This window comes from Pseudomonas citronellolis (assembly GCF_900112375.1).
Lineage (GTDB): Bacteria > Pseudomonadota > Gammaproteobacteria > Pseudomonadales > Pseudomonadaceae > Pseudomonas > Pseudomonas citronellolis.
Window position 1 is genome coordinate 109,884 of record NZ_FOLS01000004.1, and the last position, 112,774, is coordinate 222,657.

General features: G+C 68.1%; 100 protein-coding genes, 1 tRNA gene and 2 pseudogenes (2 of these 103 only partly in view). 50 read left to right on the forward strand and 53 right to left on the reverse strand.

Translation table 11 applies throughout. From position 1 onward, the window contains the following. Positions 1-805: the start of an ATP-binding cassette domain-containing protein gene (locus tag BM060_RS05550; protein WP_074978029.1), read on the reverse strand. 1,109 nt of this gene lie to the left of the window's left edge; the window shows 805 of its 1,914 coding nt (coding positions 1-805); its start codon is at positions 803-805; its stop codon lies off the left edge, out of view. A 47-nt stretch (positions 806-852) separates the two neighbouring features. On the opposite strand from BM060_RS05550, the gene BM060_RS05555 reads away from it, so the two are divergent. Beyond that, positions 853-1,326, forward strand: coding sequence for a TIGR02444 family protein (locus BM060_RS05555; RefSeq protein WP_074978031.1), 474 nt, complete (start codon positions 853-855; stop codon positions 1,324-1,326). On the opposite strand, the gene BM060_RS05560 is transcribed toward BM060_RS05555, so the two are convergent. The 3 genes from BM060_RS05560 to BM060_RS05570 all read right to left on the reverse strand — a co-directional run bounded on the left by BM060_RS05560 (position 1,323) and on the right by BM060_RS05570 (position 4,154). Then, the gene (locus BM060_RS05560) at positions 1,323-2,633 is read right to left on the reverse strand and encodes an AlgP family protein (protein WP_074978033.1); all 1,311 of its coding nucleotides are present in this window, start codon (positions 2,631-2,633) and stop codon (positions 1,323-1,325) included. The two genes, BM060_RS05555 and BM060_RS05560, sit on opposite strands and share 4 nt — an antisense overlap. A gap of 324 nt (positions 2,634-2,957) precedes the next feature. Beyond that, a complete protein-coding gene (locus BM060_RS05565; RefSeq protein WP_074978036.1) occupies positions 2,958-3,425 on the reverse strand; it encodes an Rsd/AlgQ family anti-sigma factor in 468 nt (155 codons plus the stop codon). A gap of 246 nt (positions 3,426-3,671) precedes the next feature. Beyond that, complete coding sequence (locus BM060_RS05570) at positions 3,672-4,154, reverse strand: disulfide bond formation protein B (protein ID WP_074978039.1); 483 nt, start codon at positions 4,152-4,154, stop codon at positions 3,672-3,674. Between the two features lie 114 nt (positions 4,155-4,268). Here BM060_RS05570 and BM060_RS05575 point away from each other — a divergent pair, with 114 nt between their 5' ends. Beyond that, positions 4,269-5,357, forward strand: a complete 1,089-nt coding sequence (locus tag BM060_RS05575; RefSeq protein WP_074978041.1) for a PQQ-dependent sugar dehydrogenase — start codon at positions 4,269-4,271, stop codon at positions 5,355-5,357. Between the two features lie 62 nt (positions 5,358-5,419). Here the strand turns inward: BM060_RS05575 and BM060_RS05580 are convergent, their stop codons facing one another. The 6 genes from BM060_RS05580 to BM060_RS05605 form a co-directional block, all read right to left on the reverse strand. Next, complete coding sequence (locus BM060_RS05580; protein WP_074978045.1) at positions 5,420-6,658, reverse strand: heme biosynthesis HemY N-terminal domain-containing protein; 1,239 nt, start codon at positions 6,656-6,658, stop codon at positions 5,420-5,422. After that, positions 6,655-7,770 (reverse strand): uroporphyrinogen-III C-methyltransferase, encoded by a 1,116-nt coding sequence (locus tag BM060_RS05585; protein ID WP_074978048.1) that lies wholly within the window; start codon positions 7,768-7,770, stop codon positions 6,655-6,657. The genes BM060_RS05580 and BM060_RS05585 overlap by 4 nt, the downstream gene beginning before the upstream one ends. Positions 7,771-7,792: 22 nt before the next feature. Next, positions 7,793-8,557 carry a uroporphyrinogen-III synthase gene (locus BM060_RS05590; protein WP_074978050.1) on the reverse strand — a complete coding sequence of 255 codons (765 nt, stop codon included), beginning with the start codon at positions 8,555-8,557 and terminating at the stop codon, positions 7,793-7,795. Further along, positions 8,554-9,495 (reverse strand): hydroxymethylbilane synthase, encoded by a 942-nt coding sequence (gene hemC / locus BM060_RS05595; protein WP_074978052.1) that lies wholly within the window; start codon positions 9,493-9,495, stop codon positions 8,554-8,556. The genes BM060_RS05590 and hemC overlap by 4 nt, the downstream gene beginning before the upstream one ends. A gap of 274 nt (positions 9,496-9,769) precedes the next feature. Then, on the reverse strand, positions 9,770-10,516 hold the full coding sequence (algR, locus tag BM060_RS05600; RefSeq protein ID WP_074978054.1) for an alginate biosynthesis regulator AlgR: 747 nt from the start codon (positions 10,514-10,516) through the stop codon (positions 9,770-9,772). Positions 10,517-10,520: 4 nt separating this feature from the next. Beyond that, positions 10,521-11,591 carry a sensor histidine kinase gene (locus tag BM060_RS05605; protein ID WP_009615041.1) on the reverse strand — a complete coding sequence of 357 codons (1,071 nt, stop codon included), beginning with the start codon at positions 11,589-11,591 and terminating at the stop codon, positions 10,521-10,523. A 231-nt stretch (positions 11,592-11,822) separates the two neighbouring features. Between BM060_RS05605 and argH the strand changes: the two genes are divergently transcribed. Then, the gene (gene argH / locus BM060_RS05610) at positions 11,823-13,217 is read left to right on the forward strand and encodes an argininosuccinate lyase (RefSeq protein WP_074978056.1); all 1,395 of its coding nucleotides are present in this window, start codon (positions 11,823-11,825) and stop codon (positions 13,215-13,217) included. 375 nt (positions 13,218-13,592) lie between these two features. Here argH and BM060_RS05615 read toward each other — a convergent pair whose 3' ends face one another. The 3 genes from BM060_RS05615 to gabD form a co-directional block, all read right to left on the reverse strand. Continuing rightward, entirely contained in the window at positions 13,593-14,822 is a 1,230-nt protein-coding gene (locus BM060_RS05615) for an HDOD domain-containing protein (RefSeq protein WP_074978058.1), read from the reverse strand. 223 nt (positions 14,823-15,045) lie between these two features. Beyond that, entirely contained in the window at positions 15,046-16,326 is a 1,281-nt protein-coding gene (gene gabT / locus BM060_RS05620) for a 4-aminobutyrate--2-oxoglutarate transaminase (protein ID WP_074978060.1), read from the reverse strand. 196 nt (positions 16,327-16,522) lie between these two features. After that, positions 16,523-17,974: an NADP-dependent succinate-semialdehyde dehydrogenase gene (gene gabD / locus BM060_RS05625; RefSeq protein WP_009615037.1), complete on the reverse strand. Its 1,452-nt coding sequence runs from the start codon at positions 17,972-17,974 to the stop codon at positions 16,523-16,525. Between the two features lie 609 nt (positions 17,975-18,583). Here gabD and BM060_RS05635 point away from each other — a divergent pair. Continuing rightward, positions 18,584-18,660 (forward strand) — tRNA-Arg (locus BM060_RS05635). A gap of 60 nt (positions 18,661-18,720) precedes the next feature. On the opposite strand, the gene BM060_RS05640 is transcribed toward BM060_RS05635, so the two are convergent. Together BM060_RS05640 and BM060_RS05645 are read right to left on the reverse strand one after the other, a co-directional pair. Next, a complete protein-coding gene (locus tag BM060_RS05640) occupies positions 18,721-19,236 on the reverse strand; it encodes a hypothetical protein (protein WP_074978062.1) in 516 nt (171 codons plus the stop codon). A 123-nt stretch (positions 19,237-19,359) separates the two neighbouring features. Beyond that, positions 19,360-19,845: a hypothetical protein gene (locus BM060_RS05645; protein ID WP_009615035.1), complete on the reverse strand. Its 486-nt coding sequence runs from the start codon at positions 19,843-19,845 to the stop codon at positions 19,360-19,362. 275 nt (positions 19,846-20,120) lie between these two features. Between BM060_RS05645 and BM060_RS05650 the strand changes: the two genes are divergently transcribed. From BM060_RS05650 to BM060_RS05680, 7 genes are all read left to right on the forward strand, one after another. Then, complete coding sequence (locus tag BM060_RS05650) at positions 20,121-20,711, forward strand: amino acid synthesis family protein (RefSeq protein ID WP_043316353.1); 591 nt, start codon at positions 20,121-20,123, stop codon at positions 20,709-20,711. A gap of 26 nt (positions 20,712-20,737) precedes the next feature. Next, the gene (locus BM060_RS05655; protein WP_009615033.1) at positions 20,738-21,571 is read left to right on the forward strand and encodes an alpha/beta fold hydrolase; all 834 of its coding nucleotides are present in this window, start codon (positions 20,738-20,740) and stop codon (positions 21,569-21,571) included. Further along, positions 21,568-23,049, forward strand: coding sequence for an aldehyde dehydrogenase (locus BM060_RS05660; protein WP_064581662.1), 1,482 nt, complete (start codon positions 21,568-21,570; stop codon positions 23,047-23,049). Before BM060_RS05655 ends, BM060_RS05660 begins: the two co-directional genes overlap by 4 nt. Positions 23,050-23,059: 10 nt before the next feature. Next, a complete protein-coding gene (locus BM060_RS05665; RefSeq protein ID WP_058072613.1) occupies positions 23,060-23,545 on the forward strand; it encodes a flavin reductase family protein in 486 nt (161 codons plus the stop codon). Positions 23,546-23,736: 191 nt separating this feature from the next. After that, complete coding sequence (locus BM060_RS05670) at positions 23,737-24,126, forward strand: carboxymuconolactone decarboxylase family protein (protein WP_009615030.1); 390 nt, start codon at positions 23,737-23,739, stop codon at positions 24,124-24,126. 41 nt (positions 24,127-24,167) lie between these two features. Then, positions 24,168-24,920, forward strand: a complete 753-nt coding sequence (locus BM060_RS05675) for a GntR family transcriptional regulator (RefSeq protein ID WP_043269684.1) — start codon at positions 24,168-24,170, stop codon at positions 24,918-24,920. Positions 24,921-24,924: 4 nt separating this feature from the next. Further along, positions 24,925-25,488 carry an NUDIX hydrolase gene (locus BM060_RS05680; protein WP_074978065.1) on the forward strand — a complete coding sequence of 188 codons (564 nt, stop codon included), beginning with the start codon at positions 24,925-24,927 and terminating at the stop codon, positions 25,486-25,488. A 225-nt stretch (positions 25,489-25,713) separates the two neighbouring features. Here BM060_RS05680 and BM060_RS05685 read toward each other — a convergent pair whose 3' ends face one another. After that, complete coding sequence (locus tag BM060_RS05685) at positions 25,714-26,007, reverse strand: DUF1330 domain-containing protein (protein WP_074978067.1); 294 nt, start codon at positions 26,005-26,007, stop codon at positions 25,714-25,716. Between the two features lie 77 nt (positions 26,008-26,084). Here BM060_RS05685 and ribBA point away from each other — a divergent pair, with 77 nt between their 5' ends. The 5 genes from ribBA (at position 26,085) to BM060_RS05710 (ending at position 31,497) form a co-directional block, all read left to right on the forward strand. Continuing rightward, positions 26,085-27,215 carry a bifunctional 3,4-dihydroxy-2-butanone-4-phosphate synthase/GTP cyclohydrolase II gene (gene ribBA / locus BM060_RS05690; protein ID WP_074978070.1) on the forward strand — a complete coding sequence of 377 codons (1,131 nt, stop codon included), beginning with the start codon at positions 26,085-26,087 and terminating at the stop codon, positions 27,213-27,215. Between the two features lie 351 nt (positions 27,216-27,566). Continuing rightward, positions 27,567-28,592: an ABC transporter substrate-binding protein gene (locus BM060_RS05695; RefSeq protein WP_074978288.1), complete on the forward strand. Its 1,026-nt coding sequence runs from the start codon at positions 27,567-27,569 to the stop codon at positions 28,590-28,592. Beyond that, positions 28,577-29,524: an ABC transporter permease gene (locus BM060_RS05700; RefSeq protein WP_116424685.1), complete on the forward strand. Its 948-nt coding sequence runs from the start codon at positions 28,577-28,579 to the stop codon at positions 29,522-29,524. Before BM060_RS05695 ends, BM060_RS05700 begins: the two co-directional genes overlap by 16 nt. A 6-nt stretch (positions 29,525-29,530) precedes the next feature. Continuing rightward, the gene (locus tag BM060_RS05705; RefSeq protein ID WP_043316323.1) at positions 29,531-30,340 is read left to right on the forward strand and encodes an ABC transporter permease; all 810 of its coding nucleotides are present in this window, start codon (positions 29,531-29,533) and stop codon (positions 30,338-30,340) included. Positions 30,341-30,357: 17 nt separating this feature from the next. After that, complete coding sequence (locus BM060_RS05710) at positions 30,358-31,497, forward strand: ABC transporter ATP-binding protein (protein ID WP_074978072.1); 1,140 nt, start codon at positions 30,358-30,360, stop codon at positions 31,495-31,497. A gap of 569 nt (positions 31,498-32,066) precedes the next feature. On the opposite strand, the gene BM060_RS05715 is transcribed toward BM060_RS05710, so the two are convergent. Beyond that, a complete protein-coding gene (locus BM060_RS05715) occupies positions 32,067-33,473 on the reverse strand; it encodes a purine-cytosine permease family protein (RefSeq protein ID WP_074978075.1) in 1,407 nt (468 codons plus the stop codon). Between the two features lie 565 nt (positions 33,474-34,038). Here BM060_RS05715 and BM060_RS05720 point away from each other — a divergent pair. After that, positions 34,039-34,524, forward strand: coding sequence for a flavin reductase family protein (locus BM060_RS05720; RefSeq protein ID WP_074978078.1), 486 nt, complete (start codon positions 34,039-34,041; stop codon positions 34,522-34,524). A 538-nt stretch (positions 34,525-35,062) separates the two neighbouring features. Here BM060_RS05720 and BM060_RS33650 read toward each other — a convergent pair. Together BM060_RS33650 and BM060_RS33655 are read right to left on the reverse strand one after the other, a co-directional pair. Further along, positions 35,063-35,791, reverse strand: a complete 729-nt coding sequence (locus BM060_RS33650; protein ID WP_370686638.1) for a methyl-accepting chemotaxis protein — start codon at positions 35,789-35,791, stop codon at positions 35,063-35,065. 129 nt (positions 35,792-35,920) lie between these two features. Next, a pseudogene (locus BM060_RS33655) lies at positions 35,921-37,237 on the reverse strand (cache domain-containing protein); the annotation flags it as partial. On the opposite strand from BM060_RS33655, the gene BM060_RS05730 reads away from it, so the two are divergent. The 5 genes and pseudogenes from BM060_RS05730 (at position 37,212) to BM060_RS05750 (ending at position 41,766) form a co-directional block, all read left to right on the forward strand. Then, positions 37,212-38,255, forward strand: coding sequence for an LLM class flavin-dependent oxidoreductase (locus BM060_RS05730; protein ID WP_074978084.1), 1,044 nt, complete (start codon positions 37,212-37,214; stop codon positions 38,253-38,255). The pseudogene BM060_RS33655 and the gene BM060_RS05730 sit on opposite strands and share 26 nt — an antisense overlap. 151 nt (positions 38,256-38,406) lie before the next feature. Next, positions 38,407-38,589 (forward strand): annotated as a pseudogene (locus BM060_RS05735) (helix-turn-helix domain-containing protein); the annotation flags it as partial. Between the two features lie 280 nt (positions 38,590-38,869). After that, positions 38,870-39,430 (forward strand): FMN reductase, encoded by a 561-nt coding sequence (msuE, locus tag BM060_RS05740; RefSeq protein ID WP_069862595.1) that lies wholly within the window; start codon positions 38,870-38,872, stop codon positions 39,428-39,430. Positions 39,431-39,441: 11 nt separating this feature from the next. Then, entirely contained in the window at positions 39,442-40,629 is a 1,188-nt protein-coding gene (locus BM060_RS05745; protein WP_074978086.1) for an acyl-CoA dehydrogenase family protein, read from the forward strand. 9 nt (positions 40,630-40,638) lie between these two features. Then, a complete protein-coding gene (locus tag BM060_RS05750; protein ID WP_074978089.1) occupies positions 40,639-41,766 on the forward strand; it encodes a sigma-54 interaction domain-containing protein in 1,128 nt (375 codons plus the stop codon). A gap of 6 nt (positions 41,767-41,772) precedes the next feature. Here BM060_RS05750 and BM060_RS05755 read toward each other — a convergent pair whose 3' ends face one another. The 6 genes from BM060_RS05755 to sfnG form a co-directional block, all read right to left on the reverse strand. Further along, positions 41,773-42,816, reverse strand: a complete 1,044-nt coding sequence (locus BM060_RS05755) for a methionine ABC transporter ATP-binding protein (protein WP_074978092.1) — start codon at positions 42,814-42,816, stop codon at positions 41,773-41,775. Positions 42,817-42,869: 53 nt separating this feature from the next. Next, positions 42,870-43,640 carry a MetQ/NlpA family ABC transporter substrate-binding protein gene (locus BM060_RS05760; RefSeq protein WP_043314493.1) on the reverse strand — a complete coding sequence of 257 codons (771 nt, stop codon included), beginning with the start codon at positions 43,638-43,640 and terminating at the stop codon, positions 42,870-42,872. Between the two features lie 99 nt (positions 43,641-43,739). Then, the gene (locus tag BM060_RS05765; protein WP_043269715.1) at positions 43,740-44,405 is read right to left on the reverse strand and encodes a methionine ABC transporter permease; all 666 of its coding nucleotides are present in this window, start codon (positions 44,403-44,405) and stop codon (positions 43,740-43,742) included. Beyond that, positions 44,402-45,775: an LLM class flavin-dependent oxidoreductase gene (locus tag BM060_RS05770; RefSeq protein WP_074978095.1), complete on the reverse strand. Its 1,374-nt coding sequence runs from the start codon at positions 45,773-45,775 to the stop codon at positions 44,402-44,404. Before BM060_RS05770 ends, BM060_RS05765 begins: the two co-directional genes overlap by 4 nt. 9 nt (positions 45,776-45,784) lie before the next feature. Then, positions 45,785-46,999: an SfnB family sulfur acquisition oxidoreductase gene (locus tag BM060_RS05775; protein WP_083426725.1), complete on the reverse strand. Its 1,215-nt coding sequence runs from the start codon at positions 46,997-46,999 to the stop codon at positions 45,785-45,787. A gap of 192 nt (positions 47,000-47,191) precedes the next feature. Further along, positions 47,192-48,283 carry a dimethylsulfone monooxygenase SfnG gene (gene sfnG / locus BM060_RS05780; protein ID WP_058487773.1) on the reverse strand — a complete coding sequence of 364 codons (1,092 nt, stop codon included), beginning with the start codon at positions 48,281-48,283 and terminating at the stop codon, positions 47,192-47,194. Between the two features lie 283 nt (positions 48,284-48,566). Between sfnG and BM060_RS05785 the strand changes: the two genes are divergently transcribed. Further along, positions 48,567-49,295, forward strand: a complete 729-nt coding sequence (locus tag BM060_RS05785; RefSeq protein ID WP_074978097.1) for a hypothetical protein — start codon at positions 48,567-48,569, stop codon at positions 49,293-49,295. A 13-nt stretch (positions 49,296-49,308) separates the two neighbouring features. On the opposite strand, the gene BM060_RS05790 is transcribed toward BM060_RS05785, so the two are convergent. After that, positions 49,309-49,488 (reverse strand): hypothetical protein, encoded by a 180-nt coding sequence (locus BM060_RS05790; protein ID WP_074978099.1) that lies wholly within the window; start codon positions 49,486-49,488, stop codon positions 49,309-49,311. Between the two features lie 236 nt (positions 49,489-49,724). Between BM060_RS05790 and BM060_RS05795 the strand changes: the two genes are divergently transcribed. Next, entirely contained in the window at positions 49,725-50,162 is a 438-nt protein-coding gene (locus tag BM060_RS05795) for a CBS domain-containing protein (RefSeq protein WP_074978102.1), read from the forward strand. A 93-nt stretch (positions 50,163-50,255) separates the two neighbouring features. Next, positions 50,256-50,438, forward strand: coding sequence for a ribbon-helix-helix protein (locus tag BM060_RS05800; protein ID WP_009615001.1), 183 nt, complete (start codon positions 50,256-50,258; stop codon positions 50,436-50,438). 243 nt (positions 50,439-50,681) lie between these two features. Here the strand turns inward: BM060_RS05800 and BM060_RS05805 are convergent, their stop codons facing one another. Next, positions 50,682-52,331 carry a SulP family inorganic anion transporter gene (locus tag BM060_RS05805; protein ID WP_074978104.1) on the reverse strand — a complete coding sequence of 550 codons (1,650 nt, stop codon included), beginning with the start codon at positions 52,329-52,331 and terminating at the stop codon, positions 50,682-50,684. Between the two features lie 282 nt (positions 52,332-52,613). On the opposite strand from BM060_RS05805, the gene BM060_RS05810 reads away from it, so the two are divergent. From BM060_RS05810 to BM060_RS05835, 6 genes are all read left to right on the forward strand, one after another. After that, positions 52,614-53,744, forward strand: a complete 1,131-nt coding sequence (locus tag BM060_RS05810) for a PAS domain-containing protein (protein ID WP_074978106.1) — start codon at positions 52,614-52,616, stop codon at positions 53,742-53,744. Beyond that, positions 53,741-55,165: a sigma-54 interaction domain-containing protein gene (locus tag BM060_RS05815; RefSeq protein ID WP_074978109.1), complete on the forward strand. Its 1,425-nt coding sequence runs from the start codon at positions 53,741-53,743 to the stop codon at positions 55,163-55,165. Before BM060_RS05810 ends, BM060_RS05815 begins: the two co-directional genes overlap by 4 nt. 574 nt (positions 55,166-55,739) lie before the next feature. Beyond that, positions 55,740-56,336: a dimethylamine monooxygenase subunit DmmA family protein gene (locus BM060_RS05820; RefSeq protein WP_074978111.1), complete on the forward strand. Its 597-nt coding sequence runs from the start codon at positions 55,740-55,742 to the stop codon at positions 56,334-56,336. Further along, the gene (locus BM060_RS05825; RefSeq protein WP_074978113.1) at positions 56,333-57,301 is read left to right on the forward strand and encodes a PDR/VanB family oxidoreductase; all 969 of its coding nucleotides are present in this window, start codon (positions 56,333-56,335) and stop codon (positions 57,299-57,301) included. The genes BM060_RS05820 and BM060_RS05825 overlap by 4 nt, the downstream gene beginning before the upstream one ends. A gap of 14 nt (positions 57,302-57,315) precedes the next feature. Further along, complete coding sequence (locus tag BM060_RS05830) at positions 57,316-58,332, forward strand: heme-dependent oxidative N-demethylase family protein (protein WP_074978116.1); 1,017 nt, start codon at positions 57,316-57,318, stop codon at positions 58,330-58,332. A 109-nt stretch (positions 58,333-58,441) separates the two neighbouring features. Beyond that, on the forward strand, positions 58,442-59,974 hold the full coding sequence (locus BM060_RS05835) for an APC family permease (RefSeq protein WP_074978118.1): 1,533 nt from the start codon (positions 58,442-58,444) through the stop codon (positions 59,972-59,974). Between the two features lie 228 nt (positions 59,975-60,202). On the opposite strand, the gene BM060_RS05840 is transcribed toward BM060_RS05835, so the two are convergent. Then, positions 60,203-61,132 carry an AEC family transporter gene (locus BM060_RS05840; RefSeq protein ID WP_074978121.1) on the reverse strand — a complete coding sequence of 310 codons (930 nt, stop codon included), beginning with the start codon at positions 61,130-61,132 and terminating at the stop codon, positions 60,203-60,205. 107 nt (positions 61,133-61,239) lie between these two features. On the opposite strand from BM060_RS05840, the gene BM060_RS05845 reads away from it, so the two are divergent. Then, positions 61,240-62,130: a LysR substrate-binding domain-containing protein gene (locus BM060_RS05845; protein ID WP_074978124.1), complete on the forward strand. Its 891-nt coding sequence runs from the start codon at positions 61,240-61,242 to the stop codon at positions 62,128-62,130. Between the two features lie 139 nt (positions 62,131-62,269). Here the strand turns inward: BM060_RS05845 and BM060_RS05850 are convergent, their stop codons facing one another. From BM060_RS05850 to BM060_RS05860, 3 genes are all read right to left on the reverse strand, one after another. Next, entirely contained in the window at positions 62,270-63,220 is a 951-nt protein-coding gene (locus BM060_RS05850) for an adenosine deaminase (protein WP_074978127.1), read from the reverse strand. Positions 63,221-63,312: 92 nt separating this feature from the next. Then, on the reverse strand, positions 63,313-65,103 hold the full coding sequence (locus BM060_RS05855) for an acyl-CoA dehydrogenase C-terminal domain-containing protein (protein ID WP_074978129.1): 1,791 nt from the start codon (positions 65,101-65,103) through the stop codon (positions 63,313-63,315). Continuing rightward, positions 65,100-66,341 carry a 3-hydroxyacyl-CoA dehydrogenase gene (locus tag BM060_RS05860; RefSeq protein WP_074978131.1) on the reverse strand — a complete coding sequence of 414 codons (1,242 nt, stop codon included), beginning with the start codon at positions 66,339-66,341 and terminating at the stop codon, positions 65,100-65,102. The genes BM060_RS05855 and BM060_RS05860 overlap by 4 nt, the downstream gene beginning before the upstream one ends. 109 nt (positions 66,342-66,450) lie before the next feature. Between BM060_RS05860 and BM060_RS05865 the strand changes: the two genes are divergently transcribed. Then, entirely contained in the window at positions 66,451-67,353 is a 903-nt protein-coding gene (locus BM060_RS05865) for a LysR family transcriptional regulator (protein ID WP_074978294.1), read from the forward strand. 351 nt (positions 67,354-67,704) lie between these two features. Here the strand turns inward: BM060_RS05865 and BM060_RS05870 are convergent, their stop codons facing one another. The 5 genes from BM060_RS05870 to hslO form a co-directional block, all read right to left on the reverse strand. After that, positions 67,705-68,307 carry a nitroreductase family protein gene (locus tag BM060_RS05870; protein WP_074978133.1) on the reverse strand — a complete coding sequence of 201 codons (603 nt, stop codon included), beginning with the start codon at positions 68,305-68,307 and terminating at the stop codon, positions 67,705-67,707. Positions 68,308-68,402: 95 nt separating this feature from the next. Further along, positions 68,403-69,896 (reverse strand): flavin-containing monooxygenase, encoded by a 1,494-nt coding sequence (locus tag BM060_RS05875; RefSeq protein ID WP_074978136.1) that lies wholly within the window; start codon positions 69,894-69,896, stop codon positions 68,403-68,405. Between the two features lie 124 nt (positions 69,897-70,020). Next, positions 70,021-71,955, reverse strand: coding sequence for a RecQ family ATP-dependent DNA helicase (locus BM060_RS05880; protein WP_074978139.1), 1,935 nt, complete (start codon positions 71,953-71,955; stop codon positions 70,021-70,023). Positions 71,956-72,413: 458 nt separating this feature from the next. Then, the gene (locus BM060_RS05885) at positions 72,414-73,955 is read right to left on the reverse strand and encodes a phosphoenolpyruvate carboxykinase (RefSeq protein WP_074978142.1); all 1,542 of its coding nucleotides are present in this window, start codon (positions 73,953-73,955) and stop codon (positions 72,414-72,416) included. A gap of 168 nt (positions 73,956-74,123) precedes the next feature. After that, the gene (hslO, locus tag BM060_RS05890; RefSeq protein ID WP_009614970.1) at positions 74,124-75,017 is read right to left on the reverse strand and encodes an Hsp33 family molecular chaperone HslO; all 894 of its coding nucleotides are present in this window, start codon (positions 75,015-75,017) and stop codon (positions 74,124-74,126) included. Positions 75,018-75,125: 108 nt separating this feature from the next. Here hslO and BM060_RS05895 point away from each other — a divergent pair, with 108 nt between their 5' ends. Next, positions 75,126-75,926, forward strand: a complete 801-nt coding sequence (locus tag BM060_RS05895; protein WP_074978145.1) for a phosphatase PAP2 family protein — start codon at positions 75,126-75,128, stop codon at positions 75,924-75,926. A gap of 38 nt (positions 75,927-75,964) precedes the next feature. On the opposite strand, the gene hslR is transcribed toward BM060_RS05895, so the two are convergent. Next, positions 75,965-76,360, reverse strand: coding sequence for a ribosome-associated heat shock protein Hsp15 (gene hslR, locus BM060_RS05900; protein ID WP_074978148.1), 396 nt, complete (start codon positions 76,358-76,360; stop codon positions 75,965-75,967). A gap of 118 nt (positions 76,361-76,478) precedes the next feature. Between hslR and rimB the strand changes: the two genes are divergently transcribed. From rimB to BM060_RS05915, 3 genes are all read left to right on the forward strand, one after another. Further along, entirely contained in the window at positions 76,479-76,955 is a 477-nt protein-coding gene (gene rimB, locus BM060_RS05905) for a retropepsin-like aspartic endopeptidase RimB (RefSeq protein ID WP_074978151.1), read from the forward strand. Continuing rightward, positions 76,952-77,857, forward strand: a complete 906-nt coding sequence (gene rimK / locus BM060_RS05910; RefSeq protein ID WP_074978154.1) for a 30S ribosomal protein S6--L-glutamate ligase — start codon at positions 76,952-76,954, stop codon at positions 77,855-77,857. The genes rimB and rimK overlap by 4 nt, the downstream gene beginning before the upstream one ends. A gap of 283 nt (positions 77,858-78,140) precedes the next feature. Continuing rightward, positions 78,141-79,067 carry a S66 peptidase family protein gene (locus BM060_RS05915; protein ID WP_074978156.1) on the forward strand — a complete coding sequence of 309 codons (927 nt, stop codon included), beginning with the start codon at positions 78,141-78,143 and terminating at the stop codon, positions 79,065-79,067. Between the two features lie 412 nt (positions 79,068-79,479). Here BM060_RS05915 and BM060_RS05920 read toward each other — a convergent pair whose 3' ends face one another. Both BM060_RS05920 and ompR read right to left on the reverse strand, forming a co-directional pair. Next, positions 79,480-80,799: an ATP-binding protein gene (locus BM060_RS05920; protein WP_074978160.1), complete on the reverse strand. Its 1,320-nt coding sequence runs from the start codon at positions 80,797-80,799 to the stop codon at positions 79,480-79,482. Between the two features lie 99 nt (positions 80,800-80,898). Beyond that, positions 80,899-81,642, reverse strand: coding sequence for an osmolarity response regulator transcription factor OmpR (ompR, locus tag BM060_RS05925; protein WP_074978163.1), 744 nt, complete (start codon positions 81,640-81,642; stop codon positions 80,899-80,901). A gap of 234 nt (positions 81,643-81,876) precedes the next feature. On the opposite strand from ompR, the gene BM060_RS05930 reads away from it, so the two are divergent. From BM060_RS05930 to gshA, 3 genes are all read left to right on the forward strand, one after another. Next, positions 81,877-84,213, forward strand: a complete 2,337-nt coding sequence (locus tag BM060_RS05930; protein WP_074978165.1) for a Tex family protein — start codon at positions 81,877-81,879, stop codon at positions 84,211-84,213. A gap of 9 nt (positions 84,214-84,222) precedes the next feature. Then, entirely contained in the window at positions 84,223-84,612 is a 390-nt protein-coding gene (locus tag BM060_RS05935; protein WP_074978168.1) for a PaaI family thioesterase, read from the forward strand. A gap of 163 nt (positions 84,613-84,775) precedes the next feature. Next, positions 84,776-86,359 (forward strand): glutamate--cysteine ligase, encoded by a 1,584-nt coding sequence (gene gshA / locus BM060_RS05940; protein ID WP_074978171.1) that lies wholly within the window; start codon positions 84,776-84,778, stop codon positions 86,357-86,359. A 438-nt stretch (positions 86,360-86,797) separates the two neighbouring features. Here gshA and argA read toward each other — a convergent pair whose 3' ends face one another. Together argA and argE are read right to left on the reverse strand one after the other, a co-directional pair. Further along, positions 86,798-88,096, reverse strand: a complete 1,299-nt coding sequence (gene argA, locus BM060_RS05945; RefSeq protein ID WP_069862634.1) for an amino-acid N-acetyltransferase — start codon at positions 88,094-88,096, stop codon at positions 86,798-86,800. Between the two features lie 122 nt (positions 88,097-88,218). Further along, positions 88,219-89,358, reverse strand: coding sequence for an acetylornithine deacetylase (argE, locus tag BM060_RS05950; protein ID WP_074978173.1), 1,140 nt, complete (start codon positions 89,356-89,358; stop codon positions 88,219-88,221). 174 nt (positions 89,359-89,532) lie between these two features. Between argE and BM060_RS05955 the strand changes: the two genes are divergently transcribed. From BM060_RS05955 to BM060_RS05970, 4 genes are all read left to right on the forward strand, one after another. Beyond that, positions 89,533-90,894: a CYTH domain-containing protein gene (locus tag BM060_RS05955; RefSeq protein WP_074978175.1), complete on the forward strand. Its 1,362-nt coding sequence runs from the start codon at positions 89,533-89,535 to the stop codon at positions 90,892-90,894. Positions 90,895-90,978: 84 nt separating this feature from the next. After that, positions 90,979-92,763, forward strand: a complete 1,785-nt coding sequence (gene tfpB, locus BM060_RS05960) for a type IV pilus assembly ATPase TfpB (protein ID WP_074978177.1) — start codon at positions 90,979-90,981, stop codon at positions 92,761-92,763. A gap of 121 nt (positions 92,764-92,884) precedes the next feature. Then, positions 92,885-93,823, forward strand: a complete 939-nt coding sequence (locus BM060_RS05965; protein WP_043269777.1) for an SPFH domain-containing protein — start codon at positions 92,885-92,887, stop codon at positions 93,821-93,823. A 3-nt stretch (positions 93,824-93,826) separates the two neighbouring features. Next, entirely contained in the window at positions 93,827-94,273 is a 447-nt protein-coding gene (locus BM060_RS05970; RefSeq protein WP_074978179.1) for an NfeD family protein, read from the forward strand. Positions 94,274-94,517: 244 nt separating this feature from the next. On the opposite strand, the gene BM060_RS05975 is transcribed toward BM060_RS05970, so the two are convergent. Together BM060_RS05975 and BM060_RS05980 are read right to left on the reverse strand one after the other, a co-directional pair. Next, on the reverse strand, positions 94,518-95,489 hold the full coding sequence (locus BM060_RS05975; protein WP_074978182.1) for an isopenicillin N synthase family dioxygenase: 972 nt from the start codon (positions 95,487-95,489) through the stop codon (positions 94,518-94,520). A gap of 118 nt (positions 95,490-95,607) precedes the next feature. Next, positions 95,608-96,693, reverse strand: a complete 1,086-nt coding sequence (locus BM060_RS05980) for a BMP family ABC transporter substrate-binding protein (protein WP_074978185.1) — start codon at positions 96,691-96,693, stop codon at positions 95,608-95,610. 258 nt (positions 96,694-96,951) lie between these two features. Here BM060_RS05980 and BM060_RS05985 point away from each other — a divergent pair, with 258 nt between their 5' ends. Together BM060_RS05985 and BM060_RS05990 are read left to right on the forward strand one after the other, a co-directional pair. Then, complete coding sequence (locus BM060_RS05985) at positions 96,952-98,034, forward strand: calcium:cation antiporter (protein WP_074978187.1); 1,083 nt, start codon at positions 96,952-96,954, stop codon at positions 98,032-98,034. 2 nt (positions 98,035-98,036) lie between these two features. Further along, positions 98,037-98,555: a nucleoside 2-deoxyribosyltransferase gene (locus BM060_RS05990; RefSeq protein ID WP_074978190.1), complete on the forward strand. Its 519-nt coding sequence runs from the start codon at positions 98,037-98,039 to the stop codon at positions 98,553-98,555. A 231-nt stretch (positions 98,556-98,786) separates the two neighbouring features. On the opposite strand, the gene BM060_RS05995 is transcribed toward BM060_RS05990, so the two are convergent. From BM060_RS05995 to BM060_RS06010, 4 genes are all read right to left on the reverse strand, one after another. Then, the gene (locus tag BM060_RS05995; RefSeq protein ID WP_074978193.1) at positions 98,787-99,125 is read right to left on the reverse strand and encodes a zinc ribbon domain-containing protein YjdM; all 339 of its coding nucleotides are present in this window, start codon (positions 99,123-99,125) and stop codon (positions 98,787-98,789) included. A 56-nt stretch (positions 99,126-99,181) separates the two neighbouring features. Continuing rightward, positions 99,182-99,805 carry a c-type cytochrome gene (locus tag BM060_RS06000; protein WP_074978195.1) on the reverse strand — a complete coding sequence of 208 codons (624 nt, stop codon included), beginning with the start codon at positions 99,803-99,805 and terminating at the stop codon, positions 99,182-99,184. 188 nt (positions 99,806-99,993) lie between these two features. Continuing rightward, positions 99,994-101,817: a sodium-extruding oxaloacetate decarboxylase subunit alpha gene (gene oadA, locus BM060_RS06005; protein ID WP_074978197.1), complete on the reverse strand. Its 1,824-nt coding sequence runs from the start codon at positions 101,815-101,817 to the stop codon at positions 99,994-99,996. A gap of 10 nt (positions 101,818-101,827) precedes the next feature. Beyond that, entirely contained in the window at positions 101,828-103,243 is a 1,416-nt protein-coding gene (locus BM060_RS06010) for an acetyl-CoA carboxylase biotin carboxylase subunit (protein WP_009614928.1), read from the reverse strand. 235 nt (positions 103,244-103,478) lie between these two features. Between BM060_RS06010 and BM060_RS06015 the strand changes: the two genes are divergently transcribed. After that, complete coding sequence (locus BM060_RS06015) at positions 103,479-104,414, forward strand: LysR family transcriptional regulator (protein ID WP_116424636.1); 936 nt, start codon at positions 103,479-103,481, stop codon at positions 104,412-104,414. Here BM060_RS06015 and BM060_RS06020 read toward each other — a convergent pair. From BM060_RS06020 to BM060_RS06040, 5 genes are all read right to left on the reverse strand, one after another. Beyond that, entirely contained in the window at positions 104,368-104,580 is a 213-nt protein-coding gene (locus BM060_RS06020) for a PA3496 family putative envelope integrity protein (protein WP_043269785.1), read from the reverse strand. The two genes, BM060_RS06015 and BM060_RS06020, sit on opposite strands and share 47 nt — an antisense overlap. A gap of 123 nt (positions 104,581-104,703) precedes the next feature. Continuing rightward, a complete protein-coding gene (locus BM060_RS06025) occupies positions 104,704-105,987 on the reverse strand; it encodes an NAD(P)/FAD-dependent oxidoreductase (protein WP_074978200.1) in 1,284 nt (427 codons plus the stop codon). After that, complete coding sequence (locus BM060_RS06030; RefSeq protein ID WP_074978202.1) at positions 105,984-106,727, reverse strand: amino acid ABC transporter ATP-binding protein; 744 nt, start codon at positions 106,725-106,727, stop codon at positions 105,984-105,986. The genes BM060_RS06025 and BM060_RS06030 overlap by 4 nt, the downstream gene beginning before the upstream one ends. Next, positions 106,724-107,380 carry an amino acid ABC transporter permease gene (locus tag BM060_RS06035; protein WP_074978297.1) on the reverse strand — a complete coding sequence of 219 codons (657 nt, stop codon included), beginning with the start codon at positions 107,378-107,380 and terminating at the stop codon, positions 106,724-106,726. The genes BM060_RS06030 and BM060_RS06035 overlap by 4 nt, the downstream gene beginning before the upstream one ends. A gap of 55 nt (positions 107,381-107,435) precedes the next feature. Next, positions 107,436-108,188, reverse strand: coding sequence for an ABC transporter substrate-binding protein (locus BM060_RS06040; RefSeq protein ID WP_074978204.1), 753 nt, complete (start codon positions 108,186-108,188; stop codon positions 107,436-107,438). Positions 108,189-108,335: 147 nt separating this feature from the next. Here BM060_RS06040 and BM060_RS06045 point away from each other — a divergent pair, with 147 nt between their 5' ends. After that, positions 108,336-109,109 (forward strand): IclR family transcriptional regulator, encoded by a 774-nt coding sequence (locus BM060_RS06045; protein ID WP_074978206.1) that lies wholly within the window; start codon positions 108,336-108,338, stop codon positions 109,107-109,109. A 10-nt stretch (positions 109,110-109,119) separates the two neighbouring features. Here the strand turns inward: BM060_RS06045 and hexR are convergent, their stop codons facing one another. Further along, positions 109,120-110,007 (reverse strand): transcriptional regulator HexR, encoded by an 888-nt coding sequence (hexR, locus tag BM060_RS06050; RefSeq protein ID WP_009614923.1) that lies wholly within the window; start codon positions 110,005-110,007, stop codon positions 109,120-109,122. A 107-nt stretch (positions 110,008-110,114) separates the two neighbouring features. On the opposite strand from hexR, the gene zwf reads away from it, so the two are divergent. Continuing rightward, positions 110,115-111,584 carry a glucose-6-phosphate dehydrogenase gene (gene zwf, locus BM060_RS06055; protein WP_135499873.1) on the forward strand — a complete coding sequence of 490 codons (1,470 nt, stop codon included), beginning with the start codon at positions 110,115-110,117 and terminating at the stop codon, positions 111,582-111,584. Between the two features lie 413 nt (positions 111,585-111,997). After that, positions 111,998-112,774, forward strand: partial view of a prephenate-dependent tRNA uridine(34) hydroxylase TrhP gene (gene trhP, locus BM060_RS06060; protein WP_074978212.1) — the 5' portion only. It continues 582 nt past the right edge of the window; only the first 777 of its 1,359 coding nucleotides appear in the window; the start codon lies at positions 111,998-112,000; the stop codon falls past the right edge of the window.

Below are 112,774 nucleotides of genomic sequence, written 5' to 3' on the forward strand. Positions count from 1 at the left end.
GGGCGCGGAAGCGGGCGATGTACTTTTCCATGTGGGCGCGCTGCGCCTGTTGCTTCTCGTAGGCCTGCTGCTGCTGCGCCAGGCGCTCGGCGCGGGTGCGCTCGAAGGCCGAGTAGCCGCCGCGGTAGAGCGTCAGCTTGCGCTGTTCGAGGTGCGCCACGTGGTCGACCACGGCGTCGAGGAAGTCGCGGTCGTGGGAGATGAGGATGAGCGTGCCCGGGTAGCCCTTCAGCCACTCCTCCAGCCAGAGGATGGCGTCGAGGTCGAGGTGGTTGGTGGGTTCGTCGAGCAGCAGCAGTTCGGACGGGCACATCAGCGCCTGGGCCAGGTTCAGGCGCATCCGCCAGCCGCCGGAGAAGTCGCCGACGCGGCGCTCCATCTGCTCGGCGGTGAAGCCCAGGCCGGCCAGCAGCTTGCGCGCCCGCGCGTCGGCGGTGTAGCCGTCGGCGTTGTCCAGTTCGGTGTGCAGGCGCGCCACGGCGGCGCCGTCATGGGCGTTCTCGGCGGCGGCCAGCTGCGCCTGGATCTCGCGCAGGCGCACGTCGCCGTCGAGGACGTAGTCCACGGCCTGGCGCTCGAGGGTGTCCACCTCCTGGCGCATGTGCGCGATGCGCCAGTCGGCGGGAATCCGGTAGTCGCCGGCGTCCTGGCCGAGCTGGCCACGCAGCAGGGCGAACAGGCTCGACTTGCCGGCGCCGTTGGCGCCGATCAGGCCGACTTTCTGGCCAGCATGCAAGGTCAGTTCGGCACCTTCCAGCAAGCGCTGGGGGCCACGCTGTAGCGTAAGATTTTGTAGTCGAATCATGGCGGCGGAGTTTATCAGCTTCGCCGCGCAACCGCTGTGGGAGCCCTATGACAGAAGATATCTGGTCGTTTGCCCTCGACCTCTATGCGCAGCCGGGCGTCGAGGCGGCCTGCCTGGACTTGCAGGAAGCCGGCGCCGACGTCTGCCTGCTGCTGGCCGGGGCCTGGTTCGCCGCCTGTGGCCGGGCCTGCTCCGGACAACGCCTGGATACCCTGGCGAAGGCCTCCGCCAACTGGCAACGCGAGGTGGTGAAGCCGCTGCGGACGCTACGCCAGCAGTGGAAGACCGCGGCACGGAACGACGCCCACCTGGAGAAATTGCGGGAAACCCTGAAAACGCTGGAGCTGCGCGCCGAACGCCTGCAACTGGAACGGCTGGCGGAAGCGGGACGGGACTGGACGGAAGCGGGAAGGGACGAACTGGACGCCTGGCTGCAGGGCTGCGCCGGCGAGGCAGGGAAGGCTCGCCGCAGTGCGCTGCAACAGCTGCGCACCGCGGCGGCTTCGCGAGCGGCGTCTTAGGAAGCGCTGCTCGGAGTGGCGGTCGGAGCGCTCGGCGCTACCGGAGCCGGTGCGGCACTGGCGACCGGAGCGGTCGACGCGGCCGGGGCAGCGGGAGCAGCCGGGGTAGCGGCCGGAGCTGCAGGCTTGGCGGCGACGGCGGGCTTGGCCGCGGGCTTCGCAGCGGCGGGCTTGGCGGCCGGTTTGGCAGCAGGCTTCGCAGCGGCAGGCTTGGCAGCCGGTTTGGCGGCGGGCTTCGCAGCAGCAGGCTTGGCGGCCGGTTTGGCAGCAGGCTTCGCAGCGGCAGGCTTGGCAGCCGGTTTGGCGGCGGGCTTCGCAGCAGCAGGCTTGGCGGCCGGTTTGGCAGCAGGCTTCACAGCGGCGGGCTTGGCAGCCGGTTTGGCGGCAGGCTTCGCAGCAGCAGGCTTGGCGGCCGGTTTGGCAGCAGGCTTCGCAGCGGCAGGCTTGGCAGCCGGTTTGGCGGCGGGCTTCGCAGCAGCGGGCTTGGCAGCCGGTTTGGCGGCGGGCTTCGCAGCAGCGGGCTTGGCAGCCGGTTTGGCGGCGGGCTTCGCGGCGGCAGCCTTGGCAGCCGGTTTGGCGGCAGGCTTCGCAGCAGCAGCTTTGGCAGCCGGCTTGGCGGCGGGCTTCGCGGCAGCAGCTTTGGCAGCCGGCTTCGCGGCGGGCTTCGCAGCGGCAGCTTTGGCAGCCGGTTTAGCGGCGGGCTTCGCAGCAGCAGTTTTAGCAGCCGGCTTGGCGGCGGGCTTCGCGGCAGCAGCCTTGGCAGCCGGTTTGGCGGCAGGCTTCGCAGCAGCAGGCTTGGCAGCCGGCTTGGCGGCAACGGCCTTGGCGGCCGGTTTGGCGGCAGGCTTGGCAGCGGCAGCCTTGACCACCGGCTTGGCGGCGACGGGCTTGGCGGCGGCAACGGGCTTGCGGCTGGACAGCGACTTACCGACCGCTTCCTTCACCTTGCTCACGCCCTGGGCCAGCTTCAGGCTTTCCTGGACGTCACGCTTGAGGTTGGCGATGTAGGTGCGGGTTTCCGCCTGGCGGCTCTTCAGAGTTTCCAGCACCTCTTCCAGCTCTGCGATGCCGGCCTTGGCCTTGGCTTGTGCCTTGGCCTTCCCGGCCTTGCCTGCTTCCTGCAGTTTGGTGCGTGCCTTGTGCAGTTTGTCCTGCGCTTTGGCACGTTGCTTTTCCAGCTTGGCGTGCAGTTTCTCGGAGTCCACCAGGGCCTGCTTGCAGGCGGTCTCCAGATGCTCGATCAGACTGTTGGAAAGTTGCTGCAGCAGATGCAAAGGGGTGGTGACAGGTTTCTTGTTGGCCGACATGACGTGCCTCCTGGCGTACGTGGTTGCGCCCATACTAGACCCGCGCAGGCCCTCTCGCCAACGCCCCCATAAAGCTGAAACCCGCGCCAGGCACAATCTGCAGCCGTTTTTCCACAGGCCGGAGAGCAGCCCGCGGACACGCTATCTCCAGCGACCCCCTCGCCAACGACGCCACAGACTGCCGCCACGAGGCCGTCAGGCGGAACTTACCGAAAGGCTGTAAGCCACGTGGTACGTGGCTTACAGCCATCTCAACGAGGTTTTCGCAGGCATGAAAAAAGGGCGCGTCCGCAAGGACAGCGCCCCTTTTCCCGCCCGCCAAAATCAGGCGGTGACCGTGCGCTGTTCGTGGGCGTTGTGCAGCACCTCGATCAGGCAATCTTCCAGCTCGAAACGCTCGTGAAGCTGTTGGCACAGCAGCTTCAACTCGCTGGTGAGGCAGGTGCCTTCGCGGCAATCGCCATTGTCGCAGCGATCGTTGAAGTTCAGCGCGGACGCGGTGATGGCTTCCAGGCGCGGGTAGATCTGCTTGGCCAGTTCCAGGCCACGCGCATCGCCAAAGGCCTTGGCCTCGTCCATCAGCTGTTCGTAGACCTCGAAGTGGCCAGCGGAGACGTAGTCCAGCAGTCGCTGGCAGAAGTTCTCCAGCCCCTCGCCGTTGACGGCGGGCGCCTGGGGCCCGGATAGCGAATCGAAGGCCTGGATGAGTTCCTGGCGGTCACGCAACCAGCGGTCGATCAGCTGGTGGACGCCTCCCCAACGTTCCTGGGCATTGCGGCAGCTCTCGAGCATCTTGTCCTCGCTTCCCTCGGCCTGTCCCGGCGGTTCCACGGCGGGACAATTCTCTGTCGAATGCGGGCACTCGCCGGCGTTCTACCGCTCTGATGGCGGAATCCCGGCGGTGCGGAAGACCAGAGTATGCCCACGGGATGTCCGCTTCAAGACACCTTTCGCGGGAAAATTCATACGAGCGTTTAATCGGCAGCCCGCGGCGGCGCTGGCTTCGCGCCGTAGGACAGTTCTGCCGCCGCGCGGCGATCAGCCGCGGCGCAGAAACTGGAAGACGGCGAACAGGGCGAAGCCGACGAAGGCCAGCAGGCTCCACTCCGGGATGCTCAGGCTGAGCAGCGTCCAGGTCACCTCGGCGCAGTCGGCCGAGCCGTGGAACATGGTCCAGAGGATGTCCGCGTAGGGCATGGTCTGCATCATGTAGTCCAGCGGCGGCAGGCAGGAAGGCAGCTGGTCCGGCGGCAGGGTCTGCAGCCAGATCTGCCGGCCGGCGGTAGCGGCGCCGCCCAGCGAGCAGAGCAGCACCAGCACCGAGTAGATGCGCCGGCCGCGGCCATGCAGCGCGGCGATCAGCGAGAACAGCCCGGCGCCGGCGAAGAAGATGCGCTGCACGATGCACAGTGGGCAGGGTTCCAGGCCAACGACGTACTGCAGGTAGAAACCGGCGCCAAGCATGGCGGCGCAGGCGAGGAAGGCGAGGAAGAACAGGGAACGCGGGCTGGCCAGGTTCATGGCGGCTCCAGTGGCACGGCATTTTCGGAAAGGCCGCTACGGTAGAGGAAATTCCGCGGGCCTTTCAAGGCTGCGGGCTAGACTGGGCCGGACAGCCATCAGGGAATTCCTACCATGCGTCGACAGCTGATCCTACTCGCCGCGCTGCTGTTCGTCCCCCTCCCCGGCGCATTCGCCGCTTCGGTCGTGGAGCGGCTCAAGGTGCCCGAAGGGTTCCGCATCGAGGTGCTCAGCGACCAGGTCCCCAACGCCCGCGCCATGGCCCTGGGCAGCGAGGGCACGCTCTTCGTCGGCAGCCGCGAGGCCGGCAAGGTGTACGCCCTGCGCCCCGGCGAACAGCGCCCGCGGGTGATCGCCAGCGGCCTGAAGATGCCCAGCGGCGTGGCCTTCCACCAGGGCGATCTGTACGTCTCGGCTGTCAGCCGCCTCTACGTGCTGCGCGACATCGAGACGCACCTGGATGCGCAGCCAGAACCCGAGGAACTGCCGCCGCAGTTCCCCGGCGAGACGCACCACGGCTGGAAGTTCATCGCCTTCGGCCCCGACGGCAAGCTCTACGTGCCGGTGGGCGCGCCCTGCAACATCTGCCGCCCGGACCGCGAGCGCTACGCCAACCTGCAACGCATGCAGCCGGACGGCAGCCAGCGCGAGGTGGTGGCCTATGGCGTGCGCAACACCGTGGGCTTCGACTGGGATGCCCGGGGCCGGCTGTGGTTCACCGACAACGGCCGCGACCTGCTCGGCGACGACCAGCCCGATGACGAACTGAACCGCGTGAGCAAGGCCGGCGACGACTTCGGCTACCCGGACTGCCACGCCGGGAACATCGCCGACCCGGAGTTCGCCCAGCGCCCCTGCTCGGCCTTCGTCGCGCCGGTGGCCGGCCTCGGTGCCCACGTGGCGGCGCTGGGCATGCGTTTCTACAGCGGCGAGCAGTTCCCCGCCGAGTACCGCGGCAACGTCTTCATCGCCGAGCATGGCTCGTGGAACCGCAGCCGCAAGGTCGGCTACCGGGTGGTGCGCGTCGAGCTGAACGCGGACGGCTCGCTGAAACGCCAGAGCCTGTTCGCCGAGGGCTGGCTGCAGCCCGGCGAGGAAGTGCTGGGACGCCCCGCCGACGTGCTGGTGGCCGCGGACGGTTCGCTGCTGGTGAGCGACGACATGGCCGGGGCGATCTACCGCATCCGCTACGTCGGCAAGTAGGCGAAAGCCGTCAGCCAAAACGAAAGCGGCGCCCGAGGGCGCCGCGTTTCATCCGAACCGTCTTACGCTTTCGCAGGCAGCTGGACTGCACTGCCTACGGGCGCGCCGAACAGGCCGAGGCCTTCCTGGAACAGCCTGTTGCTGCGCTCGGTCTCCCCCAGGTGCGCCAGCAGGCGCGCAAGCTCGGCGCAGGTCTCGGCGCTGTGCTGGCGGGCCAGGCTGGCCTCCAGGTAGTCGCGGGCCTTGCCCCAGAGCTTGTCGGCCAGGCACAGGCGGCCCAGGGACAGGAGCAGCACGGGGTCGTCGGGGTACTTCTTCAGCCAGGCCTCGGCGTTCTGCAGCTGGCGCGCCGGGTCGCCGCCGCGGGCCTTGCCGTAGAGCAGCATCAGGCGCTCGTCGTAGCCTTCCTTGAGGGCCTGGCGCAGGACCTTCTCCGCCTCCTCGGGCGCGCCCAGGCGCAGCAGTTGCTGGGCATAGGCGGCGACCAGCAGCGGCTGGGCGCGCAGGTTGGCGGGCAGGTTCTGCCAGGTCTGGGTGAGCGGCTGCAGGGCCGTCTCGCCCTGCCCCACGCCCTGCTCGCCGGCGACTTCCAGGGCGGCGATCCAGGCGCGGCGCTCCAGGTCGCTGAGCTGGGCGTTCTCCAGCACGCGCTCCTTGCGCAGTTCCGGCAGCAGGGCCAGCAGCGGCCGCCAGTCCTGCAGGCTGACGTAGAGCTGCTGGAGCAGGCGCAGCACCGTGGGGTGGCGCGGGTGTTCCTCGTGCAGTTTCACCAGCACCGCGCGGGCCGGCTCGAAGGCGCCACGGTTGATCAGCAGTTGCGCGCGCGTCAGGCCCACGGCCAGCTCCGTGCCGGGCTGGCGTTCGAGGGCGCGGTCGAGCAACTGGTCGCACTCGTCGAAGCGCCCCAGCTCGTTGGCCGCGCGGGCCGCGCCCAGGTAGCTGGACAGGCTGTGCTCGTTCAGTTCGGCGGCGCGCCGCAGGTGGCGCAGGGCCGGGGCCCAGTGGCCTTCGGCGAGGTCGCGCTGGCCGTGTTCCTCGGCCATTTCGGCGCGGCGGCGGCGGTTGAAGCGCGACCAGGGGTTGACCACCCGCCCGGACACGCCGAGCAGGCGCAGCGCCAGGCGGATGGCCAGGTACAGCAGCCAGACCAGCGCCAGCAGGGCGAGGAAGGTCCACAGGCTGGATTCGTAGCGGAAGCTCTTATAGGCGATCAGCACGTAGCCCGACTGCTCGGCGATGGCCAGGCCGACCAGGGTAGCGGCCACCACCAGGGCCAGGACCAGCAGGTAGACGCGGCTCATTGGCTACCCTCCGCCTGGGGCGCGGCGGGCGCCTGCTGCTGGTCGAGGGCGGCCTGGTCGCGGCGCACCACGTAGGCCTGCAGGGCGCCCAGCGCCGGGCTCAGGTCGGGCGCCTGCACGGCCACCGGCTGCTGCGCCAGTTCGTCGATGCGCAGGCCCAGGGCGCGGCTGTCGGCGAGGTCGGCGTTGAAGAAGTCGCCGAGGATCTGCCGGGCCTGCTTCAGGGCCTGTTCGTAGACTTCCTGACGCCCGTTGAGCGCGGCCCACTGCGCCTGCTCCAGGGCCAGGCTGAGGGCCAGGCGCACACGCGTCAGCTGTTGCCCGGAGAGCAGCGGGCGCACGTCCTGGCCGGCGTTGAAGTCGATGCGCACGTAGCGCGAGATGCGTTCCCACCACTGGTCCAGGGTGCTGCTGCCGTCGCCCCAGGCGGTGGCCGAGGCCTTGCCCGGGCCTTCCTTGAAGCTCGGCTCCAGCGGTTGCAGCTGGGCGGCCTGCTCGCGCAGCGCGCCGAGTTGCAGGAACAGCCCGGTGCGGTCCGGCTGCGGCAGGCTGCGCAGGGTTTCGAGGCTCTTGGCGAGTTGCGCGCGGGCGGCGAAGGCGCCCGGGTCGTTCTGCGCGCGGAGGATGTCGTCGGCGCCCTGCACCAGCTGGGTGGCGCTGTCGATGTCCTGCAATGCGGAGAGGCGCAGCGAGGCGAGGCGCATCAGGTGCTCGGCCTCGGCCAGGCGCCATTGCTGGCGGCTCTGCCCGAGAACCTGCTTGAACTGCTGGGCCAGTTGCTGCTGGTCGCCCTGCAGTTCGACCACCAGGCGCCGGCGGGCCTCCAGCTCGTCGGCGCTGGGCAGCGCGTCCAGGCGCTTGTCCAGCGCGCTGTTGTGGTTGAGCAGGCTCTGCGCCTCGCCGCGGGTTTCTTCCAGCTGTTGCGCGCGGGCCTGGTCGCGGGCCTGCAGCTGCTGCGTCTGCCACAGCCCCCAGCCACCAACGCCGAGGCCGGCGACGCCGACCAGCAGGGCGAGCAGGGCCAGGCCGTTGCCGGACCGGGCCGGAGCGGGCGGGGTCGGCTCGACGGGGGTATCTTGCGGGGTGTCTTGGGGAGTGACGGCTTCGCTCACAGGTCCATCCTTCGCTCGGAAATTATTCTTCGTCGGCGCCCCTGAGCGCCTCCAGCAAGGCCGCGGCATTCGCCCCGCGGCAATCGATCACGCGTCGCGCACCGGCGTCCCGGGCCAGTTCGGCGACCCGCGGGCTGGGCACGAACAAGGGTAGCCCGGCCAGTTGCGGCCAGTCCTCCCCGGCCACGCACAGCAGGTGTTCCAGGCCCTGGCCGCTGCTCACGACCAGGCCGTTCAGTGCTTCGTCGCGCACCCGCCGCGCCAGCTCGCCCGCCGGGTAGGCCGGCAGGACGCGACGGTAGAGTTCCAGATAATCCACTACCACACCTTGGCCGCGCAGGCGTTCGGCGAGGAATTCTCGGCCACCTTCACCACGCAGGATCAGCACCCGCGGCCCCGGCACCTGAAGGGCCTGCGCCAAGGCCGGCAGCGCCAGCAGTGCTTCGCTGTCGTCGCCGTTCTCCGGATGGTGCACGCGCAGACCGTAGTCATCGAGGATAGCCGCAGTGGCCGCGCCGACCGCGAACCAATCCTGGCGCGCCGGCGGTTGCGGCCAGTAGCGGTCGATGCGCTCCACGCCCAGGCGCGCGGCGGGCTTGCTGACCACCACCACGGCGCAGTAGCGGTCCAGGTCGAGCAGCAGGCTGCGCTGCTCGGGGGTTTCGTCCAGGGGCTCGATGGCCAGCAGCGGCAGGCTGGCGCTGGCCACGCCGTGCTCGGCGAGGCTGGCGGCCAAGGCCGCGCACTCGTCCTGCGGCCGCGTCAGCAGCAGGCGCCAGTGGCTCACTGCGGGCCGGCCTCGCCATAGACGGCGGCAAGGATGTCGGCCGCGCCTTGTTCCAGCAGGTCTTCGGCGACCTTCACGCCCAGCGCCTCGGCCTCGGCCAGGGGCGCGCGGGCTTCGGCGCGCAGCAGTTGCGAGCCGTCGGGCTGGCCGACCAGGCCGCGCAGCCACAGCTGCTCGCCCTCGCGCACGGCGTAGCAGGCGATGGGCACCTGGCAGCCGCCGTTGAGGCGCTTGTTCAGCGCGCGCTCGGCGGTCACCCGCAGCGCGGTGTCGGCGTGGTGCAGCGGCGCCAGCAGCGCGTGAATCTCGCTATCGGCGCTGCGGCATTCGATGCCGACGGCGCCCTGGCCGCCGGCCGGCAGGCTGTCCTCGACGCCGATGCTGGAGCGGATGCGCGCCTCGAAGCCGAGGCGGATCAGGCCGGCGGCGGCGAGGATAATGGCGTCGTACTCGCCGGCGTCGAGCTTGGCCAGGCGGGTGTTGACGTTGCCGCGCAGGAAGCGGATCTGCAGGTCCGGGCGGCTGGCCAGCAGCTGCGCCTGGCGGCGCAGGCTGGAGGTGCCGACCACGCTGCCGGCGGGCAGCTCGGCGAGGCTGGCGTAGGTGTTGGAGACGAAGGCGTCGCGCGGGTCTTCGCGCTCGCAGATGCAGTACAGGCCCAGGCCTTCGGGGAAGTCCATGGGCACGTCCTTCATGGAGTGCACGGCGATGTCGGCCGCGCCTTCCAGCAGGGCGGTCTCCAGTTCCTTGACGAACAGGCCCTTGCCGCCGATCTTCGCCAGCGGCGCATCGAGCAGCTTGTCGCCGCGGCTGGTCATCGGCAGCAGGCTCACGCGCAGGCCGGGATGGGCCTGCTCCAGGCGGGTCTTGACGTACTCGGCCTGCCACAGGGCCAAAGCGCTCTGACGGGTGGCGATTCGGATTTCGCGGGACGACATGGGCAATTCCGGACAAAGGACTGCCGGGGATGATAACAGGCTTCGGCGCCCAGGCTTTCCCCCCTGCGACGCCAAAGCAGGCTTTCGGCCCCGCCCTGGGCGGGTGAGCCTACCGCAAGGGCAAGGCCCGGCCTCTCGTAGGAGCGAGCTTGCTCGCGAACAAACGCGGTGCCATGCGGTTCGCGAGCAAGCTCGCTCCTACGAAAAGCCCGCAGAGCCGCCGCCTACGCCGCATGCTCTTAGCCTGCCGCCTATAGCCTGCAGCCTGCCGCCCTCAAAGGTTATGCATCAACCGGCGCACGCCGGCGACGTGGCGTCGGCTCACGGTCAGGGCGTCGCCGTCCAGGCCCTTGAGGTAAAGCTGAAAATGCCCCAGCGGGGTGCGCTGCAGGCGCTCGATGCGCTCGCGCGAGACCAGGGCGTTGCGGTGGATGCGCACGAAGCGCTCGCCGAACTCGTCCTCCAGGGCCTTCAGCGGCTCGTCCAGCAGCACCTCGCCGCCGGCGTGGCGCAGGGTCACGTACTTGTGGTCGGCGATGAAGAAGATCACGTCCTCCAGGGGGATCAGCTCGATGCCCTTGCGCGTCCGCGCGCTGATGTGGCTGCGCGGGCCGGGGCCACCGGCGGCCGGCGGCTTGGTCAGCGCCGCCAGCTGGATGCGGTTGGGCCTGGAGGCCTTCTTCAGGGCCTCGGCCAGGTCCTCGGCGCGCACCGGCTTGACCAGATAGCCGACCGCGCTGACCTGGAAGGCCTCCAGGGCGAATTCATCATGGGCGGTGCAGAAGATCACCGCCGGGGGGGCTTCGCGCTCGCACAGCTTGGCGGCGACCTGGAGCCCGTCCAGGCCGGGCATGCGGATATCCAGCAGGACGATATCCGGCTTCAGGCTGTCGATCAGCGCCAGCGCTTCTTCGCCGTTGCTGGCGGAGGGTTCGAGGACGCGGTAGCCGTCCAGTTGCCCCACCAGTCGGGCCAGGCGCTCACGCGCCAGGGGTTCGTCATCGACGATCAGGACATTCATAAGCTCAGGCTTCCTGCATGAGACGCGCACATGGATAGCGTAGACAGGTGTAGTGCCGTCCGTCACGGCGTTCGACGCTGAGACTCGCTTTTGGCCCGAAAAGTGCCGCAATTCGCGCTGCGATATTCTGCAGCGCCTGCTTGGTCCCCTTCGTGGGCAGCGTCTGCGTCGACTCGTCGTACGGGTTGCTCACACACAGCTGGAACACACCGTCACGATAGTCCGCCTCAACCTTCACCAGGCCGCCTTCGATGCGCGGCTGGATACCGTAGATCAATGAATTCTCCAGCAGTGGCTGCAGGGTCAGCTGCGGGATGGGCACGCCATCGGGCACGCCGCTCACCTGCCAATCCAGTTGCAGCCGGTCGCCCAGGCGATACTGCTCTATGGAAAGATAGCGCCTGGCCAACTCCAGTTCCTCCCCCCAGGAAATTAAAGTCCCCGGCTTGGCCAGGCTGGCGCGGAACAGGTCCGACAGGTTCAGCACCGCCTGCTCGGCCTTGCCCGGGTCCAGCTCGATCAGGCTGGCGATGCTGTTCAGGCTGTTGAACAGGAAGTGCGGACGGATGCGCGCCTGCAACGATTCGATGCGCGCGCGCAACTCGGCCTGTTCCTGCCTGCGCCATTGGCTCTGCAGATAAAAGTAGCGTAGCAACAAGGCCGACATGATGAGGGCGATCAAGGCATGGCGCAGGTACAGGTTGACCTCGCCCTTGATCGACAGCGGCCCGCCCAGGGCGTAATAGTCGGCCACCGCGGTGCAGCCGAGGGTCAGCAGCACCACCAGCAGGCAGCTGGCCAGCCCCGCGCCCCACGCCGGCCAGCGCGCCAGCAACGGCCGCAGGCGGCACAGCAGGCCGGCCGAGAGCAGCACTATCCACTGCACGAACAGCGAGGCCAGGGCCAGGCGCACCCAGTTGAAACTGGGCGTCATCGGCTCGGCCAGCACCAGTACCAGCACCAGCAGCTCGGCCAGCAGGACCAGGCTGAACAGCGCTTCGCTCTGGCACAGTTCGGGAATGAAGAAATCGTCTTGGGTTGCCGGCTGGTCGCCGGTCTTGGCTTGGTTTGGCATCGACGAAGTTTCCGCAAGCCTCCACGCCTCGGCAAGCGGCTCGTAGCCTGCCGGGCGAATTCGAGCACCGAAATGTCGACTGCGCCGCGCCCGGGCGGGGCGCCCCTGATCCTTCCCCCGCCACACCCGTCGCAGCACACGCCGTTTTTGACCTTCAGCCTGCTATTATCGTCGGACTTTGCCCTTCCTGCAGGCAGCGAACGCGCCTGCCCGTTTCCGCGAGAGAGATCCATGAGCGTAGAGAAGACCAACCAGTCCTGGGGCGGCCGCTTCAGCGAGCCCGTCGACGCCTTCGTCGCCCGCTTCACCGCCTCCGTCGACTTCGACAAGCGCCTCTACCGCCACGACATCATGGGTTCCATCGCCCACGCGACCATGCTGGCCAAGGCCGGCGTGCTGACCGACGCCGAGCGCGACGCCATCATCGACGGCCTGAAGCAGATCCAGGCCGAGATCGAGGCCGGCAGCTTCGACTGGCGCGTCGACCTGGAAGACGTGCACATGAACATCGAGGCGCGCCTGACCGACCGCATCGGCATCACCGGCAAGAAGCTGCACACCGGCCGTTCGCGCAACGACCAGGTGGCCACCGACATCCGCCTGTGGCTGCGCGACGAGATCGACATCATCATCAAAGAGATCACCCGCCTGCAGCAGGGCCTGCTGGGCCTGGCCGAGGCGGAAGCCGACACCATCATGCCCGGCTTCACCCACCTGCAGACCGCCCAGCCGGTGACCTTCGGCCACCACCTGCTGGCCTGGTTCGAGATGCTCAGCCGCGACTACGAGCGCCTGGTGGACTGCCGCAAGCGCGTCAACCGCATGCCCCTGGGCAGCGCCGCGCTGGCCGGCACCACCTATCCGATCCAGCGGGAAATCACCTGCGAACTGCTGGGATTCGAAGCGATCTCCGGCAACTCGCTGGACGGCGTGTCCGACCGTGACTTCGCCATCGAGTTCTGCGCCGCCGCCTCCCTGGCGATGATGCACCTGTCGCGCTTCTCCGAGGAGCTGGTGCTGTGGACCAGCGCGCAGTTCCAGTTCATCGACCTGCCCGACCGCTTCTGCACCGGCTCCTCGATCATGCCGCAGAAGAAGAACCCCGACGTGCCGGAACTGGTGCGCGGCAAGTCCGGCCGCGTGTTCGGCCACCTCACCGGCCTGCTGACGCTGATGAAGGGCCAGCCGCTGGCGTACAACAAGGACAACCAGGAAGACAAGGAACCGCTGTTCGACGCCGCCGACACCCTGCGCGACAGCCTGCGCGCCTTCGCCGACATGGTCCCGGCGATCAAGCCCAAGCGCGAGATCATGCGCGAGGCGGCCCGCCGCGGCTTCTCCACCGCCACCGACCTCGCTGACTACCTGGTGCGCAAGGGCCTGCCCTTCCGCGACTGCCACGAGATCGTCGGCCACGCGGTGAAATACGGCGTGGACAGCGGCAAGGACCTGGCCGAGATGAGCCTGGAAGAACTGCGCAAGTTCAGCGACCAGATCGACGACGACGTTTTCGCCGTGCTGACTCTGGAAGGCTCGGTGAACGCCCGCGACCACATCGGCGGCACCGCCCCCGCCCAGGTCCGCGCCGCCGTGGCGCGCGGCCGGGAGCTGCTGGCCAAGCGTTGAGGCGTTAGCGCGTCAGCCACAAAGGAACGCCGCTTCCCGTGAGGGGAAGCGGCGTTTTTTATTGTCCGCGTGCGGTCCATGCCTTGCGGGGCCCTGCCCGCGATTTCGCGCGCAGGGCGCGCTCCTACAGGGGAATGGCGTGGGTGGGGCAGCGTAGGAGCGGATCTCATCCGCGAATCGCGCCGGAACGTCCGGCTATCGCGGAAAAGTTCCGCTCCTACGAAGGTCGCTTCGGCACAGTCGCTCCCACCATAACCGGCGGGCACGGCTTCCCGTAGGAGCGAGCTTGCTCGCGAACACACTCCGCTGCGGGACTCATTCGCGAGCAAGCTCGCTCCTACGAAGAGCACCTCGCGCAGCCGGAAACGCTTGATCCTACGAAGCGCTTGGCTCCTCAGCCCCACAGAACTTCTGCAGCAACTGCAATTCCACCGGCCCCAATCCAAGCATCCGCAGCGCCTTCTCTTCCTTCAACTGCCCAGCCTGGGAAGCCGGCAAACGTGCCGCCCTGGCCGCCAGGTTGAGCACCAGCGCCTTGCGCGAGAACACCCCGCTGCCCATGCCGTAGCACGCGGCGACCAGCCCGCGCAGCTCCAGCGGCAGGCGCCAGCGCGCGCGCAGCGTGGAGCCGAAGCTGGCGCCGAAGGCCTTGAGGCTGTCGTCGATCTCCTGGTCATCCAGCGCTCCGCCGCGCCGGCACCACTCCTCCAGGGTGCGCAGCACCGCGAGGTCGCCCAGGCAATGCAGCAGGCCGGCGGTGTAGCAGCGCGGCGCGTCGATGTCGAGGCTCTCGGCCAGGGCCTGGGCGGCATCCGCGGTGCGCTGGGAAAGCGCCCAGAACGCCGCGGCGCGCTCCTTCAGGCGTGGCTCCGCAAGCTGCGCGGCATGCTCCAGACTGAGCCCCAGCACCAGGTTGCAGGCCTGGGCCAGGCCGAGGCGGGCCAGCGCCTGGGCGAGGGTCAGGCAGGGCATGCCGACGTGCCGCGCGGCGCTGTTGGCCGCGGCGATCAGGCAGGCGGTGATCTGCGGATCGCGGCCGAACTCTTCTTCCATCTGCTCCAGGCTGACCCCTTCGCAGTTCAGGCAGCGGCTCGCCGATTCGCCGACCTCCGCCAGCAGGGGCGCGCCCTCGGCGGCATCACGAGCCTCGGCGAGGAACTCGGCCAGGCTGCCGGTGGGCTCCCGGGGCACGGCGCAACTGACTTCCTGCCCCGGCTCCAGCAGCAGGCTGCGCAGGCGCTGGCGCAGGTCCTCGGCATTGAACGGCTTGACCAGGTAGGCGCTGGGCGCCAGCGGCAGCACCGCGCGCACGCTGGCTCCATCGGCCTTAGCGCTGATCAGGATGAAGTCCGGCGCGCTTGCCCCGCGGCGGCTGCGGCGCAGGTGGCGGAGCAGGTCGATGCCGTCGGTGCCGGCCAGTTCCTGCTCGGCCAGCACCAGGGCGAAGGCGCGCAAGCGGCAGGCATCGATGGCCTGGTCACCGTCCTCGCAGTATTCGATGGCCGCGTCGCAACGCACGCTCAGCACCAGTTGGCCAAGCAGTTCGCGGTTCCAGGGGTCGGCGGCGGCGACCAGAACGGTCGGCGCGGCGCTGAGTGCTGTCATGGAGATCCTCTCGCAGGTGCGCGCGCACCTTAACCGAGTCGCAAGGCGCCTGCCAGAGGGCGGCCCGGACGACATCGCGCGCAGGACAGGATAGCTGATGCGGCGGCGCTCTCCGATACGACCAAGGGGGTAGATGCGTCACGACGACGCAGCCGGAGCGGAACCCCGGAAAAAGAAAAGGCCCGCTTGCGCGGGCCTCTTCCGGTACTGCCGAACGAGCCGATCAGGCCAGTTCGTCGAAGCACTCGGCCAGGATGGCCAGGCCTTGCTTCAGCTGGGCATCCGGGATGGTTACCGGCATCAGGAAGCGGATCACGTTGTAGTAGGTGCCGCAGGAGAGCAGGATCAGGCCCTTCTCGCGAGCACGCACGACGATCTTGCTGACCAGCTCGGCCGCCGGCTTGTTCACGTCGCCGCCTTCGAACAGCTCGATGGCGACCATCGAACCCAGGCCACGGACGTCGCCGATCACCTTGTGCTTGGCCTGGATCTCGCGCAGGCCGGCCTTCAGGGTTTCGCCAACGGCTTGCGAACGCTCCAGCAGTTTCTCTTCGTCGAACACCTTCAGCACGGCCAGGGCCGCGGCGCAGGCGATCGGGCTGCCGGCGTAGGTGCCGCCCAGGCCACCGGGGGCGATGGCGTCCATGATCTCGGCCTTGCCGACGACGCCGGAGATCGGGAAGCCGCCGCCGACGGACTTGGCGAAGGTGGTCAGGTCCGGGACGATGCCCAACTGCTCGGTGGCGAAGAAGGTGCCGGTACGGCCGGCGCCGGTCTGCACTTCGTCGGCGATCAGCAGGATGCCGTGCTCGTCGCACAGGGCGCGCAGGCGCTGCATGAACGGCTTGGAGTTGACGTAGAAGCCACCCTCGCCCTGTACCGGCTCGATGATGATGGCGGCGATGTCACGCGGCTGGGCGTCGTTCTTGAAGATGCGCTCGATGCTGGCGATCGACTCGTCTTCGCTCACGCCGTGCAGTTCGCACGGAGCCAGCGCGCGGAAGATGCCGCCCGGCATCAGGCCCATGCCGGCGGAGTACGGAACCACCTTGCCGGTCAGACCCAGGGTCATCATGGTGCGGCCGTGGTAGGCGCCGGTGAAGGCGATCACGCCGGCGCGGCCGGTGGCGGCACGGGCGATCTTCACGGCGTTCTCGACCGCTTCGGAGCCGGAGGTGACCAGCAGGGTCTTCTTCGGGAAGTTGCCCGGCACGCGCTTGGCGATCTCTTCGGCCAGCTCGATGTAGGGCTCGTAGGCCAGCACCTGGAAGCAGGTGTGGGACAGCTTGGTCAGTTGCTCCTGAACGGCGGCGACCACTTTCGGGTGCAGGTGGCCGGTGTTCAGAACGGCAATGCCGCCGGCGAAGTCGATGTACTCGCGGCCTTCGACGTCCCACACGGTGGCGTTCTCGGCGCGCTCGGCGACGACCGGGTGGATCTGGCCCACGCCGCGCGGAACGGCGGCCTGACGGCGTTGCAGCAGGGATTCGTTGGTTTTGCTCATAGCTTCCTCAGTGGCCGCTCATCGGTCGGCCGGGTCAAAGGATGAAGACGGGGAGAAGCCACTCGCGACAGCATACGATGATCGACTGTCGCGGCACTTGCGGCCCGCCGGGTGGGTTGTCCGGTGCCACCACCGGAAAACGCCGGCGCGGGGGTGGCTGCCGGCTCTTGCCTGCCACCCCCGCGCCCACGGGAAATCAGATGCCGCCCAGGCAGAGGTACTTGACCTCGAGGTAGTCCTCGATGCCGTACTTCGAACCTTCGCGGCCCAGGCCGGAGGCCTTGATGCCGCCGAACGGCGCGACCTCGTTGGAGATCAGGCCGGTGTTGATGCCCACCATACCGTACTCCAGGGCCTCGGCCACGCGGAACACGCGGCCCAGGTCACGGGCGTAGAAGTAGGAGGCCAGGCCGAACTCGGTGTCGTTGGACATGGCGATGACGTCGGCCTCATCCTTGAAGCGGAACACCGGGGCCAGCGGGCCGAAAGTCTCGTCCTTGGAAACGAGCGCGTTCTTCGGCACGTCGACCAGGATGGTCGGCTCGAAGAAGGTGCCGCCCAGGGCGTGCGGCTTGCCGCCGGCAACGACCTTGGCGCCCTTGCCCACGGCGTCGGCGATGTGTTCTTCGACCTTGGCCACGGCCTTGGAATCGATCAGCGGGCCGGTGGTCACGCCGCTCTCCAGGCCGTTGCCGATGTTCAGCTTGGCCACGGCGGCCTTCAGCTTCTCGACGAAGGCGTCGTACACGCCGTCCTGCACGTACAGGCGGTTGGCGCAGACGCAGGTCTGGCCGTTGTTGCGGTACTTGGAGATCAGCGCGCCTTCGACGGCGGCGTCCAGGTCGGCGTCATCGAAGACGATGAAGGGGGCGTTGCCGCCCAGCTCCAGGGACACCTTCTTGATGTCCTTGGCGCATTCGGCCATCAGCTGGCGGCCGATTTCGGTCGAGCCGGTGAAGGTCAGCTTGCGCACGATCGGGTTGCTGGTCAGCTCGCCGCCGACTTCGCCGGCGCTGCCGGTGACCACGCTGAACACGCCTTTCGGAATGCCGGCGCGCTCGGCCAGCTCGGCCAGGGCCAGGGCGGAATACGGAGTCTGCGAAGCGGGCTTGAGGACCATGGTGCAGCCGGCGGCCAGGGCCGGGCCGGCTTTACGGGTGATCATCGCCGAAGGGAAGTTCCACGGAGTGATGGCCGCGGTAACGCCGATCGGCTGCTTGATGACGATGATGCGCTTGTCCGGCTGGTGGCCCGGGATGGTGTCGCCATAGATGCGCTTGGCTTCTTCGCCGAACCACTCGAGGAAGGAGGCGGCATAGGCGATCTCGCCCTTGGCCTCGGCCAGCGGCTTGCCCTGCTCGATGGTCATCAGGCGGGCCAGGTCATCCTGGTTCTCGATCATCAGCTCGAACCAGCGGCGCAGCTTGTTGGCGCGCTCCTTGGCGGTCAGCGCACGCCAGGCCGGCAGGGCCTTGTCGGCGGCCTCGATGGCGCGGCGGGTTTCGGCGGCGCCCATCTTCGGCACGCTGCCGATGATCTCGTTGGTGGCCGGGTTGTTGACCTTGATGGTCTGACCGCTGTCGGCGTCCACCCAGGAACCGTCGATGTAGGCCTGTTGGCGGAACAGCTTGGCATCATTGAGTTGCATGACCAGTCTCCTTCGAGGAAAGCCATAAGCAGCGGGTCTACCTCGACTACCCCGCCTGCTCTTGTTGTCCGGGAAGCATTGGAGGGGCGCTCGCCCCACCCGTTCCATCGTCCCGCCGCGCCGCCCGCCTGGCGGACGGCACCGGCGCTAGCGCACGGTCACCGATCGTCGCGCACGGGCGCGCGAAAACGGACCACGGCGGTAGCCGTAGCCGGTCGGATCAACCGGGAGGTCCATGGACGGGATACGCTGCGGAAACGCCACCACTGCAGGAATCGGCTGCTGCACGGCATCGCGCGCATTCGCCAGGCAGTACGGAAGTCGGTCATCCCACTGGCACGAGGCCGGGTACTGTGACGCCAATTCCCCTGTCTCCTGTTGTTGTGGTGGGCGTTTGAAATGTCAAACGCATCCTAGGGCCCCATCCCCCAAAGGGCAAGGGGTCGTTCGAAAAAACCAACGAAAGTACATGCCACCCGGCGCCTCCAGGCCAGCCCCGGCCGACGGGCGGCAGACCGATTTCGAATTAACCCGGGCCACGCCCGAACGATGGACGCAAGCCGATCAGATGCGTATGATTGCCGCCTGCCGCGCCAGCCGCGGCCATGCGCATCCGTAGCTCAGCTGGATAGAGTACTGCCCTCCGAAGGCAGGGGTCGTGGGTTCGAATCCCGCCGGATGCGCCATCTACATAAAGGCTCAGGTGAAAACCTGGGCCTTTTTCGTTTTCGCGCTCGCGGCCGGGCTCACTGCCCCATGATCTGCCGATAGCGTCGCTGGTATTCCTCGTAGCTCAGGTTGCCCTGTTGCTGCTGCAGTTGCTGGAGTTGCTGGTCCCTGCTGCTGTATGAGGTGGCGGGAGCCTGCCAGTTCTGGGGCGGTTGTTGGCGGTAATCCTGTGCGTAGCCGCCGCATCCCGGCTGTTCGTTGTCGATGATCAGGTTGCCTTTCACGTTGACCTCGGCATACCCGAAGATGAACGCGAAGAACTCCTGATTGATCACCACGTCGGACAGGCCGACGGCACAACGATCCTTCTCCACTGCCCGGTCAATAGCGGTCTTCAGGTTCGGATTGCCCAGCGGGAAAAGCACGATAGCTACACTGTCGCTACCTTCGACGCGCTTGCCGGTGGAAATGGCGGATGAGTGCAGGTTGAAATTCTTGGTACTGGCTACCGTCAGGTCGGCGACCCGCGTCGAACATCCGCTGATGGCAGTGGCAGTGAGAAATGCGAGTGCAGTGAAAGCGATGGCGCGCATGCGACCTCCTTGTCATGGATGGCTGCATTTTGCCATCACCAAAACTTCCACGTCATCTTTCTGCAGCGCCCAGCTGTCAACCAGGGCGCCCACCACCCATTTGGCTCTCGGAGCCACCGGCCCCTAGCCCTTGCCAGCAATCTCCCCAGCCTTCCACTTACGCTCGAACTCGCGCTTGGCACGAAGCTTCTGGTTCTGGCATTCCACCATCTGTTGGTCTGTCTGCCAGTTGCTGCAACCCCGCGGCTCCTTGTAGAAGTCCTGCCACGCAGCATCTTTCTCCCGTTGCCGTTCGATCTGGGCTGCCCATGCCTCGTTCGCTCGCTGCTGCTCCACCGCAGACTGCCGGCGAGCTTCTTCTTCGGACATCGTCTGGCGGACCTGCCGTTGCTGACGCTCGGCCTCTTGCCTAGCCTGTAGCTCCCGAAGCTTCGCATTGGCTCGCTCCTGGGCTGCGTGGGTGTTGACCAGCATTTCCTCCTGCATGTTGGAGAAGGTGTGGGTGATCACCTGCATCCCCACGAACCAGATCAGCAGGCCCGCCCCGAGGCCGATGACCGCCTTGATGAGTGCTCGTTCCAGTTCCCGTGCAAAAGTCGACTTCGCCATTCCCTTGGTCCTTGTGCCTGATAGCGTAATGCTACTTTCCCGACCGCCCATGACGGAAGACAGAGGCAGGTCAACCGTGACCTGAACCGGCTACACCAACCCCTTCCTCACCAAGCAACCAAAGCCCATTCCCGCTGAGTCCCCGAGCCTTCCGACAAGCCCCTCCTCAACCATCCGTCGCCAGACCCCAGCGCCTTTGCCACCCTGCCTCTTGCACTTCCAATATTATGGTATACCATCAGACCAAATCGCACAGAGACACCCAAGGAGTGCCCATGAGCTTCGAAATCCGCAAGATCGTCAGCTACGTCGAGGAAACCTTCATCGAGGGCGGCAAGGCTGCCGAGAAACCGGTGTCCATGGCCGGGCTGGCCGTGGTGATCAAGAACCCCTGGGCGGGCCGCGGCTTCGTCGAGGACCTCAAGCCGGAGATCAAGGCCAACTGCTCCGAGCTGGGCGCGCTGATGGTCGAGCGCCTGACCGCGCTGATCGGTGGCGCCGACAAGATCGAGGCCTATGGCAAGGCAGCCGTGGTCGGTGCCGATGGCGAGATCGAGCATGCCTCGGCGGTGATCCACACCCTGCGCTTCGGCAACCACTACCGCAAGGCGGTGGACGCCAAGAGCTACCTGAGCTTCACCAACAAGCGCGGCGGCCCGGGCACCTCGATCCAGGTCCCGATGATGCACAAGGACGACGAGGGCCTGCGTTCGCACTACATCACCCTGGAGATGCAGATCGAGGACGCGCCGCGCGCCGACGAGATCATCGTGGTCCTGGGCGCCGCCGACGGCGGCCGCCTGCACCCGCGCATCGGCAACCGCTACATCGACCTGGAAGAGCTGGCCGCCGAGCAGGCCCAGTGATCCCGCGGCCAGTGCAGGAGCGTTCCATGATTCGGCTCACCGCTGAACACACACCGGCCGGCACCAGTTACCTGGCGACCGGCCAGGGCCAGCCCGTGGTACTGATCCACGGCGTGGGCCTGAACAAGGAAATGTGGGGCGGGCAGATCGTCGGCCTGGCCCCGCACTACCGGGTCATCGCCTACGACATGCTCGGCCACGGCGCCAGCCCGCGCCCCGAAGCGGGCACCGGGCTGGTCGGCTACGCCGCGCAGCTGCGCGAGTTGCTCGACCACCTGCAGATCCCGCAGGCCACGGTCATCGGCTTCTCCATGGGCGGCCTGGTGGCGCGCGCCTTCGCCCTGCACCATCCGCAGCGGCTGCAGGGGCTGGTGATCCTCAACAGTGTGTTCAACCGCAGCGCCGAACAGCGCGCCGGCGTCATCGAGCGCACCCGCCAGGCCGCCGAACACGGTCCCGACGCCAACGCCGAGGCGGCCCTGTCGCGCTGGTTCAGCCGCGAGTACCAGGCCGCCAACCCGGCGCAGATCGCGGCCATCCGCCAGACCCTGGCGAGCAACGACCCGCAGGGCTACCTGACCACCTACGAATTGTTCGCCACCCAGGACATGTACCGCGCCGACGACCTGGGCAGCATCCAGGCGCCGACTCTGGTCGCCACCGGCGAGCTGGACCCCGGCTCGACCCCGGAGATGGCCCGGCAGTTGGCCGCGCGCATTCCCGGCGCGCAGGTGGCCATACTCGATGAACAGCGCCACATGATGCCGGTGGAGTCGCCGCGCCTGGTCAACCAGGTGCTGCTGGACTTCCTGCACCAGGCCCTGAGCCTGCCGAACCAGACCAAGGGGATAGTCGCATGACACTCGCCCGCTTCCAGATGTGCATCGACGGCCAATGGCTCGATGCGCTTTCCGGCAAGACCTTCGAAAGCCTCGACCCGTCCAGCGCGCAGCCCTGGGCGCTGCTGCCCGATGCCGCCGAGGAAGACGTCGAGCGCGCCGTGCAGGCCGCGCAGAAGGCCTTCGACGATCCGGCCTGGCGCAAGCTCAGCGCCACCGCCCGCGGCAAGCTGCTGCGCCGCCTGGGCGACCTGATCGCCGAGAACAGGGAGCACCTGGCCCAGCTGGAAAGCCGCGACAACGGCAAGCTGATCCGCGAGACCCGCGGCCAGGTCGGCTACCTGCCGGAGTTCTTCCACTACACCGCGGGCCTGGCCGACAAGCTCGAAGGCGGCACCCTGCCGATCGACAAGCCGGACATGTTCGCCTACACCGTGCACGAGCCGCTGGGCGTGGTGGCCGGGATCATCCCCTGGAACAGCCCGCTGTACCTCACCGCGATCAAGCTGGCCCCAGCCCTGGCCGCCGGCAACACCATCGTGCTCAAGCCCTCGGAACACGCCTCGGCGACCATCCTCGAGCTGGCCCGCCTGGCCCTGGAAGCCGGCTTCCCGGCCGGCGTAGTCAACGTGGTCACCGGCTTCGGCCCGAGCACCGGCGCGGCCCTGACGCGCCACCCGCTGGTGCGCAAGATCGCCTTCACCGGCGGCGCCGCCACCGCCCGCCACGTGGTGCGCAGCAGCGCGGAGAACTTCGCCAAGCTGTCCCTGGAGCTGGGCGGCAAGTCGCCGAACATCATCTTCGCCGACGCCGACCTGGACAGCGCCATCAACGGCGTGGTGGCCGGCATCTACGCCGCCACCGGGCAGAGCTGCGTGGCCGGCTCGCGCCTGCTGGTGCAGCGCGAAATCTACGACGAATTCGTCGCCCGCCTGATCGCACGCGCCCAGCGCATCCGCATCGGCAACCCGCAGGAAGACGCCAGCGAGATGGGCCCCATGGCCACCGCGCAGCAACTGGCGGTGGTCGAAGGCCTGGTGGCCGCGGCCAAGGCCGAGGGCGCGCGCCTGCTGATGGGCGGCAAGCGCCCCGAGGGCCAGGGCGAAGGCTGGTACTACGAGCCGACGCTGTTCGCCTGCGACAGCCACTCCATGCGCATCATGCAGGAGGAAGTGTTCGGCCCGGTGGCCTCGGTCATCCCCTTCGACGACGAGGCCGAGGCGCTGGCCCTGGCCAACGACTCGCAGTACGGCCTGGCCGCCGGCATCTGGACCCGCGACCTGGGCCGCGCCCACCGCCTGGCGCGCGACGTGCGCTCGGGGATCATCTGGGTCAACACCTACCGCGCGGTCTCGGCCATGGCGCCGATCGGCGGCTTCCACCAGAGCGGCTACGGCCGCGAGAGCGGCATCGACTCGGTGCTGGCCTACACCGAACTTAAGACGGTGTGGATCAACCTCTCGCAGGCGCCCATGCCCGACCCCTTCGTGATGCGTTGAGGAACAGACCATGATCGAACCCGGAATCTACAAGGAAGTCATGGGCTCCTTCCCCTCGGGGGTGACCGTGGTCACCACCCTGGACGCCGAGGGCGGCATCGTCGGCATCACCGCCAGCGCCTTCAGCGCACTGTCCATCGAGCCGGCGCTGGTGCTGTTCTGCCCCAACTACGCCTCGGACACCTACCCGATCCTGCGCGACAGCAAGCAGTTCGCCATCCACTTGCTGTGCGCCGACCAGCAGGCCGAGGCCTACGCCTTCGCCGGTAAAGGCAAGGACAAGGCCAAGGGCATCGACTGGCACCTGAGCGAGCTGGGCAACCCGCTGCTGGCCAAGGCCACGGCGATCATCGAGTGCGAGCTGTGGCGCGAGTACGACGGCGGCGACCACGCGATCATCGTCGGCGCGGTGAAGAACCTGATCCTGCCTGAAAAGGCGGTGACGCCCATGGTCTACCACCGCGGCAAGCTCGGCGCCCTGCCGCAGCTGGCCTGATCGTCCCGTCCTCGTGGGGGCGAGCCTGCTCGCTCCTACAGGTACAGGAGAAACACTGACGTAGGATGGCGTTGAGCGAAGCGATACCCATCACCACGGCCGCATGGGTTTCGCAAGCTCAACCCATCCTACGAGAAGCACCTCGGAGCAGCCGGCAGACAGTTGCTCCTACATGAAAGCAGGAGCATGCGATGAGCAACGAGAAGTACGACAAGGGCCTGGCGATCCGTACCCAGGTGCTGGGCGAGGCCTACGTGAACAAGTCGCTGGCCGCGGCCGACGACTTCGGCAAGCCGCTGCAGGAGCTGGTCACCGAGTACTGCTGGGGCCACGTCTGGGGCCGCGAGGGTTTGTCGCTGAAAGAACGCAGCATGATAAACTTGGCGATGATTTCGGCCCTCAACCGGCCGCACGAACTGAAGCTGCACATCCGCGGCGCCCTGCGCAACGGGCTCAGCCGCGAGCAGATCCGCGAAATCCTGCTCCAGGTCGGCATCTATTGCGGCATCCCGGCGGCGGTCGACAGCTTCCGCCTGGCCCGCGAGGCCTTCGCCGAGGCCGATGCCGAGACCCAGGGCTAGGCCGCTTCACCCTACGGACAGCCATTACCAGAGCGGACCACATGAAACGCTTGCCCCTCGACGATAGCTTCAAGGTCAACCGCAACCCCGTGACCCTGCGCGAGATTGTGCTGGACAAGCTGCGCGGCGCCATCCTCAACTTCCAACTGCTGCCCGGCGACCGCCTGGTCGAGCGCGACCTCTGCGACCGCCTGGGCGTCAGCCGCACCTCGGTGCGCGAGGCCCTGCGCCACCTGGAGTCCGAGGGGCTGGTGGAGTTCGCCGACGCCAAGGGCCCGCGGGTGGCCATCATCACCCTGGAAGACGCCTGCGACATCTACGAGCTGCGCTGCGTGCTCGAAGGGATGATCGTCCAGCTGTTCACCCTCAACGCCAAGGCCAAGGACATCCGCGCCCTGGAACGCGCCCTCGAGGAGAACCGCAAGGCCCTGGAGGAAGGCGACCTGCAGCAGGTGCTGGATTCGGTGCAGGGCTTCTACGACGTGCTGCTGGAAGGCTCGGGCAACCGCATCGCCGCCACCCAGCTGCGCCAGTTGCAGGCGCGCATCAGCTACCTGCGCGCCACCTCGGTGTCCCAGGCCAACCGCCGCGGGGCGAGCAACCAGGAGATGGAGAAGATGGTCGCGGCGATCAAGAGCGGCGACCCGGCGGCCGCGCACCAGGCCTCGGTGGACCACGTGCGCGCGGCGGCCAAGGTGGCGCTGGACTACCTGAAGTCCAAGCAGGAAGAGGGTGGCAAGGTCCGCGAGATCGCCACTCCCATCGTCCTCAAAGAACCGCGCATAGGCCGCTGACGCCATGCCCGCCCCGCGCTTCTGCCCGCAGTGCGGCGGCGACCGGATGCAACGCCGCCAGCCGCCGGGAGACACCCACGAGCGGCTGTTGTGCGGCGCCTGCGGCTACATCCACTACGAGAACCCCAAGGTCATCGCCGGCTGCATCATCGAGCGCGACGGCCTCTACCTGCTGTGCCAGCGCGCCATCCCGCCGCGCCCCGGCACCTGGACGCTGCCGGCCGGCTTCATGGAAAGCGGCGAAACCACCGAGCAGGCAGCCCTGCGCGAGGTCTGGGAAGAGAGCGGCGTGCGCGCCGAAATCCTCTCGCCCTACTCCATCTTCAGCGTGCCGAAGATCAGCGAGGTCTACATCATCTTCCGCGCCCAGGCCCTGGAGATCGCCGACGCCTACGGGCCGGAGACCCTGGACCGGCGCTTCTTCGCGCCCGAGGACATTCCCTGGGAGCAGATCTACTACCCGGCGATCCGGCAGATTCTCGAGCGCTATATCGAGGAGCGGCAGGCGGGGGTGTATGGGATCTATATGGGGAATGACGATAGCGGGAAGATTCATTTCATTCGCTGATTGCGCTTTCTGCTTTTCGTAGGAGCGAGCTTGCTCGCGAACGGTGCCACCCGGTGACTACGGTGTTTTTGGTTGACTCCGCTCCCTCTCCCTAACCCTCTCCCTGAAGGGAGAGGGCTGGGGAGAGGGGACGAGGTTCACCCCAAACACCAGTGCTGCCGGGGAATGCCGGTTCGCGAGCAAGAACTAGGCGTCCCCCTCGCTCCTACGAAAAGCACTGCAGCCTCAGGGCTCGACGCCCTCGACAATGATCACCTCCGCCCTCGCCGCCCCCTGCCGCTGCGCCCAGGCCTCCTGGTACTCCTTCGACCGATAGCACGCCACCGCCTGCTCATAGGAATCGAACTCGATCACCACGCTGCGCTGCGGCGTCAGGCGGCCTTCCAGGGCTTCGGAGCGGCCGCCGCGGGCGAGGATGCGGCCGCCGTACAGGGCGAAGGCCGCTGGCGCGCGGCGGGTGTATTGGCTGTACTGCTCGGGGTCTGTGACGTCCACGTGGGCGATCCAGTAGGCCTTCATGGCAACCTCTTGGCGATGGATATTTTGTGTATGATGGTATACCAGAATTTTCTGACTGCCACACCCCGGAGCCGGTCATGCCGTTCAATACCACCGAAGAAATCATCGAGGACTTCCGCCAGGGCCGCATGGTGCTGCTGGTGGACGACGAGGACCGCGAGAACGAGGGCGACCTGCTGCTGGCCGCCGAGTTCTGCACGCCTGACGCCATCAACTTCATGGCCCGCGAGGCGCGCGGGCTGATCTGCCTGACCCTCACCGAGGAACACTGCCAGCGCCTGGGGCTGGAACAGATGGTGCCGAACAACGGCAGCCCCTACTCCACCGCCTTCACCGTCTCCATCGAGGCGGCCACCGGGGTGACCACCGGCATCTCCGCCGCCGACCGCGCGCGCACCGTGCAGGCCGCCGTGGCGCCGGGCGCCAGCGCCGAGGACATCGTCCAACCCGGGCACATCTTCCCGCTGCGCGCCCGCGAGGGCGGCGTGCTCACCCGCGCCGGGCACACCGAGGCCGGCTGCGACCTGGCGCGCCTGGCCGGGCTGACGCCGGCGGCGGTGATAGTCGAGGTGATGAACGACGACGGCAGCATGGCCCGCCGCTCCGAGCTGGAAGCCTTCGCCGCGCAGCACGGGATCAAGATCGGCACCATCGCCGACCTCATCCACTACCGACTGAGCACCGAGCACACAGTGCGGCGCATTGGCGAGCGCGAGCTGCCCACGGTGCACGGCAGCTTCCGCCTGGTGACCTTCGAGGACCGCATCGAGGGCGGCGTGCACATGGCCATGGTGATGGGCGAGGTCGACCCCGCCGAGCCGACCCTGGTGCGCGTGCACGTGATCGACCCGCTGCGCGACCTGGTCGGCGCCGAGTACGCCGGGCCGCCCAACTGGACGCTGTGGGCAGCCCTGCAACGGGTGGCCGAGGAAGGCCGCGGCGTGGTGGTGGTGCTGGCCAACCACGAGTCGTCCCAGGCGCTGCTGGAGCGCGTGCCGCAACTCACCCAGCCGAGCCGGCCGTTCACCCGCTCGCAGTCGCGCATCTATTCGGAGATCGGCGCCGGCGCGCAGATCCTCCAGGACCTGGGCGTGGGCCAGCTGCGCCACCTCGGCCCGCCGCTGAAATACGCCGGCCTCACCGGCTATGGCCTGGAAGTGGTGGAAAGCCTGCCCTTCGACGACTGGAAGCCGGCAACCGAGGCCTGACCACCGGTCGGCCGATACTGGCCGCCGGCCAGCTTGCCGGCGCCCGGACATGTGGATAAAGGCTAGAAAAATCAGTCGATTGCCGTCATCTGGCGGCAGCCGAAAAGCCGCCAGGGACGGCGCCAAGCGGCAATCCACGGGGCCTGGAACGGGGAGGAGACTTGCAGAAAGTTTGGAATACCATAATATGACATTCCGTAGGCCGACGATTGTCTCGGCGCCCCCGAACACGGGACAGCCTGAACAACGCTCCGGACAAGGCCGACCCTGACAGGCCCAGATGGCCACTGCTCCTGATGGGCAGGCACAGACCGCCTGCCCGCGCACAAACACAACAACGAGGGCATGTACATGGTGTTCAAGAAACGTGCAGTCGCGGCGACTCTCGCCGCCATCCTGGGCCTGGCCGGCACCGCCGCCAGCGCCGCCGACGCGATCAGCTTCGTCAGCTGGGGCGGCACCACCCAGGACGCCCAGAAGCAGGCCTGGGCCGAGCCCTTCAGCCAGGCCAGCGGCGTCCGCGTGGTGCAGGACGGCCCCACCGACTACGGCAAGCTCAAGGCTATGGTCGAAAGCGGCAACGTGCAGTGGGACGTGGTGGACGTGGAGGCGGACTTCGCCCTGCGCGCCGCCGCCGAAGGCCTGCTGGAGCCGCTGGACTTCAACGTGGTCAAGCGCGACCGCATCGACCCGCGCTTCGTCTCCGACCACGGCGTCGGCTCCTTCTACTTCTCCTTCGTGCTCGGCTACAACCAGGGCAAGGTCGGCGGCAACGCCCCGCAGGACTGGAGCGCGCTGTTCGACACCAAGACCTACCCGGGCAAGCGCGCCCTGTACAAATGGCCGAGCCCCGGCGTGCTGGAACTGGCCCTGCTGGCCGACGGCGTGCCCGCCGACAAGCTCTACCCGCTGGACCTGGACCGCGCCTTCAAGAAGCTCGACAGCATCAAGAAGGACATCGTCTGGTGGGGCGGCGGCGCCCAGTCCCAGCAACTGCTGGCCTCCGGCGAGGCGACCATGGGGCAGTTCTGGAACGGCCGCATCTACGCCCTGCAACAGGACGGCGCGCCGGTGGGCGTGAGCTGGAAGCAGAACCTGGTCATGGCCGACTTCCTCGTCGTGCCCAAGGGCTCGAAGAACAAGGACGCGGCCATGAAGTTCCTCGCCGAGGCCTCCAGCGCCAAGGGCCAGGCCGACTTCGCCAACCTCACCGCCTACGCCCCGGTGAACCTCGACAGCGTCGGCCAGCTCAAGGGCGACCTCGCCCCCAACCTGCCGACCGCCTACGCTAAGGATCAGATCACCCTCGACTACGCGTACTGGGCCAAGAACGGCCCGGCCATCGCGGCACGGTGGAACGAATGGCTGGTCAAGTGAAAATGACGGCCGTTCCCCACGGCCGCTCCACTCCCGTCGACGGCGCCGCGCGCGCCGCCGACGCGGTGCAAACGAGGTCGCCGATGAAGCCGCAAGGCGTGTCGCCCTGGCGCGGTTCGGCCAAGCTGCTGCCGGCTCTGCTGTTCCTCGGCCTGTTCTTCCTCGCCCCGCTGGTGGGGCTGCTGCTGCGCGGCGTGCTCGAGCCCACCCCGGGCCTGGACAACTACGCCCAGCTGTTCGCCAACTCGGCCTACACCCGGGTGCTGTTCAACACCTTCGCGGTCGGCGCGCTGGTCACCCTGATCAGCCTGCTGCTGGGCTTCCCCCTGGCCTGGGCGATCACCCTGGTGCCACGCGGCTGGGGCCGCTGGCTGCTGAACATCGTGCTGCTGTCGATGTGGACCAGCCTGCTCGCCCGCACCTACTCCTGGCTGGTGCTGCTGCAGGCCTCGGGGGTGATCAACAAGGTGCTGATGGCCCTGGGCATCATCGACCAGCCGCTGGAACTGGTGCACAACCTCACCGGCGTGGTGATCGGCATGAGCTACATCATGATCCCGTTCATCGTCCTGCCGCTGCAGGCGACCATGGCGGCCATCGACCCCATGGTGCTGCAGGCCGGCTCGATCTGCGGCGCCAGCCCCTGGAGCAACTTCTTCAAGGTGTTCCTGCCGCTGTGCCGGCCGGGGCTGTTCTCCGGCGGGCTGATGGTGTTCGTCATGTCCCTGGGCTACTACGTGACCCCGGCGCTACTGGGCGGCGCACAGAACATGATGCTGCCGGAATTCATCGTCCAGCAGGTGCAGTCCTTCCTCAACTGGGGCCTGGCCAGCGCCGCCGCGGCGTTGCTGATCCTGATCACCCTGGTGCTGTTCTACGTCTACCTGAAAGTGCAGCCGGAATCCCCGGTCGGCGCCAGTAACGCGAGGTAAGCCGCCATGCTGCTCTCCCCCAATGCCATGGGCCCGCGCCTGCGCGGCGGGCTGTACCTCACCACCGGCCTGATCGCCGCCTTCCTGCTGCTGCCGATCGTGTTCATCGTGCTGCTGTCGTTCGGCTCCTCGCAGTGGCTGGTGTTCCCGCCGCCGGGCTGGACGCTGAAGTGGTATGTCCAGTTCTTCGCCAACCCCGAGTGGATGGACGCGGCCCTGGCCAGCCTCAAGGTCGCGGTGCTGACCACCATCTGCGCGGTGGCCCTGGGCCTGCCCACCGCCTTCGCCCTGGTGCGCGGCAAATTCCCCGGCCGCGAGCTGCTCTACGGCCTGTTCACCCTGCCGATGATCGTGCCGCTGGTGATCATCGCCGTGGCGGTGTACGCGCTGTTCCTCAAGCTGGGCTACACCGGCACGCTGTTCGCCTTCGTGGTCAGCCACGTGATAGTCGCCCTGCCCTTCACCATCATCTCGATCATCAACTCGCTGAAGCTGTTCGACCAGTCCACCGAGGACGCCGCGGTGATCTGCGGCGCCTCGCGCCTGCAGGCGGTGTTCAAGGTGACCTTCCCGGCCATCCGCCCGGGCATGGTCGCCGGCGGCCTGTTCGCCTTCCTGGTGTCCTGGGACGAGGTGGTGCTCAGCGTGATGATGGCCAGCCCGACCCTGCAGACCCTGCCGGTGAAGATGTGGACCACCCTGCGCCAGGACCTGACCCCGGTGATCGCCGTCGCCTCGACGCTGCTGATCGGCCTGTCGGTCCTGGTGATGCTCGCCGCCGCGCTGCTGCGCCGGCGCAATGAAGTCAGCGCCTGAGCGCGAGGAGTCAGACAATGAGTGCCGTCATTCAAGAAACCGCGCAGGTCGGGACCCTGGTCAGCCTGCGCAACCTGAACAAGCACTACGGCGACTTCACCGCCGTGGACAACATCAACCTCGACATCCGCGACGGGGAATTCCTCACCTTCCTCGGCTCCAGCGGCTCGGGCAAGAGCACCACGCTGTCGATGCTGGCCGGCTTCGAGACGCCCAGCAGCGGCGAGATCCTGGTGGAAGGCAAGTCGCTGGTGAACGTGCCGCCGCACAAGCGCGACATCGGCATGGTGTTCCAGCGCTATTCGCTGTTCCCGCACCTGTCGGTGCGTGACAACATCGGCTTCCCGCTGGACATCCGCAAGCAGAAGGGCGACGCCCGCGAGCGCCGCGTCGACGCCATGCTCAAGCTGGTGCAGCTGGAGACATTCGCCCAGCGCCGCCCGGCGCAGCTCTCCGGCGGCCAGCAGCAGCGCGTGGCCATCGCCCGCGCGCTGGTCTACGAGCCGCGCATCCTGCTGATGGACGAACCCCTGGGCGCGCTGGACAAGAAACTGCGCGAAGACCTGCAGGACGAACTGCGCCACCTGCACCGCCGCCTGGGCATCACCATCGTCTACGTCACCCACGACCAGGAAGAGGCCATGCGCCTGTCCCAGCGCATCGCCATCTTCAGCCACGGCAAGATCGTCGGCCTGGGCAGCGGCTACGACCTCTACCAGAACCCGCCGAACACCTTCGTCGCCTCCTTCCTCGGCAACTCCAACTTTCTCCGCGTGCAGGCCCAGGGCAACGCCGCGGCGCGCTTCGAGAGCGCCAGCCTGGCCATCCGCCCCACCGGCGGCCTGCGCGAAGGCCAGGACCTGGTACTGATGGTCCGCCCGGAAAAGGCCCTGGCCCTGAACGCCGAACAGGCCGCCGCGCAGCCCCTGCAGGCCGGCTGGAACGAACTCGGCGCGACCGTGCAGGAAGTGGTGTTCCTCGGCGAGAGCCAGACCTGCAGCGTGACCACCGTGGGCGGCACCCAGCTGACCCTCAAGGCCCTCTCCGGCGGCCAGCCGCTGCACCCCGGCAGCCCGGTGCGCGTGCGCTGGGCCGCGGCCGACGCCTGCGTCTACAACCAGTGGAACGAAAGCGACCTGGTAAAGGGCGCGCACTGACCCTTTGAAGTCCCTTGCGCCCCCGGCCGTTGTGGCGGCCGGGGGCTTTTTTTTGCCTGCGCCCCCCACCCGCGCCACATTTCCCCGTAGGAGCGGACTCCGTCCGCGATAGCCGGAACCTCCGGCGCGCTTCGCGGATAAGATCTGCTCCTACGCCCCCCACCCACACCATTCCCTACGCGCAAAATCGCGGGCAGGGCCCGCTCCTACAGATTGCCGGGAGGCACTGCATTCCTCCCCCGTAGGAGCGGACCTTGTCCGCGATAGCCGAAACCACCGGCGCGCCTCGCGGATAAGATCCGCTCCTACGCTGCCCCACCCCCGCCATTCCCATGTAGGAGCGCGCCCTGCGCGCGAATCGCGGGCAGGGCCCGCTCCTACAGGCGAACCGCATGGCACGGCGTTTGTTCGCGAGCAAGCTCGCTCCTACGAAGGGCACCTCGGCGCAGTTACAGGTTGACGCCAAGTCTCCCGTCCATGCCTGCCCGCCAATCCCACGCCCTTTCCCACAGGCAAAAAAAGCCCCGCCAGAGCTGCTCTCAAGGCGGGGCGGAGAGTGGAACGAGGAATCAGTCGGCCAGGCCCAGACGACCCTGCTGCAGGCTTTCGCGGGCCTGGCCGCGGGTGGCCAGGCAGTAGTACAGCGGGCAGGTCACCAGCAGGCCGGCCAGCCAGGACAGGTCGGCGCCTTCCAGGTAATTGGCGTAGGGCCCGACGTAGAGCGCGGTGTTGGCGAACGGCAGCTGCACCAGGATGCCGATGGCGTAGGCGATGATCGCGTGCGGGTTGAAGCGCCCGTAGATGCCGCCGTCGGCGCGGAAGATCGAGGCGATGTCGTAGCGCCCGCGCTTGACCAGGTAGAAGTCGATCAGGTTGATGCAGGCCCAGGGCACCAGGACCAGCAGCAGGGTGAGGATCAGCCCGATGAACTGCGAGATGAAGTTCGCCGAAGCGCTCAGCGCCACCAGGCAGCTACCGGCCAGCACCACCGAGGACAACGCCACGCGCAGGCGCACGCTGGGTGTCCAGGCGGCGGCGAAGGTCTGGATCGAGGTGACGATGGAAAGCACCGCGCCGTACAGGTTCAGCGCGTTGTGGCTGATGATGTTGAGCAGGAACAGCACCATCAGCGCCGGGCCGAACACGCCGGTGGCCTGCTTCACCGCGGCCATGGCCTCGGTGCCTTCGGGCGTGGCCAGCACCGCCACCGCGCCGAAGCTGAACGACAGGCTGGTGCCCAGCACCGCGCCGAAGAAGGTGGCGAAGAACGGCTTGGCGATGCCGACGCTGGCCGGCAGGTAGCGCGAGTAGTCCGAGGTGTAGGGCGAGAAGCTGACCTGCCAGATGATGCCCAGGCACAGGGTGGCGACGAAGCCGGAGAGGTTGAAGCCGCCACGGCTGAAGAAGTCCGCCGGCAGTTGCTGGCAGAAAATCCACACGAAGCCCACCAGCAGCGCGCCGCCCATCACCCAGGTGCCGATGCGGTTGAGGGTGTGGATGAAGCGGTAGCCGATCACGCCGATGGCGGTGGCGCCCAGGGCGCCGAGCAGGATGCCCGCCGGCAGCGGCACGGCCGGGGCGATGCTGTGGATGGATTCGCCGGCCAGGACGATGTTGGAGATGAAGAAGCCCAGGTAGATCAGCGCGGTGAAGAATACGATCAGCAGCGCGCCGTAGCGGCCGAACTGGCCGCGGCTCTGCACCATCTGCGGAATGCCCAGCTGCGGCCCCTGGGCCGAGGCCAGGGCGATGCCGACGCCGCCGAGCATGTGCCCGAGGAAGATCGCCACCAGCCCCCAGAGCAGGTCCAGGTGGTAGACCTGGACCACCATGGCGCCGGTCACCACCGGCAGCGGCGCGATATTGGTGCTGAACCACAGGGTGAACAGGTCGCGCGCACGGCCATGGCGCTCGGCCGGGGGCACGTAGTCGACGGTGTGGTTCTCGATGAGCGGGGTGGACTCGGTATGGGACATCTTCTGGCTCGCTGCGGATGGCCGGGCGCGAGCGCGGATCGGCCGGCCGGGCGGCCGACGTCGATCCACTGCGGGCGCGGACAGTCGGGAATCGGGGTTGCAGGAATCAGGCCGCGGACGGCCTGGCGCAGGACCGGTGGTCCAGGGGCGGGTGCAACCTCGGGGAATCATCGAGCCAGGCCCGGTCGGGGGCGCGGCGGGGGAACATCATGGACAGCATCTTCTTGTCTTCTTTGTACGAAAGCCACGTATGAAATTTGCCTTCGGCAGCAAGCCCCGGAAAGGGCTGGCAGGCATGCTTAGGCGAACACCATATTATGGTATTCCAAGATTCCGGCAAGCCCCTCCCCCGCCAACGGCTCCGACCATGGTCTATCCTGGCATCCCTCCCGGCACCCCGCCGAAGCCTTAGAGCCCAGTCCACATGCGGATTCCAGCCACGAGCGCGACGTTCGTCGGCAACCGACTGGCGGTCATCCAGGGGCTTGAACTTTCAATAATACGGTATACCATCAGACGAAAATAATTCCTCCACCGCCAGCCCCCGTGGCAGCAGGTAACCGCAATGATCAACGCCAACCTCTACAAGCAAGTCATGGGCTCCTTCCCCTCCGGCGTGACCGTGATCACCACCCTGGACGAGGACGGCCAGCTGGTGGGCCTGACCGCCAGCGCCTTCAGCTCGCTGTCGATGGACCCGGCGCTGGTGCTGTTCTGCCCCAACTACACCTCCGACTCCTACCCGGTGCTGATCCGCCGCAAGCAGTTCGCCATCCACCTGCTCTCCGCCGAGCAGCAGCGCGAGGCCTACAGCTTTGCCAAGAAGGGCAAGGACAAGGCCCTGGGCATCGACTGGCAGCTGAGCGAGCTGGGCAATCCGCTGTTGGAGGGCGCGACTGCGGTGATCGAGTGCGAGCTGTGGCGTGAGTATGAGGGTGGGGATCACGCGATCATGGTCGGCGCGGTGAAGAACCTGGTGGTGCCGGAGCAGCGGGTGCAGCCGATGGTTTATTGCCGTGGGAAGATGGGGGCGTTGCCGGCTTTGGCGTGACGCCGATTGCCAGCGAGCTTGCTCGCGAACGGTGTTTCCCGGGGCGTAGGTGCTGGGTTCAAGAGCGCCCTCTCCCCAACCCTCTCCCGCAAGCGGGAGAGGGGGCTGTCCTGAGCGGCGTGTCGGTCAGGCGCCATCCTTCCAATTCGTCATTCCCGCGAACGCGGAAACCCAGGGGCTTGGGGGCTTGGCGTAGCGCGCCGCACCGAGTTTATTGATGTTTCTTGTTTCGCCCCCTCGGGCGAGCCCCCTTTTGTCAAACAACTCCCTCGCCTACGTTCCTGCAGCCTATCGGGGCTCTCGCGGCATCCATGCCGCATGACCTCCTGAGCGCCGGTTTCGCTCGGCCTTCTGAAGGGGCGTTCCGGTGCGCTCGGCTATTTCTCTGGAAATCCAAATCGCGGACAGAGTCCGCTCCTACGGTTACAGGGGAGCTCGGGCGTAGGAGCGGACTTTGTCCGCGATTGGACTCACCGGCCACACCGGACACCCCGGTGGCACGAACAGCCCGGTGGCACGAACAGCCCCACCACCTCGATCAGGTCCTGAACCGCGACACCAACCGATTCAACTCCTCCGACAGCCCATTCAACGTCTGCGCATCCCCCCGCGTGGCCTCCGCCAGCCCCGCTACTTCCTGGGCGTCGCGGTGGATCTGGGCGATGTGCCGGTTGATCTCCTCCGCCACCTGGTGCTGTTCTTCCGCCGCCGTGGCGATCTGCGCGTTCATGTCGCGGATCACGTCCACCGACTCGCGGATGGCGCCGAAGCAGGCGCGGGCCTCGCGGATGGAGCCGACGGTGCGCTGCGAGGCCTCCAGGCTGGATTGCATCTGCCGGCCGGTGTCGTGGGTGCGGCGGGCCAGGTTGCCCAGCAGCGCGTCGATCTCGCCGGTGGATTCGGCGGTGCGCCGTGCCAGCGCGCGGACCTCGTCGGCCACCACGGCGAAGCCGCGGCCCTGGTCGCCGGCGCGGGCCGCTTCGATGGCGGCGTTGAGCGCCAGCAGGTTGGTCTGCTCGGCGATGGAGCGGATGGTGCCGAGGATCGACTGGATGTCGTTGCTGTCCTGCTCCAACTGGCGCATGGCGCTGGCCGAGCCGGCGATTTCCTCGCTCAGGCGGCCGACGCTGTCCACCGCTTCGTCGATCTGCTGCTGGCCGTCGTGGGCCTGGCGCTGGCCGCTGTCGGCGGAAGTCGCCGCCTGGCTACAGGAGCGCGCCACCTCGTTGGCGGTCATGACCATCTCGTTGAACGCCGTGGACACCATGTCCACCGCCTCGCGCTGGCGCGCCGCGGCCTCGGCCAGGGCCTGGGAGGTGCCGCTGGCGCTGCCGGCGCTCTGGTGGATGCCGGAGGCGGCCTGGCCGATGTGCTGCACCAGGCGGCGGATGGCCTCGAGGAACTGGTTGAACCAGCCGGCCAGCTGCGCCGTCTCGTCGCGGCCGCGCACCGCCAGGCGCCCGGTCAGGTCGCCGTCGCCCTGGGCGATGCCTTCCAGGCCATCGGCCACCGCGCGCACCGGGCGCACCACCAGGCCGGCGAATACGGCGCCCACGCCGGCGAAGCCCAGCGCTATCACCGCGGCAATCAGGCCGACCAGCCAGGTCAGGCGCGTCGCCCCGGCCATCACCTCGCTTTCCTTGATCAGGCCGACGAAGCGCCAGCCCAGGCCCTCCGACGGCCAGACGTTGGCCAGGTAGCGCTCGCCGTCGATCTCCACCTCCACCAGGCCCTTGTCGGCGCTGGCCAGGCTGGCATAGCCGGCGCCCAGCTCGCCGAGCTTCTTGAAGTTGTGCTCCGGCTGGTGCGGGTCGACCAGCACGGTGCCGTCGCCTTCCATCAGCATCAGGTAGCCGCTGTCGCCCAGGCGGATGCCCTTGACGATGTCGGTCAGGCGCTTGAGCGAAACGTCGATGTTGACCACCCCGCCCTGCTCACCGAGGCGGTTGGCGAAGGTGCGCACGCTGCTGACCAGCACCACCTTGTCCGCCGCCCAGTAGTAGGCGTGGGTGCGCAGGGTGCGGCCCGGCTGGGCCATGGCCGACTGGTACCAGGGGCGGCTGCGCGGGTCGTAGCTGGCCAGCTTGTCGTCGCCCGGCCAGAAGGCGTAGCCGCCGTCGCGGGTGCCCAGGGACACGTACGCATAGTCCGGGTGGCTGTGGGCCAGGCCGGCGAACAGGTCGAACACCTGGCGGTCCAGCTCACCGGCCGGGTGCTGCGCGGCGTCGGCGCCGACGTACTGCTTGAGGCTGCCGTCGATGGCCTGCAGCTGCGGGTGCGCGGCCAGGTACTCGACGTTCTGGGCGATGCCGTCGAAGAACAGCTGCATGGCGTTCTCCACCTGGCGGATCTCCCGGCTGCTGCTGTCGATGAAGCCTTCCCGCGCTTCGCCGCGCAGGTTGAAGATCACCAGCACGGCGACCAGCAGCACCGGCAGGCTGGCGATGGCGGCGAAGGCCAGGATCAGTTTCTGTTTGAGATTCATCCTTAACTCCTTGGGGTGGCGCCGGGCAGAAACGCCTTGCAGATATTCCGTATTATGGTATACCAATAAACCACGGACACCCAGCACGTTTGTGGCCAATCGCCATGATCGCGCCCATTCCCCGAAGCAGCGGTGCGCGCAGGCGCATCCCATCCGCCGGCCCGCCCAGCGCCGGATACAAAAAAGGTTCGAGGTAAGCGATATGAAATTTTCCCTGTTCGTGCACATGGAGCGCTACGACGAGCAAACCAGCCACCGCCAGCTGTTCGAGGAACTCACCGAACTGACGCTGATGGCCGAGGCAGGCGGCTTCAGCACCGTGTGGATCGGCGAGCACCACGCCATGGAATACACCATCTCGCCCAGCCCCATGCCGCTGCTGGCCTACCTGGCCGCCCGCACCGAAACCATCCGCCTGGGCGCCGGCACCATCATCGCGCCCTTCTGGCACCCCATCCGCGTGGCCGGCGAATGCGCCCTGCTCGACGTGATCAGCAACGGCCGCATGGAAGTGGGCCTGGCCCGCGGCGCCTACCAATACGAATTCGACCGCATGGCCAACGGCATGCCGGCCACCGAGGGCGGCAAGTACCTGCGCGAGATGGTCCCGGTGGTGCGCGCGCTGTGGCAGGGCGACGTCGCCCACGACGGCGAGATCTGGAAGTTCCCCACCGCCACCTCCTCGCCGCGGCCGATCCAGAAGCCCACCCCGCCGATGTGGATCGCCGCGCGCGACCCGGACTCGCACAACTTCGCCGTGGCCAACGGCTGCAACGTGATGGTCACCCCGCTGATGAAGGGCGACGAGGAAGTGGTCGACCTGAAGAACAAGTTCGAGGCGGCCCTGGCCAACAACCCCGGCGTGCCGCGCCCACAACTGATGGTGCTGCGCCACACCCACGTGCACAGCGCCGACGACCCGGAAGGCTGGAAGGTCGGCGCCGAGGCCATCTCGCGCTTCTACCGCACCTTCGACGCCTGGTTCGGCAACAAGCAGACCCCGGTCAACGGCCTGCTGCCGCCCAGCCCCGAGGAGAAGTTCAAGGAGCGCCCGGAGTTCGAGCTGGAGAACATCCGCAAGAACACCATGATCGGCACCCCCGAGGAAATCATCGCGCGCATCCGCCACTACCAGGAGCTGGGCGTCGACGAGTTCAGCTTCTGGGCCGACAACAGCCTGCCCTACGAGCAGAAGAAGAAGTCCCTGGAACTGTTCATCAAGCACGTGGTGCCGGCGTTCCGCTGAGTGCCCGCCCAGGCTTCGCAACGACAACGCCGGTCAGGAAACTGACCGGCGTTGCGCATTCAAGCCCGGTTCACCAGGAACCGGCGCCCGCCACCTTCGCCCGCTCCGCGCGGCGGCCCTGGGCGCACACCGCCAGGGCGGCCAGCGCCGCCCCATGGCGGTGATCAACGCGCGCCTGGTGCTGGAGGCCAAGCGCGAGCTGGCCCACTCGCGCCAGAGCATCAAGGCCATCGCCCACGACCAGGGCTTCTCCGACGTCGGCTACTTCAGCCGCTTCTTCCGCAAGCACACGCAGTTGTCGCCCAGCGAGTTCCGCGGCCAGGGCGCCGCCTGACGCGGCTTGCGGCCCGTATATTCAATTAAAGAATAATAAAATCTGAATTTATTCTTTTTTACCTCAACCTCGATTCCTCTATAACTGCGCAGGAATCGACGGCCGCTCCACTGTTGCGTTGCCAACAGTTGCCCAGCAGCAACTAGCCGCCAGCCAACAGTTCGCCCAGCAACACTTGATGAATACCCATACCAATCAATGGCTTGAGTCCTGGCACAGGTCTTGCGAAACCCGACCTGAACCCGCCCTGCCGGCAGGGCAACAGCACAGGAAACCGAACATGACTGCCCCCTTGAAAGTGGTCGCCGTATCCGGCGGCGCCTATCGCCCCTCGCGCACCCTGGTCCTGACCGAGGCCATCCTCGCCGAGATCGGCCGCCACCTGGACGCCGAGGTCCAGCTCATCGAGTTGGCCGACATCGCCCGCCCGGTGGGCGGCGCCCTGAGCCGCGCCGAGCTGCCGGAGGCAGTGGAGGCGCAGCTACGCGCCATCGAGGGCGCCGACCTGCTGCTGGTGGCCTCGCCGGTGTACCGCGGTTCCTACCCCGGGCAGCTCAAGCACCTGTTCGACCTGATCGGCCAGGACGCCCTGATCGGCACTCCGGTGCTGCTCGCCGCCACCGGTGGCAGCCAGCGCCACGCGCTGGTCATCGACCACCAGCTGCGCCCGCTGTTCAGCTTCTTCCAGTCCCTGACCCTGCCCCTGGGCGTGTACGCCAGCGAGGCCGACTTCAAGGACTACCGCATCAGCTGCGAACTGCTCCAGGCGCGCATCCGCCTGGCCGTGGAGCGCGCCCTGCCGCTGTTCGGCGACCACCGCGCGCTGCGCCGCATCGCCTGAGGAGCCGCCCGATGAATTCGCCGGCACAAGCCTCCATCCTCAGCCCGCTGCAACTGGCCCGCCAGCTGGCGGCGGAATTCGCCGAAAGCGCCGTCGAGCGCGACCGGCTCGGCGGCACGCCGAAGGCCGAGCGCGACGCCCTGCGCCGCAGCGGCCTGCTCGGCCTGGTCATCCCCAAACAGTACGGCGGCCTGGGCGCCAGCTGGAGCGAGGCCCTGGAAGTGACCCGCGAGTTCGCCCGCGTCGACAGTTCCATCGCCCACGTGTTCGGCTTCCAGCACCTGATGCTGGCCACCGTGCGCCTGTTCGCCCGCCCCGAGCAGTGGCAGCCGTGGTTCGAGCAGACCGCGCGCAAGCACTGGTTCTGGGGCAACGCCCTGAACCCGCTGGACACCCGCACCGTGGTGAAGAAGTTCGACGGCTGGCGCGAGTTCTCCGGCAAGAAGAGCTTCTGCTCCGGCGCCAGCGACTCGGAAATGCTCATCGCCTCGGCGGTGGACGAAAGCGCCGGCGGCAAGCTGCTGATCGCCGCCATCCCCAGCGGCCGCACCGGCATCACCCTGCACGGCGACTGGGACAACATGGGCCAGCGGCAGACCGACAGCGGCAGCGCCACCTTCGAACGGGTGCGCGTGGAGGAATCCGAGCTGCTGCTGGACCCGGGCCCGCTGAGCACGCCCTTCGCCTGCCTGCGCCCGCTGATCGCCCAGCTGCTGTTCGCCAACCTGTTCCTCGGCGTGGCCGAGGGCGCCTTCGAGGAGGCGCGGCAGTACAGCCTCAAGGAAAGCCGCCCGTGGTTCCGCTCCAGCGCCCGCAGCGTCGGCGAGGACCCGTACGTGCTGCGCCACTACGGCGAGTTCTGGGTCGGCCTGGAGAGCGTGCGCCTGCTGGTGCAGCGCGCCGCCGCGCTGCTCGACGAGGCCTGGCGCAAGGAACACGCCCTGGGCGCCGAGGAGCGCGCGCAGCTGGCGGTGGCCATCGCCACCGCCAAGGTCGCCGCCAGCCGCGCCGGCCTGGACATCTGCAACCGCCTGTTCGAGGTCACCGGCGCCCGCGCCACCCACGCCTCGCTGCGCCTGGACCGCTTCTGGCGCAACCTGCGCACCCAATCCCTGCACGACCCGCTGGACTACAAGCTCCACGAGCTGGGGGACTGGGCGCTCAACGGTACGCGGCCGACACCCACCTTCTATTCCTGAGGCAGAGACATGCAACTGCTGACGCTACCCCCCTCCCCCGCACTGGCCACCTCGATCCGGGCGACCGCACAGGTCTTCGAAGACCCGAAATCGCAGGCGCTGCTCGCCCATCTGCAACAGGTCGCCCCCAGCGAGGCCAGCGTCCTGATCATCGGCGAAACCGGCACGGGCAAGGAGCTGGTGGCGCGGCACATCCACAACCTCAGCGGGCGGCGCAACGGGCCCTTCGTCGCGGTGAACTGCGGGGCATTCTCCGAATCCCTGGTGGAGGCCGAGCTGTTCGGCCACGAGAAGGGCGCCTTCACCGGCGCCCTCAGCGCCAAGGCCGGCTGGTTCGAAGAGGCCGACGGCGGCACCCTGTTCCTCGACGAGATCGGCGACCTGCCGATGCCCATCCAGGTCAAGCTGCTGCGCGTGCTGCAGGAGCGCGAGGTGGTGCGCCTGGGCTCGCGCAAGAGCATCCCGATCAACGTGCGGGTGCTGGCGGCCACCAACGTGCAGCTGGAGCGGGCGATCAACGCCGGGCACTTCCGCGAGGACCTGTACTACCGCCTCAACGTCGTCACCCTGCAGCTGCACCCGCTGCGCGAGCGCCCCGGCGACATCCTGCCGCTGACCCGCCACTTCATCCGCAGCTACAGCGAGCGCCTGGGCTACGGCCAGGTGCAGCTCAGCGCCGAGGCCGAGCGCAAGCTGGTGGGCTACGGCTGGCCGGGCAACATCCGCGAGCTGGAGAACGTCATCCACCACAGCCTGCTGACCTGCCGCGACGGCCTGGTGCGCGAGGACGACCTGCGCCTGTCCAACCTGCGTCTGGAACGCCAGGAGGAAGCCTCCGCCGGCCATGCCGGCAGCCCCGCAGCCAACGGCGGCGAGGCCGCCGAGGAACTGCTGCAGCGCGCCTTCCGCCGGCTGTTCGAGGAATCCGCCGGGGCGCTCTACGAACGCGTCGAGGAAAGCCTGCTGCGCGCCGCCTACCGCTTCTGCCACCACAACCAGGTGCACACCGCCAACCTGCTGGGCCTGTCGCGCAACGTCACCCGCACGCGGCTGATCGCCATCGGCGAGCTGGTGGTGAACAAGCGCCGCGGCCCGGAGCAGGCGCTGGACAACCGCGTGGTGCGGCTGTCCATCTGAGCCCCGTCAGGCAGCGCCCACCAGGCTGACCCGATCGGCCAGCGCCTGCGCGCGCGCCACTACCGCCTCGCGCTCCGTCGCCGGCGCCGCCACGCGCAGCCGCAGGCTGCCCAGGGAGCGGCCCTGGATGCGCTCCAGGCTGGCCTGCACCAGGCGCACCTCGTAGCCCAGTTCGCGGCCGATGGCGGCCGGCTCCGGTTCGCGGGCGCTGGCGCCGCTGTAGTGCAGGTCCAGCAGCAGGCCCTCGCCCGCCGCATCCCCATCGGCGTCATGGTGCAGCGTGCCGAGCAGGCTGCGCGTCACTTCGTGGCGCGGGTCGCCGAACACTTCCCAGACCTCGCCCTGCTCCACCACCCGGCCGCGCTCCAGCACCACCACGCGGTCGCAGAGGTCGCGGATGACTTCCATCTCGTGGGTGATGAGGACGATGGTCAGGCCCAGGCGGCGGTTGATGTCGCGCAGCAGCGCGAGGATCGACTGGGTGCTTTCCGGGTCCAGCGCCGAGGTGGCTTCGTCGCACAGCAGCAGGTCCGGTTGCAGCACCAGCGCGCGGGCGATGCCGACGCGCTGCTTCTGCCCGCCGGAAAGCTGCGCCGGGTAGGCCTCGCGCTTGTCCGCCAGGCCCACCAGCTGCAGCAGCTCGGCCACCCGCCGCTCGCGCTCGGCGCGCGGCACGCCGGCCAGCACCAGGGGCAGCGCGACGTTGTCGCCGACGCTGCGCGAGGCCATCAGGTTGAAGTGCTGGAAGATCATCCCGGTGCGCCGGCGCAGCTGCGCCAGGCGCGCGTCGTCGAAGGCGCCGATGTCCTCGCCGTCGACCAGCACCTGGCCGGCGCTGGGCCGCTCCAGGCGGTTGAGCGAGCGCAGCAGCGAGGACTTGCCGGCGCCGCTGCGGCCGATGATGCCGAACACCTCGCCGCGGCGGATCTCCAGGTCGATGCCGTGCAGCGCCTGCACTTCCCGGCCGCCGGCCAGGTAGTGCTTGGCCAGGCCGCGCAGGCGGATGTGGATGGCAGCCGCCAGCGGCTGCGAATGATTGAAGCTGACCATGGGTGCGTTCCTGCCGGGCGCGGCGCCCGTCCTGGGCGCCGCGCCGGGTCACATCAGAAGCCGGGGGCGATCTCGCCCTTGTAGCGGGTCAGGATGAAGTTGCGCACTTCCGGCGAGTTGAGCGCCTTGGCCAGCTTCTGGATGCCCGGGTCCTGGATGTTGTCCGGACGCGCCACCAGGAACTCGACGTAGAGGTCCTTGCCCTTCTCGACGATCAGCGCGCTCTTGATGTCGATGCCGGCTTCCAGCGCGTAGTTGGCGAAGACGAAGGCCAGGTCGACCTGCTTCACCGAGCGCGCCAGCATGGCGCCTTCCAGTTCGCGGATCTTCAGGTGCTTGGGGTTGTCGACGATGTCGCGCTCGGTGGACTGCGGATTGCTCGGGTCCTTGAGCTTGATCAGCCCGGCCTCGGCCAGCAGCACCAGGGCGCGGCCGGTGTTCACCGGGTCGTTGGGGATGGCCACGCTGGCGCCATCGGGCAGCTCGGCCAGGCTCTTGTACTTGGCCGAGTAGGCGCCGAAAGGCTCGATGTGCACGCCCACCACCGGCACCAGGTTGGTGTGGCGGGTCTTGTTGAAGTCGTCGAGGAACGGGCGGTACTGGTAGTAGTTGGCGTCGAGGTTCTTCTTCGCCAGCTGCAGGTTGGGCTGGATGAAGTCGTTGAACACCTTCACCTCCAGGTCCACGCCTTGCTTGGCCAGGGCCGGTTTGACGAATTCGAGGATTTCCGCGTGGGGCACCGGGGTGGCGCCGACGACGAGGTGCTCGTTGGCGTGGGCGTTGATGGCTATTACGGCAGCCAGGGCGGCCAGGACTTTCTTCATGCTGTTTGCTCCGATCAGTGGTTTCTTGGAATGGCCGTCGTGGGTTGGACGTGGGGCCAGCGGCGGCGTTTTCCCGGCCGCCGCGAGCGGGTGTTGGATTCAGCGCCGGGTGTAGTGGCGCACCAGGCGGTCGCCGCTCATCTGCAGGGCCTGCACCAGCAGGATCAGCAGCAGCACGGTGACCACCATGACGTCGGTCTGGAACCGCTGGTAGCCGAAGCGGATGGCCAGGTCGCCCAGGCCGCCGCCGCCGACCACCCCGGCCATGGCCGTGTAGTCGACCAGCACGATGGCGGTCACGGTGATGGCCGCGATCAGCCCGGTGCGCGCTTCCGGCAGCAGGGTGTGGAAGACGATCTGCCGGGTGCTCGCGCCCATCGCCTGCACCGCTTCCACCAGGCCGCGGTCGACCTCGCGCAGCGAGCTTTCCACCAGCCGCGCGAAGAACGGCGTGCAGCCCACCACCAGCGGCGGAATGGCGCCGCGCACGCCCAGCGAGGTGCCGGTGAGCAGCTCGGTGGCGGGGATCAGCACGATCAGCAGGATGATGAAGGGCATCGAGCGCAGCACGTTGGCCAGCACCGAGAGCACCCGGTACAGGCGCGGCGAGTCGAGCAGCTGGCGCTGGCCGGTGAGGTACAGCAGCACGCCCAGCGGCAGCCCCAGCAGCACGGTGCAGCCCAGGGCCGCGCCGAGCATGCTCAGGGTGTCCAGGCAGGCCTGGGCGATCTCGCTCCAGTCGACGTTGGCCAGCCAGTCGTTCATCGCCGGGCCTCCTCGCGCAGGGCCGCGACCGGGTGCGGCGCGGCCAGGCGGTCGCCGGCGCCGAACAGCTTGTGGCGCAGGGTGCCCTCGGCGTAGTCGCGCTTGAACAGGCCGCGAGCCTGCAGCTCCGGCACCAGCAGGTCGACCACCGCTTCGAAGGTTTCCGGCATGACCACGCCGGCCAGGTTGAAGCCGTCGACGTCGGTTTCCGCCACCCATTCCTGCAACTGGTCGGCCACGGTCTGCGGCGAGCCCACCAGCACCGGGCCGTCGCCGCCGATGGCGCAGTAGTCGGCGATCTCGGCGGTGGTCCAGGTGCGCGTCGGGTCGGCGCGGGTGAAGGCTTCCACCGCCGACTGGATGGCGTCGCTGGGCACCTCGCGCAGCACCTGCCCGGGGGTGTATTCGGCGAAGTCGATGCCGGTCCAGCCGGACATCAGCGTCAGGGCGCCGCTGGCGCTGGCGTACTCGCGGTACTCGGCCAGGCGCGCCAGGGCCTCGGCGTCGGTCGGCGCGACTATCACCGTGAGCTGCTCCAGCACCAGCACGTCGCCCGGCTCGCGCCCGGCAGCGCGCACCGCTTCGCGCAGGTCGGCCACCTGCTTCTTCAGCACCGCCTTGCTCGGCGCGGCGACGAACACGCACTCGGCGTTGGCCGCGGCGAAGGCCCGGCCACGGCTGGAGGCGCCGGCCTGGTAGAGCACCGGGGTGCGCTGCGGCGAGGGCTCGCAGAGGTGGAAGCCGGGCACCTGGAAGTATTCGCCTTCGTGGCGGATGCCGTGGACCTTGGACGGTTCGGCATAGACGCCGCTGTCGCGGTCGGCGACCACGGCGTCGTCTTCCCAGCTGGTTTCCCACAGCTTGTAGCAGACCTGCAGGTACTCGTCGGCCAGGGCGTAGCGCTGGTCGTGGGACAGCTGGCGCTGCTGGCCGAGGTTGCGCGCGCCGCTGGCCAGGTACGAGGTGACGATGTTCCAGCCGGCGCGGCCGCCGGTCAGGTGGTCGAGGGTGGACATGCGCCGGGCGAAGGGGAACGGGTGCTCGAAGGACACCGAGGCGGTCACGCCGAAACCCAGGTGGCGGGTGGCCGCGGCCATGGCCGGGACCAGCTGCAGCGGGTCGTTCACCGGCACCTGGGCGCCGCTGCGCAGCGCGGCGTCGGCATTGCCGCCGTAGACGTCATAGACGCCCAGCACGTCGGCGATGAACAGGCCGTCGAGCTTGCCGCGTTCCAGTGTCTTCGCCAGCTCGACCCAGTAGTGGATGTCGGTGTAGCGCCGCGCCTGGTCGCGCGGGTGGCGCCAGAGGCCGGGCGAGAGGTGGCCGACGGTGTTCATGGCGAAGGCGTTGAGGCGTATCTGCTTGCTCATGGCGCCACCTCAGTTCCAGTCGTGGCGCGGCGGGCGCTTGCCGTTGAGCAGCCAGTTGCCGACCAGGTGGTACTTCCAGCGCACCGGGTCGTGCAGGGTGTGCACGCGGGCATTGCGCCAGTGGCGGTCGAGGTTGTGCTTGCGCAGGGTGGAGCGGGTGCCGCCGAGCTCGAACAGCTTGTTGCTCGCCTCGATGGCGATCTCGGTGGTCAGCACCTTGGCCCGCGCCACGGCCAGGGAGGCGGCAGCCACCTTGTCCTCGTCGGGCGCCGCCTTGCCGGCGTCGAGCACGCGGCCGGCGCGTTCGAGCAGGGCCTCGGCGGCCTCCAGGCGGATGTCCAGGGCGCCGACCTGGATGATCGTCAGCGGGTCCTCGCTGGCCTTCTCCACCCCGGCGTCGATCCACGGGCGCGCCTGCTCGCGGACGAAGGCGATGGTGTCGCGCAGCGCGGCGCGGGCGATGCCGGCATCGATGGCGGCGGTGGTGATCTGGGCGAAGGGCCCGGCCAGGGTCGGGCTCTCGTAGGAGCGGTAGCTGGGGAACAGGTGGAAGGCAGGCACGCGCAGGCCCTCCAGCAAGACGGTGCCGCTGGAGGTGGTGCGCTGGCCGATGCTGTCCCAGTCGTCCACCACCGTCAGCCCGGCGCTTTCCCGCGGGACGAAGGCCAGCTGCGCGCGGTCCTGCTCGTCCAGCGCCAGCACGCCCAGCCAGTGGGCGTAGAGCGAGCCGGTGCAGTAACCCTTGCGGCCGTCGATGCGGTAGCCGTCGCCCTCGGCGACCAGGCGGGTGCGGATGTCCTGCACGTTCTTGCCGCCGGTTTCCGACAGCGCGTTGGCGAAGCGGTGGCCTTCCAGCACCAGGGCGAAGAAGTGCCGCTTCTGCTCCTCGCTGCCCTGCAGGCGGATGTCCTCCAGCAGGCAGTAGTGGTTCTGCGGGATCTGCCCCAGGGACGGGTCGGCCGCCGAGACGATGGCGATGACCTGGGCCAGGGTGGCGTGGGACACCTCGGCGCCGCCGTATTCGCGCGGCACCGTGATGCCCCACAGGCCGCTGTTGGAGAAGGCGTCGACGATCTCCACCGGCACCAAGCGGTCGAGGTCGCGCTCGGAAGCGCCGGCCAGCAGCAGCTCGGCGACCTCGTGGGCGACGCGGATGGCCTCGGCGTCGTCGCGGATGATCCGCGCGGCGGGGCGGTTGATCGGATAGGCAGCAGAAACGGACATGGTCTTCCTCGTGGCGAACAGTGGCCCGTGTGGGGCCGGGACCTCCCGGCAGCGGGCCCTGTCCTGGTTGAGCACGATCCATGCCCGAAATTTTCTTCCTATAAATCAACTACTTACTGGATAGCAAAGACAGCCGAGTCGCTGGCCGGACACTGTTTGTTGAAGCACTGTCCGGCAGCCAACAGTTGCCCGTCAGGCAACAGCCTTGCGCTGTGCCTCGGCCTCCAGCTCGCGCACCAGCGGCAGGACCTTCTCGCCGAAGTACTCCACCTCTTCCTGGAAGTGCAGGAAGCCGGAGAGCACCAGGTCCACGCCCACCGCCTTGAGCGCGAGGATGCGCTCGGCGATCTGCCGCGGGGTGCCGATCAGGTTGGTCTTGAAGCCGTCGTTGTACTGCACCAGGTCTTCGAAGCTGGACTTCGCCCAGTTGCCCTCGCCTTCCGGGCTGGCGGCGCCGGCGTTCTTCACCTCGTGGCCGAAGGCGTTGACCGCCTCGGGGTTGGCCTTGTCGATGATCTCCTGCAGCACCGCGCGGGCCTCGGCCTCGCTGTCGCGGGCGATGATGAAGGCGTTCACCCCGATCTTCACCGCGTGGCCGTTGGCCGCGGCCTTGGCGCGGATGTCGTCGACCTGGGCCTTGATGCCTTCCACCGTGTTGCCGTTGGTGAAGTACCAGTCCGACACCCGCGCGGCCATGTCGCGCGCGGCCCGCGAGCTGCCGCCCTGGAAGATTTCCGGGTGCGGGCGCTGCAGCGGCTTGGGCTTGAGGCTGTAGTCGCGGAAGCGGTAGAAGTCGCCGTTGAAGGTGAAGTTGTCCTGGGTCCAGATGCCCTTGAGCGCGCGGATGAATTCCTCGGAGCGGCGGTAGCGCTCATCGTGCTCCAGCCAGGGCTCGCCGATGGCGTGGAACTCGCCCTTGAACCAGCCGGAGACGATGTTCACCGCGATGCGGCCGCCGGTCAGTTGGTCGATGGTCGCCAGTTGCTTGGCCGCCAGCGCCGGGTTCCACGGGCCGGGGAGGATGGCGGCGATGACCTTGAGCTTCTCGGTCGCCGCCAGCAGCGCGTGGCTGATGGCCACCGACTCGTGCTGGTACTCGGCGCCGTAGCCGGCGGTGAAGCGGATCTGCGACAGGGCGTAGTCGAAACCGGCCTTCTCGGCGCTCTGCGCCAGCCGGCGGTTGTAGTCGAAGTCCCAGCTGGTGCGCTGCTCGATGTTGCTGACGACGAGGCCGCCGCTGACGTTGGGCACCCAGTAGGCGAAGCGGATGGGTTGCTGGCTCATGGTTCTGCTCTCCGGGAGTGGCGCGATTGCATGCCGCGCGGCCAGGCGCCACGCGGCTTCCACCTGGGCCGGAGCAGCAACCGTGCCAGTGCCGGAAAGCCTTGCGGATCATGAACTTGCAACAGGCGCCGGGTTATCGTCCTGTCCGCCGCCGGGCAGGCTGCTGATGCGCTGTTGCCAGGTGAACAGCCGGGCGACGGAAATGTGCCGCCGCGCCCTGCAAGCGCCAAAGCACCGACTAGACTTGCACCTCCCGGCCCGTGCATTTTCCAAGGAGGCCATCGTGCGTACCTGTTTCGTACTGCTCCTCGTGGCCGGCCTGGCCGGCTGCGCGGCGGATGTGAAGCGCGCCGACGCGCTCTCCCCCATCAGCACCTATGCCGACACCCGCAACCGCCTGCTGGTGAACTTCCAGGGCGATGCCAGCGTGACCGCGACGCCGGGCTGGACGCGGCTGACCAGCACCTGGCGGCGCATCCTGGCGGACCGCGCGGCCTCGTCCGACTACCAGCTGGGCGAGCAGGCCGGCGCGGTGAGCCCCACCGCGCTGCCAGCGACGCTGCTGGTGGTGGAAGTCGACCGCTTGCGCCAGCAGGCCGACGGCGACGGCCTGGGCAAGGGCAGCCTGCGCGTCAACGTGCGCTTCACCGACGGCCCCAGCGGCCGGCTGATGGGCTCGCGCCGCTACGAGAGCGAATCCGCCGAGCCGGCGGCGCTGGAAGGCCAGCTCAAGGACATTTCCAAGGCGATCATCGAGGAAGTCGAAAGCGCCCAGCGCATCGCCAAGCGCGACCCGCTACCGGAGGCGCCGATGCCGGCCAGCACGCCGGCCGAGCAACCGGCCCGCCCCGCGCCGGCCCCGGCGCCCGGCCAGTCGGTGGCCAGCCGGGAGGCGGCGGCCAAGCCGGTGGTGGCAGTGGAGAACCAGGAGCGCCAGCTGCAGAAGCTGCAGCGCAGCAACCTGCCGTTCGACCAGTACCAGAACGAGTACCGGCGCATCACTTCGCAGTGAGCGCCGGCGCGCCTCAGTCGTCGTGCCAGTGGGCGTCGCTGTCCTCGTCGTCCCAGTCGTCCTGATCGTCCTCGGGCTCGTCGCGCAGGCCGGTGGCGTCGTGCTCGAAATCCTCCGGGGAATCCTCGTCCCACTCGTGGTCGAGCAGATGCTCGTGCTCCGGCTCGGGGAGGTCGATGTCGTCGTCGTGCATGGTGCGGTCTCGGCAGGCGGGGTGCGGCGAGCCTCAATGCTACGGCCTCGCCGGGCCCGCGCAAAGCCTCGGCGGTCGCGCGGCGCGGCGCATTTGGCTATAAGTCAGAAGGAAGGTCATGACGTTTTCCTATGGGGGCGATGCCGTTTCCAGCATTGTGCGGGAAGCCTCGCTTGCCGATCCTGTGGCCACACCGGGGCATCGGCCCTGCGCACAACAGCAGAAGGACATCCAGCATGAAGACCGTCGCACAGCTCCTCCACGCCAAGCAGAGCCAGCAGGTGCACACCATAGGCCCGCACGAGATGGTGCTCGACGCCCTGCGGGTGATGGCGGTGAAGAACGTCGGCGCCCTGCCGGTGGTGGACAACGGCCAGGTGGTGGGCGTGGTCAGCGAACGCGACTACGCGCGCAAGATGATCCTCCAGGGCCGCAGCTCGGTGGGCACCCCGGTCAGCGCCATCATGAGCTCGCCGGTGGTCACGGTGGATTCGCAGCAGAACGTCGACACCTGCATGAGCATCATGACCGAGCGCCACCTGCGCCACCTGCCGGTGGTGGAGAACAGCCAGCTGGTGGGGCTGTTGTCCATCGGCGACCTGGTCAAGGAAGCCATCGCCGAGCAGGCCCAGCTGATCCAGCAGCTGGAGCAGTACATCCGCGGCGAACAGTGAGCCAGCGGCGGCTGCGGCGGACGGCGCCATGACAGGGGCGCGGATGGGGCATTAGAATTTGATTAACATCCGCGAACCGAACAAGTAGAACCCATGGAAAACCGCACCGCCCGCCTGACCGTCCTGATCGACCCGGTGAAGAAGAAGGCCTTCGAGGAACTCTGCGCCAGCCAGGACCTGACACCGTCCCAGGTGGTTCGCCAGCTGATCCGCGATTACCTGGAGAGCCACGGGGTGAGCTATGCCACGCAGCCGAAGGTGGGGGGGCAGGATTGAGGGCCGCGGCCAGTCTGGAGCAGCCTGCCGGCTCGATCGCGGACGGAGTCCGCTCCTACGGTTCCAGGAAGCATGGCTTTTCGTAGGATGGTGTTGAGCGAAGCGATACCCATCACCGCAACTGCATGGGTTTCGCAGGCTCAACCCATCCTACGAAAAGCGCTGGCGAGACCGGTCCCAGGGAGGCACGGGCGTAGGAGCGGACTCCGTCCGCGATTGCTCCCAGGCGGCGCCGAATCCTCCCTACGAAGAAACCCCCTCCTCCTCCCGCCCCTCGCAGGCCGCCAGCGCCATGGCAAAACTGGCATGGTAATTCCGCCTACCCACCGCCTCGATGATCCCCGCCCGCACCAGCTTGTGCCGCACCCGCTGGTTGGCCTCGCAGAGCTTCACCGTCACCCCGCGCTTGCGCAGTTGCTGGATCATCTCCTCCAGCGTCTGCATCCCGGTGATGTCCATGAACGGCACCCGCCTCAGGCGGATCACCAGCAACTGCGGATCGCTGCGGGTCTGCGCCAGGGCACGCTCGAAGGTTTCCGCAGCACCGAAGAACAACGGCCCCTCGATGGTGTAGACCAGCACGCCCGGCGGCAGCGCGCCCTGCAGTTCGCCCCGCAGCTCGGCGCTGCCCTGCTGCAGCACTTCCACCGAGGAGGCCATGCGCCGCATGAACAGCAGCATCGCCAGGATCACCCCGATGTTCACCGCTATCACCAGGTCGCTGAACACCGTCAGGCCGAAGGTGATCAGCAGGATGGCCACGTCGGCCCTGGGCGCACGGCGCAGCATGCGCACGAAGTGGCGGGCCTCGCTCATGTTCCAGGCCACCACGAAGAGGATCGCCGCCAGCGCGCACAGCGGGATGCTCGAGGCCAGCGGGGCGAGGAACAGGATGATCAGCACCAGGGTCGCCGCGTGGGCCACCCCGGCGATCGGGCTGTTGCCGCCGTTGCGGATGTTGGTGGCGGTGCGGGCGATGGCGCCGGTGGCGGCGAAGCCGCCGAACAGCGGCGCCAGCAGGTTGGCGATGCCCTGGCCGACCAGCTCCTGGTTGGAGTCGTGGCGGGTGCCGGCCATGCCGTCGGCGACCACTGCCGAGAGCAGCGACTCGATGGCCCCGAGCATGGCGATGGCGAAGGCCGGGCCGATCAGTTCCAGCATCCGCGGCAGGCTGATCTCCGGCAGGCTCGGCACCGGCAGGCCGCGGGGGATGCCGCCGAAGGCGCTGCCGATGGTGGCCACGCCATCGAACTGGAACAGCGCCTGCAGCACGCTGACCAGCACCATCGCCAGCAACGGCCCCGGCACCCGCCCCAGGTACGGCAGGCGCGGGCCGTAGAGCACCGCGGCCAGGCCTAAGAGGGCCAGCAGGGTGGTCGCCGGGTGCAGTTGCGGCAGCGCCTGCAGCAGGTGCCAGAGCTTCTGGTGGAAGTGCTCGCCGCCCACCGCCGGGAGGCCGAAGAAGTCCTTCCACTGGCCGACCCAGATGATCACCCCGATGCCGGCGGTGAAGCCAACGATGACCGGGTCGGGAATGTACTTGATGACGCTGCCCAGGCGGGTGATGCCCAACAGCAGCAGGATCACCCCGGCCATCAGCGTGGCCAGCTGCAGGCCGTCGACGCCGTAGCGCGCGGTGATGCCGGCGAGGATGACGATGAAGGCCCCGGTGGGCCCGGCGATCTGCACCCGGCTGCCGCCGAACAGCGACACCGCGATGCCCGCCACTATGGCCGTGTACAGGCCCTGTTCGGGCTTGACCCCGGAGGCGATGGCGAAGGCCATGGCCAGGGGCAGCGCGACCACCCCGACGATGACCCCGGCCAGCAGGTTGCGTGGCCAGTTCTGCAACTTCAGAAGCCCGGCCGCCCAGGCGTCACGTACGGCGATCATCGTCCACTCCTCCGCGGAAGAATGCGCATCAGATTAACATGCCATGTTAATGGACGTGTACTAGGCCAAAGTCCTGTCTTACGCCTTTCCCGGGGAGGCGCTACGCTTGCCCGAGGGCGCTGCGCAAACGCAAACGCTGCTGCATTTCTGCATACAGTCGCCACGGCGCCAGGCCGAGAAGGCCCATGCCTCGGGCCCCGCGTCCTGGCATGCAACCTGCCTGGGTAGACGACTGGCCCGCGCCACCGCGCCGGCCCCGTCATCCCCCATGGAGAATCCCAGATGGACCCGCTACGCCTGCTGCTCGACCGTGGCCTGCTGCTGGCCGACAGCATCGCCGCGGATGGCCGCTTCCTCGACGTCTCCGCCGAGCAGAGCGACCAGCTCGGCTACCCGCCCAGCGCGCTCCACGGCCAGAGCATGGAACAGGTCTACACCGCCGATTCGGTGCGCGCCCTGCAGCAGCTCTTCGCCAACCCGCCGGCCGACGAACGGGTGCAGGACCTGGAGCTGACGCTGATCCGCCACAACGGCGGCCTGCTGCCGGTGCTGGCCAGCGGCGTGCTGCAGTGGCGCGACGGCGAGCCGGCGCGCCTGCACCTGGTGAAAATGCCCCTGGGCGGCATCAGCCGGCGCCTGGGCGAGCTGCAGAACGCCAACGAAGTCATGAGCCAGATGCTCTACAGCGCCAAGGTGGCCTACTGGTGCATCGAGTTCGCCGAGCCGGTGGACGTGCGCCAGACGCCCGACGAGATCGTCCGCCAGGTGTTCGAGAATCGCTCCTACTGGCGCATGTGCAACCGCGCCATGGCGGCCATCTACGAGATGCCCGCCGACGTCGACTTCGGCCAGCAGCCGGTGCGCCTGTACTGGCCGCGCAGCCCGGCCAACGAGGAATTCGTGCGGCGGCTGATCGAGGCCGACTTCCACGTCGACGGCGCGCTCTCGGTGGACCGCCGCCACGACGGCTCGCCGGCCTACGTGGAGAACGACGTGCGCGCCAGCATCCACAACGGCCGCCTGCTGCGCATGTGGGGCAGCCTGCGCGACGTCAGCCAGGAGCTGCGCATGCAGCACGACGCCGAACAGCGCATCGAGGCCCTGCGCCGGGTGTTCGACGCGGTGCCCGACGCGGTGCTGGTGATCGACGAAGCCGCCCAGCCGCAATGGCGCAACGCCGCCTTCGAGCAGGTGTTCGGCATCACCCGCGCCGCCGGCGTGGCCGCCACCCTCGACCGCCTGCCGCTGCCCGAGCGCACCTGGCAGCGCCTGGAGCTGCCCGACCAGTACGGCCGCTACCGCGCCTTCGACAGCCACTGCTCGCGCATCCTGATCCGCGAGGACCAGGCCTGGCGCGTGGTGGTGCTGCGCCCGGACGGCGTCGAGCGCCGGCCGGCAGAGCTGCACCCATGAGCGGCGAGGGCTTCTTTGCGCCGATGCGCATGGGCATGCGCTCGTCGGTCAACGTCAGCGCCGAGATGCTCGCCGCGCTGCTGGAGGCGCCGGCGCTGCACGCCCTGCTCGACGGCTTCGGCGAGGCGCTGATCGTCTGCGACGGCGACTCCCGGGTGCGCTTCCTCAACCTGGCCGCCGAGCGCATCAACCGCGTGGCGCGCCAGGACGTGCTGGGCCTGAGCGACAGCGATTTCTACCAGCGCTCGGCGCTGCAGTTCGACGACTTCCTGCAGGCCGTGCGCCGCGGCGGCAAGAGCGCGCTGACGCGCTCGCGCGACGGCCGGCTGTTCCTCACCCGCCTGCAGAGCGTGCCCGCCGGCGCCTACGAGAAGCCCTACACGCTGCTGATCCAGCGCGAATACGAAGCGCGCGAAAGCGCCGGCCGCAACACTCCGGCCCCATCGCTGGCGGACGGCCCGGCGAGCCTGGGCGACCCGCAGGACAACGCGCTGCACATGTCGCCGCTGCTCTCGGACATCGCCGACATGGGCGTGCGCGCCTTCCGCCGCCGCGCCCGTCTGCTGCTGCTCGGCGAGCCGGGCGTGGGCAAGACCGCCATCGCCCGGCACATCCACCGCGCCGCCGGCTGGGGCGACCGGCCCTTCGTCGACGTGAACTGCGCGAGCATCCCCGAGACGCTGTTCGAGTCGGAGATGTTCGGCTACGAGCGCGGCGCCTTCACCGGCGCGCTGCAGCAAGGCAAGCGTGGCTACATCGAGAGCGCCGCCGGCGGCACGCTGTTCCTCGACGAGATCGGCGAGATCCCCCTGCAGGTGCAGGCCAAGCTGCTCAAGTTCCTCGACGACGGCACCATCCAGCCGGTGGGTTCGCCGCTGGCGAAGAAGGTCCAGGTGCAAGTGATCGCCGCCACCAACAAGGACCTCAAGGCACAGGTATCCGCCGGCCTGTTCCGCGCCGACCTCTATTACCGCCTGGCCGTGTTGCCGGTGGACATCCCGCCGCTGCGCGCCCACCGCGACGACCTGCCGGTGCTGATGGATATCCTCCTGGCGCGCATCAACCGCGACCGCCAGCCGCCCCTGCGGCTGTCCACGGCCTGCCGCCAGCGCCTGCTGGGCCATGACTTCCCGGGCAACATCCGCGAGCTGGTGAACATCTTCGAACGCCTGGCGGTGCTGGCCGACGACGTCGCCGAAGAACAGCACCTGCCGCCGGAGCTGCTGGGCCAGGCCGTGTCCGCCGGGGAGGAGGAACCGCTGCCCTTCGCCAGCGCCGACGAACCGCTCAAGGCACAGGTGCAGCGCTTCGAGCGCCAGGTGATCCTCCAGGCCGTGCGCCTGTGCGGCAGCAAGCGCAAGGCGGCGCAGCACCTGGGGATCGATGTCGGGACGTTGATTCGGAAGTTGCAGAGGGATTGAGCGGCAGGCTGCTCTTGTAGGAGCGAGCTTGCTCGCGAACAAACGCGGTGCCATGCGGTTCGCGAGCAAGCTCGCTCCTACGAGAAGCCGTGCTCACCTGCAACGTCGGGGCCCTGAATGCGAATGGCGTTTGCCGGGTGCATTGGCATTGCGCTGACCTCCGTTCCCTCTCCCTAACCCTCTCCCTGAAGGGAGAGGGGACCGTTGGGCAGAAACGGGTATTACGGAGTTAGCCGGCAGCTCTGATGGTTTCCGGCTAAAGCCATGTTCATCTCGGCACGGACTAGCCCCCTCTCCCTTCAGGGAGAGGGCTGGGGAGAGGGGCGGCCCCCAACCAACACACCACCCCCACAGGATAACCACCCCCACCAACGCTGCATTTCTGCCTATCCCCCCTTGTCATTTCTGCTTACATTCCCTCCCCTAAAAAACAACAATCTCTTCATTTTCAACAACTTAATTTCTTGGCACACCCTGTGCTCCACCTCCATCGACCCGTGATCGTGCACGGGTCCTCGAATCGCGCCAGGCATCCCCGACCGAGGTTGCCGGCAGTTCTGGAGGCACAACAACAATGCTCATCACAGGTATCAAGAGCAGGCCGGTCTACGACGACCTGCGCCCGCTCGCCGGCAGCAACCACATAGTCGCAGGCCAGGGCAGCGGCGGCAGCGCCATGCTCCGGCTACTGGCCGAAATGCCGCGTAGCGCGCCCATCCGCGTGCTCTATTCCACCGAATCCTTCTCCGGGCAGGACCACCTGGCCGCGCTGCGCGACCTCGCCGACATCGAGCTGAGCGTCTACCCGAGCAACCGCGCGCTGGTCGACGAGCTGCACGCCCTGCTCGGCCAGTCGCGCATGGGCACCCGCCTGTACCTGGCCGGCTCGGAAAGCTTCATCGGCACCGCCATGCAGGCGGCCGACGCGATCAACCTGAACCGGGACGAGGTGCTGCGCGAGCACTGCGGCTCCTTCGTGCGCCGCGTCTGGTGCGTGCACTGCGACGGCTACACCGAGAACGTCACCCAGCGCGTGTTCACCTGCCCGCACTGCGCCCGCACCCTGGTGGTCCGCGACCACTACTCCCGCCGCCTCGCCGCCTTCCAGGCGGTCAAGGCCGACGCCGAAGTCCCCGGCGAGCTGCCGGCAGCCGAGGAGCTCGACACATGAGCCAGTCCACTGGAACCCTCAATGTCCGCGTCGCCCGCATCGAGCAGGTGACCCCGGAGATCAAGCGCTTCACCCTGGTCCCGCGCGACGGCGGCCAGCTGACGCCCTTCTCCGGCGGCAGCAACGTGGTGGTGCTGATCCCCCACGACGGCGGCACCTACCGCAACGCCTACTCGCTGATGAGTTCGCCCTACGACGCCAGCGCCTACCAGATCGCCGTGCGCCGCGTGGAAGATGGCCGTGGCGGCTCCAGGCGCATGCACGATGCGGTGCAGGAAGGCGACGAGCTGGAAATCCTCCGCCCGGTGAACCTGTTCCCGCTGAGCAAGCATGCGCGCCTGCACCTGTTCATCGCCGGCGGCGTGGGCATCACCCCGGTGTGCTCGCAGCTGGCCGAGCTGCGCCTGCGCGGCACCCCGTTCGAAGTGCACCTGGCGGTGCGCGGCGCGGAACACGCGCGCCTCGGCGAGGAGCTGGCGCGCGAATACGGCGACGCCGTGCGCCTGTACCGCGACGACCGTGGCGAGCGCCTGAACATTTCCGCCGTGCTGGCCGACCGCCCGCTGGGCAGCGACGTGTACGTCTGCGGCCCCGAGGGCATGATCCAGGCCACCATAGACGTGGCCCACGCCCACGGCTGGACCGACAGCCACATCCACTACGAGCGCTTCCTCGAACAGGGCAGTTCCGGCGAGCCGTTCAAGGTCACCCTGGCGCGCAGCGGCGCGACCATCGAGGTGTCGCCCGACCAGAGCCTGCTGGAGGCCGCCGAGGCCGCCGGCCACGAGATTCCCTACCTGTGCCGCGGCGGCGCCTGCGGCATGTGCGAGACCAACGTCCTGGAGCTGGACGGCGAGATCCTCCACACCGACGACTGGCTGTCCGACGAGGACAAGGCCGCCAACAAGAAAATCATGCCCTGCGTGTCGCGCGCCAAGTGCTCGCGGCTGGTCATCGACTGCTGAGCCGGAGAACGACCATGACCATCCAATTCCGCCCCGACGAAACCTACCGCGACGACTACACCTACGCCAACAGCCCCGCGTGCATCGCCCGCGCGCCCTTCCCCTTCCCGGACGACGAGTACATGTACTCGATGAACCTGGAGCCCCACGTTTCCGTGGGTGACGGCGCCTTCCGCGCGGTGTTCGACATCGACGAGCACTACATCAGCGAATGCCGCGACCGCGCCATCACCCTGGAGAAGGACCCGGGCATGCACTACGTCTCGGCGCCGCACATGATGGAGGCGCAGTGGGACCTGCTGGAGCTGATCATGGAGTCCTACGCCAAGGACTACCCGGAGTACTTCGCCCTGGAGCGCGACGGCACCCGCTGGCACTGGACCAACAAGCTGCTGGGCATCGACGACACCTTCACCTTCGGCGACCCGGCGACCCTGCCCTATGAGCCGATGGAATACATCACCCGCCAGGCCCAGGGCGACTGGGTGCTGCAGGAGGAGCGCGACGGCACCCTGTACTGGGGCGCCGGCATCGCCACCCAGCGCGCCGACTACTCGCTGCGCTTCAACCTGGGCATGGCCTGGCACGAGTACCACGGCCCGGTGCCGCTGGTGAAGGAAACCGGCATGCTCGACCGCGCGCTGAAGTTCCTCCTGCGCCTGCGCAACGGCCACCCGGTGCGCCGCCTGAACTGGTCGCTGACGGTCAACCCGCGCCTGGACGTATCCGCCGAGAGCCTGCCGGACTGGGCCCCGGACCGCACCACGGTGACCGCCGAGAACGCCGGCGAGAAAGTCTACCTGCGCATCGAGTTGCAGCCGCTGCACCGCCTGCCGCGCAGCAACGCCATCGTGTTCCCGATCCGCACCTACCTGCTGAGCCTGCAGGACATCGCCAGCAACCCCGTCTGGGCCAGGCGCATGCACCGCGTGCTCAAGTCCCTCAACCAGGAACTGGTGGACTACAAGGGCTTCACCCGCTACCGCGACGCGGCGGTGGAGTGGCTCTCGCAGTACGACGACGGCAAATAAGCGCCGCGCTTTCCATAACGACAATGAGCCCGTAGAGGGCAGCGGCGGATGCGCAAGCTCCGCCGCGGACAATCCGCCACTGCCCATTACCCCCTGAGAGGAAACAACGATGAGTGGGTCCCCTGCCAAGCGTGCCGCTGGCGTAACCGATTCCGATGCCGAGCAGCTCGCCGCGCTCGGCTACAGCTCGAACTTCGAGCGCAGCATGAGCCTGTGGGAGAACTTCTCCCTGGGCTTCACCTACCTGTCGCCGGTCGTCGGCGTCTACACCCTGTTCGGCCTGTGCCTGGCCGCCGGCGGCCCGCCGATGTTCTGGTCGTACCTGCTGATCGGCCTCGGCCAGCTGCTGGTGTGCCTGGTGTTCGGCGAGGTGGTCTCGCAGTTCCCGATCTCCGGCGGCGTCTACCCCTGGGCGCGGCGCCTGGTCGGCAAGCGCTGGGCGTGGATGGTCGGCTGGGTGTACGCCTGGGCGCTGTGCGCCACCATCGCCGGCGTCTCGGTCGGCGCCGGGCCCTACCTGGCGGCGCTGCTGGGCTTCGCGCCGGACGCGAACGTCAGCATCTACATCGCCCTGGTGCTGATCCTGGTCTCCACCGGCCTCAACCTGGTGGGCACCAAGCTGCTGGCGCGGGTGGCCATGTTCGGCTTCCTCTGCGAGCTGGTCGGCGCCATCCTGGTCGGCGGCTACCTGCTGATCTTCGAGCGCCACCAGCCGTTCAGCGTGCTGTTCGACACCTTCGGCCTCGGCGCGGCGCAGGGTTCCTACCTGCCGGCGTTCCTCGCCGCCTCCCTGGCCGGGCTGTTCCAGTACTACGGCTTCGAGGCCTGCGGCGACGTCGCCGAGGAAACCCCCAACCCCGGCAAGCGCATCCCCAAGGCCATGCGCATGACCATCTACATCGGCGGCGCCGCCGCGATGTTCGCTTGCCTCGCGCTGATCCTCTCGGTGCCGGACATGCACAAGGTGCTCGCCGGGGAAGACACCGACCCGGTCGCCACCATCCTGGCCAACGCCTTCGGCCCGGTGGGTTCGCGCCTGGTGATGGCGGTGGTGCTGGTGTCCTTCGTGTCCTGCGTGCTCAGCCTGCAGGCCGCCGCCAGCCGCCTGCTGTTCGCCTACGCCCGTGACGAGATGATCGTCGGCAGCCGCGCGCTGCAGCGCCTGTCGGCCAACCACGTGCCGTCCGCCGCGCTGATCGTCAGCGGCGTGGTGCCGGCGGCGATCGTCTGCCTGGGCCTGTTCATGGCCGACGCCACCGCCACCATCGTCGGCTTCGCCGCCATCGGCATCTACGTCGCCTTCCAACTGATCGTGGTCGCCGCGCTGATCGCCCGTGCCAAGGGCTGGGTGCCCGGCGGCCAGTTCAGCCTGGGCCCCTGGGGCACCCTGGTGAACGTCGCCGCGCTGGTCTACGGCGCCGGCGCCATCGCCAACATGGTCTGGCCGCGCAGCCCCGACGCGCCCTGGTACATCAACTACTCGATGATCCTCACCACCGCCGTGGTGCTGGGCGCGGGCGTGCTCTACATGCTGCTGGCCAGGCCCTACGACAAGGGCACCGCGCCGGCCGGCGACGCCCACCGGATTTCCGGCCGCCAACGATCCGTGCGCGCGACTGGCGCGCTTGCCGAACCGGCTTGATCGCAACCCTGACGCAATTCGGGCCATACGCCTGAGGGGCGCGTCCGGCGCCACGCGGGGTCCCCTCCCCGCGCCGGCGCCAAGCGGTTTGCGAACGGGCCTGCCAGCCCCGCGCTTGGCAGGCCCGGTTTTTTTACTGGGTTCCCGCGTTCGCGGGAATGACACCTGGAAACACGACCCTCGATCCCGTCATTCCCGCGAACGCGGAAACCCAAAAAACCGCTCCGCTCAACGCGCAATCCACAACAGACACAGCGACAAGGTCACCAACGACCCCAAGGTCGACAGCAAGATGCTGCGCGACACCACCGGAGCCTCGCGCTTGTAGTACTCGGCGAGCATGTACGGCCCGGTGCCGGTCGGCAGCGCACTGAGCAGCAGCGCCGAATCCGCCCACAACGGCGGCAGGGCGAACACCTTGTAGGCCAGCACGCCGGTCAGCAGCGGCTGCCCCACCAGCTTGACCAGCACCAGCGGCCAGGCGCCGACCTGCGGGCCCTCCTGCTTCTGCGCCAGGAACAGGCCGAGGGAGATCAGCGCGCAAGGCGTGGTGGCCGCCGCCAGCAGGTCGAGGAAATGCACCACCGGCTCGGCCAGCCCCAGGCCACTGGCCGCCCACAGGCCACCGATGATCGGCGAGACCACCAGCGGGTTCTTCAGCAGCGCGCGGCTCACCACCAGCACCGCGCGGCCGACGTGCTTCTCGCTCTGCAGGCCGACCTCAATGCACACCACGGCGACCGCGAACAGCACGCAGACCACCAGCAGCGAGGCGATCAGCGCCGGCTCCAGGCCGTCCTGGCCGAACACCAGCAGGCACAGCGGGATGCCCATGTAGCCGGTGTTGGCATAGGAGGCGCTGAGCCCGTCGATGCTCGCCGCCGGCAGCTCGCGGCCCTGCCCCATACGCCAGGCCAGGGTGGCGACGAACACCAGCAGGCAGCCGGCGGTGAAGGCGGCGAGGAAGCCCGGCTGCCAGATTTCCGCCCAGGTGGAAGTAGCGGTGACCTTGAACAGCAGCGCCGGCAGGCACAGCCAGACCACCAGCTTGTTGATCTCCGACGCCGCGCCCTCGCCCAGGCGGTTGGTCCTGCGCGCCAGCCAGCCGGCCAGGATCAGCGCGAAGATGGGCAGGACGACGGCGATCACGGTGTGCATGGCAAGCTCGGCAAGGCGTTGTTATAGAAGGGCAGGCGAGCATAGGATTGCCGCATTGATACCGTCCAATGCTTGTTACAAGCCTGATCGATTCCGGAAACGCATCGATGATCGAACTGCGCCAGCTGCGCTACTTCCTCGCCCTCGCCGAACACCTGCACTTCGGCCGCGCCGCCGAGGCCCTGCACCTGACCCAGCCGCCGCTGAGCCGGCAGATAGCCGCGCTGGAAGCCGAGCTGGGCACCCCGCTGTTCGCCCGCCACTCGCGCTCGGTGGAGCTGACCGCCGCCGGCCGCGAGTTCCAGCAGCACTGCAAGAGCCTGCTCGCCGGCCTCGACCTGGCGGTGCGCTCGGCCCAGGCCAGCGCCCGCGGCGAACGCGGCGAACTGCGCCTGAGCTTCACCATGGTCGCCGCCTGGACGCTGCTGCCGACCCTGCTCAAGCGCTACAGCGACGCTTATCCACAGGTGAAGGTGGTGCTCAACGAAGTACTGCCGCGCGACCTCGGCCCGGCGCTGGAAGCCGGCGAGGCCGACGTCGCCCTGACCTTCCCGGCCCACGGGAACGGCCAGCTGCAGTACCGCACGCTATTGCGCGAGCCGCTGTGCGCGGTGCTGCCCAGCGCGCACCCGCTAGCTGCGAACGCCCAGGTGGGAGCGGGGAGCCTGGCGGAAGAATCGTTCATCAGCTTCCCCCACAGCACCGCGCCGGCGCTGCACGAAGCGGTGATGCAATGCTGCCGGGACAGTGGATTCGAACCACGCATCCAGCTGGAGCCGCACCTGCAGCAGACCATCGTCAACCTGGTGGCCGAGGGCCTGGGCGTGGCCCTGGTGCCGGACTCGATGCGCAAGATGCAGCTGCCCGGCGCCGCCTTCCGCAGCCTGGAAGGCTCGCCGCTGGTGGACTACGGCGTGGCCTGGAGCCCGCACAACGACAACCCGTGCCTGGCGGCCTTCCTGCGCTGCGCGGGGGTGCCAACACCCGACGACGGATAACCGCGAACGGTTCCAGGAAAGCACGGACGTAGGAGCGGACTCCGTCCGCGATGGCCGATCCACCGCACCAATCGCGGATAAATCCGCTCCTACGAAGAGCGTAGGGCGGATAACGCCCAGGGCGTTATCCGCCGCCCGCTCATTTCACCAACCGCGCATCCAGGCTGTTCTGCGCCAACCGCTGCGCCTGCTCCTTCGTCATCCCCAGGTGCTCGTACAACGCCTGGAAGTTCTCGCTCACATACCCCCCGAAGTAAGCCGGATCATCCGAGTTCACCGTCACCTTCACCCCGCGCTCCAGCATCGCCAGGATGTTGTGCTGGCCCATGTGCTCGAACACGCACAGCTTGGTGTTGGACAGCGGGCAGACGGTCAGCGGGATCTGCTCGTCGATGATGCGCTGCATCAGCCGCTCGTCCTCGATGGCGCGCACGCCGTGGTCGATGCGTTCGACCTTGAGCAGGTCCAGGGCTTCCCAGATGTATTCCGGCGGACCTTCCTCGCCGGCGTGGGCCACGGTCAGCAGGCCCTCGGCGCGGGCGCGGTCGAACACGCGCTGGAACTTGCTCGGCGGGTGGCCCACTTCGGAGCTGTCCAGGCCGACGGCGACGAAGGCGTCACGGAAGGGCATGGCCTGTTCCAGGGTCTTGAAGGCTTCTTCCTCGGACAGGTGACGCAGGAAGCTGAGGATCAGGCCGTGGCTGATGCCCAGTTGCTGCTCGCCGTCCTTGAGCGCGCCCTGGATGCCGCGCAGCACCACCTCGAAGGGGATGCCGCGGTCGGTGTGGGTCTGCGGGTCGAAGAAGGGTTCGACGTGGATGACGTTCTGCGCCTTGCACTTGAGCAGGTAGGCCCAGGTCAGGTCGTAGAAGTCCTGCTCGCTGCGCAGCACGTCGGCACCGGCGTAGTAGAGGTCGAGGAATTCCTGCAGGTTGTTGAAGGCGTAGGCCTTGCGCAGGGTCTCGACGTCGGCCCAGGGCAGCTTCACCCGGTTGCGTTCGGCCAGGGCGAACAGCAGTTCGGGCTCCAGGGTCCCTTCCAGGTGCAGGTGCAGTTCGGCCTTGGGCAGGGCGTTGAGCCATTCGTACATGGGTGGTTTCTCGTCATCGGGCTGAATCGATGCAAGTTTAACCCGGCCCGGCATGGCGGCCACCCCGGCGAGCCGGGGCGGCCGCCCGGCCATCAGAAGGCGAAGTGCGCCTCGTCCAACGCCATCAGGCAGCCGGCGCCGCCCAGCAGGGCCTCGCGGTGCATGCTGGCGCGCGGCAGGATGCGCCGCAGGTAGAAGTCGGCGCTGGCCAGCTTGGCGCGGTAGAAGTCGCCGTCGCCGCTGCCCGCGTCCAGCGCCGCCTGGGCGGTACCGGCGGCGCGCAGCCAGAGCCCGGCGAGCAGCACGTAGGCGCTGTATTGCAGGTAGTCCACCGACATGGCGCCGATCTCCTGCGGGTCGCGGCGGGTGGCGGCCAGCACGTCGGCGGTCAGCCCGCGCCATTCCTGGATGCGCTCGCGCACCACCGCGGCCATGGGTTCCAGCTCGGCGTGGGCGGCCAGCGCGGCGCAGGTTTCCGCCAGGTCGGCCTGCAGCGCGGCCATCTCGGCGCCGCCGTCGCCCAGCAGCTTGCGGCGGATCAGGTCCAGCGCCTGGATGCCGTTGGTGCCTTCGTAGATCTGCGTGATGCGGCTGTCGCGCATCAGCTGCTCCATGCCCCATTCACGGATGTAGCCGTGGCCGCCGTAGACCTGCACGCCAAGGCTGGCCACTTCCTGGCCCATGTCGGTGAAGAAGGACTTCACCAGCGGGATCAGCAGCGCTGCGCGCTTCGCCGCGGCCTTGCGGCCCTCGGCCTCGGGGTGGCCGTGCTCCAGGTCCAGCTCGCGGGCGCAGAGCGCGGCGAGCATGCGGCTGCCCTCGGTGAGGGTCTTCTGCGTCAGCAGCATGCGCCGCACGTCGGGGTGCACGATGATCGGGTCGGCGGCTTTCTGCGGCTGCGCGGGACCGGTCAGGGCGCGCGATTGCAGGCGCTCGCGGGCGTAGCTCAAGGCGCCCTGGAAGCTGCGCTCGGCGATGCCCAGGCCCTGCAGGCCGACCTGGAAGCGCGCGTCGTTCATCATGGTGAACATGCAGGCCAGGCCCTGGTTGGCCTCGCCCAGCAGCCAGCCGCTGGCGCCGTCGAAGTTCATCACGCAGGTGGAGGCGCCCTTGATGCCCATCTTGTGCTCGATGGCGCCGCAGCTCAGCGCGTTGCGCGCGCCGGGCGTGCCGTCCGGGTTGGCGATGAACTTGGGCACGAGGAACAGGCTGATGCCCTTCACCCCGGCCGGGGCGTCCGGCAGGCGCGCCAGCACCAGGTGGACGATGTTCTCCGACAGGTCCTGCTCGCCGCCGCTGATGAAAATCTTGCTGCCGCTGACCGCGTAGCTGCCGTCGGCCCGGGGCTCGGCGCGGGTGCGCAGCAGCGCCAGGTCGGTGCCGGCCTGGGGCTCGGTGAGGCACATGGTGCCGGTCCACACGCCGCTGACCATCTTCGCCAGGTAGTCGCGCTGCAGCTCGGCGCTGCCGTGCTTGTACAGCGCCAGCACGGCGCCCTCGGTGAGCCCGGAATAGACGCGGAACGACAGCGAGGCGGCCATCAGCATCTCGTGGAAGTTCGCCGCCACCAGCTGCGGGAAGCCCTGGCCGCCGAACTCGACCGGGCCGGTCATGCTCGCCCAGCCATTGTCGCAGTACTGTTTGTAGGCCTCGCGGAAGCCGTCGGGGGTGGTCACCGCGCCGTCGTGGAGGGTCGCGCCCTGCTCGTCGCTGTTGCGGTTCAGCGGCGCCACCACCTCGCCGGTGTAGCGCGCGCCCTCTTCCAGCACGCCGTCGATCAGTTCGCGGTCCAGGCCATTGCCCAGCAGCGCGCAGTGAGCGGTCGCATCGAAGAGTTCGTGGAGGACGAAGCGCATGTCGCGCAGGGGGGCCTGGTAGCTCATGCGTGGTGCTCCTTGTGGACGTCGGCGAAGCGCCCACCGCTGGCGGCCAGGCGCTCGATCAGCGCGGCCGGCTGCCAGTGCGCGCCGTGCCGCCCGGCGAGGTCGCGCAGGCGCGCGAGGATGCTCGGCAGGCCCTGGGCGTCGGCCCAGGCCATGGGCCCGCCCTTGTCGGCGGGGAAGCCGTAGCCGTTGAGGTAGACGGTGTCGATGTCGGCGCTGCGGCTGGCGATGCCTTCGTCGAGGATCTTCGCGCCTTCGTTGACCAGCGCCAGCAGGCAGCGTTCGAGGATTTCCTCCGGGCCGATGTCGCGGCGCGCGTAGCCCAGGCGCTCGGACTCGCGCAGCACCAGGGCGTCGACCTCGGGGTCGTGCTCGGCCTGGCGGCTGCCGGGTTCGTAGTGGTAGAAGCCGTTGCCGCTCTTCTGGCCGAAGCGGCCCATCTCGCACAGGCGGTTGTCCACCTGCACGGTGGGCGCGTCCTGGCCCTTGCCGGCCAGCTCGCGGGCGCGCCATTCGAGGTCGATGCCGACCACGTCGAACATGCGGAACGGGCCCATGGCGAAGCCGAAGCCCTGCAGCGCGGCGTCCACCTGGTAGGGCAGCGAGCCTTCGAGGATCAGCCGGCGCGACTCCTGCACGTACTTCTCCAGCATGCGGTTGCCGATGAAGCCGTGGCAGTTGCCGGCCACCACGCTGACCTTGCCCATGCGCCGGCCCAGCTCCAGGGCGGCTTCCAGCACGGCGGGCGCGGTTTTCGCGCCGCGCACGATCTCCAGCAGCTTCATGATGTGCGCCGGGCTGAAGAAGTGCAGGCCGAGCACCTGCGACGGGCGCTGGGTCACGGCGGCGATGGCGTCGACGTCGAGGTAGGAAGTATTGCTGGCGAGGATCGCCGCGGGCTTCAGCGCCGCGTCCAGCTCGCGGAAGATCGCCTGCTTGAGTTCCAGGTTCTCGTAGACCGCCTCGATCACCAGGTCCGCCTCGCGGATCGCGGCGTAGTTGTCCACAGGCGAGATGCGCGCCCGCCGGGCCGCCGCCTCCATCTCGTCGATCCGCCCCTGGCGCACGTTGTGGGCGTAGGTGTCGGCCACCGCGCCCTGGGCCTGCAGCAGCATCTGCGGATTGTTGTCCAGCCACTGCACCTGCACGCCGGCGTTGGCCAGGCACATGACGATGCCGCGGCCCATGGTGCCGGCGCCTATCACCGCGGCGCTGCGAATCGGGGGGATCTGGCTCATGGTCTTCCTCTTGTTATCAAACGGGCGTTCGAGCAAAAAAGTGACAGTCACCTTAGGGAAGATCGGATTATTTTTGAAATTTAGTCTTGTGATGCGCAGTATTTAGATGATGAATATAAATACCTTCGACCTGAACCTGCTGCGTGTCTTCGACGCCCTGTTGCGCGAGCGCAGCGTCTCCCGCGCCGCCGAGCGCCTGGCCCTGAGCCAGCCGGCGGTGAGCAACGCCCTGGGCCGCCTGCGCGAGCTGCTCGACGACCCGCTGCTGGTGCGCATCGGCCGCAGCATGCAGCCCACGCCGCGGGCGCTGGAGCTGGAGGCGCCGATCCGCGAGTCGCTGCAGCGCATCCTCCACAGCCTCAGCGGCACCGAGCGCTTCGAACCGGCGCGCAGCCGCCAGCGCTTCACCCTGGCGCTGACCGACTACGCCGAGCTGCTGTGCATGCCGGCGCTGCTGCAGCGCCTGGGCACGGAGGCGCCGGGCGTGGCCCTGGACGTGCGCCACCTGGCCCCGAGCCTGCCGGTGGAGGCGCTGGACAAGGGCCACCTGGACCTGGTGCTGGGCCGCTTCGAGGACATCCCGGCGCGCTTCGGCCGCCGCCTCTGGGCCAGCGAGACGCTGCGCCTGCTGGCGCGCCGCGGGCATCCGCGGGTGAACGGCCCGCTGGACCTCGACGGCTTCCTGAACGAGCGCCACCTGTGGGTGTCCGGCGGGCAGACCAAGGGCATGGTCGACCAGTGGCTGGCCAGCCAGGGCCTGAAGCGGCAGATCGCCTACGTCACCCCCAACTACCTGCAGGCCGCGCAACTGGTGGCCGGCACCGACCTGCTGACGGTGCTGCCGACGCGCCTGGCCGAATACTTCGCCAGGCTGCTGCCGCTGCAGGTGCTGGAGCTGCCCTTCGACGTCGGGCAGTTCCACCTGGAGCTGGTGTACCTGGCCCAGCGCGAGCGCGACCTGGCCTTGCAGTGGCTGGTAGGGCGGATGCTGGAGGCCGCGCCGAGGGCGTAGGGCCTGCGCCGAGATGCTTTTCGTAGGATGGGTTGAGCTTGCGAAACCCATGCGGTCACGGTGATGGGTATCGCTTCGCTCAACCCATCCTACGGGTGTGGCTCAGGGGGCAGGTCTGGCAGCAGTGCATGGGGGGAGTCCGCAACCCTCTCCCCAGCCCTCGGAAGTTTCATCGTAGAGCGCATAACGCCTATGGCGTTATCCGCCGAATCGCGGACGGAGTCCGCTCCTACGGTTACAGGGGAGCTCGGGCGTAGGAGCGGACTTTGTCCGCGATTGGATCACCGGCCACACCGGACGCCCCGGTGGCACGTACAGCCCAAGGGCGCGTTCATTGGCCATCGGCAAACCTCAGAACCGATCGCGAATCACCACCTCGTCCAGCGCCAGCTTGCCCACCCGCGGCTTGGGCGCCACGGCCTGCTTGCCGACGGCGACCATCAGGCCGATCACGTGGTTCTCCGGCAGGTTGATCAATTTGGCCACGGCGTCGAAATCGAAGCCGTCCATGGGGCACGAATCCAGGCCCTTGCCGCGGGCGGCGAGCATCAGCGTCTGGGCCATCAGGCCGCAGCTGCGCATGGTCTCGTCGCGCTGCACCTGGGGCTTGCCGCGGTAGTAGGCGTCGATGGCGCCGGCCATGTACTCCTGCACCTCCTGGGGCGCGCCTTCCCACACGCGGCGGGCGTTCTGCTCCCAGCTGTCGAGCTGGGCGCAGACCACCACCAGCATCGAGGCGTCGGTCACTTGGGCCTGGCCCCAGGCCACTTCGCGGATGTGCGCGCGCAGCTGCGCGTCGCTGACCTCGACCAGGCGCACGTGCTGCAGGTTGAAGGCCGAGGGCGCGAGCATGGCCAACTGCAGCAGCTCGTCCTTCTCCTCGCGGCTGAGGCTGAAGGCCAGGTCGTAGCCCTTGACCGCGCGGCGGCTGCGGATGGCTTCGTCGATATGCATGGGGACTCCTTTCGTTGACGGCGAAAAATGTCCGCCATGGTAAACCGCCCGGGCGCAGGCTTCAGGCGGTTTTCCCGATAGGAATCATCGAATCGCTACACCGCCTGCAACGAGGCCTCGTCGTCCTGCTGGGCGCGTGGCGAGGTGAAGGTCAGGTAGCCGTCCTCCACCTTGCCGTGGCGCAGCAGCGCCAGGTCCAGGGCGTAGTTCTGGTAGAGCTTCCAGGGCGTGCGGTCGCCCTGCTTGGGCATCTTGTCGGCGGCGCGCTGGATGTAGCCGGAGTTGAGGTTGAGGAAGGGTTCCTCCTTCACCTGCCCGGCGCCGGCGCGCGGCGTGCACTGGCGCATGCCGATGGCGTCCATGTGGTTGATCAGGCGGCAGAAGTACTCGCTGGAAAGGTCCGCCTTGAGCGTCCAGCTGGCGTTGGTGTAGCCGACCACCGCGGCCAGGTTGGGCAAATCGCGCAGCATGATGCCGCGGTAGCCCATGCTCTGGTTGACCTGGAACGGCTGGCCATCCACCGCCAGTTCCGCGCCGCCGAACATCACCAGGTCCAGGCCGGTGGCGGTGACGATGACGTCGGCCTCCAGCACCTGCCCGGACTTCAGGCGGATGCCCTTGTCGCAGAAGCCGTCGATGTGCTCGGTGACCACCGAGGCCTTGCCCTTGCGCAGCGCCTTGAACAGGTCGCCGTCGGGCACGCAGCACACGCGCTCGTCCCACGGCTTGTAGCGCGGGCTGAAGTGGCGCATGTCGAAGTCCTTGCCCAGTTGGTGCCTGGCCAGCCCCAGCAGGGCCTTGCGCGCCAGGTTGGGGAAGGTCTTGGCGAACAGGAAGAAGACCATCTGCATGGTCACGTTGCGCGCCCGCGCCTGGCGGTACACCCAGGTCTCGGGGAGGAAGCGGCGCAGGAAGTTCGATATCGGGTCCTTCTGCGGCAGGCTGATCACATAGGACGGCGAGCGCTGCAGCATGGTGACGTGGCGCGCCTTGTCGGTCAGCGAGGGCACCAGGGTCACGGCGGTGGCGCCGCTGCCGATGACCACCACGCTCTTGTCCGCGTAGTCGAAGCCTTCCGGCCACAGCTGCGGGTGGATGATCTGCCCGCGGAAACTGTCGCTGCCCTTGAATTCCGGGGTGTAGCCGGCCTCGTAGCGGTAGTAGCCGGTGCACATCAGCAGGAACTGCGCGCTCATGCGCACCGGTTCCGGCTCGTCGCCGCGCTGCACGGTCAGCTGCCAGCGCGCACTGTCGCTGTTCCAGTCGGCCTTGAGCACGCGGTGGCGGTAGCGGATCTTGCGGTCGATGCCGTTTTCCTGCGCGGTCTCCTCGATGTAGTGGCGGATCGAGGGGCCGTCGGCGATGGCCTTGGCGTCGGTCCAGGGCTTGAAGTTGTAGCCCAGGGTGTACATGTCCGAGTCGGAACGGATGCCCGGGTAGCGGAACAGGTCCCAGGTGCCGCCCATGGCCTCGCGGCCCTCGAGCAGGGCGAAGGTCTTGCCCGGGCAGTGCTTCATCAGGTGGTAGGCGGCGCCGATACCGGACAGGCCGGCGCCGACGATCAGGACATCCAGGTGCTCGACAGACATGGGGGCTCCTCGGCCGGTGGCGGGCAACGCCTTGCTGAGTCTAGGAGGAAATTCCTCCCCCGTACCCTACAAGGGCCGCCGCCGGCCGGCGCCCCACCCTAGGATGGGTGGAGCCGCCGCGGCGTTACCCTTGCGCCAGCTGCGCCGCCACCCAGGCGCGCACCTGGGCGTAGGGGTAGTCCTCCAGCGCCGCGTAGCCCGGCAGCGTGCGCGCCCGCAGGCGGGTGAAGGCCGGCACGCTGATGCCGCAGAGGAAGCGCGTCACGCAGTCGGCGCTGGGCGGCATGCCGCGGGCGCCCTGGTACTTGTCGAGGAAGGCGGCGCAACGGCTTTGCAGCGTCTGCCCGTCCAGTGGCGGCAGGGCCGGCGGCTCCGGCAGGTGGGCGACGCGGCCGGCGCAGACCGAGCAGTGCCCGCAGTGCTCCGGCGCCCGCTCGTCGCCGAAATAGCGGGCCAGGCGCCGGCTCAGGCACTGGTCGCTGGCGAACAGTTCCAGCATGGCGCCGATGCGCGCGATCTCACTGGCCTCGTGGCGCTTGAAGTAGGCGTACAGCTCGTCGCTGAGCGCATCCATGTCGAACCCCGCCTCGCGCACCGCGTAGACCTCGGTCATCTGCTTGCTTTCCAGCTCGATCCAGCCGCGCTCCTGGAAGTAGTCCAGGGCCTTCACCACCCGCGCGCGCTCGGCGCCGTGGCGCTGGTAGAGGGCGTCGAAATCGAGGGTCGACCAGGTGCGCGCCCGCGCCGAGGTGTCGAGGATGGCTTCGACGAACTGCCGCCGCTCGCCCTCGAAGTGGCCCAGCAGCGCCGCGGGCTCGACGAGGTTCTTGAAGCGGTATTCGGCGAAGTAGGCGAAGCGCGGGGCGATGATGCCGCGCAGCTCCAGCTGCACCAGCAGCGTCTTGAGCGGCAGTTGGCGGATGTTCGACTGGTCCGACAGCGCGGTCAGCATCAGCTCCCACTGGCCGTTGGGCGCCGCGGCGATTTCCGCCAGCACGCTGCGGATGCCCTCGCGCTCGGGGGTGTCGCCGTAGACGAAGTTCTCCAGCACGCTGAGGCTGTCGCGGTTGGCCAGCACCAGGCAGTCCGAGGGCTGGCCGTCGCGCCCGGCGCGGCCGATCTCCTGGCTGTAGTTCTCCACCGACTTGGGCAGGTCGAAGTGCACCACGTTGCGGATGTCGCTCTTGTCGATGCCCATGCCGAAGGCGATGGTCGCGACAATGCAGTTCAGCGCGCCGGCCATGAAGCGCTGCTGGATGGCCTCGCGCTCGGCGTGGTCCATCCCGGCGTGGTAGGCGCGCGCCGGGATGCCGCGCTCGGAAAGGTGCGCGGCGATGTCCTCGGCGGTCTTCTGCTGGGTCACGTAGACGATGCTCGGCTGCCCGGCCCGCGCGCCCAGCCATTCCACCAGGCGCGCACGCTTGGCGGCGCTGGCCACCGGCTCCACCTGCAGGTCGAGGTTGGCGCGGTAGAAGCCGGTGGTGACCACGTCGGCCTCGGCGATGGCGAACTTGGCGCGCATGTCGGCGATCACCGCCGGCGTCGCGGTGGCGGTCAGCAGCAGCACCTGGGGGATGCGGAACTGCTTCTGGTAGGCCGGCAGCTTCAGGTAGTCGGGGCGGAAGTTGTGGCCCCACTCGGAGATGCAGTGGGCCTCGTCGACCACCAGCAGCGAGATCGGCACTTCGCCGATGAAGTTGCGGAAGCGTTCGTTCTTCAGGCGCTCCACGGAAATCATCAGCACCTTCAGCTCGCCGCTGCGGGCGCGGGCCATGGTCTGCGCCACCTGTTCGCGGCTCTGCGCCGAGTCGATGCTGGCGGCGGCGATGCCGTGGCGGGCGAGGAAGGCCAGTTGGTCCTGCATCAGCGCGATCAGCGGCGACACCACCAGGGTCAGGTGCGGCAGCAGCAGCGCCGGCAACTGGTAGCACAGCGACTTGCCCGAGCCGGTGGGGAAGATCGCCGCCGCCGAGCGCCCGCCCAGCACGGCGCTGACCGCCGCCTCCTGGCCAGGGCGGAACTGGCGGAAACCGAAGACGCGTTCGAGGGTGTCGTGCATGCGGGTATCTCCCTTACCGGTCATGGGTGGAAACGCCATGCTAGGGGTAGCCATTGTAGGAGCGAGCTTGCTCGCGAACGACCCGATTCCGGTTCAGAGGAAAGTACGCTCCTAAGGTAGCCCCGTAGGAGTACTGTCTTACCGGCTGCGCCGAGGTGCTTTTCGTAGGATGGGTTGAGCTTGCGAAACCCATGCGGTCGTGGCGATGGGTATCGCTTCGCTCAACCCATCCTACGAGGGAGGAATACCGTGCTCCCCGGCAACCTGTAGGAGCGGGCCCTGCCCGCGATTCGCGCGCAGGGCGCGCTCCTACAGGGGAATGGCGTGGGTGGGGCGGCGTAGGAGCGGATCTTATCCGCGAAGCGCGCCAATACGCCCGGCTATCGCGGACAAGCTCCTACAGGGGTCGGCCAATGAAAAAGCCGCCCGGAGGCGGCTCTTTCGGCGAACGGGCGCGCTTACAGCTGCGGGCCGGCGTTCTTGATGGCTTCGCTCACTTCGAACTTCTTGAAGTTCTCGATGAACTTGCCGGCCAGGCCCTTGGCGGCTTCGTCGTAGGCGGCCTGGTCAGCCCAGGTGTTGCGCGGGTTGAGCAGGTTGGTCTCGACGCCCGGGACGGCCTTGGGCACGTCCAGGTTGATGATGTCCAGGTGCTCGGTCTCGGCGCCGACCAGAGCGCCGCTCTGAATGGCGGCGATCACGCCACGGGTGGTCGGGATGTTGAAGCGCTTGCCGACGCCGTAGCCACCGCCGGTCCAGCCGGTGTTGACCAGGTAGACCTTGGAGCCGAAGGCCTTGATGCGCTTGATCAGCAGCTCGGCGTAGACGCCGGCCGGGCGCGGGAAGAAGGGCGCGCCGAAGCAGGTGGAGAAGGTCGACTTGATGCCGCCGCCCGAACCCATCTCGGTGGAACCGACCAGCGCGGTGTAGCCGGAGAGGAAGTGGTAGGCCGCCTGCTCGTTGTTCAGGATCGACACCGGCGGCAGTACGCCGGTCAGGTCGCAGGTCAGGAAGATCACCGCGTTGGGCTCGCCGCCCAGGTTGGCTTCCGAACGCTTCTCGACGTGCTCCAGCGGGTAGGCCGCGCGGGAGTTCTGGGTCAGGCGGTCGTCGGCGTAGTCCGGGGTGCGCTCGTCATCGAGAACCACGTTCTCCAGCACGGCGCCGAACTTGATGGCCTTCCAGATGACCGGCTCGTTCTTCTCGGACAGGTCGATGCACTTGGCGTAGCAGCCGCCTTCGATGTTGAAGACCACGCCTTCGCCCCAGCCGTGCTCGTCGTCACCGATCAGGTAACGGCTCTCGTCGGCCGACAGGGTGGTCTTGCCGGTGCCGGACAGGCCGAAGAACAGGGTCACGTCGCCCGCTTCGCCGATGTTGGCGGCGCAGTGCATCGGCAGCACGTCCTTTTCCGGCAGCAGGTAGTTCTGCACGGAGAACATGGCCTTCTTCATTTCACCGGCGTAGCGCATGCCGGCGATCAGCACTTTCTTCTGGGCGAAGTTGAGGATGACGCAGCCGTCGGAGTTGGTGCCGTCACGCTCGGGCACGCACTCGAAGTTGGCCACGTTCAGCACCTGCCACTCGTCGCGGCCGGCCGGGTTGTAGGTTTCCGGGTTGATGAACAGCTGACGGCCGAACAGGTTCTGCCAGGCGGTGGCGGTGGTCATCTTGACCGGCAGGTAGTGATCGGCGGCCGAACCTACATGCACGTGGGAAACGAAGTGGTCCTGGGCGCCGTTGAAGGCCTGGACGCGCTCCCAGAGGGCGTCGAACTTGTCGGCCGGGAACGGGCGGTTGATCGCGCCCCAGGCGATGGAGTCCTTGCTGCCGGGCTCTTCGACGATGAAGCGGTCGGCAGGCGAGCGGCCGGTGCGGTGGCCGGTTTCCACCACCAGCGAGCCGTTGTCGGCCAGGCGACCTTCGCCGCGGCGAATGGCTTCCTCGACCAGTTGGGCAACGCTGATATCGGTGTACACGGCTTTGTTGGCTTGCGTCATGTGGGTCCCCATCGGCCGGAGCCGAGTCCTCCAAACATTGCGTAGTGACTTCTAATTTCCACTACAGCGGAAAAAAGTCGCGGGATTATGCCAGAAAAGAACGGTTCTCGTGCAGCCTCTGATCCGGCGAGGGCGTCAATGGTTCGGCTATCGCCCCGATAGCGCCGATCAATGGCGGGTTTGTGACGGTGCCGCGCTGCCGCCGCCGGCGAACAGCTGGGCGATGTCGCTGCCGTCGAAGGCGTAGCGCTGGTTGCAGAACTGGCAGTCGACGGTGATCTCGCCGCCCAGCTCGCCCAGCAGGCGCTCGGCGTCTTCCTTGCCGAGGCTGACCAGGGCGTTGGCCGAGCGCTCGCGCGAGCAGCTGCAGCGGAACACCAGCGGCTGCGGTTCGAACAGGCGCACCGCTTCCTCGTGGTACAGGCGGTGCAGCAGGGTCTCGTTGTCCAGGCCCAGCAGTTCCTCGACGTTGAGGGTGTCGGCCAGGGTGGTCAGGTGCTGCCAGCTGGCCTCGCGATCCTCGGCGTCCTTCAGGCGGTCGGCGGGCAGTTGCTGCAGCAGCAGGCCGCGGGCGTGGCGGCCGTCGGCGCCCAGCCAGAAGCGCGTGGGCAGCTGCTCGGAGGTGGCGAAGTAGGACGACAGGCAGTCCGCCAGGCAGGCGCCTTCCAGCGGCACTATGCCCTGGTAGCGCTGGCCGTTCTTCGGGTCCACGGTCATGGTCAGCACGCCGTCGGGCATCAGGTCGAGCAGGCCGGCGCTGTCGCGGATGGCCTCGGCGTCGTAGCGGGCCAGGCCGCGCACTTCACGGTCGCTGGAGCATTCCACCATGAGCAGCGGCACGGCACCGCTGGAGCGCGCCTGCAACACCAGCAGGCCGTCGAACTTCAGGGTGCCGCACAGCAGCGCCGCGGCGGCGAGCATCTCGCCCAGCAGCTGGGCCACCGGCTGCGGGTAGGGGTGCTTGGCCAGCACTTCGGCGAAACTGCGTTCGAGCGCGACCATTTCACCGCGAACGTCGGTGTTGTCGAAGAGGAAACGCTGACTTTGATCGATCTGGGACATGCTGGGCACAACGCTGGCTAAGGCACAAATACATGACAAGCTGATGGCAAAGGCCTATAAAGCGCGCTTTGCGACAGCCGCCCGGTTCAGTAAGGGGGAATCGATTCTATGGAGAAAGCTTCGCCGTTCCAAGCCACCTGGTCGTGGCGCCCGTTCATCGCCTGCCATGCGCTGGCCCTGGTCCTGCTGCTGCTCTGGCTGTGGACGCCGACCCGCGCCGCCATCGACTTCTTCGACTTCAGCCTGTTCCACGCCCTCAACGCGCCGCTGGCGACCAACGAGGCCTGGCGCAACGTCTGGGCGGTGGCCAGCACCCGGCCGTTCGACCTCCTGGTCGGCGTCATCCTGCTCCTGCTGCTGATCCGCGGCGACTGGATCTTCAAGGCCGGCCAGGTGCGCGCCGCGACCTTCGGCATGGTGGTGACCATGGTGGTGCTGATGATCGTCCGCACCCTCTATGCCAAGATCGCCCACCACCTGGGCTGGCAGCACGCCAGCATCTCGGCCATCGCCCCGGACGCCGTGCGCCTGGAAGACTTCTTCCGCGGCTGGCAGGACACCCTCTTCGAGGTGAAGGACGAGTCGGCGCGCAGCTTTCCCGGCGACCACGCCTCGGTGCTGCTGGTGTGGGCGCTGTTCCTCAGCCTGTTCGCCCGCAATGCCGTGCAGTGGCTGGTGGTCTGGGCCCTGGCCCTGCTGTTCATGCTGCCGCGCCTGGTGGCCGGCGCCCACTGGGGCCAGGACGACTATATAGGCGGCGTGCAGATGGCCCTGCTGGCCCTGGCCTGGAGCTGCTTCACCCCGTTCGCCGCCTGGGCCAGCGCCGGCCTGGTGCGCCTGACCGAGCCGCTGTTCGCCCTGCTGGCGAAGGTGCCGCTGCTCAACCGCCTGAGCGTGATCGCCGCCTGAGGCGCACTCCGGAACCCCCGCCACGGCGGGGGTTTCCGTTATTCCCGGTCATCGAGGAAGTGCAGCAGCTGGCGGCGCTGCTTCTTGCTCGGCCGGCCGTCGGTCTGCACGCCCAGGGCGCCGGCCTTGCGCATGGCCGCCGCGCCCTCGCGGCGCTTCACGCTCTCGGCGGTTTCCTCGTAGAGCAGCTGCGCCTCCGGCGCGCCGCGGCGCACGCCCGACAGCGCCTTGACCACCACGGTGCGCTCGTCGAACCCGGTACGCAGCACGTATTCCTCGCCGACCTTCGGCTCCTTGCTCGGCTTGCAGCGCTCGCCCCGGCAATGCACCTTGCCGCCCTCGATGGCCGCCTTGGCCAGGCCGCGGGTCTTGTAGAAACGCGCCGCCCACAGCCATTTGTCCAGGCGTACCCTGTCGTCGTCTTTCTCGCTCACGGCTTCATCCACACTTCTGCAACCTGGCCAGTCTACCCTCGGCCCGGCGTTCCCGGCAGGCCCCTGGCGGGCGCCGATGGCCCTGCTAGAATGCCGCAAAACCCTGGGATGGCTCCTTTTGAAGACCTTCGACCACCTGTCAGTGATCGGCCTGCGCGAATGGATCGCCCTTCCCGACCTGGGCATCGTCGGCCTGCGCGCGAAGATCGACACCGGCGCCAGCACCTCCAGCCTGCACGCCAGCGACATCGCCACCTTCCAGCGTGACGGCCGCGACTGGGTGCGCTTCACCGCCCACCTGGGCACCCAGGTGCAGCGCCGCCACCGCTGCGAGGCGCCGCTGGTGACGATGAAGACCATCCGCAGTTCCAACGGCCAGGCCCAGACGCGCTACGTGATCCGCACCACCCTGGCGCTGGGCGACCACGCCTGGCCGGTGGAATTCACCCTGGCCTGCCGCAAGACCATGCGCTACCGCGTACTGCTCGGTTCCAAGGCCCTGGTCCAGGGCCAGCTGGTGGTCAACCCGGCGCTGACCTATGTCCAGGACAAACCCCTCATCATGGTTACCCCCGCCCTTTCAGGTGCTCAATGAAAATCGCCGTGCTGTCGCGCAACCCGCGCCTGTATTCCACCCGTCGGCTGGTGGAGGCCGGGCAACAACGCGGGCATGAAATGGTGGTGATAGACACCCTGCGTGCCTACATGAACATCGCCAGCCACAAGCCGCAGATCCACTACCGCGGCCAGCCGCTGGAAGGCTTCGACGCGGTGATCCCGCGCATCGGCGCCTCGGTCACCTTCTACGGCTGCGCGGTGCTGCGCCAGTTCGAGATGATGGGCGTGTTCCCGCTCAACGAGTCGGTGGCCATCGCCCGCTCCCGCGACAAGCTGCGCTCGCTGCAGCTGCTCTCGCGCAAGGGCATCGGCCTGCCGATCACCGGCTTCGCCCACTCCCCGGACGACGTGCCGGACCTGATCCAGATGGTCGGCGGCGCGCCCCTGGTGATCAAGCTGCTGGAAGGCACCCAGGGCGTCGGCGTGGTCCTGGCCGAGACGCAGAAGGCCGCCGAGTCGGTGCTGGAGGCCTTCATGGGGCTGAAGCACAACATCATGGTGCAGGAGTACATAAAGGAAGCCGGCGGCGCCGACATCCGCTGCTTCGTGGTCGGCGACAAGGTGATCGCCTCGATGAAGCGCCAGGCCGCGCCCGGAGAGTTCCGCTCCAACCTGCACCGCGGCGGCAGCGCCAGCCTGATCAAGATCACCCCCGAGGAGCGCATGACCGCGATCCGCGCGGCGCGGATCATGGGCCTGAAGGTGGCCGGTGTGGACATCCTGCGCTCGCACCACGGCGCGCTGGTGATGGAAGTGAACTCCTCGCCGGGCCTGGAAGGCATCGAGACCACCACCGGCAAGGACGTCGCCGGGGTGATCATCGAGTACCTGGAGAAGAATGCCGGGCCGCATATGGTCAGGACTAAAGGCAAGGGGTGAGCCGGGCGGCCATCTCGCCACTTACGCCGTTTCTGGGTTATTCCCCTTCGGGCCAGCGCAAGCGCTGTTCGCGATGGAGCCGCGTCCCGCGTTCGCGGGAATGACGGGGTTTGAGGATGGTGCCAGCCTTCCAGGCCACTCCGAACGGCCCCCGCTCCCTTCAGGGAGAGGGCTGGGGAGAGGGTACGGAGGTGACCTCATTCACCGTTGTGACCGGGAAACTCCGTTCGCGAGCAAGCTCGCTCCTACAATGTCGTTCGTCACGCCGTCCCGGATTTCGTTTATGCCAAAATCCCCCCGCTCCTCCGACCTGACCTGGTCGCCCTTCGAAGGCCGCGTCGCCCTGGTCGCCCCGGCCTCCTCCATCGCCGAGGAGGTCTTCGAGGCCACCCTGCGCCAGCTGGAGGTACTGGGCATCGACTACCACCTGGGCGAGCACGCCGAAGCGCGCTACCGCTACCTGGCCGGCAGCGCCGAACAGCGCCTGGAGGACTTCCACCGCGCCTTCGAGCTGCCGGACGTGAGTGCCGTCTGGTGCCTGCGCGGCGGCTACGGCTGCGCCCAGCTGGTGCCCGGGCTGGACTGGACGCGACTGCGGGCGGCCTCACAGCGGCCGCTGATCGGCTTCTCCGACATCTCCATCCTGCTCAGCGCCTTCCACCGCCACGGCCTGCCAGCGATCCACGGCCCGGTGGCCAGCGCCCTCGGCCTGCAGCCGCTGAGCGCCCCCAGCGAACAGCGCGAGCGCCTGGCCTCGCTGGCTTCGGTCAGCCGCCTGCTGGCCGGCGAGGAGCGTCATCTGCCGTGTACTCAGCTGAGCGGTCCGAAGAAGGTCGTCGAAGGAGAGCTGATCGGCGGAAACCTCACTGCCCTGGCCAGCACCGCCGGCACGGTAGCCGCGCTGCACGCGCCGGCTGGCGCCATTCTGGTGCTGGAGGATGTGGGCGAGCCTTACTACCGGCTGGAGCGCAGCCTTTGGCAGTTGCTCAACAGCATCGATGCGGAGAGCCTGGGCGCGGTGGTGTTGGGCACCTTCACCGACTGCCCGCGCAAGAATGTGGCGCATAGTCTGGAAGAGATTTTCGTGGAGTACCTGAGGCCGCTGGGGGTGCCGCTGTACCACGGGCTGCCGAGTGGGCATGGGGCGCAGAATAGGGCTTGGCCTTATGGGAAGGTGGGGCGGTTGGGGGTGAAGGGGTTGGAGTGGTAGAGCGGGAGTGTTCCTGGAAGATTCTCGCTGCTGGACAGCCCCACCCTCTCCCCAGCCCTCTCCCTGAAGGGAGAGGGGGCTTGTCCGTGCCGAGAAGAGGAATGGTTTCAACCGGAAATCTTCGGTGTTGCCGGCTAACTCAGGAATACCCACGCGCTCCGAACGGTCCCCTCTCCCTTCAGGGAGAGGGTTAGGGAGAGGGTGCGGAGCCCATCCAGTGCACCGCCGTCCCAGGCTAGCCCCAACGGCGGATAACGCTGACGCGTTATCCGCCCTACGTAGCGGCGTAGCGGCCGTCCCGTAGGATGGTGTTGAGCGAAGCGATACCCATCACCACGACCGCATGGGTTTCGCAGGCTCAACCCATCCTACGAAAAGCATCTCGGCGCAGTTGGCCAGACAGTTGCGCCGCTCAGGAAGCCCCCCGCGGTAACATCAACCCCAGCGGCAAGCACACCCTGGCCTCCACTCCACCGCCCTCGCGGTTGCGCAGTTCCACGCTGCCGCCGTGTTGCGCGGCGATGCGCTTGACGATGGCCAGGCCCAGGCCGGTGCCCTTGCCGCCGCGGGCTTTGTCGCCGCGGATGAAGGGGTTGAAGATGCTGTCCAGCTCCTGCGGGTCGATGCCGGCGCCGCGGTCCAGCACGCTCAGCACCACGTAGGGCGCGCCGTCGCCGCCGGCCAGGTGGCTGGCCACCTCGACGTTGCCGCCGCCGTGGTTGAGGGCGTTGCCGATCAGGTTGCCGAGCAGGCGCTTCATCGATACCCGGCGCAGCGGGAACGGCGGCAGCGGCTGCAGGCTCAGGCGCACGTGCTCCTCGCCCTGGTTGTAGGGCGCCACCACCTCGCGGGTCAGTTCGTTGAGGTCGCCCGCCTCCACCGGCTCGTCGCGGCCGTCGCGGATGAAGGCGAGGAACTGGTCGAGGATCTGGTCCATGTCCTCGATGTCGCGGACCATGTCCTCGACCATTTCGCGCTCGGTTTCAGGCATCAATTCCAGGGACAGGCGCAGGCGCGTCAGCGGCGTGCGCAGGTCGTGGGACACCCCGGCCAGCATCAGCTCGCGCTCGCGCGCCGCCTGTTCGACGTCGTCGGCCATCTGGTTGAAGGCGCGGTACACCTCGGCCATCTCGCTGGGGGTGTCCTGCCCCAGCGGCAGGCGCACGCTGCGGCCCTTGCCGAACTCCCGCGAGGCCACCACCAGGCGCTTGAGCGGCTGGCCGAGCAGGCGCACGAAGATCCAGGCCGCGGCGGTGGACAGCAGGCCGATGCCGAGGAACCAGCCGAGCACGCTCCAGATCTGCTGGCCGCGCAGCGGGTGCGGGTACAGCGGCACGCCCAGCCAGCCGTCGCCCAGGTTGGGCGCATGCACCCAGAGCATGGACGGGTGATGGATGCGCAGGCGCGTCTCGGTGTCCGGGCCCAGCTCGGTGCGCATCTGCCGCTGGAAGATGCCGCTGTAGGGCCAGTGCTGTTCTTCCGGCTGGCCGTTCTCGTGGGGCACCCAGGCCAGCCCGGCGGACCTGGCGATGGCCTCGCGCGAACGCTCGTCGGCGGCCCAGTAGGCGCGCACGGTCAGCGCCGCGCCGTGGCTGTACTGGCGGTCGACCAGCATGTCCTCGTTCATCAGCAGGTAGACCAGCGTCAGCGCCTTGGAGAAGAGCACGACGATGAGCACCAGCCAGAGGGTGCGGGCGAAGAAGCTTTGCGGGAACCAGGGCGGGGTTTTCAAGATGAACTACCACAGAGCACGGAACGTAGGCGCGAGCTTGCTCGCGAACCCGCCCCGTTGCGGAGTCGGTTCGCGAGCGGGCTCGCGCCTACAGGAGGATCATTTGCGGGCATTACCGTCCGGCACGAACACGTAGCCCACGCCCCACACCGTCTGGATGTAGCGCGGCTTGGACGGGTCAGGCTCGATCAGCCGGCGCAGGCGCGAGATCTGCACGTCGATGGAGCGCTCCAGGGCGTCCCACTCGCGGCCGCGGGCCAGGTTCATCAGCTTGTCGCGGGTCAGCGGCTCGCGGGCGTGCTGCACCAGCGCCTTGAGCACGGCGAACTCGCCGGTGGTGAGCATGTGCACCTCGCCGCCGTTCTTCTTCAGCTCGCGGGTGGCCAGGTACAGCTCGTAGTCGCCGAAGCTCACCACCTCGTCCTCGCCGGCCGGGGCGCCCGGCACCAGCGGCGCCTGGCGGCGCAGCACGGCCTTGATCCGCGCCAGCAGCTCGCGCGGGTTGAACGGCTTGGCCAGGTAGTCGTCGGCGCCCAGCTCCAGGCCCTGGATGCGGCTGGACTCGTCGCCCTTGGCGGTGAGCATGATGATCGGGATCTGGTTGTTCGCCTCGCGCAGGCGCTTGCACGCCGAGAGGCCGTCTTCGCCGGGCATCATCAGGTCGAGCACCACCAGCTGGAACAGCTCGCGGGCCAGCAGGCGGTCCATCTGCTCGGTGTTCTCCACGGCGCGCACGCGGTAGCCCTGCTCGTCGAGGAAGCGCTCCAGCAGGCGGCGCAGGCGGGCGTCGTCGTCGACGATGAGGATCTTTTCACCTTCGGGCAGGGTGGACGGGTTCGACATAGAAACTCCAGGTTCGGGTCAGGCCGGCAATTATCGCCCAGCCGCGGTTGGCCACGGATTGTCCATTGTTAGCAGATTTTTCCCCGACCGACCGCCCTCTCGCGCGATTTTGCCTGGGTATAATGCGGCGCTTTTGCGGCGGGGCGTTGTCATAGACGCCTGCCGGACGCCCGAGCGAGCCGGCCGGCGCTAGCGCCACACCCCGTATTCTCGTTGGTTTCACCAGGTGGATTCATGGACAGCATCAACACCCGTATCGCCGAAGAGCTCTCCGCACTGCCCTCCGGCCGTGTTCAACCGCAGCAGGTGGCCGCCGCCGTGGCCCTGCTCGATGAAGGCAGCACTGTCCCCTTCATCGCCCGTTACCGCAAAGAAGTGACCGGCAGCCTCGACGACACCCAGCTGCGCCTGCTGGAAGAGCGCCTGCGCTACCTGCGCGAGCTGGACGAGCGCCGCGCCAGCATCCTCGCCAGCATCGAGGAGCAGGGCAAGCTGACCCCCGAGCTGGCCCGCGAGATCAAGCTGGCCGACACCAAGACGCGCCTGGAAGACCTCTACCTGCCGTACAAGCAGAAGCGCCGCACCAAGGGCCAGATCGCCCTGGAAGCCGGCCTGGGCGAGCTGGCCGACGCGCTGTTCGCCGACCCGAACCTGGCCCCGGAAACCGAAGCCGCGCGCTTCGTCGATGCCGAGAAGGGCTTCGCCGACATCAAGGCCGTGCTCGAAGGCGCCAAGTACATCCTCATGGAGCGCTTCGCCGAGGACGCCACCCTGCTCGACCGCCTGCGCGTGTTCCTCAAGGACAACGCCACCCTGACCGCCCGCCTGGTGCCGGGCAAGGAAACCGAAGGCGCCAAGTTCAGCGACTACTTCGAGCACGACGAGCCCTTCAAGGGCGCGCCCTCGCACCGCGCCCTGGCGATCTTCCGCGGGCGCAACGAAGGCGTGCTGAGCGTGGCGCTGAAGGTCGGCGAGGAACTGCCGGGCACCAGCCACCCGTGCGAAGTGATGATCGGCGAGCGCTTCGGCATCTCCAACCAGGGCCGCGCCGCCGACAAGTGGCTGGGCGAAGTGGTGCGCTGGACCTGGAAGGTCAAGCTCTACACCCACCTGGAGACCGACCTGCTGGGCGAGCTGCGCGAAGGCGCCGATCTCGAGGCGATCAACGTCTTCGCCCGCAACCTGCACGACCTGCTGCTGGCCGCCCCGGCCGGCCCGCGCGCCACCCTGGGCCTGGACCCGGGCCTGCGCACCGGCGTCAAGGTCGCGGTGGTCGACGCCACCGGCAAGCTGCTGGACACCGCCACCGTCTACCCCCACGCGCCGAAGAACCAGTGGGACCAGACCATCGCCGTGCTCGCCGCGCTGTGCGCCAAGCACCAGGTGGAACTGATCGCCATCGGCAACGGCACCGCCAGCCGCGAGACCGACAAGCTGGCCGCCGAGCTGATCAAGAAATACCCGGCGCTCAAGTGCACCAAGATCATGGTCAGCGAGGCCGGCGCCTCGGTGTACTCGGCCTCCGAGCTGGCCGCCCGGGAATTCCCCGACCTCGACGTGTCGCTGCGCGGCGCCGTCTCCATCGCCCGCCGCCTGCAGGACCCGCTGGCCGAGCTGGTGAAGATCGAGCCCAAGTCCATCGGCGTCGGCCAGTACCAGCATGACGTGTCCCAGCTGCAACTGGCGCGCAGCCTGGACGCGGTGGTGGAAGACTGCGTGAACGCCGTGGGCGTGGACGTGAACACCGCCTCCGCCGCCCTGCTGGCGCGCATCTCCGGCCTCAACAGCACCCTGGCGCAGAACATCGTGGCGCACCGCGACGCCAACGGCGCGTTCAAGTCCCGCGACGACCTGAAGAAGGTCAGCCGCCTGGGCGAGAAGACCTTCGAGCAGGCCGCCGGCTTCCTCCGCGTGATGAACGGCGACAACCCGCTGGACGCCTCGGCGGTGCACCCGGAAACCTACCCGCTGGTGCAACGCATCGCCGCCGACACCGGCCGCGACATCCGCTCGCTGATCGGCGATTCGGCCTTCCTCAAGCGCCTGGACCCGAAGAAGTTCACCGACGAGCAGTTCGGCCTGCCCACCGTCACCGACATCCTCAAGGAACTCGACAAGCCCGGCCGCGACCCGCGCCCGGAGTTCAAGACCGCCGAGTTCCAGGACGGCGTCGAGAGCCTCAAGGACCTCAAGCCGGGCATGGTGCTCGAAGGCGTGGTGACCAACGTCACCAACTTCGGCGCCTTCGTCGACATCGGCGTGCACCAGGACGGCCTGGTGCACATCTCGGCGCTGTCGGAGAAGTTCGTCAAGGACCCGTACGAAGTGGTCAAGGCCGGCGACATCGTCAAGGTCAAGGTCATGGAAGTGGACATCCCGCGCAACCGCGTCGGCCTGTCCATGCGCATGGGCGACACCCCCGGCGAGAAGGTCGAGGGCCCGCGCGGCGGCGGCCGTGGCAACGGCGGCCAGCGTGGCGAGCGCAGCGCCCCGCGGCAGCAGGAGAAGGCCCCGGCGAACAACGCCATGGCCGCGCTGTTCGCCAATGCCAAGCAACTGAAGAAGAAGTAGGGAAGCCCCATGAGCGAGATGCCCAGCCGCGACGTCATGATCAGCGCCTTCAGCGAGAACATCGGCCTTGAGCCGGTGCGCCTGGGCGATGGCGAGGCCGAAGTGAGCCTGAAGATGGCCGAGCACCTGCGCAACCGCGGCAACGTGATGCACGGCGGGGCGATCTTCTCGCTGATGGACGTGACCATGGGCCTGGCCTGCTCCAGCGCCCATGGCTTCGACCGCCAGAGCGTCACCCTGGAATGCAAGATCAACTACATCCGCGCCGTCGCCGAAGGCGAGGTGCGCTGCGTGGCCAAGGTCCTGCACGCCGGGCGCCGCTCGCTGGTGGTGGAGGCGGACGTGTTCCAGGGCGACAAGCTGGTCGCCAAGGGACAAGGCACCTTCGCCCAGCTGTAAGCCGTCGCCCCTTTCCTGCTCTATCCTGACCATCGGCAGCCCGCGTGCCACGCGGGCTCCGGTGAGTCGCAGCCCGCCAGGCGACAACGCCGGCCGCCCTCCCCCTTGTAGACCGCCCGGTCCACCCCCATAGTGGGGCGACTGCCGCGTGAAGGACATCAAATTGAGCGACCTACTCTCCCGCCGCCTGGCGCTGCTCGGCGACGCTGCCCACCTGCCCCTGCTCAGCCAGTGTCTGCACGGCATCGAGCGCGAGTGCCTGCGCGTCGACGGCAACGGCCGCCTGGCCCTGACCCCGCACCCGCGCGCCCTGGGCTCGGCCCTGACCAACCCGCAGATCACCACCGACTATTCCGAGGCGCTGCTGGAGTTCATCACCCCCACCAGCACCCGCGTCGAGCAGACCCTGGCATCCCTGGAGAGCATCCACCGCTTCGCCAGCCAGCGCCTGGACGGCGAGCTGCTGTGGAGCCCGTCGATGCCCTGCGAGCTGCCCGACGAAGAGAGCATCCCGATCGCGCGCTACGGCAGCTCCAACATCGGCCGCCTCAAGTACGTCTACCGCAAGGGCCTGGCGCTGCGCTACGGCAAGACCATGCAGTGCATCGCCGGCATCCACTACAACTTCTCCCTGCCCGAGGGGCTGTGGCAGCTGCTGCAGCGCCACGAGGACGGCGGCATGGCGCTGCGCGACTTCCAGTCGGCGCACTACATCGCCCTGATCCGCAACTTCCGCCGCTACAGCTGGCTGCTGATGTACCTGTTCGGCGCCTCGCCGGCGCTGAACGCCGGTTTCCTGCGCGGCCGCCCGCACCAGTTGCAGCAGTTCGACGAGCACACCCTGTACCTGCCCTGGGCCACCAGCCTGCGGATGAGCGACCTGGGCTACCAGAACAACGCCCAGGCCGGCCTGACACCCTGCTACAACGACCTCGACAGCTACGTCGAGAGCCTGCGCAGCGCGGTGGGCACGCCCTACCCGCCCTACCAGAAGATCGGCACCAAGCAGGACGGCGAGTGGGTGCAGCTGAACACCAACGTGCTGCAGATCGAGAACGAGTACTACTCCAGCATCCGCCCGAAACGCGTGACCTACAGCGGCGAGCGGCCGATCCAGGCCCTGGAGTCGCGCGGCGTGCAGTACGTCGAGGCACGCTGCCTGGACATCAACCCCTTCCTGCCGCTGGGCATAGACGCCGCCGAGGGCCGCTTCCTCGACGCCTTCCTGCTCTACTGCGCGTTGCAGGACAGCCCGCTGCTGGCCGACGGCGAGTGCGGCGCGGCCACCAGCAACTTCCTCAAGGTAGTCAAGGAAGGCCGCCGTCCGGGGCTGCACCTGCAGCGTGGCGGGCAGACCGTGCCGTTGCAGGTCTGGGCCAGCGAACTGCTGGAACGCATCGCGCCCATCGCCGAACTGCTCGACCGCGCCACCGGCGGCGACGCCCACGCGCAGAGCCTGGCGCAGCAGCGCGAGAAGGTGGCCGATCCGGAGCGCACGCCGTCCGCGCAGGTCCTGGCGGAAATGCGCGAGCGCGGCGAAAGCTTCACCGCCTTCGCCCTGCGCAAGAGCCGCGAACACGCGGAAACCCTCGCCCAACCGCTGCCGGCCATCGAGCAGGAAGCCTTCGAGGCCATGGCGAAGATTTCCCTGGCCGAGCAGGAAGAACTGGAACGCCAGCCGGAAGGGGATTTCGACACCTTCGTGGCGGCCTACCAGGCAAGTATCCTCGGGGTGATCGGCGTTTAAGCCCCCGGAGCGGACCTTGCCCGCGATAGCCGGACGTCCCGGCGCGATTCGCGGATAAGATCCGCTCCTACCCCGCCCCACCCACACCATTCCCCCGTAGGAGCGGACCTTGTCCGCGATAGCCGGACGCCCCGGCGCGATTCGCGGATAAGATCCGCTCCTACGCCGCCCCACCCGCACCATTCCCTGTAGGAGCGCGCCCTGCGCGCGATTCGCGGGCAGGGCCCGCTCCTACAGTTCCAGGAAAGCACGGTCGTAGGAGCGGACTCCGTCCGCGATAGCCGGACATCCCGGCGTGATTCGCGGATAAGATCCGCTCCTACACCGCCCTAACCACGCCCTTCCCCTGTAGGAGCGAGCTTGCTCGCGAACGGATTCCGCAGCGGGGTTCATTCGCGAGCAAGCTCGCTCCTACGAAAGAAAGACAGAGGCGCTGAACTACAGGCTCTTCTCGAACACCTGCGAATTGCGCTGGTAGTTGTACAGCGACGCCCGCGCCGCCGGCAGGCGTTCGACGCTGCTGGGCTGGAAGCCGCGTTCGCGGAACCAGTGGGCGGTGCGGGTGGTGAGCACGTAGAGGGTCTTCACGCCCAGGGCCCGGGCGCGCTTCTCGATGCGTTCCAGCAACTGGTCGCCGCGCCCGCCGTGGCGGTATTCCGGGTTCACCGCCAGGCAGGCCAGCTCGGCGGCGTCGGAATCGGCGATCGGGTACAGCGCCGCGCAGGCGATGATCAGCCCCTCGCGCTCGACGATGCTGAACTGCTCGATCTCGCGCTCCAGCACCTCGCGCGAACGGCGCACCAGGATGCCCTGCTCTTCCAGCGGGCGGATCAGCTCCAGCAGGCCGCCGACGTCCTCGATGCCCGCCTCGCGCAGTTGCTCGAACTGCTCCTGGGCCACCAGGGTGCCGTTGCCGGTGCGGGTGAACAGCTCGCTGAGCAGCGCGCCATCCTCGGTATAGCTGACGATGTGGCTGCGCCGCACCCCGGCGCGGCAGGCCTGGGCGGCGGCGTCGAGCAGTTCGGCCTGGTAGCTGTTGCCCAGGCGCTGCAGGTGCGTCGGCACCTGTTGCGGGCGCAGTTCGCGGACCAGCTTGCCGTCCTCGTCGAGCAGGCCGCGCTCGCCGCCGAACAGGATCAGCTTGTCGGCGTCCAGCTCGATGGCCGCGCGCATGGCCACGTCCTCGCAGGCGAGGTTGAAGATTTCCCCGGTGGGCGAGTAGCCCAGCGGCGAGAGCAGCACGATGGAGCGCTCGTCGAGCAGGCGGCCGATGCCCTTGCGGTCGATGCGCCGCACCTCGCCGGTGTGGTGGTAGTCGATGCCCTCGACCACGCCGATCGGCCGCGCCGTGACCAGGTTGCCCGCCGCCACGCGCAGGCGCGCGCCCTGCATGGGCGAGGCGGCCATGTCCATGGACAGCCGCGCCTCGATGGCGATGCGCAGGCTGCCCACGGCGTCGATCACACATTCCAGGGTGGGCGCGTCGGTCACCCGCAGGTCGCGGTGGAAGCGCGGCGCCAGGCCGCGCTGGGCCAGGCGCGCCTCGATCTGCGGGCGCGAGCCGTGGACCAGCACCAGGCGCACGCCCAGGCTGTGCAGCAGCACCAGGTCATGGACGATGTTGCCGAAGTTCGGGTCTTCCACGCCCTCGCCGGGCAGCATGACCACGAAGGTGCAGTCCCGGTGGGCGTTGATGTAGGGAGAAGCGTGACGTAACCAGGTGACGTAGTCTTGCATTGTCCAGATGGCCTGTGAGCGGGCGATGAAGGGTTGTCGAGTGCGAATGGCCGGCAAGGGCGGCGGGAGCGGCGGTTATCGTCGTCGCATGCACATCGACGGGTTTCTCCTCTTCAGGGCGGTTACAGGCAGTAATGCTGGATCAAGCCGCGCAGCAGTTCCACGGTCGGCGGGATGCGAGCGAGTTCCAGATGTTCGTCCGGCTGGTGGGCGCAGGCGATGTCGCCGGGGCCCAGGACCAGAGTCTGGCAACCAAGCTGCTGAAGATACGGTGCTTCGGTGCCAAAGGCTACCGCTTCCGCCGAATGCCCGCTGAGGCGCTCGGCCAGGCGCACCAGCTCGCTGTCCGCGGCCTGCTCGAAGGGCGGCACGGCGGGGAACAGCGGCTGGTAGTCCAGGCGCACCGCGAAGCGCTCGGCCAGGGGCCGCAGGCGCTCGCCGATGGCCCGGCGCAGGGCCTGCGGGTCCATCCCCGGCAGCGGCCGCAGGTCGAACTCCAGGGCGCACTGGCCACAGATGCGGTTGGGGTTGTCGCCGCCGTGGATGCAGCCCAGGTTCAGCGTCGGCTGCGGTACGCCGAACTGCGGGTTGTTGAATTCCTTCTGCCACTGCGCGCGCAGCGCCAGCAGCTCGCCGATGGCCGCGTGCATGGCCTCCAGGGCGCTGTGGCCGAGGCTCGGGTCGGAGGAATGGCCGCTCTGCCCGAGGATGTCGATGCGCTCCATCATCACCCCCTTGTGCAGGCGGATCGGCCGCAGCCCGGTGGGCTCGCCGATCACCGCGGCGCGCGCCAGGGGCCGGCCGGCTTCGGCCAGAGCGCGGGCGCCGGCCATGGAGCTTTCCTCGTCGCAGGTGGCGAGGATCAGCAGCGGCTGGCGCAGGGGCTTCTCCAGCAGCGGCAGCAACGCCTCGATGGCGATGGCGAAGAAGCCCTTCATGTCGCAGCTGCCCAGGCCGTACCAGCGGCCGTCGCGCTCGTCCAGGCGCAGCGGGTCGCTTTTCCACAGCGACTCGTCGTAGGGCACGGTGTCGGTGTGCCCGGCCAGCACCAGGCCGCCAGGGCCGCTGCCCAGGCTCGCCAGCAGGTTGAACTTGCCCGGGGCGATCTCCTGCAGTTCACAGGCGAAACCCAGGTCGCCCAGCCAGGTGGCCAGCAGCTCCACCACCGGGCGGTTGGACTGGTCCAGGGCGGGCTGGGTACAGCTCACCGACGGCAGGGCGAGCAACTGGGCGAAACGGTCTTTCAGGCTCGGCAGGGGCATGGGCGTCTCCGGAAGCGTTGTGCCCATCATGGCCCAGGATGGCCGTCAGTTGAACCGCCATCCTTCGCCGGAACAGCGCCGACGGGGTGCTGTCCTGTACACTAACGGGCTTCGACGAACGCCCCCGCGCCAGGCCCTGCGGGCCCGTCTACCCTTTCCTTCCCGGACTCCGCCATGCAGAAAGAAACCGAAATCAAGCTGCGCGCCAGCCGCGAGACCCTCGAGGCGCTGCGCGACCACCCGCTGCTGAAGAAGCGCAACAAGTCCGGCTGGCAGCAGAGCGAGCTGTACAACCAGTACTACGACACCCCCGGCCGCGACCTGGCCCGGGCCAAGGTCGCGCTGCGCCTGCGCCGCGACGGCGAGCAGTACATTCAGACGCTGAAGAGCCGCGGCCACAGCGTCGCCGGGCTGTCCGAGCGCAACGAGTGGGACTGGTACCTGGACAAGCCCGAGCTGGACCTGGGCAAGCTCGACGACAGCTGCTGGCCGGCGGCCCTGGCCGACCTCGACAAGCAGCAGCTGCAGCCGATCTTCAGCACCGATTTCACCCGCCAGCGCGCCGAGATCGCCTGGGGCCGCGGCAAGACCAAGGTGGCGATCGAAGCCGCCCTCGACCTGGGCAAGGTCGTCGCCGACCAGCAGGAAGAGGAAATCTGCGAGCTGGAGCTGGAACTGCGCCAGGGCGAGCCCGCGGCGCTGCTGGAACTGGCCGCGGAGCTGGCCGCCGACCTGCCGCTGATGCCCTGCGACATCAGCAAGGCCGAACGCGGCTACCGGCTGTTCGACCCGGCCAGCTACACGGTGCACCCGGACACCCAGAAGCTGCTGGCGGAAACCCCGCTGGACGGCGCCTTCGCCGCCATCGCCTGGTCGCTGCTGGGCAGCAGCCAGCGCCTGGCCGAGCAGTACCGCTTCAACGGCCACTGGCGCCTGCTGCAAGAATGGCTGCAGCAGCTAGTGGACCTGCGCGCCCTGCTCGGCAGCCTCGGCCAGGCCGCGCCGCGCGCCAGCAGCCGCGAGCTGCGCACCGCGCTGGACGCGCTGATCGGCGACTGGCGCCCGCGCATCGAACAGGGCGAGGCCGACGAAACCGCGCGCCAGCAGGCGCCGGAAGCCTTCCGCGCCGAACTCGGCCAGACGCGCTGGGGCCTGTTCTCCCTGCAGGCCTCGCGCTGGCTGCTGGCCCGCGCCTGGCAGGAAGGCCGCAACGAGCGCGGCGACCGCCAGGGCGCCGCGGCCCTGGGCAAATGGCTGCCGCGCCTGCTCGCCGAGGAGGCCGAGGGCCTGCCCCTGGCCCGCGCCCAACAGCAGCCGGAACTGCTCGCCGAACAACTGCCGCGCCTGCAACGCCTGCTGGTGTGGCTGCGCCTGGCCCGCGGCGTGCTCGACCTGCCCGAGGCCGACCGCCTCTACGGCGAACTGGCCAAGCTGGAACAGGCCCTGCACCGGCGCGACAGCGCGGACCTGGATGCTCTCGCCGCCCAGGCCCATACTGTGCTGACCCTCAAGCCCTGGAAGGCGCTTTTGAAATAAGCTGGGGAACCCGACGGCGCGGGCCGGACTCAGACCAGCTCCACCCGCAGCCGTCCGCGGCACACACGAACGCAGGGAGTCCGAATGTCCGTCTTCGCTTCGCCCGCCCAGGATCGCTGGCTTGACCTGGCCGATATCCTCCACGAGCTGGTCGCCCAGGGCCGCGTCGCGCAGAACGACGCCGAACAGTGCCTGGCGATCCGCCGCAGCGCGGTGAAGAACCAGCAGCACCCCCTGGAATTCCTCGCCGCCCAGCAGGTGCCGGACCAGCACCGCCCCGGCCGCCACCTGGACCTCGACGCCCTGGTGCACTGGCTGGCCGAGTATTCCGGCCAGCCCTACCTGCGCATCGACCCGCTGAAGATCGACGTCGCCGCGGTCACCCCGCTGATGTCCTACGCCTTCGCCCAGCGCCACAGGATTCTCGCCGTGGCGGTGGCGCCGGACAGCGTCACCATCGCCAGCGCCCAGCCCTTCGTGCACAGCTGGGAAGGCAACCTGACCCACGTGCTCAAGCGCCCGATCAAGCGCGTGGTGTGCAACCCGCAGGACATCCAGCGCTTCACCACCGAGTTCTACCGCCTGGCCAAGTCGGTCAGCGGCGCCTCCGCCCAGGACATGAAGACCAGCGGCGTGGGCAACTTCGAGCAGCTGCTCAACCTGGGCGCCAGCGACCAGGAGCCGGACGCCAACGACGCGCACATCGTCACCATCGTCGACTGGCTGTTCCAGTACGCCTTCCAGCAGCGCGCCAGCGACATCCACATCGAGCCGCGGCGCGAGCAGGGCACGGTGCGCTTCCGCATCGACGGCGTGCTGCACAACGTCTACCAGTTCCCGCCGCAGGTCACCATGGCGGTGGTCAGCCGCCTGAAGTCCCTGGGCCGCATGAACGTCGCCGAGAAGCGCAAGCCCCAGGACGGCCGGGTGAAGACCAAGACCCCGGACGGCGCCGAGGTGGAACTGCGCCTGTCGACCCTGCCCACCGCCTTCGGCGAGAAGATGGTGATGCGGATCTTCGACCCCGAGGTGCTGCTCAAGAGCTTCGACCAGCTGGGCTTCTCCCCCGAGGACCTGCGCCGCTGGCAGAGCATGACCAACCAGCCCAACGGCATCATCCTGGTCACCGGGCCCACCGGCTCGGGCAAGACCACCACCCTGTACACCACGCTCAAGCAGCTGGCCACGGACGAGGTGAACGTCTGCACCATCGAGGACCCGATCGAGATGATCGAGCCCTCGTTCAACCAGATGCAGGTGCAGCACAACATCGACCTGACCTTCGCCAGCGGCGTGCGCGCCCTGCTGCGGCAGGACCCGGACATCATCATGGTCGGCGAGATCCGCGACCTGGAGACCGCCGAGATGGCCATCCAGGCGGCGCTGACCGGGCACCTGGTGCTCTCCACCCTGCACACCAACGACTCGCCCACGGCCATCACCCGCCTGCTCGAACTGGGCGTGCCCTACTACCTGATCCGCGCCACCGTGCTCGGCGTCATGGCCCAGCGCCTGGTGCGCACCCTGTGCCCGCACTGCAAGGCGCCGCTGGAGCTGGAGGAGAGCGACTGGCAGGAGCTGACGCGGCCGTGGAACGCCCCGCTGCCCACCGGCGCGCAGCAGGCGGTAGGCTGCCTGGAATGCCGCGACACCGGCTACCGCGGGCGCGCCGGGGTGTACGAGATCATGCTGCTGACCGACAGCCTGAAGGAACAGATCACCGCCGACACCGACCTCATCCCGCTGCGCCGCCAGGCCTTCAAGGAAGGCATGCGCAGCCTGCGCCTGTCCGGCGCGCAGAAGGTCGCCGCGGGCCTGACCACCATCGAGGAAGTGCTGCGGGTGACGCCGCAGAGCGAGCAGAAATAGGAAATCTCCGAGTCCGATGTGCTCGCGGGATGACACGGGAAAGCGTTAGCTTTGCCCGCTTGCCCCGCCCCTCCGGGGGCCGGGCGCCACGGAAGTCCGAATCGACCAAGGAGTGCAGCAAATGGAAACCGGCAGTGTCCTGATCCTCTTCGTCATCCTCGCGGTGGCGATCGTGTTCATGGGCTTCAAGGTGGTACCCCAGGGCAACGAGTGGACGGTGGAGCGCTTCGGCCGCTACACCGGCACCCTCAAGCCGGGGCTGAACATCATCGTCCCGGTGATGGACCGCGTCGGGCAGAAGATCAACATGATGGAGCGGGTGCTGGACATCCCCCCGCAGGAAGCCATCAGCGCCGACAACGCCATCGTGCAGATCGATGCGGTGTGCTTCTACCAGGTGGTCGACGCGGCGCGCGCGGCCTACGAGGTCAGCGGCCTGGAGAACGCCATCCGCAACCTGGTGATGACCAACATCCGCACCGTGCTCGGCTCCATGGAGCTGGACCACATGCTCAGCCAGCGCGACGCCATCAACGAGCGCCTGCTGCGCACCGTCGACGAGGCCACCGCGCCCTGGGGCCTGAAGGTCACCCGCATCGAGATCAAGGACATCAGCCCGCCGGCCGACCTGGTGGAAGCCATGGCCAGCCAGATGAAGGCCGAGCGCCTCAAGCGCGCGCAGATCCTCGATGCCGAGGGCAAGCGCGCCGCGGAAATCCTCACCGCCGAGGGCGAGAAGCAGGCGCAGATCCTCAAGGCCGAAGGCCAGCGCCAGGCCGCCTTCCTCGAGGCCGAGGCCCGCGAGCGCCAGGCCGAGGCCGAGGCGCGGGCGACCCAGGTGGTCTCCGAGGCCATCGCCAGCGGCAACGTGCAGGCGGTGAACTACTTCGTCGCGCAGAAATACGTCGACGCCCTCGGCCAGCTGGCCGCCTCGAACAACAGCAAGATAGTGCTGATGCCGCTGGAAGCCAGCCAGGTGATAGGCGCGGTGGGCGGCATCGGCGAGATCGTCAAGGCCACCTTCGGCGATGGCGCCCCGGGCGCCAAGGGCCGGGGCTGAGCCATGTGGGGCTATCTGCAACACCTGAGCTTCTGGGACTGGCTGGCCTTCGGCACCCTGCTGCTGATCCTCGAGGTGTTCGGCGCCGGCGGCTACCTGCTGTGGATCGGCATCGCCGCCGCGGCCACCGGGGTGCTCGCCTTCTTCGCCCCGGCCCTGGCCTGGACCTGGCAGTTCCTCGCCTTCGGCATCCTGGCGCTGCTCACCGTGGTGTTCTGGTGGCGCTACCAGCACCGCCCGGGCGCCGGCGAAGCCGCCAGCGGCCTGAACCGCCGCGGCAGCGAGCTGGTCGGACGGCAGTTCACCCTGCACGACGCCATCATCGGCGGCCGCGGCAAGATCCGCGTCGGCGACAGCCTGTGGCTGGTCAGCGGCCCCGACCTGCCGGCCGGCGCCCAGGTGAAGGTCACCGGGCAGGATGGCGCGGTGCTGTTGGTCGAGCCAGCCTGAACCCGTAGGCCGGCTGCGCCGAGGTGCTTTTCGTAGGATGGGTTGAGCTTGCGAAACCCATGCGGTCGTGGCGATGGGTATCGCTTCGCTCAACCCATCCTATGGGGCAACTGCTCTTCGTAGGAGCGAGCTTGCTCGCGAACAATCCCGGCCATGACGCCGCCGGTCAATCCGTTCGCGAGCAAGCTCGCTCCTACGAGAAGCCCGTCCTCGTTCCAGCGCGATTCGCGGATGAAATCCGCTCCTACAATGCCTTCACCTCTTCCCCGCGGCGGTAGGCGTAGGTCGCGGCGAAGCGCGAGGTCAGCCATTCGCCGCAGGTGGTCGGCGGGTACTTCGGCGGGTTGTCGGCGTCGAAGCAGCCCGGCAGGCATTCGATGGCAGTGTCCATGTGCGGCTCGGCGAAGAACGGCATCGAATAGCGGTCCACGCCCTGGGGGCTGATCACCCGGTGCGGGGTCGAGCGGTACCTGTCGTTGCTCCAGCGCGCCATCATGTCGCCGATGTTGACCACGAAGGTGCCCTCGATGGGCGGCGCGTCTATCCACTGGCCCTGGCGGTTCTGCACCTGCAGGCCGCCGGCGTCGTCCTGGTACAGCAGGGTCACGCAGCCGTAGTCGGTGTGTGCGCCAGCACCCGGCTGGTCGGCGCTCTGCCGCGCCGCGGCCGGCGGGTAGTGGATCATGCGGAACACGCTGACCGGCTGCTCGAAGCGCCGGTCGAAGAAGTCTTCCTCTATCTCCAGGGCGATGGCCAGGGCGCGCAGCACTGTCTTCGCCAGCTCCAGCATGTCGGCGTAGTGCCCTTCCAGCAGCGCCTCCCAACCCGGCAGGTCCGGGTGGCGGTTGGGCCCGTAGAAGGACTTGCCGGCGACCACGTCCGGGTGGTCGGCCGGCAGGTGCAGGGCCATGTCGAAGGTTTCCTTGAAATCGCTGGGCAGAGCCGGGTCCAGCTGCTCGGTGGCGATGGCGCCGTAGCCACGGTGATTCCTGCTCTGGGTGATGTCGATCTTCAGCTTCTCGCTGGCCGGCTGGGCGAAGAAGCCGCGCGCGGCCTCCAGCAGCTCGGCGAAGCGCTGCGCCGGGATCGGATGGCCCTGGATGTAGAAGAAGCCCCATTCGCGGCAGGCGGCGTCGACCTGCCGGGCCACCTCGGCCCAGGCGGTGCTGTCGGCGGCGTAGAGCGGGGCGATGTCGATGATGGGTAGGCGGTCCATGGTCGGTCTCGTGCAGGCCTCTCGTAGGAGCGAGCTTGCTCGCGAACAATCCCGGTAATGGCGCCGCCGGTTGATCCGTTCGCGAGCAAGCTCGCTCCTACAAAAGGGGTTCACCGGGTCATTTCGGCAGCTCGGCCTTGATGCCTTCCACGTAGTAGTCCATCGCGGCCAGGTCGGCGTTGCTGGCCACGGCGCCGGCGGCGATGCGTTCCTTGCCGCTCTGGTCCTTGATCGGCCCGGTGAAGGGATGGAAGGCGCCGCTCTTGATGTCGGCGATCAGCTTGCTCGCCTCGGCCTGCACGTCGGCCGGCAGCACGTCCTTGTTCAGCGGCAGGACGATGGTGTCCTCGGCCAGGCCTCCCCAGAAGTCCTGCGGTTTCCAGCTGCCGTCCATGACCGCCTGGGTGGCCTTGATGTAGTGCGGGCCCCAGTCGTTGACGATGGAGGTCAGCACGGTCTTCGGCCCGAAGTGCTGCATGTCCGAGGCGTAGCCCACGGCGTACACGCCGCGGCGCTCGGCGGCCTGGATCGGCGCCGGGCTGTCGGTGTGCTGGAAGATCACGTCCACGCCCTGGTCGATCAGCGCGTTGGCCGCGTCCGCCTCCTTGCCCGGGTCGAACCAGGTGCTCACCCACATCACTTTCAGCTCGGCCCGGGGGTCGTACTTGTGCAGCGCCAGCTGGATGGAGTTGATGTCGCGGATCACCTCGGGGATCGGGAAGGAGGCGATGTAGCCGATCTTGTGCGTCTTGGTCATCTTCGCCGCCAGGTAGCCACCGACGTAGCGGCCCTCGTAGGAGCGCGACAGGTAGGTGCCGAGGTTCCTGTCACGCTTGTAGCCGGTGGCGTGCTCGAAGGTCACCTTGGGGAACTGCTTGGCCACCTTGGCGGTGGGGTTCATGAAGCCGAAGGAGGTGGTGAAGATCAGCCCGTAGCCGTCCTTGGCCATGTTGCGGATCACCCGCTCGGCGTCGGCGCCCTCGGCGACGTTCTCGACGAAGCTGGTCTGCACCTTGTCGCCGAAGTGTTCCACCAGCTCGCGGCGGCCCATCTCGTGCTGGTAGGTCCAGCCGTGGTCGCCGACGGGGCCGACGTAGACGAAGCCGACCTTCAGCGGTTCGGCCGCCGCCGCGCCGAGGCTGGCGCCAAGGCCCATGGCCAACGCCAGGCCACGCAGCAGGGTGTTCAGGGTCTTGTTCTTCATGGTGCGGGGACGCTCCTGTCGATGCAGTGTCGGGGCCGGAAGGTGCATGGCCCTCCGGGGCGCTTCGCCCAATGCAATAACCTGACCAGGTGGACAGGTGCCGCGCGCCAGGCGGCCGCGCCCTGTGCGGCGGTGCCGCGCGCGTCTTGCATTGGTGCGCCCATGCCACCTGCTGGTGCGCCCCGGCGACGGTGGGCAAGGCCCCGGGCAAGGCCTAAGATGGGCGCCTCTATCCCATGGAACGGATGTCCCCCGACGATGCTGCGCCTGCTCAAAGACGAGAAACTCCTCCTCCTCGCCCTGCTCCTGGCGGTGCTGGTCTACCCCCTGGAACACAGCCTGCTCGAAGGCGGCAAGACCCTGGCCGGGGTGATCGCCACTGTCCTGCTGGCCTCGATCATCAGCGTCTCGCTGCGCGTGGCGCACCACGCCGAGATTCTCGCGGAGAAGGTCGGCGAGCCCTACGGCACCATGATCCTGACCCTCGCCGCGGTGCTGGTGGAGGTGGTCATCCTGGCCATCATGATGGGCCACAACCACTCACCCACCCTGGCCCGCGACACCATCTACGCCGCGGTGATGCTGGACATGAACGGCATCCTCGGCCTGGCCGCGCTGCTCGGCGGCCTGAAGCACGGCGAGCAGTCGTACAACGACGACTCCGGCAAGACCTACGTGACCATGATCCTCACCGCGGTGGGCATCTCCATGGTGGTCCCGGAGCTGATCCCAGCGGCGCAGTGGAAGCTCTACTCGCTGTTCACCATCGGCTGCATGGTCATGCTCTACGGGCTGTTCCTGCGCATGCAGACCGGCCAGCACAGCTACTTCTTCGCCTACAACTACGCGGTGCACGGCGAGCAGCAGCACGGCCACGAGGCCCACGGCAGCACGCGCCAGTCCATGGCCCTGCTGGTGGCCGGGGTGGTGCTGATCGGCGCGCTGGCCGAGGTCATGTCCAAGGCCCTGGACGTCAGCCTGGAAGGCAGCGGCGTGCCACCGATCGTGCCGGCGCTGCTGGTGGCGGCCATCTCCGCCAGCCCGGAAATCCTCACCGCGCTGCGCGCCGCGCTGGCCAACCGCATGCAACCGGTGGTCAACATCGCCCTGGGCGCCTCGCTGTCCACGGTGATCCTCACCGTGCCGGTCATCGAGGCCCTGGCGCTGTTCAAGGGCCAGCCGATCCAGATGGCGATGACGCCGCTGCAGACCGGCATGATGTTCATCACCCTGGTGGTGGCGGGCTTCAACCTGCACGACGGCAAGACCAACGCCATCGAGGGCATGACTCACTTCGTGCTCTTCGCCACTTTCCTGATGCTGTCGTTCATGGGGTTGTGACCATGCTGAAGATCTACCTCGCCGGCCCCGACGTGTTCCGCCCCGACGCCGCCGGGCACGGCGCGCAGCTCAAGGCGCTGTGCGCGGAATACGGGTTCGAGGGGCTGTTCCCGCTGGACGTCCAGGTGCCGGCGGAAATCACCGAGCCGCACCAGCAGGCGATCTGGATCTACCGCGCCAACCTGCGCCTGATCGCCGAGGCCGACTGCGTGCTGGCCAACCTGGCATCGTTCCGCGGTAGCGAGCCGGACAGCGGCACCTGCTTCGAGGTCGGCTACGCCGCGGCCCTGGGCAAGCCGCTGTACGGCTACCTGCCGGACGCCGGCAGCTACGTCGAGCGCATGCGCCGCAAGTACCCGGAATGGCTCGGCCAGCAGCCCGGCCGTGACCGCGACGGCAACGTCCTGGAAGCCTTCGGCCTGCCGCTGAACCTGATGCTGGCGGTGCCCACCCAGATCGTCTCCGGCGGCCCGCGCGAAGCCCTGGAGCTGCTGCGCCAGGATCTGCAGCCGGCGGAATGATCGTAACCGCGCCCATGTAGGAGCGCGCCCTGCGCGCGATTCGCGGGCAGGGCCCGCTCCTACACGACTGCGCCGAGGCGCTTTTCGTAGGATGGGTTTCGCAAGCTCAACCCATCCTACGGGAGCCCGGAAATGACGTAGGAGCGGACTCCGTCCGCGATGGGCCGGGCCCAGGCACGGCGATCGCGGATGAATCCGCTCCTACAAAAGAAGAAGAGAAGCCCGAGCGGCTCAGACCTTCTTCACGAACTCCGACTTCAGCTTCATCGCGCCGATGCCGTCGATCTTGCAGTCGATGTCGTGGTCGCCGTCCACCAGGCGGATGTTCTTCACCTTGGTGCCGACCTTGACCACCAGGGACGAGCCCTTGACCTTCAGGTCCTTGATCACGCTGACGGTGTCGCCATCCTGCAGCACGTTGCCGACGGCGTCCTTGATCACCTTGGCGTCGCCCTCGCCTTCGGCGGCGGCATCGGCCGACCATTCATGGGCGCATTCCGGGCAGACCAGCAGCGCGCCGTCCTCGTAGGTGTATTCGGAATTGCATTTGGGGCAGGGTGGCAGGCTCATGGTCTCTATCACTGACAGTGGGAAAAGACCGCGCATTATATAAGGATTTGCCCGCCTCAGGGGTGCAATTGCTGCAGGTAGGCCGCCAGCGCCTCGATATTCCCGGCCTGCAGCTGCGACGCCACCGCCAGCATGGTCGAGCCGGCACGGCGCGGGTCCTTGTCGCGGTAGGCCTCCAGCGTTCGCTGCAGGTAGGTCGCCGGCTGCCCGGCGATACGCGGGACACCCTGCTGGCCCAACCCCTGCGGGCCATGACAGGCCACGCAGACCTGCCCGAACAGCGCCTCGCCCCTGGCACGCAGCGCATCGTCCACCGCGCCCTGGCGCGGCAGCACCTGCTGCTGGCTGTAGTACACGGCGATGTTCACCCGCTCGTCGAGGCTCAGCATCCGGGCCGCCTGGTTCATCACGAAGTCGGTGCGCTGCCCGCTGGCGTAGCGCTCGAAGGCAGTGAACAGGTAGCCCGGGGCCTGCGCGGCCAGGTTCGGGATGTGGTCGCGCCGGCTGTTGCCGTCGTCGCCGTGGCAGTTGCGGCACAGCACGATGCGCTCGTGGCCGGCGGCATAGGCCTGCTCGCGCTTGGCGGGGTCGGCCATGATGGCGTCGAAGCGCGCCTGGGCGGCCTCGTCGCCCAAGGCGGTACAGCTGACGGTCAACAGCAGAGCAATCGCGAAACGCATCGCCTCCTCCCCGGAACTCGGCCTGCGGCTTGCCGTTTATAGGCTTGCGCGTGGCGAAGGGCCTGGATGCAGGTCAATGAAGCGGCGAGCCGGCCGCGCCGGAAGGTGATGGCTTTCGCAAAGGCATAAAAAAGGGGGAGCATCGTGCTCCCCCGGGGACTGAACCTTGAGACCCGTCTGTCCGTCGGTCAGCCTTCAATCTCGATCAGCACCTCGCCCGGGTTGACGCGGTCACCCTTGGCTACGTGGATCGCCTTGACGGTGCCGGCGATGGGCGCCTGCACCTCGGTTTCCATCTTCATGGCTTCGGTGATCAGCACGGCCTGGCCGGCCTTCACGCTGTCGCCTTCCTTCACCAGCACGTCGACGATGTTGCCCGGCATGGTGGTGCTGACGTCACCCGGCGCGCTGGCGTGCTTGCGCTTGTTGCCGCCGCCGCCGATGAACTCGTTGAGCGGCTCGAACACCACTTCCTCGGGCATGCCGTCGATGGACAGGTAGAAGTGGCGCTTGCCGTCGGTCTTCACGCCGACGCCGGTGATGTCCACGCGGTAGCTCTCGCCGTGCACGTCGACCACGAACTCGGTCGGCACGCCTTCGCCGCCGGCCGCGGCCACGCCGTTGCCGCTGGGGATCGGCAGCAGTTCCTCGGGCTTCAGGGCGCCGGCCTCGCGTTCCTCGAGGAACTTGCGGCCGATGTCCGGGAACATGGCGAAGGTCAGCACGTCCTCTTCGGACTTGGCCAGCGCGCCGATCTCGCCGCGCAGCTTGTCCAGCTCGGGCTTGATCAGGTCGGCCGGGCGCACGTCGATGACTTCCTCGTTGCCGATGGCCTGGCGTCGCAGCTGCTCGTTGATCTGGCCCGGGGCCTTGCCGTAGCGGCCCTGCAGGTACAGCTTCACCTCGTTGGTGATGGTCTTGTAGCGCTCGCCGGCCAGCACGTTGAAGAACGCCTGGGTGCCGACGATCTGCGAGGTCGGGGTGACCAGGGGCGGGAAGCCCAGGTCCTCGCGCACCCGCGGGATCTCTTCGAGCACTTCGGCCATGCGGTTGAGGGCGCCCTGCTCCTTCAGTTGGTTGGCCAGGTTGGAGATCATGCCGCCGGGCACCTGGTTGACCTGCACGCGGGTGTCCACGCCGGTGAATTCGCTTTCGAACTGGTGGTACTTCTTGCGCACGGCGTGGAAGTACATGCCGACTTCCTGGATCAGCTCCAGGTCCAGGCCGGTGTCGTAGGGGGTGTTGCGCAGCGCCGCGACCATCGACTCGGTGCCCGGGTGGCTGGTGCCCCAGGCCATGCTGGAGATGGCGGTGTCGATGCGGTCGGCGCCGTTCTCCACGGCCTTGAGCTGGCACATGCTGGCCACGCCGGCGGTGTCGTGGGAGTGCACCACCACTTCCAGGGGCAGGGCGTCCTTCAGGGCCTTGACCAGGTCGCCGGTGGCGTAGGGGGTCAGCAGGCCGGCCATGTCCTTGATGGCGATGGAGTCCACACCCATGGCCGCCATGGCCTTGGCCTGGGCGACGAAGGCGTCGATGGTGTGCACCGGGCTGGTGGTGTAGCAGATGGTGCCCTGGGCGTGCTTGCCGGCGGCCTTCACCGCCTCGATGGAGACGCGCAGGTTACGCACGTCGTTCATCGCGTCGAAGATGCGGAACACGTCGATGCCGTTGACCGCGGCCTTGGCCACGAAGGCGCGCACCACGTCGTCGCTGTAGTGGCGGTAGCCCAGCAGGTTCTGCCCGCGCAAGAGCATCTGCAGGCGGGTGTTGGGCAGCGCGGCCTTGAGCTTGCGCAGGCGCTCCCACGGGTCTTCCTTGAGGAAGCGCACGCAGGCGTCGAAGGTGGCGCCGCCCCAGACTTCCAGGGACCAGTAGCCGACCTTGTCGAGCTTGTCGCAGATCGGCAGCATGTCCTCGGTGCGCATGCGGGTGGCCAGCAGCGACTGGTGCGCGTCGCGCAGGATGGTATCGGTGACGCTTATTTTTTTCGACTCAACGGTCTTGCTCATTCGATAATCCTCACAGGCCAGCGTGGGCGGCAATGGCGGTAGCGATGGCGATGGCCAGGTGCGACGGGTTGCGCTTGATCGAGTACTGGGTCAGCTCCGGGTGGCTTTCGACGAAGCTGGTGTTGAACTGGGCGCTGCGGAACTCCGGGTTCTTGAGGATTTCCTGGTAGTAGGGCGCGGTGGTCTTCACGCCTTGCACGCGCATGTCGTCCAGGGCGCGCAGGCCGCGGTCCAGGGCCTCTTCCCAGGTCAGCGCCCAGACGATCAGCTTCAGGCACATGGAGTCGTAGTACGGCGGAATGGTGTAGCCGGTGTAGATCGCCGTGTCGGTGCGCACGCCGGGGCCGCCGGGCGCGTAGTAGCGGGTGATCTTGCCGAACGAGGGCAGGAAGTTGTTCTTCGGGTCCTCGGCGTTGATGCGGAACTGCAGGGCATAGCCGCGGTGCTGGATGTCTTCCTGCTTGACCGAGAGCGGCAGGCCGGAGGCCACGCGGATCTGCTCGCGGACGATGTCGATGCCGGTGATTTCCTCGGTGATGGTGTGCTCCACCTGCACCCGGGTGTTCATCTCCATGAAGTACACCTCGCCATCGGCGAGCAGGAACTCCACGGTGCCGGCGTTCTCGTAGCCCACGGCCTTGGCCGCGCGCACCGCCAGGTCGCCGATGTAGGCGCGCTGCTCGGGGGTCAGCTGCGGGCTGGGGGCGATCTCGATGAGCTTCTGGTTGCGGCGCTGGATCGAGCAGTCGCGCTCGAACAGGTGCACGGTGTTGCCGAAGGAGTCGGCGAGGATCTGCGCCTCGATGTGCTTCGGGTTGACGATGCACTTCTCGAGGAAGACTTCCGCGCTGCCGAAGGCCTTGGTGGCCTCGGAGATGACGCGGGGGAAGTTCTGCTCCAGCTCCTCGCGGCTGTTGCAGCGGCGGATGCCGCGGCCGCCGCCGCCGGAGGTGGCCTTGAGCATCACCGGGTAGCCGATGCGCTCGGCCTCGGACAGCGCCTCGGCGAGGTCGGCGACGTTGCCCTCGGTGCCCGGGGTACAGGGCACGTCGGCGGCGATCATGCTGCGCCGCGCTTCGGTCTTGTCGCCCATGCGGCGGATCACTTCCGCCGACGGGCCGATGAACTTGATGCCGCGCTCGGCGCAGATTTCCGCAAGCTCGGCGTTCTCGGAAAGGAAGCCGTAGCCCGGGTGCAACGCGTCGCAGCCGGTTTCCACCGCCAGGTTCACCAGGGCGCGCGGGTTGAGGTAGCCGGCCAGCGGGTCGGCGCCGATGCTGTGCGCCTCGTCGGCGCGCTTCACGTGCAGGGCGTGGCGGTCGGCGTCGGAGTAGACGGCCACCGAACGGATGCCCATCTCGGCGCAGGCACGCACGATGCGGACAGCGATCTCCCCACGGTTGGCGATCAGGATTTTCTTGATCACTTGCGGTTTCCCTCGACCGGGGCTCGTGGACCCGGCACTTGAACCAATCGGCAATCCGCCGCGGAGCGATCCGCGTCGGTTCGGCGCAATGCCGGAGCAGGGTTCCGGCGTTTTTTTACCCTACGCGGGATCGAGGATTACCCAAAATCAATATTTATTGGGATAGCCATAATTTTTGACTTATAGTCGAGCGAACTGACCCGTGCGGGAGCCGGTGCGAATGCGTAAGTCCTTGATGCGAATGACACTTCGCCAACTGCAGGTATTCCGTGCGGTGTGCGAGAGCCGTTCCTACAGCCGCGCCGCGGAGGAAATGGCGCTGACGCAGCCGGCGGTCAGCCTGCAGATCCGCCAGCTGGAGGAACTGGTCGGCCAGCCGCTGTTCGAGTACATCGGCAAGAAGCTCTACCAGACCGACGCCGCCGACGCCCTGCTGCGCGCCAGCACCGACATCTTCCAGCGCCTGGAAGTGCTGGACATGCAGCTCTCCGACCTCAAGGGCTCGCTGCAGGGCCAGCTGCGCCTGGCGGTGGAGTCCAGCGCCAAGTACATCACCCCGCACCTGTTCGCCGCCTTCCAGAAGCAGCACCCGGACGTCAGCCTGCACCTCACCGTGGTCAACCGCGCCCAGGTGATCAAGCGCCTGTCGGACAACCGCGACGACCTGGTGATCATGTCCCTGGTGCCGCAGGACATGGCCCTGGAGTTCCTGCCCTTCCTGAACAACCCGATCGTCGCGGTGGCGCCGCCCGACCACCCGCTGTGCAGCGCCGCCAAGCTGTCGCTGAAGGACCTGGAATCCTGGCCGCTGCTGATCCGCGAGCCGGGCTCGGGCACGCGCAAGGCCTGCGAGGAACACTTCCAGCAGAAGCGCGCGCACTTCCCGCAGACGCTGGAATTCGCCTCGCTGGAAGGCTCACGGGAAGGGGTATTGGCCGGCCTCGGCCTGGCCCTGCTGCCGCGCCACGCGGTGAGCCGCGAACTGCGCGCCGGGCTGCTGCGCGAACTGCCGGTGGAGGAGCTGCCGCTCTACCGCAGCTGGTGCCTGGTGCACGCCCGCGGCAAGCGCCTGAGCCCGGTGGCCCAGGCCTTCGTCGCCTTCATCCGCGAGGAGCGCGCGCTGATCAGCCAGCTGGCCGAGCGCTTTTCACCGACGCCCGCGCAGAATTGAGGTAGTTGGCGGCGATCAGGTCGGGATAATCGGACATCTCGCGGTCGAGGCGTTGCGCTTCGAGGCGCTCTTCGATGGCCCGGCGGAACTGCATTCGGCGCTGGTCCTCGAGCTTGCGGCGGGTCTTGCTGTCCAGGTGCTGGGTGTCGTCGATATGGCGTTGCATCTCGCATCTCCCAAGGCCGAAGGGCTGGAGACGCCAGGATGCGGACGACGGATGACAATTTGAGGGCGCGGCGGTGAAGCGCCGGTGACGCCGACGAGTGGTCGGCGCCCCTCCAGGCATCCCTCAGAACAACGCATCCAGGCAGCGGTACCAGGCGATGGCCGCGCCCAGGTAGAGCCGCTGCAGGCCATGCAGCGGGATCGGCTTCAGCGGCGCCGGCGGCAGCGGGAAGCGCTCGCCACGCCCGGCCAGGCGCAACGCCATATGCCGGCCCAGCGTGGTGGCCATGGCCACGCCGCGGCCGTTGTAGCCCAGCAGCGTCGACAACCCCGGCGCCGGTTCGTGCAGGTGCGGCAGGAAGTCCTGGGTCAGCGCCACCCGGCCACTCCAGCGGTACTCGATGGGCACCCCGGCCAGCTGTGGATAAAGCTGCGCCAGGGATCGCTGCAGATGGCTCCAGTCGCCGTCGCCGGCGGGTTCGCTGAACGGCCCTCGCCCGCCCAGCAACAGGCGGCCCTGGGCATCACGCTTGAAGTAGAGCAGCAGGCGCCGGGCATCCGAGCAGACCTCGCCGCCGGGCAGCACGCTCGCCGCCAGTTCCGGCGACAGTGGGCGGGTGGCGATGATGAAGCTGTTCGCCGCGATCAAGGTGCGGCGCAGGCCCGGCCACAGGCCATCGGTGTAGCCATTGGTCGCCAGCAGCACCTTTTCCGCGCGTACCCGCGCACCGCCGGCCAACTCCAGCTGCCAGCGCCCGGCCTGGCGCTGCAGGCTCAGCACCGGGCTGTGGCCATGCACCCGCGCCCCGGCGGCCAGCGCGGCGCGCACCAGGCCACGCACGTAGCTCAGCGGCTGCACGCTGCCGGCGCGCGGATCGACCCAGGCGCCGAGATAATGTTCGTTGCCGATGCGCCGGGCCACCGCCTCACGGTCCAGCAGTTCCACGGGCACGCCGCGCCGGCGCCATTGCTCGGCGCGCTGCTCGATGCCACGCAGCGCCGCCGGTGACGCCGCCGGCTGGATCCAACCCTTGCGGGTGGCATCGCAGTCGATGCCGTGGCGCTGGATCAGGTTGAACACCTCGTCGGCGGCGTTTCCCGCCACTTCGCACAGGTATTCCCCCTGCTCACCGAATTTCGCCAGCAATTGCTCCGGGTCGAACTTCAGCCCCGGAATGACCTGGCCGCCGTTGCGCCCCGAGGCGCCCCAGCCCGGCTCGCCGGCATCCAGCACGCAGGCGCGGATGCCCAGCTCCGCCAGGTGCAGGGCGGTGGACAGGCCGGTGAAGCCGGCCCCAACGATGGCGACATCCGTTTCCAGATCGCCCTGCAGGGGCGGCGTCGCTTGCGCCGGCGTGGCGCTGGCTGCCCACAGGGACTGGGGCAGGTGGCGTGGCGCGACGCTCATGCCTGCACCCCCGACGGTTCCAGCAGGCGCCTGAGGAAGTCCCGGGTGCGCTGATGCTGCGGCGCCCCCAGCACCTGTTGCGGCGGCCCTTCCTCGACGATGCGGCCGCTGTGCAGGAAGCACACCTTGTCCGCCACTTCGCGGGCGAAGCCCATCTCGTGGGTGACCACGATCATGGTCATGCCCTCGTCGGCCAGGCGGCGCATCACGCCCAGTACCTCGCCGACCAGTTCGGGGTCGAGCGCCGAAGTCGGCTCGTCGAAGAGAATCGCCTTGGGCTGCATGGCCAGCGCGCGGGCAATGGCCACGCGCTGCTGCTGGCCGCCGGAGAGTTCGTCGGGGTAGGCCTCGACACGGTGCGCCAGGCCGACCTTGTCGAGCAGCGCCAGGGCCCGCTCGCGCACTTCGCGAACCGGCTCCTTCTTCACGTAGACCGGGCCTTCCATCACGTTCTCCAGCACGTTGCGGTGGGGGAACAGGTTGAAGCGCTGGAACACCATGGCCACCTGGGTGCGGATGGCATGGATGCTGCCGGCGTGCCGGTCGACCTTGGCGTCGGACACCAGCACCTCGCCGCCCTGGTAGTCCTCCAGGCCGTTGATGCAGCGCAGCAGCGTGGACTTGCCGGAACCGGACGGGCCGATCAGGCACACCACCTCGCCGCTGTCGACGCTCAGGTCGATGCCTTCGAGCACCGCCACGTCGCCGTAGCTCTTGTGCAGGTCGCGGATGCGGATCATCGCTTGCTCCTCCGGCCGATACGCGCCTCGAGGCGGCGCAGGGCGAACGACAGCGGCAGGCTCATGGCCAGGTAGAGCAGCGCCACCAGGGTGTAGACGGTCATGTTCTCGAAGGTCGAGGAGGCGATCAGCTGGCCGGCGCGGGTCATCTCCGCGACCGTGATGGTGGAGACCAGCGAGGAGTCCTTGAGCATCATCACCAGGGTGTTGCCGTAGGGCGGCAGGGCGATGCGGAAGGCCTGCGGCAGCACCACCCGGCGCATCACCATGGCGCCGCGCATGCCGAGGGACTCGGCAGCCTCGATCTGCCCCTGATGGATGGCCTGGATGCCGGCGCGGAAGTTCTCCGCCTGGTACGCCGAGTAGGCGATGCCCAGGCCGATCACCCCGGCCTGGAAGGCGCTGAGCTGGACACCGAAATCCGGCAGGACGAAATAGATGTAGAACAGCTGGACGATGATCGGCAGGCCGCGGATGACGTTGACGACGGTGGTGCCGGCCAGCGCCAGGGCGCGGTAGCGGGAGACCATCATCAGCGCCAGGGCCAGGCCGATCAGCGAACTGAGCAGGAAGGACGCCGCCGTGACCTGCAGGGTGATCACCGCCCCCTTGAGCAGGATGGGCAGGAAATCCATGGCGTTCTGAAGAAACATGGCGATTACCTGGTAGAGCGCGAAGGCGCCGCCCACGGGCGCGGGCGGCGACGGATCAGTCGAGGTTCCACTTGGCGCGGATGCGCTGCAGGGTGCCGTCGGCGCGGATGCTGGCGATGCCCCGGTTGACGCGCTGCAGCAGCGCCGGGTCGTCCTTGCGCAGCACCAGGCTGACGTCGCCGTGGATCACCGGCTGGTAGTCGCGGACCAGGCGCACCTTGGACTGGCCGCCCTTGGCCAGTTGGTAGGCCAGCACCGGCTGGTCGGCGAAGGCCGCCTTGATGCGGCCCAGGGCCAGGTCGCGGAGCAGGTCGTTGATGGAGTCGTAGCCGCGCACTTCCTTGAAGATGCCGCGCTTGTTCAGCTCGTCGAGGAACACGGTGCCGACCTGGGCGCCGACCACCTCGCCCTTGAAGTCGTCCATGCGGGTATAGGCGCCGCTGTCGTCGGCGCGCACCACCAGGCCCTCGCCATAGGAGAACACCGGGTCGGAGAACTGCACGACCTTTTCCCGCGGCGGCGTCTTGAGCATGGCCGCGGAGATCAGGTCGATCTTCCCGGAGGTCAGCGAGGGGATCAGCGCGGCGAAGTTGGTCTGCTGGATCTGCGTGTCGAAGCCGGCGGCCTTGCCCACCGCTTCCACGGTGTCGACCATCATCCCCTGGATGCTCTGGCTCTGGATGTCGAGGAAGGTGAAGGGGACGCCGGTGGAGGTGGCGCCGACCTTGAGGGTCTCGGCCGCGGCGGGGCCGGCGAACAGCGCCGAGGCGGCGCAGGCGAGAACGAAGGCACGGATGCTCTGATGCATGGTGGGTCTCCCAGTGGACGCTCATTGTTGTGGTTGTGCGTGTGGGTACCTCTGGATCGGCAGGAGGCGATTCGGACGATATATTCAATTTACAAAAATCGCAAAGAGATTTATAAGTATCGAATATCGATATGGAGAAGACAAAAAATGTCTGAAGGGAGCCTGCTGTTCAATCAGTCGCTGGAGAAGGGCCTGGCGGTGCTGCGCGCCTTCGATGCGCGCCGGCGCACCATGAGCCTGGCGGAAGTGGCCGAGGCAGCGGGAATCAACAAGAGTTCGGCGCAGCGCATGGTGCACACCCTCGAAGCGCTGGGCTACCTGCGCAAGCATGAGCAGACGCGGCGTTTCCAGCTGACGCCGAAGGTCATGGAGATCGGCTACAACTACCTGGCCGCGGACACCCTGGTGGACGTGGCCAACCCCTTCCTGGCCGAGCTGTCGCAGATCACCGGGGAAACCACCAACCTCACCGAGCCCGACGGCCTGGACATGGTCTACGTGGCGCGCTTCGTGGCGCCCAAGTTCATCCCCATCCACATGCCCATCGGCAGCCGCATCCCGATGTACTGCACCGGTTGCGGCCGCGCCTACCTCAGCGGCCTGGACGACGAGGAGGCCGCGGAAATGCTACGACGCAGCGAGCCGCAGCGCCTGACGCAGAACACCCTGACCGACGTCGAGGCGATCCTCGAGACCGTGCGCACGGCGCGCAGCAAGGGCTATGCGGTGAATGCGGAAGAGATGTTCCTGGGCGACATGAGCATCGCCGCGCCCATCCTCGACAGCCGCGGCCAACCGGTGGCCGCCGTCCACGTGGTGGCGCCGACCAGCCGCTGGAGCCGGGAAGATGCCGAGCGCAAGCTGGCGCCGGCGGTGATCGAGTGCGCGCGGGCGATCCGCACGTCGATCCGAGCGCTCTGAGGCAGGTGCCTCAGGACGTCTCTTCCGGGCGCGGTTCCTCGTGGCTCTTCACCACCTTGGGCGACAGGCGCAGGCTGCGCAGGCTACGCTTGACGCTCTTGAGGTGGTTGACCAGGTCCGGGCCGCGGGCCATGGCCACGCCCATGGCCAGCACGTCGATCACCACCAGATGGGCGATGCGCGAGGTCAGCGGGGTGTAGATGTCGGTGTCTTCGTGGACGTCCACCGCCAGGTTCACCGTGGCCAGGTCGGCCAGCGGGGTCTGGCTGGGGCACAGGGTGATGAGGGTGGCGCCGGCCTCGCGGACCAGGTTGGCGGTCACCAGCAGGTCCTTGGAGCGGCCGGACTGCGAGATGCAGATGGCCACGTCGCTGGGCTTCAGGGTCACCGCCGACATCGCCTGCATGTGCGGGTCGGAATAGGCCGCGGCCGACAGCAGTAGGCGGAAGAACTTGTGCTGGGCGTCGGCGGCCACCGCGCCGGAGGCGCCGAAGCCGTAGAACTCCACGCGCTGGGCGTGGGCGATGGCGGCGATGGCGCGCTCCAGGGCGTGGGTGTCGAGCTTCTCGCGCACTTCCATCAGCGAATGCAGGGTGGTGTCGAAGATCTTCAGGCTGAAGTCGGTGACCGAGTCGCTTTCGCTGATCGCGAACTGGCCGAAGCTGGCGCCGGCGGCCAGGCTCTGCGCCAGCTTCAGCTTGAGGTCCTGGAAGCCGGTGCAGCCGATGGCGCGGCAGAAGCGCACGATGGTCGGCTCGCTGACGCCTACCCCGTGGGCGAGGTCGGCCATGGAGCTGTGCATGACCGAGGCGGGGTCCTGCATCACGTGATCGGCGACCTTGAGTTCCGACTTGCGAAGCAGATGACGCGACTGGGCAATGTGCTGCAACAGGTTCACTGGGCTGGACTCGGCTATGATCGGCGGATGGGATGTAGTCGGCCTGTAGTTATACTACAAGTCAGGTGGTCACGCCCAGGCAATAAGTGGTGGAGCAGTACCCGATGATGTCCGAATCTTCCGCATTTCCCCTTTCCTGCGACATTCTGGTGTTCGGTGGCACCGGCGACCTGGCGCTGCACAAGCTGCTGCCGGCGCTCTACCACCTGCACCGCGAGGAGCGCCTGCCGGCCGACACCCGCATCCTCGCCCTGGCCCGCAGCCAGCGCTCGCAGGAGGCCTACCTGGCGCTGGCCGAGCGGCACTGCCGGGCGCAGGTCGCGCGGGCCGACTTCAGCGTCGCCGACTGGCAGAGCTTCGCCACGCGCCTGGACTACCTGGCCATGGACGCCTCGCAGAGCGCCGACTTCAGCCGCCTGCGCCAGCGCCTGAAGTTCGGCCACGAGCGCGTGCTGGTGCACTACCTGGCCACCGCCCCGGACCTCTTCGCGCCCATCGCGCAGAACCTCAAGGTCGCGGGCCTCGCCGGGCCGAACACGCGCATAGTGCTGGAGAAGCCGCTGGGCCATTCGCTGGAGTCGGCGCGGGCGATCAACCAGGCCATCGGCCAGGTGTTCGACGAGTCGCGGGTGTTCCGCATCGACCACTACCTGGGCAAGGAGACGGTGCAGAACCTGCTGGCCCTGCGCTTCGCCAACACCCTGTTCGAGCCGCTGTGGCGCAGCGCCTACGTCGACCACGTGCAGATCAGCGTCAACGAGACCCTCGGCGTGGAAAACCGCGGCGCCTACTACGACCACGCCGGGGCCATGCGCGACATGGTGCAGAACCACCTGCTGCAGCTGCTGTGCCTGGTGGCCATGGAGGTGCCGGTGCACTTCGACGCCGAATCGGTGCGCGACGAGAAGCTGAAGATCCTCCAGGCCCTGCGCCCGATCGGCGGCCTCGACGTGCAGGACCGCACCGTGCGCGGCCAGTACGGCGCCGGGCGGATCGGCGGCCAGGAGGTGCCGGCTTACTGGTTCGAGAAGAACGTGGACAACGACAGCGACACCGAGACCTTCGTCGCCCTGCGCGCCGAGATCGACAACTGGCGCTGGGCCGGCGTGCCCTTCTACCTGCGCACCGGCAAGCGCATGGCGAAGAAGTGCTCGGAGATCGTCATCCAGTTCAAGCCGGTGCCCCATGCCCTGATCGGCGACGGCAGCGGCCCGGCCAACCGCCTGTGGATAAGGTTGCAGCCGGAGGAGCGCATCAGCCTGCAGCTGATGACCAAGACCCCCGGCAAGGGCATGCGCCTGGAACCGGCCGAGCTGGACCTGAACCTGGCGCAGACAGCCAGCCCCGGCAAGCGCCGCTGGGACGCCTACGAGCGCCTGCTGCTGGACGTGATCCAGGGCGACTCGACGCTGTTCATGCGCCGCGACGAGGTGGAAGCCGCCTGGCGCTGGATCGACCCGATCATCGCCGGCTGGCAGGAGCACTACCAGCGCCCGCGGCCCTATCCCGCCGGCAGCAATGGGCCGGAGCAGGCGCAGATGATGCTGGAGTTGCAGGGGCGGCGGTGGTTGGAGTGAGGTAGTGGGTCCGCTTTTCGTAGGAGCGAGCTTGCTCGCGAACGGGGCTTCGCCGGCAATTTCGGTGCTTGACCTGGAGAGCGCCCTCTCCCTAACCCTCTCCCTGAAGGGAGAGGGGACCGTTGGGCAGAACTGGATACTCTGGAGTTAGCCGGCAGCACCGAAGGTTTCCGGCTGAAACCATTCCTCCTCTCGGCACGGACTAGCCCCCTCTCCCTTCAGGGAGAGGGCTGGGGAGAGGGAGCGGAGTCAATCCAAAGCTCCGCTGCAACCGGGAAACTCCATTCGCGAGCAAGAACTAGGCGTCCCCCTCGCTCCTACGAAAAGCCCACCAGCAACATTGACCCCGCTCAGGGCACCAAACCCCCGCCCCCGCTAGAGTGCAGCGTTTTATCCACAACCGTCCCCACACCATGCTCCAAGCCCCCGAACTGCTCTCCCCCGCCGGCTCGCTGAAAGCCATGCGCCACGCCTTCGCCTACGGCGCCGATGCCGTCTATGCCGGGCAACCGCGCTACAGCCTGCGGGTGCGCAACAACGAATTCGATCTGGCCAACCTGGCCATCGGCATCGCCGAGGCCCATGCCCTGGGCAAGCGTTTCTACCTGGTGGTGAACATCGCCCCGCACAACGCCAAATTGAAAACCTTCCTGGCCGACCTGGAACCGGTGCTGGCCCTGGGGCCGGATGCGCTGATCATGTCCGACCCGGGGATGATCATGCTGGTGCGCCAGCATTTCCCTACGGCGAACATCCACCTCTCGGTGCAAGCCAACGCGGTGAACTGGGCCAGCGTGGCCTTCTGGCGCGACCAGGGGCTGTCGCGGGTGATCCTGTCCCGCGAGCTGTCGTTGGAGGAGATCGGCGAAATCCGCGAGAAGGTCCCGGACATGGAGCTGGAGGTGTTCGTCCACGGCGCCCTGTGCATGGCCTACTCCGGGCGCTGCCTGCTGTCGGGTTACATCAACCGCCGCGACCCCAACCAGGGCACCTGCACCAACGCCTGCCGCTGGCAGTACCAGGCGCACCCGGCCCGGGAGGACGAGCTGGGCCAACTGGTGCGCGAACCCACCCTCGGCGAAGGCGCGCCCACCGACGCGGTGTTCCTGCTGGAGGAAGGCAACCGCCCCGGCGAATTGATGGAGGCCCACGAGGACGAGCACGGCACCTACATCATGAATTCCAAGGAC

Bases quoted from the DNA above. Each gene is read 5' to 3' on its own strand.
- BM060_RS05555 (WP_074978031.1), top strand. From the start codon at position 853: ATGACAGAAGATATCTGGTCGTTTGCCCTCGACCTCTATGCGCAGCCG.
- BM060_RS05560 (WP_074978033.1), bottom strand. From the start codon at position 2,633: ATGTCGGCCAACAAGAAACCTGTCACCACCCCTTTGCATCTGCTGCAG.
- BM060_RS05565 (WP_074978036.1), bottom strand. From the start codon at position 3,425: ATGCTCGAGAGCTGCCGCAATGCCCAGGAACGTTGGGGAGGCGTCCAC.
- BM060_RS05570 (WP_074978039.1), bottom strand. From the start codon at position 4,154: ATGAACCTGGCCAGCCCGCGTTCCCTGTTCTTCCTCGCCTTCCTCGCC.
- BM060_RS05575 (WP_074978041.1), top strand. From the start codon at position 4,269: ATGCGTCGACAGCTGATCCTACTCGCCGCGCTGCTGTTCGTCCCCCTC.
- BM060_RS05580 (WP_074978045.1), bottom strand. From the start codon at position 6,658: ATGAGCCGCGTCTACCTGCTGGTCCTGGCCCTGGTGGTGGCCGCTACC.
- hemC (WP_074978052.1), bottom strand. From the start codon at position 9,495: ATGTCGTCCCGCGAAATCCGAATCGCCACCCGTCAGAGCGCTTTGGCC.
- algR (WP_074978054.1), bottom strand. From the start codon at position 10,516: ATGAATGTCCTGATCGTCGATGACGAACCCCTGGCGCGTGAGCGCCTG.
- BM060_RS05605 (WP_009615041.1), bottom strand. From the start codon at position 11,591: ATGCCAAACCAAGCCAAGACCGGCGACCAGCCGGCAACCCAAGACGAT.
- argH (WP_074978056.1), top strand. From the start codon at position 11,823: ATGAGCGTAGAGAAGACCAACCAGTCCTGGGGCGGCCGCTTCAGCGAG.
- BM060_RS05615 (WP_074978058.1), bottom strand. From the start codon at position 14,822: ATGACAGCACTCAGCGCCGCGCCGACCGTTCTGGTCGCCGCCGCCGAC.
- gabT (WP_074978060.1), bottom strand. From the start codon at position 16,326: ATGAGCAAAACCAACGAATCCCTGCTGCAACGCCGTCAGGCCGCCGTT.
- gabD (WP_009615037.1), bottom strand. From the start codon at position 17,974: ATGCAACTCAATGATGCCAAGCTGTTCCGCCAACAGGCCTACATCGAC.
- BM060_RS05640 (WP_074978062.1), bottom strand. From the start codon at position 19,236: ATGCGCGCCATCGCTTTCACTGCACTCGCATTTCTCACTGCCACTGCC.
- BM060_RS05645 (WP_009615035.1), bottom strand. From the start codon at position 19,845: ATGGCGAAGTCGACTTTTGCACGGGAACTGGAACGAGCACTCATCAAG.
- BM060_RS05650 (WP_043316353.1), top strand. From the start codon at position 20,121: ATGAGCTTCGAAATCCGCAAGATCGTCAGCTACGTCGAGGAAACCTTC.
- BM060_RS05655 (WP_009615033.1), top strand. From the start codon at position 20,738: ATGATTCGGCTCACCGCTGAACACACACCGGCCGGCACCAGTTACCTG.
- BM060_RS05660 (WP_064581662.1), top strand. From the start codon at position 21,568: ATGACACTCGCCCGCTTCCAGATGTGCATCGACGGCCAATGGCTCGAT.
- BM060_RS05665 (WP_058072613.1), top strand. From the start codon at position 23,060: ATGATCGAACCCGGAATCTACAAGGAAGTCATGGGCTCCTTCCCCTCG.
- BM060_RS05670 (WP_009615030.1), top strand. From the start codon at position 23,737: ATGAGCAACGAGAAGTACGACAAGGGCCTGGCGATCCGTACCCAGGTG.
- BM060_RS05675 (WP_043269684.1), top strand. From the start codon at position 24,168: ATGAAACGCTTGCCCCTCGACGATAGCTTCAAGGTCAACCGCAACCCC.
- BM060_RS05680 (WP_074978065.1), top strand. From the start codon at position 24,925: ATGCCCGCCCCGCGCTTCTGCCCGCAGTGCGGCGGCGACCGGATGCAA.
- BM060_RS05685 (WP_074978067.1), bottom strand. From the start codon at position 26,007: ATGAAGGCCTACTGGATCGCCCACGTGGACGTCACAGACCCCGAGCAG.
- ribBA (WP_074978070.1), top strand. From the start codon at position 26,085: ATGCCGTTCAATACCACCGAAGAAATCATCGAGGACTTCCGCCAGGGC.
- BM060_RS05695 (WP_074978288.1), top strand. From the start codon at position 27,567: ATGGTGTTCAAGAAACGTGCAGTCGCGGCGACTCTCGCCGCCATCCTG.
- BM060_RS05700 (WP_116424685.1), top strand. From the start codon at position 28,577: ATGGCTGGTCAAGTGAAAATGACGGCCGTTCCCCACGGCCGCTCCACT.
- BM060_RS05705 (WP_043316323.1), top strand. From the start codon at position 29,531: ATGCTGCTCTCCCCCAATGCCATGGGCCCGCGCCTGCGCGGCGGGCTG.
- BM060_RS05710 (WP_074978072.1), top strand. From the start codon at position 30,358: ATGAGTGCCGTCATTCAAGAAACCGCGCAGGTCGGGACCCTGGTCAGC.
- BM060_RS05715 (WP_074978075.1), bottom strand. From the start codon at position 33,473: ATGTCCCATACCGAGTCCACCCCGCTCATCGAGAACCACACCGTCGAC.
- BM060_RS05720 (WP_074978078.1), top strand. From the start codon at position 34,039: ATGATCAACGCCAACCTCTACAAGCAAGTCATGGGCTCCTTCCCCTCC.
- BM060_RS33650 (WP_370686638.1), bottom strand. From the start codon at position 35,791: ATGGTGTCCACGGCGTTCAACGAGATGGTCATGACCGCCAACGAGGTG.
- BM060_RS05730 (WP_074978084.1), top strand. From the start codon at position 37,212: ATGAAATTTTCCCTGTTCGTGCACATGGAGCGCTACGACGAGCAAACC.
- msuE (WP_069862595.1), top strand. From the start codon at position 38,870: ATGACTGCCCCCTTGAAAGTGGTCGCCGTATCCGGCGGCGCCTATCGC.
- BM060_RS05745 (WP_074978086.1), top strand. From the start codon at position 39,442: ATGAATTCGCCGGCACAAGCCTCCATCCTCAGCCCGCTGCAACTGGCC.
- BM060_RS05750 (WP_074978089.1), top strand. From the start codon at position 40,639: ATGCAACTGCTGACGCTACCCCCCTCCCCCGCACTGGCCACCTCGATC.
- BM060_RS05755 (WP_074978092.1), bottom strand. From the start codon at position 42,816: ATGGTCAGCTTCAATCATTCGCAGCCGCTGGCGGCTGCCATCCACATC.
- BM060_RS05760 (WP_043314493.1), bottom strand. From the start codon at position 43,640: ATGAAGAAAGTCCTGGCCGCCCTGGCTGCCGTAATAGCCATCAACGCC.
- BM060_RS05765 (WP_043269715.1), bottom strand. From the start codon at position 44,405: ATGAACGACTGGCTGGCCAACGTCGACTGGAGCGAGATCGCCCAGGCC.
- BM060_RS05770 (WP_074978095.1), bottom strand. From the start codon at position 45,775: ATGAGCAAGCAGATACGCCTCAACGCCTTCGCCATGAACACCGTCGGC.
- BM060_RS05775 (WP_083426725.1), bottom strand. From the start codon at position 46,999: ATGTCCGTTTCTGCTGCCTATCCGATCAACCGCCCCGCCGCGCGGATC.
- sfnG (WP_058487773.1), bottom strand. From the start codon at position 48,283: ATGAGCCAGCAACCCATCCGCTTCGCCTACTGGGTGCCCAACGTCAGC.
- BM060_RS05790 (WP_074978099.1), bottom strand. From the start codon at position 49,488: ATGCACGACGACGACATCGACCTCCCCGAGCCGGAGCACGAGCATCTG.
- BM060_RS05795 (WP_074978102.1), top strand. From the start codon at position 49,725: ATGAAGACCGTCGCACAGCTCCTCCACGCCAAGCAGAGCCAGCAGGTG.
- BM060_RS05800 (WP_009615001.1), top strand. From the start codon at position 50,256: ATGGAAAACCGCACCGCCCGCCTGACCGTCCTGATCGACCCGGTGAAG.
- BM060_RS05805 (WP_074978104.1), bottom strand. From the start codon at position 52,331: ATGATCGCCGTACGTGACGCCTGGGCGGCCGGGCTTCTGAAGTTGCAG.
- BM060_RS05810 (WP_074978106.1), top strand. From the start codon at position 52,614: ATGGACCCGCTACGCCTGCTGCTCGACCGTGGCCTGCTGCTGGCCGAC.
- BM060_RS05815 (WP_074978109.1), top strand. From the start codon at position 53,741: ATGAGCGGCGAGGGCTTCTTTGCGCCGATGCGCATGGGCATGCGCTCG.
- BM060_RS05820 (WP_074978111.1), top strand. From the start codon at position 55,740: ATGCTCATCACAGGTATCAAGAGCAGGCCGGTCTACGACGACCTGCGC.
- BM060_RS05825 (WP_074978113.1), top strand. From the start codon at position 56,333: ATGAGCCAGTCCACTGGAACCCTCAATGTCCGCGTCGCCCGCATCGAG.
- BM060_RS05830 (WP_074978116.1), top strand. From the start codon at position 57,316: ATGACCATCCAATTCCGCCCCGACGAAACCTACCGCGACGACTACACC.
- BM060_RS05835 (WP_074978118.1), top strand. From the start codon at position 58,442: ATGAGTGGGTCCCCTGCCAAGCGTGCCGCTGGCGTAACCGATTCCGAT.
- BM060_RS05840 (WP_074978121.1), bottom strand. From the start codon at position 61,132: ATGCACACCGTGATCGCCGTCGTCCTGCCCATCTTCGCGCTGATCCTG.
- BM060_RS05845 (WP_074978124.1), top strand. From the start codon at position 61,240: ATGATCGAACTGCGCCAGCTGCGCTACTTCCTCGCCCTCGCCGAACAC.
- BM060_RS05850 (WP_074978127.1), bottom strand. From the start codon at position 63,220: ATGTACGAATGGCTCAACGCCCTGCCCAAGGCCGAACTGCACCTGCAC.
- BM060_RS05855 (WP_074978129.1), bottom strand. From the start codon at position 65,103: ATGAGCTACCAGGCCCCCCTGCGCGACATGCGCTTCGTCCTCCACGAA.
- BM060_RS05860 (WP_074978131.1), bottom strand. From the start codon at position 66,341: ATGAGCCAGATCCCCCCGATTCGCAGCGCCGCGGTGATAGGCGCCGGC.
- BM060_RS05865 (WP_074978294.1), top strand. From the start codon at position 66,451: ATGAATATAAATACCTTCGACCTGAACCTGCTGCGTGTCTTCGACGCC.
- BM060_RS05870 (WP_074978133.1), bottom strand. From the start codon at position 68,307: ATGCATATCGACGAAGCCATCCGCAGCCGCCGCGCGGTCAAGGGCTAC.
- BM060_RS05875 (WP_074978136.1), bottom strand. From the start codon at position 69,896: ATGTCTGTCGAGCACCTGGATGTCCTGATCGTCGGCGCCGGCCTGTCC.
- BM060_RS05880 (WP_074978139.1), bottom strand. From the start codon at position 71,955: ATGCACGACACCCTCGAACGCGTCTTCGGTTTCCGCCAGTTCCGCCCT.
- BM060_RS05885 (WP_074978142.1), bottom strand. From the start codon at position 73,955: ATGACGCAAGCCAACAAAGCCGTGTACACCGATATCAGCGTTGCCCAA.
- hslO (WP_009614970.1), bottom strand. From the start codon at position 75,017: ATGTCCCAGATCGATCAAAGTCAGCGTTTCCTCTTCGACAACACCGAC.
- BM060_RS05895 (WP_074978145.1), top strand. From the start codon at position 75,126: ATGGAGAAAGCTTCGCCGTTCCAAGCCACCTGGTCGTGGCGCCCGTTC.
- rimK (WP_074978154.1), top strand. From the start codon at position 76,952: ATGAAAATCGCCGTGCTGTCGCGCAACCCGCGCCTGTATTCCACCCGT.
- BM060_RS05915 (WP_074978156.1), top strand. From the start codon at position 78,141: ATGCCAAAATCCCCCCGCTCCTCCGACCTGACCTGGTCGCCCTTCGAA.
- ompR (WP_074978163.1), bottom strand. From the start codon at position 81,642: ATGTCGAACCCGTCCACCCTGCCCGAAGGTGAAAAGATCCTCATCGTC.
- BM060_RS05930 (WP_074978165.1), top strand. From the start codon at position 81,877: ATGGACAGCATCAACACCCGTATCGCCGAAGAGCTCTCCGCACTGCCC.
- BM060_RS05935 (WP_074978168.1), top strand. From the start codon at position 84,223: ATGAGCGAGATGCCCAGCCGCGACGTCATGATCAGCGCCTTCAGCGAG.
- argA (WP_069862634.1), bottom strand. From the start codon at position 88,096: ATGCAAGACTACGTCACCTGGTTACGTCACGCTTCTCCCTACATCAAC.
- argE (WP_074978173.1), bottom strand. From the start codon at position 89,358: ATGCCCCTGCCGAGCCTGAAAGACCGTTTCGCCCAGTTGCTCGCCCTG.
- BM060_RS05955 (WP_074978175.1), top strand. From the start codon at position 89,533: ATGCAGAAAGAAACCGAAATCAAGCTGCGCGCCAGCCGCGAGACCCTC.
- tfpB (WP_074978177.1), top strand. From the start codon at position 90,979: ATGTCCGTCTTCGCTTCGCCCGCCCAGGATCGCTGGCTTGACCTGGCC.
- BM060_RS05965 (WP_043269777.1), top strand. From the start codon at position 92,885: ATGGAAACCGGCAGTGTCCTGATCCTCTTCGTCATCCTCGCGGTGGCG.
- BM060_RS05970 (WP_074978179.1), top strand. From the start codon at position 93,827: ATGTGGGGCTATCTGCAACACCTGAGCTTCTGGGACTGGCTGGCCTTC.
- BM060_RS05975 (WP_074978182.1), bottom strand. From the start codon at position 95,489: ATGGACCGCCTACCCATCATCGACATCGCCCCGCTCTACGCCGCCGAC.
- BM060_RS05980 (WP_074978185.1), bottom strand. From the start codon at position 96,693: ATGAAGAACAAGACCCTGAACACCCTGCTGCGTGGCCTGGCGTTGGCC.
- BM060_RS05985 (WP_074978187.1), top strand. From the start codon at position 96,952: ATGCTGCGCCTGCTCAAAGACGAGAAACTCCTCCTCCTCGCCCTGCTC.
- BM060_RS05990 (WP_074978190.1), top strand. From the start codon at position 98,037: ATGCTGAAGATCTACCTCGCCGGCCCCGACGTGTTCCGCCCCGACGCC.
- BM060_RS05995 (WP_074978193.1), bottom strand. From the start codon at position 99,125: ATGAGCCTGCCACCCTGCCCCAAATGCAATTCCGAATACACCTACGAG.
- BM060_RS06000 (WP_074978195.1), bottom strand. From the start codon at position 99,805: ATGCGTTTCGCGATTGCTCTGCTGTTGACCGTCAGCTGTACCGCCTTG.
- oadA (WP_074978197.1), bottom strand. From the start codon at position 101,817: ATGAGCAAGACCGTTGAGTCGAAAAAAATAAGCGTCACCGATACCATC.
- BM060_RS06015 (WP_116424636.1), top strand. From the start codon at position 103,479: ATGCGAATGACACTTCGCCAACTGCAGGTATTCCGTGCGGTGTGCGAG.
- BM060_RS06020 (WP_043269785.1), bottom strand. From the start codon at position 104,580: ATGCAACGCCATATCGACGACACCCAGCACCTGGACAGCAAGACCCGC.
- BM060_RS06025 (WP_074978200.1), bottom strand. From the start codon at position 105,987: ATGAGCGTCGCGCCACGCCACCTGCCCCAGTCCCTGTGGGCAGCCAGC.
- BM060_RS06030 (WP_074978202.1), bottom strand. From the start codon at position 106,727: ATGATCCGCATCCGCGACCTGCACAAGAGCTACGGCGACGTGGCGGTG.
- BM060_RS06035 (WP_074978297.1), bottom strand. From the start codon at position 107,380: ATGTTTCTTCAGAACGCCATGGATTTCCTGCCCATCCTGCTCAAGGGG.
- BM060_RS06040 (WP_074978204.1), bottom strand. From the start codon at position 108,188: ATGCATCAGAGCATCCGTGCCTTCGTTCTCGCCTGCGCCGCCTCGGCG.
- BM060_RS06045 (WP_074978206.1), top strand. From the start codon at position 108,336: ATGTCTGAAGGGAGCCTGCTGTTCAATCAGTCGCTGGAGAAGGGCCTG.
- zwf (WP_135499873.1), top strand. From the start codon at position 110,115: ATGTCCGAATCTTCCGCATTTCCCCTTTCCTGCGACATTCTGGTGTTC.